This is a genomic window from Streptomyces sp. BK79 (assembly GCF_044142145.1).
Taxonomy (GTDB): Bacteria; Actinomycetota; Actinomycetes; order Streptomycetales; family Streptomycetaceae; genus Streptomyces.
The window spans coordinates 1-115,343 of record NZ_JBHVOC010000010.1 but is presented as its reverse complement, the minus strand read 5'-3'; the positions used below and the strand labels follow the sequence as shown (position 1 = coordinate 115,343).

The window sequence follows — 115,343 nt, the reverse complement described above, 5'->3', positions numbered from 1 at the left end:
GCCCCCGGCCCGGCCCGCGGGGCGTCCGGGACTTTGCCGTCTCTTTACAACCCGCCCCGCCCCCGCTTCGTCTCTCCGTCCGATCCACGCCCCGCGCGATCCCGCGCGCCGATCGAACGAGAGAGAGCGTGTCCATGCGCCGCACCGTCCTCAGTGCCGTGGCCCTGGCGTGCACCGCCGTACTGGCGGGCACCGCCCCCGCCTTCGCCGACGATCCCACGCCGGCCCCCTCCGTCCCCGCCACGAGCACCCCGGGCCCCGGCACGGGGCCGACCGAGCCGGCCGGGCCGACCGAGGCGCCCTCGCCCTCCGTCAGCCTCCCGCCTCAGGAGGCCGGGCCGTCCGAGGCCCCGGCCCCGGGGTCGGCCGACGGCCAGGTCTCCGCCGTGCCCGAGGGCGCGCCCGACACCGGGGCCGTGACGCCGGAGCCCTCCGGGACCGGCGCGGGAACCGTCGGCGCGGGCGCCGGCGCGGTGCTCGTCGCGGGCGGCGCGGTCCTCCACGCCGTACGCCGTCGGCGGGCGGCGACCGGGGCGTGACCCGGCACTCCGGGCGCGCCGTCGCCGTATCCGCGCTGGCCGCGCTCCTCGTGGGCTGCGGCGCCCAGGAGGGCGGCCGGGGGAGCCACGGGGACGCGCCCGCCCGTACCGCGGCCACCGCACCGCCCCCGCACGCGTCCGCGCGGCCGGTACGCCCGCTGGAGCGGTCGGTGCCGGTCCAACTGCGCATCCCGGCGATCGGCGTCGACACCCCGGTGATCCGGCTGGGCCTCGCGGCGGACGGCACGGTGGAGGTCCCGCCGGTCACGGACGACGACCGCGCGGGGTGGTACCGGCACTCACCGACGCCGGGGCAGACCGGCCCGTCGGTCCTCCTCGGCCACGTCACCGTCGGCACCCGCGGAGACGGGGTCTTCCGCCACCTGGGCCGGCTGCGCCGCGGGGACCGGATCGAGGCGCGCCTGGAGAACGGCGCGACGGCGGAGTTCGCGGTCACCGGCGTACGGACGGTGGCGAAGGCGGACTTCCCGGCCGACGACGTCTACGGGGACGTGGCGGGGCCCGAGTTGAGGCTCATCACCTGCGGCGGTCCGCGGGTCGGCGAGGAGTACCGGGACAACGTGATCGTCTTCGCCGGGCTGAGCGCGACCGCCGACGCGACCGCCCACGGGGCCGCCGACACGGCCACGAGGGCGCGTTGAAGCGGTCCCGTGACAGGGCGGCCTCCGAGCTGTTCGCCGCCCTGTACCCGCGCCTGGCCGGCTGGTGCCGCCGGCTGGTCGACGACGACGAGACGGCCCACGAGATCGCCTCGGAGGCGTTCACCCGGCTCTGGGCCCGCTGGACGGCCGTGGAGGAACCCCGCGGCTTCCTCTACGTCACCGCCGCCAACCTCGTCCGCGACCACTGGCGCAAGCTGGAGCGCGAACGCCGGGCGGTGCGCAGGGTCACCGCGGAGGCCGCCGTACGCCCGCACCCGGAGCAGGCCGACCCCTCGGTACGGCTGCTCGTACAGTCGCTCCCGGAGCGGCTGCGGGTGCCGATCCTCCTCCACTACTACGCCGACATGCCGATCCGGGAGGTGGCCGTGCTCACCGGGCGCAAGGAAGGGACCGTCAAGGCCGACCTCCACGCGGCCCGCGAACTGCTCCGCGTCCACCTGAGGAGGAGCCTTGACCACACGCGTTGAGGGCGGCCAGGACGGCCGGGACGATCCGTGGTCCGAGCCGCGAGCCGACGACCCGCTGCTGGTCGTCCTGCGCCCGGGCGCCGACTACCTGGGCCCGCCGCCGGGCCGCTACGAGGCGATCCGCCGGGCGGCGTCCCGCCGGCGCCTGCTCCGGGCCGCCGCCGGTGTCGGCGCGACCGCTGCCGCCGCCGTCCTGATCGCGCTGCCGCTGCACGGGACGGCACCCGCGCCGCCGACCCGCCCGACGACGCCACTGGCCCCGGCTCCGGCGCCCACTCCGGCCTCGTCCACGCCCCCGGCCCCGCCGAGCCCGTCCCCACCGCCCCACGCCCCCTCCCGGGCCCCCACCGCCGAGGCGTCCCCGTCCCCCGCACCGTCGGAGCACCCGAGCGACTCCCCCACCACGGCGGCGCCCTGACACGGCGAAGGGCGGGTACGGCACCCGAAGTGCCGTACCCGCCCTTGCTGTTGCTGCTGCTCTGCTCTCGCCTCAGACGTCCTGCGGCGTCGTTCCGCCCAGCAGCGCCGACGCGTTCTCGACCGGCGAGACGGAGGGCGCCGGGGCGGGCTCGGCCCCGGGGGCGGCGTGGCAGGTGAAGCCGAGGCGGGTCATGGCGCGGGTGACCTCGCCGCTGGAGAAGTCGCGGCGGTCCTGCCGGGTGACGACCTCGCCCACCTGCTTGACCGGGTAGCGGCGGCGGCCGATGGTCACGGACTCACCCGTGATGGCCTCGGGCGTGACGCCCTTCATCGAGTCCAGCACCCCGCCCTTGGTGAGGTCGAACGGGAACCGGGCGATGACACAGCGCATGATGCCTCCACAAGGGGGAGTTGGGGCGGGGGGAGTTGCGGTTCGCGGGGATCCGGGCCGCCGAGTCGCCGACGGCCGGGAGTCTAGGCCGCCGAGCCACCGGCGGACTGGCGCCGCGGCCTGCGGCGGGCGGCTTCACCGGCGGGACGGCCCTGGGTGGCGCGCCCCTGGCCGGTACGGCCCTGCGGCGTCGAGCCCTGAGCCGTGCCCTGGCCGGTGCGGCCCTGCGCGCCACGGCCGCGGCGACCGCGGGAGGCGGAACCCCCGCCGGACGCGGACCGGCGGGGCCGCTCCACGACGGGTGCGGTGATGACGACCGGGACCCCGGACGGGGCCTGCGCGCCGGTGATGCGGGTGAGTTCGGCCTCGCCCGAGCGGACCGGGGTGACCAGCGGGGTGATGCCGGCGGTGGCCATCAGCCGGGTCATGTCGCGGCGCTGGTCCGGCGTGACCAGCGTGACGACGCTGCCGGACTCACCGGCACGGGCCGTACGGCCGCCCCGGTGCAGGTAGTCCTTGTGGTCGCTGGGCGGGTCGACGTTGACGACCAGGTCGAGGTTGTCGACGTGGATGCCGCGGGCCGCGACGTTGGTCGCCACCAGCGCCGTCACGTGCCCGTCCTTGAACTGGGCGAGCGTCCGGGTGCGCTGCGGCTGGGACTTGCCGCCGTGCAGGCCCGCGGCGCGCACACCGCTCTTCAGCAGCTGCTTCACCAGCCGGTCCACCCGGTGCTTGGTGTCCAGGAACATGATCACCCGGCCGTCGCGGGCGGCGATCTCGACGGTCGCGCGCTGCTTGTCCTCGTCGTGGACGTGCAGCACGTGGTGCTCCATCGTCGTGACGGCGCCGGCCGACGGGTCGACGGAGTGGACCACCGGGTCGGTCAGGTAGCGGCGGACCAGCCGGTCGACGTTGCGGTCCAGGGTGGCCGAGAACAGCATCCGCTGACCGTCGGGACGCACCTGGTCGAGCAGGGCGGTGACCTGCGGCATGAAGCCCATGTCGGTCATCTGGTCGGCCTCGTCGAGGACGGTGATGGCGACGTCGTCCAGGCGGCAGTCGCCCCGGTCGATGAGGTCCTTGAGCCGTCCGGGCGTCGCGACGACGACCTCCGCGCCGGAGCGCAGCGCGCCGGCCTGGCGGCCGATCGACATGCCGCCGACCACGGTGGCCGTCCGCAGGCCCACGGCGCGGGCGTACGGGGTGAGGGCGTCGGTGACCTGCTGGGCCAGTTCCCGGGTGGGGACGAGGACGAGGGCGAGCGGCTGCCGGGGCTCGGCGCGCCGGCCCGCCGTACGGGCCAGCAGGGCCAGGCCGAAGGCGAGGGTCTTGCCCGAGCCGGTGCGGCCGCGGCCGAGCACGTCGCGGCCCGCCAGGGAGTTCGGCAGGGTCGCCGCCTGGATCGGGAAGGGCATGGTCACGCCCTCGGCGCCGAGGGCGGCCAGCAGACGCGGCGGCATGTCGAGGTCGGCGAACGACTCGACGGCCGGCAGCGCCGGGGTGACCGTCTTCGGCAGGGCGAACTCGCCCTGCGGGGCGGCCGGGCGACGCCCGGAGGTCTGGGAGCGGCGGGGGCCGCCACCGCCGGAGCGACGACGGTCGTTCGTGCGTACGCGGTTCATGGGGAACCTTCCTTGATACGGCACGTATCAAGGGAGTCCCGCAGCGAGAGAGCGGCGCAGGGAATCGCAAGAACGAGCCGGCCCCGGTCGATTCCGGCGCGGTGCGCCGAGTGGACCGGGAGAATCGATGAAATCGGGGAGAGCGGGGAAATCGAATGCGCGGGGCGGATCACGGAGCCCCGCGGGGCGCGCTGCGCCCGGAAACGCGGCGAGCTGGGGCCCGCACCCCTAGGTGCGGGCCCCAGCTGCGAAGAATGCGTGAGCGTCAGGCGGGAACGATGTTCTCGGCCGTCGGGCCCTTCTGGCCCTGCGCGATGTCGAACGTCACCTTCTGACCCTCGAGCAGCTCGCGGAAGCCCTGGGCGTTGATGTTCGAGTAGTGGGCGAAGACGTCGGGGCCGCCGCCGTCCTGCTCGATGAAGCCGAAGCCCTTTTCCGCGTTGAACCACTTCACGGTGCCGGAAGCCATAGTTTTCTCCTTCGGTACGGTGCTCGGAGTTCACCCTGTGCGAACCCCGGTCGCCGTGATGATCACCCCGTCAGGAAAAAACCTTCAGGCAACCACAACTGCAACTTCCAACGACACTAGCACGCCGTGATCGACCCGGTGCCGGGCAATAATGCTGCCCGAGTGGCCCACCGCCGGCCCTCCGCGGAATATTCCCCGGACGCCCGTCGATTTCTTGTCCGGCGGCATCAGATTTTGGCCCTTGGGGACCGCAGCCCCGTGCCACTCTCCAGTGGAATCTCTCACGCCTCCTCCGTCCTGACCTCCCGTGATGCCGACGCGGACCGCCGCCGGAACCGTCAGGCGGCTCAAAAGCGGCATAAGTGTCGATAGGCGCTCAAGGTGACAAAGGACACGTCGGCCGTGCGGGTGTGGAAACCGGGGGCCGAGGCGGGGTGGGGAGGGGAACGGTTCGGTGCGCGGCCGCGTCGTCCCCTTCCGGGGCACGGCGGCCGTGTCCGGGGAGGGGCACGCATGCGCGCGGGCGGGTTCGCCGAGTGGACACGGCGGTTCGAGGAGGAACGGGAGCGCGTACGGGAGCAGGGCGACCCGGACTGGGGGCGGGGTGCGACGCTGCCCGCGGCGGTGTGGGCGGGCGTCCAGCGCTTCCAGGTCGGCGAGGACGGCGACGGCGCGAACCTCGTGGGCAAGGCCGACCGGGCCGGCGACCCCGACTACGCGCGGGCCGTACGCCTCTTCGTCGCCGAGGAGCAGAACCACGCCCGGCTCCTGGCCCGGCTGCTGGAGGCGGGCGGCATGCCGACGCTGAGCGGCCACTGGAGCGACACCGTCTTCGTACGGCTGCGGCGGCTGACGGGCCTGCGGCTGGAACTGCTGGTGCTGATGATCGCGGAGGTCGTGGCCCTGCGGTACTACCGGGTGCTGCGCGACGGCACCGACGACGCGCTCACCACGGAGGTGGCGGGACGCATCCTGGCCGACGAGCGGCGCCACGTCCCCTTCCACTGCGAGCGCCTGCGCGACTCCCTCGCCGAACTGCCCCGCGTCGCCCGCCGCCCCGTGATGGCCGCCTGGCGGCTCCTCCTCCTCGCGGCCGCCCTCGTCGTCGCCGCCGACCACGGCGCGGCCCTGCGCCGGCTCGGTACCGGCCGCCGCCGCTTCGTGGCCGGCGTCATGGCCTCGTCCGCCGAGGTGGTGGACGCGGTGCTGGCACCCCGCCCGGACGCCGGGTCCGGCGTGCGGTGAGCGGCGCCCCGGGCATGGTCAGTTTTCGAGAAGCGCCGGCCGGCCGGCCGCCCGTACGGTCGGGACATGAACGCCATCGACTCCGTCACCCTGGAGGTGGCCGACCCCCAGGCCGCCGCCCGCTTCTACTCCGACGCCTTCCGGCTGGACCCGGCGCGGGTGCGCGTACGCGCCGGTGAGGCCCCGACGACCGGCTTCCGCGGCTTCACCCTCTCCCTCGTGGTGTCCCAGCCCGGCAACGTCGACGCGCTCGTCACCGCCGCCCTCGACGCCGGTGCCACCTCCCTCAAGCCCGCCGCGAAGTCGCTGTGGGGCTACGGCGGCGTCGTCCAGGCCCCGGACGGCACGATCTGGCAGATCGCGACGTCGGCGAAGAAGGACACCGGCCCGGTGACCCGGGACGTCGACGAGATCGTCCTCCTCCTCGGCGTCGAGGACGTGCGGGCCAGCAAGCGTTTCTACGTCGAGCACGGCCTCACCGTGGCCAAGAGCTTCGGCGGCAAGTACGTCGAGTTCGCCACCGGGCCGGACACCGTCAAGCTCTCCCTGTACAAGCGGCGGGGCCTCGCCAAGGTCGCGGGCGTGCCCGCCGAGGGCACCGGGTCCCACCGGATCGCACTGTGCGGCGCGGACCGTCCGTTCAGCGACCCGGACGGCTTCGTCTGGGAGAGCACCGCCCCCTCGGCGGTCACCGGCTGACCCCCCTGGCCACGTCCGGCCGGGACACCCCGCGGGGGGGGGGGGGGGGGGGGGGGGGGCGCGCGGGGGGGGGGGGGGGGGGGGGGGGGGGGGGGGGGGGGGGGGGGGGGGGGGGGGGGGGGGGGGGGGGGGGGGGGGGGGGGGGGGGGGGCCGGGCCCGGGGGGTGTCCGTCCTCGGAACGGCGCGGAATCGGTCGGCCACAGAAGTGGGTGGCGTTGACGCGCCAACCGCTGCGGGCGGACACCCCCCGACCCGTCCCCTTCCCGCCGTACGCGGCTTTCCGCCCGCTCCCCCCTCCCTAGCTGCGGGCCGCCTCCCGCCTAGCTGCGGGCAGTCGTGCCGCTGGGGCGGCACGGGTGGGCGCAGCGGCACCCCGTAGCGCCGGGCCGCGACACCCACCCCCGGCCCACACCCACGCCGGGTGACCTGGGAGGGGCCGTCACCGGACCCGCGTCACTCCGCCCCCTCCTCGGCAGAGGTCGGCGGCGGAGGAGCCGTCGGGCGCAGTTTCAGCCAGGCCAGGAAGAAGAGCCCGAGGAGCAGCATCCCCAGCCCGGTCCACAGGTTGATGTTCACCCCCTCCGCCTTGTCGATGTCGGCGTCGGACGCCACGAAGCCCGCGATCGTCACGATGACGCCGTAGACCACGAACAGTCCGCCGATGATCCGCCGGATGTCGAACAGCCGCGCGGCGGTGACGGACTTGGTCTCCAGCTCGGAGACCTCGTCCTGGACGTTCTTCTCGGAGTAGGAATCGGACATGCTCTCTCAATCCTCCCGCGATCAGAACGAGAACGGGATGTAGCAGGCGGCGGCCAGCACGACCGCGCCCCAGCCCAGCAGCGCCGGCTTGCGGTACCACGCGTCGTCGCCCTCGGCGGGCGCCTCGGACATGCCGGGGGAGGTGGTGCCGTAGACCAGGCCCTGGAGCTCGGCGGCGGGCTTGGGCGCGGTGAACAGGGACACGGCGACCATGACGACCGCGCCGGCGACGAAGCCCGCGATGGCGGAGACGAAGTTGGCGCCCTGGTCGGAGGGGATGTCGATGATGCCCTGCTTGTAGATGACGAAGTAGTTCACCATCGCGGCCGTGGTGCCCGCGATCAGGCCCCAGAAGCCGGACTTCATGGACGCCCGCTTCCAGAACATGCCGATGATGAAGACCACGAACATCGGCACGTTGAAGAAGGAGAAGAGCGTCTGGAGGTAGCTCATGATGTTGGAGAAGGACGAGGCCAGGAACGCCGTGCCGATGGAGGCGAGGACGCCGATCACGGTGATCAGGCGGCCGAAGCGCACGTAGTAGTCGTCCTCGCGGTCCTTTACGACGTACTTCGCCCAGATGTCGGTGGTGAAGACCGTGTTGAAGGAGGAGACGTTCGCCGCCATGCCGGCCATGAAGGCCGCCAGCAGGCCGGTCACCGCGATGCCCAGGACGCCGTTGGGGAGCAGTTGCTGCATCAGGTACGGGATGGCGTCGTTGTACTGGAGGTCCGAGCCGGGGGTGCCGATCTTCGGGACCAGGACGGCGGCGACCAGACCCGGGATCATCACGACGAAGACGATGAAGATCTTCGGGAAGGCGGCGATGAGGGGGGTGCGCTGGGCCGCCGAGAGGTTCTTCGCGGACAGGGCGCGCTGCACCTCGGCGAAGTTCGTCGTCCAGTAGCCGAAGGACAGGACGAAGCCCAGGCCGAGGACGATGGTCAGCCAGTTGGCGCCCAGGGGGTTGTCGCTGCCGATGCCCGTGCCGCCCCACGAGGTCATGAAGTCGGCGCCGCGGGTCTGGGTGAGGGAGTCGGACAGGCCGTCCCAGCCGCCGACCTTCTTCAGGCCCAGGACCGTGATCGGGATGAGGCCGGCCAGGATCACGAAGAACTGGAGGACCTCGTTGTAGATCGCCGAGGAGAGGCCGCCGAGGGTGATGTAGGCGAGGACGAAGAAGCCCGCGACCACGATGGCCACCCACTGGGGCCAGCCCAGGAGGGCCTCGACGACGATCGCGAGGGCGTAGAGGTTCACGCCGGCGATCAGGATGGCCGCGACCGCGAACAGGATCGAACTCAGCAGGTGCGACGCCTTGTCGAAGCGCAGGAGGAGGAACTCCGGCACCGAGCGGACCTTGGAGCCGTAGTAGAACGGCATCATCACCAGGCCAAGGAAGACCATCGCCGGGATGGCGCCGATCCAGTACCAGTGGGTCGTGTAGACGCCGTACTGGGCGCTGTTGGCGGCCATGCCGAGGATCTCGGTGGCGCCCAGGTTGGCCGCGACGAAGGCCAGGCCGGTGACCCAGGCGGGCAGTGAGCGGCCGGACAGGAAGAAGTCCAGGCTGGTCTTGACGGAGCGGCGGGCGGCGAAGCCGATGCCGAGCACGACGACGAAGTAGATCCCGAGGATCGAGTAGTCGAGCCAGTTGGTGGGGAGTCGGAGCTCCGCGGCTAGATATGTGGGGGAATGCATACGAACTCGCTTCGTTGCGCGAACTGATCCGTGCGGAACCTACGCCTCCGCGTTCAGTAATTGAACACTTCGGGTGGTGTTCTTTGTTTGATTGTGATGAGCGGGCGTGGGTGGTGGGTTGTGATGTGTTATGTTTGATTGTGTTGGGTGACTTGGTGGGTGTAGAGGAGTGCGGCAGTGAAGAAGACCTCGACCCGGCTGGCCGACGGTCGCGAGCTCGTCTACTACGACCTGCGTGACGACGCCGTGCGCGACGCCGTGGACCGGCGTCCGCTGGAGCGGACCGTCACCACGTCCGAGGTCCGCCGCGACCCGCTGCTCGGCGACTCGGTCGCCGTCGCCTCCCACCGCCAGGGCCGCACCTACCACCCGCCGGCCGACGAGTGCCCCCTGTGCCCCTCGCAGGGCGAGCGGCTGAGCGAGATCCCGGACTCGTCGTACGACGTGGTGGTCTTCGAGAACCGCTTCCCCTCGCTGGCCGGCGACTCCGGCCGCTGCGAGGTCGTCTGCTTCACCTCCGACCACGACGCCTCCTTCGCCGCCCTGAGCGAGGAGCAGGCCCGGCTCGTCCTCGACGCCTGGACGGACCGCACCGCGGAGCTGTCGCATCTGTCCTCCGTCGACCAGGTGTTCTGCTTCGAGAACCGGGGCGCCGAGATCGGCGTGACGCTCGGTCACCCGCACGGGCAGATCTACGCCTACCCCTTCACCACCCCCCGCACCGCCCTGATGCTGCGCCAGGTGGCGGCCCACAAGGAGGCGACGGGCGGGGAGAACCTCTTCGACGCCGTCCTGGCGGAGGAACTGGCGGGCGAGCGGGTCGTCCTGGAGGGTGAACACTGGGCGGCCTTCGTGCCGTACGCCGCGCACTGGCCGTACGAGGTGCACCTGTACCCCAAGCGCCGCGTGCCCGACCTGCTCGGCCTCGACGAGGCGGCGCGCACAGAGTTTCCCCAGGTCTATCTGGAACTGTTGAGGCGCTTCGACCGGATCTTCGGGGAGGGTGAGCCCCCGACGCCGTACATCGCGGCCTGGCACCAGGCCCCGTTCGGGCAGCTGGAGGACTTCGAGGGCGTGACGCGGGACGACTTCGCGCTGCACCTGGAGCTTTTCACCATCCGCCGTACGTCCGGCAAGCTGAAGTTCCTCGCGGGCTCCGAGTCCGGCATGAACGTGTTCATCAACGACGTGCCCCCGGAGCGCGCGGCCGAGCGACTGCGAGAGGTAGCGAGTTCATGAGCGGGAAGTACCTGGTGACGGGCGGGGCCGGTTATGTCGGCAGCGTGGTCGCCCAGCATCTGCTGGAGGCCGGCCACGAGGTCGTCGTCCTCGACAACCTGTCGACGGGCTTCCGCGAGGGGGTGCCGGCGGACGCCTCGTTCATCGAGGGGGACATCCGCGACGCCGCCAAGTGGCTGGACGCCTCGTTCGACGCGGTGCTGCACTTCGCCGCGTTCTCGCAGGTCGGCGAGTCGGTCGTGAAGCCCGAGAAGTACTGGGACAACAACGTCGGCGGCACCATGGCCCTGCTGGAGGCCATGCGCACGGCCGGTGTGCGGCGGCTGGTCTTCTCCTCCACGGCCGCCACGTACGGCGAGCCCGAGGACGTCCCGATCGTCGAGTCCGCGCCGACGAGGCCGACCAATCCGTACGGCGCCTCCAAGCTCGCCGTGGACCACATGATCAGCGGTGAGGCGGCGGCCCACGGGCTGGGCGCGGTCTCGCTGCGCTACTTCAACGTCGCGGGCGCGTACGGGGAGTACGGCGAGCGGCACGACCCCGAGTCGCACCTGATCCCGCTGGTCCTCCAGGTCGCGCAGGGGCGGCGCGAGGCCATCTCCGTCTTCGGCGACGACTACCCGACGCCGGACGGCACCTGCGTGCGCGACTACATCCACGTCGCCGACCTGGCCGAGGCCCACCTGCTGGCCGTGGCGGCGGCCGTGCCCGGCGAGCACCTCATCTGCAACCTGGGCAACGGCAGCGGCTTCTCCGTCCGCGAGGTCGTAGAGACCGTCCGCCGGGTGACGGGCCGTCCGATCCCCGAGGTCGTGGCCCCGCGCCGGGGCGGCGACCCCGCGGTGCTGGTGGCGTCGGCGGACACGGCCCGCGAGAAACTGGGCTGGAACCCGTCCCGCGCGGACCTCGCCGGGATCGTGGCGGACGCGTGGGAGTTCGCGCGGCGGCGCGCGGACCAGGACTGACGGAAGGGCGAGGGGTCAGGGCATGGGCGAGGCTGTGGCTGAGGCGGTCGGCGAGCGGTTCCGGGAGCTGTACGGGGCGGAACCCGAGGGGGTGTGGGCGGCACCGGGCCGGGTCAACCTCATCGGCGAGCACACCGACTACAACGACGGCTTCGTCATGCCGTTCGCCCTGCCGCACACCGCGGTCGCGGCCGTGTCGCGCCGGGACGACGGCATCCTGCGCCTCCACTCGGCGGACATCGACGCCGGTGTCGTGGAACTGCGCGTCGCCGACCTGACCCCCGAGTCGGACAAGGACTGGACGGCGTACCCCTCGGGCGTCGTCTGGGCGCTGCGCGAGGCCGGCCACGAGCTGACCGGCGCCGACATCCACCTCGCCTCGACGGTCCCCTCGGGCGCGGGGCTGTCGTCCTCGGCGGCCCTGGAGGTCGTCGTGGCACTGGCGTTGAACGACCTGTACGCCCTCGGCCTGCGCGGCTGGCAGCTGGCCCGCCTGTGCCAGCGCGCCGAGAACGTCTACGTCGGCGCCCCCGTCGGCATCATGGACCAGACCGCGTCGGCCTGCTGCGAGGCGGGCCACGCCCTGTTCCTCGACACCCGCGACCTCTCCCAGCGCCAGATCCCCTTCGACCTCGCCGCCGAGGGCATGCGCCTGCTGGTCGTCGACACGCGGGTCAAGCACTCGCACAGCGAGGGCGAGTACGGCAAGCGGCGCGCGGGCTGCGAGAGGGGCGCCGCGCTGCTGGGCGTGGACGCGCTGCGGGACGTGCCGTACGCGGAACTCGACGCGGCCCTGGAGCGCCTGGCCGACGACGAGGAGGTGCTCCGCCTGGTCCGGCACGTCGTCACGGAGGACGAGCGCGTCGAACGGGTCGTGTCCCTCCTGGAGTCCGGCGACACCCGCGCCATCGGCCCCGTCCTGGTCGAGGGCCACGCCTCCCTGCGCGACGACTTCCGCATCTCCTGCCCGGAACTCGACCTGGTCGTCGACACGGCCCTCGCCTCCGGCGCCCTCGGCGCCCGCATGACCGGCGGCGGCTTCGGCGGCTCGGCCATCGTCCTGGTGGAGGCCTCCGACGTCGACGCCGTCACCAAGGCGGTGGAGGAGGCGTTCGCGACGGCCGGCTTCACGGCCCCGCGGGTGTTCGGGGCGGTACCGGCGGCGGGGGCGCGGCGGCTGGTCTGAGCCGCCTACGCCCAGCGTTTGACCAGCGTGTACTCCGTGACCCCCGGCGGATAGCCGGGGATCACGCACATCACGTCGTAGCCGTGCCGGGTGTAGAAGTCCGGGGCCTGGAAGTCCCAGGTCTCCACGCGGGACGCCGTGCAGCCGCGTTCCTCCCCGGCGGTTCGCTCCGCCTCCGTCAGCAGGGCGGAGCCGAGGCCCCGGCCCCGGTGCCGGGCGTCCACCCACAGGTACGTCACGTGCAGCCAGGTCGCCCAGGTGTGGCCGACCAGGCCGCCCGCCAGCCCGCCGGTCGCGTCCAGGATCCAGACGTGCAGCGGGAATTCGCGTTCGTGAGGGGTTCCGCGCAGCGAGCGCAGGACGGAGGAGGCCGTCGTGTTCGTCTCCCGGAGGCGGGTGCGCAGCAGATCGCGTCGCGCCTTGTCCACTTCTGTCACGAGACGAAACATGCGGCTCACCATAAACGTGCGGGGCTGTCAGTTCTGCAAATAACCTTCCGCTCCCGGCGCCCGCCCGTACTCTGATGAACAGCACCGGTGGGGGCCGGTGCCGTTCAGGGGGCGAGACAGCCGGGTACGGCGCCCGGGGCGGGGACGGCGGTGACGGCACGGCGGCGGCCGTGCGGATGCGGCGACCTGTCCCGGAGTGCCGAGCGCACAGGTGGATACGGGGCTTCGGGCGTCGTACCCGTGCCGGTGTCGTTCTTCCGAGGACGGTCAGACGATGGGTATCCCCTGCTCCTGGCGGAGCTCGGGGGAGGGGGTTTCGTGGTGCGTATCCGGGTCCTGGTCGTCGACGACCATCGCATCTTCGCCGAGTCGCTCGCCGCCGCCCTGGCCGCCGAGCCCGACGTCGACGTCTCCGCGGCGGGCAGCGGCCCCGCCGCACTGCGCTGCCTGGAGCGGGCCGCGTCCGAGGGGCGGCGCTACGACGTGCTGCTCGTCGACGCCGACCTGGGGGGCCACGTGCCCGGCGCCCGGCCGGCCGCGCCCGTGCGGGACGGCGACGAGGACGGGCTGGTGGACGGGATCTCCCTGGTCGCCGGGGTGCGGACGGGGCAGCCGGGGGTACGGATCGTCGTCCTCGCCGAGAAGGACGATCCCCGGCGCGCCGCCCTCGCGCTGGGCGCCGGTGCCTCCGGGTGGGTGGCCAAGGACTGCTCCCTGTCGCGGCTGCTCAGCGTCATCCGGGGGGTCCTGCGCGACGAGACGCACCTGCCGCCCGCCCTGCTCACCGGCGTCCTGCGCGAACTGACCGCCGCCCGCAAGCACCGCACCGAGAGCGAACGGCTGGTGGAGTCGCTGACGCCGCGCGAGCGGGAGGTGCTGCGCTGCATGGTGGCCGGCCTCGGACGCAAGGCCGTCGCCGAGCGGCTGTACCTGTCCCCGCACACGGTGCGCACCCACATGCAGAACGTGCTGGGCAAGCTGGGCGTCCACTCCACCCTCGCCGCCGTGGCACTGGCCAGGCGGGCGGGCGTGGGGCCGGTGGACCTATCCGGGGATGTTGTCGAACGGGGCGGTCAGCTGGCGTAGCAGGCCCGCCAGTTCACCGCGCTGGGCGCGGGACAGCTCGGCCAGGATGGCGCGCTCCTGGTCCAGGAGGCCGGCCAGGGACCGGTCCGCGCGGTCCCGGCCCTCGTCGGTGAGCCGGACCAGCACGCCGCGCCGGTCGCTGGGGTCGGGCAGGCGCTCCACCAGGCCCTTCTTGGCCAGGCGGTCGATGCGGTTGGTCATCGTGCCCGAGGTGACCAGGGTCTGGGTCAGGAGCTGGCCGGGCGAGAGCTGGTACGGGGTGCCCGCGCGGCGCAGGGCCGTCAGGACGTCGAACTCCCACGGCTCCAGTTCGTGCTCGGAGAAGGCCAGGCGGCGTGCGCGGTCCAGGTGCCGGGCGAGCCTGCTGACCCGGCTCAGCACCTCGAGCGGTTCCACGTCGAGGTCCGGGCGCTCCCGGCGCCACGCTGCGACCAGCCGATCGACCTCGTCCTCCATGACGATCAGTGTAGTGGTTGTGTCGACGTGAAGTCTCTTGATGTCGATTGTCTTGACGTCGAGATACCTGCGCGGGACGCTGGGTACCCGCCACGGAACGGTCACCCCTTGGAGGCTCCATGCCCGCCACCGCCCCCACCTGGGACCCCGCCCAGTACCTCCGCCACGCCGGACCCCGCGCCCGCCCCTTCACCGACCTCCTCGCCCGCGTCCCCGGCCTGCCCGGTGACCCGCCCCGCATCGCCGACCTCGGCTGCGGCCCCGGCAACGTCACCCGCCTGCTCGCCGACCGCTGGCCCACCGCGCACATCACCGGCTACGACAACGCGCCCGAGATGCTCGAACGGGCCCGCGAACACGCCGCCACCACGCCCGAGGGCGGCCGCCTCGACTTCGCCCCCGCCGACGCCCGCACCTGGACCCCGGCCGAGCCGCACGACCTCGTCGTCAGCAACGCCACCCTCCAATGGGTCCCCGGCCACGCCGAACGCCTCCCCGACTGGATCGCGGGCCTCGCCCCCGGCGGCGTCCTCGCCTTCCAGGTGCCCGGCAACTTCGACGCCCCCAGCCACCGCCTGATGCGCGAACTCGCCGACTCCCGGCGCTGGCGGCACCGCCTCGCCGGCGTCCTGCGCCACGACGACGCCGTCCTCACCCCCGAGGCCTACCTCGACCGCCTCACCGCCACCGGCTGCACCGCCGACGTGTGGGAGACCACGTACGTCCACCTGCTGCCGGGCGAGGACGCCGTACTGGACTGGGTGACCGGGACGGGGCTGCGGCCCCTGCTCACCGCGCTCGACGGCGACCCCGAGGCCCGCGACGCGTTCGTCGCCGAGTACCGCACCGTGCTGCGCGCCGCCTACCCCGCCGGGCCGCACGGCACCCCGTTCCCCTTCCGCCGCGTCTTCGCCGTCGCCCGGAAGGGATGACGGGCGGAAGGGATGACGGTCGGACGGCGCCCCGGGCGGGCGGCGCCCTCGGCTCAGACGACGCCGGCCGCCTCCAGCGCGTCGATCTCCCCGTCGGACAGACCCAGCTCCCCGAGGACGGCGCGGGTGTGCTCGCCCGGTGCCGGCACCGCCTCCATGCGGGGGTGCCGGCCGGTCGGTCCCGGCGGGGCGAGCGCCGGGACGGGACCGGCCGGCGTCGGCACCTCGTGCCAGCGTCCGCGCGCGGCCAGCTGCGGGTGGTCCCACACCTCGGCGAGCGTGTTCACCCGGGCGTTCGCGACCGGCACCGCGCTGAGCAGGCCGATCGCCTCGGTGCTGGTCAGCTCCGCGAAACGGGCCGCGATCAGGGCGCCCAGCGCCTCCCGGTGCCGGTGGCGGTCCGCGTTGGTGGCGTAGTGCGGATGCTCGGCCAGCTCCGGACGGTCCAGGAAACCCGCGCAGAAACCGCGCCACTCGCGCTCGTTCTGGACCGCCATCATCACGACCTTCCCGTCGCCCGCCGTGAAGGGGCCGTACGGGTGGATCGTCGCGTGCGCGGCACCCGCCCTCGGCGGCGGCTCGGCGCCCTCGAAGGCGTAATAGAGGGGGAAGCCCATCCACTCCACGGTGGCCTCCAGCATCGACACGTCCAGATGCGTGCCCCGCCCCGTCCGCCCGCGCTCCAGCAGCGCGGCGAGGACCGAGCTGTACGCGTACATCCCGGCGGCGATGTCCGACACCGAGATGCCCGCCTTGGCCAGGTCGTCCGGGGTGCCCGTGACGGACAGCAGCCCCGCCTCGGACTGCACCATCAGGTCGTACGCCTTGCGGCCCTCGTAGGGGCCCGGACCGCCGTAGCCGGAGATGTCGCACACGATCAGGCGCGGGTGCCGCTCCAGCAGCTCCCGGGCGCCGAGCCCGGCCCGGGCCGCCGCGCCCGGCGCCAGGTTCTGCAGGAAGACGTCGGCGTCCGCGACCAGCCGGCGCAGCACCTCCATGCCGCGCGGGTCCTTGAAGTCCAGAGTGAGGGACTCCTTGTTGCGGTTGGCCCACACGAAGTGCGAGCTGAGGCCCCGCACGCGCGTGTCGTAGGCGCGCGCGAAGTCCCCCGCGCCCGGGCGCTCCACCTTGATCACCCGGGCGCCGAGATCCGCGAGCTGGCGGCTGGCGTACGGGGCGGCGACCGCCTGCTCGAGCGAGACGACGGTGATTCCGCGAAGCGGCTGCATGTGTTCTGTTCCCCCGTGCGGCGGCCGGCGTCAGCTCTTGCGGTGCCCTATCAGGCGGGGCTTCGGCTCCAGGCCGTCCAGCCCGTGCCAGGCCAGGTTCACCAGGTGAGCCGCCACCTCCGCCTTCTTCGGGCGCCGCACGTCCAGCCACCACTGGCCGGTCAGCGCCACCATGCCGACCAGCGCCTGCGCGTACAGCGGGGCCAGCTTGGGGTCGAAGCCGCGGCTCTTGAACTCGCGGCCCAGGATGTCCTCCACCTGGGTGGCGATGTCCGAGATCAGGGACGCGAAGGAACCCGTGGACGTGGGGATGGGGGAGTCGCGGACCAGGATGCGGAAACCGTCCGTGTACTCCTCGATGTAGTCGAGGAGCGCGAAGGCCGCCTGCTCGCACAGCTCGCGGGGGTGGCCGGCGGTCAGGGAGCTGGTCACCATGTCCAGCAGCCGCCGCATCTCGCGGTCCACCACCACCGCGTACAGCCCTTCCTTGCCGCCGAAGTGCTCGTAGACCACCGGCTTGGACACCCCGGCTCTCGCCGCGATCTCCTCCACCGACGTGCCCTCGAAGCCCTTCGCCGCGAAGAGGGTGCGACCGATCTCCAGCAGCTGCTGGCGGCGCTCGGCACCGGTCATCCGGGTGCGGCGCGCACGCCGCGGCTTGTCATTGCTGGGGGTGCTGGAGTCGGTCGCCACGGCGACCATCATGCCGCCTCGGCGGTTTCCTTCCGGCGCCGGGAGGAACCTTCGTCCGTGTTGCGGCGGGAATCGATACGCGAGCGTGACGGCCACCGCACGTCGTACGCCCACCCGAGCTGCTCGAACCAGCGGATCAGCCGGGCCGAGGAGTCCAGCTGGCCGCGCATCACCCCGTGCCGCGCGGACGTCGGGTCGGCGTGGTGCAGGTTGTGCCAGGACTCACCGCAGGACAGGATCGCCAGCCACCACACGTTGCCCGAACGGTCCCGCGACTTGAACGGGCGCTTGCCGACCGCGTGGCAGATCGAGTTGATCGACCACGTCACGTGGTGCAGCAGGGCCACCCGCACGAGTGAACCCCAGAAGAACCCGGTGAAAGCTCCCCACCACGACATCGTGACCAGCCCCCCGATCAGCGCGGGAAGGGCGAGGGACACCACGGTCCACAGGATGAACTGGCGAGAGATCGCGCGCAGCGCCGGGTCCTTGACCAGGTCCGGGGCGTACTTGTCCTGCGGGGTCTGCTCCTCGTCGAACATCCAGGCGATGTGGGCCCACCACAGTCCCTTGATCAGCGCCGGGACCGACTCGCCGTACTTCCACGGCGAGTGCGGGTCGCCCTCGTCGTCGGAGTACTTGTGGTGCTTGCGGTGGTCGGCCACCCAGCGGACCAGCGGCCCCTCGACCGCCATCGAGCCCGCGATCGCCAGCGCGATCTTCAGCGGCCGCTTGGCCTTGAAGGAACCGTGGGTGAAGTGCCGGTGGAAGCCGATGGTGATGCCGTGGCAGCCGAGGAAGTAGAAGAAGACCAGCAGGCCCAGGTCCAGCCAGCTCACGCCCCACCCCCATGCCAGCGGCACCGCCGCCGCCAGCGCGAGGAACGGAACGGTGATGAACAGCAGCAGGGTGATCTGCTCGATGGACCGCTTCTGCTCACCACCCAGCGTGGCGGAGAGTTCGCCGGTGCCGTCGGGAGTCTTCGGAGCTTCTGGGATCACATCGGAACTCGTGGTCATGCGCGTCCCCTGGGGGGTCGAGGGTCGTGTCCGGTGCCGTGCTCGGAGACCGAGTGCTCGTTCTTACGGTTCCGTAACCTACGGCGACGTAAGTATGGCAGCGCGTCGCTCCGCGGCAAGAGCCCTGAAGACCTGCGCGTCCCGGCCGACACCTATCCTGGAGGTCGGTCGGACAGCGCGGTCCGCTCTGATTACTTCCCGGACGTCCGGCCCGGTAAGCGGCGCCCGCCGCGCGAGACGGCCGTCCGGGTCCCCCTCCCAGACGAGCTTCACCACTGCAAGGAGCCGCACCTGTGAGCAGTGCCGACGACCAGACCACCACGACGACCAGCAGCGAACTGCGCGCCGACATCCGCCGGCTGGGTGATCTCCTCGGGGAGACCCTCGTCCGGCAGGAGGGCCCCGAGCTGCTGGAACTCGTCGAGAAGGTACGCCGACTCACCCGAGAGGACGGCGAGGCCGCCGCCGAGCTGCTGCGCGGCACCGAGCTGGAGACCGCGGCCAAGCTGGTCCGCGCCTTCTCCACGTACTTCCACCTCGCGAACGTCACCGAGCAGGTGCACCGCGGCCGGGAACTGGGCGCCAAGCGCGCCGCCGAGGGCGGACTGCTCGCCCGTACGGCCGACCGCCTCAAGGACGCCGACCCCGAGCACCTGCGCGACACCGTCCGCAACCTCAACGTCCGGCCCGTCTTCACCGCGCACCCCACCGAGGCCGCCCGCCGCTCCGTCCTCAACAAGCTGCGCCGCATCGCCGCCCTCCTCGAGACCCCCGTCAACGAGTCCGACCGGCGCCGCCTCGACACCCGCCTCGCCGAGAACATCGACCTCGTGTGGCAGACCGACGAACTCCGCGTCGTCCGCCCCGAGCCCACCGACGAGGCCCGCAACGCCATCTACTACCTCGACGAACTCCACGCCGGCGCCGTCGGCGACGTCCTGGAGGACCTCACCGCCGAGCTGGAGCGCGCCGGCGTCGAACTGCCCGACGACACCCGCCCGCTCACCTTCGGCACCTGGATCGGCGGCGACCGCGACGGCAACCCCAACGTCACCCCCCAGGTCACCTGGGACGTCCTGATCCTCCAGCACGAACACGGCATCAACGACGCCCTGGAGATGATCGACGAGCTGCGCGGCTTCCTCTCCAACTCCATCCGCTACGCCGGAGCCACCGAGGAACTCCTCGCCTCCCTCCAGGCCGACCTGGAACGCCTGCCGGAGATCAGCCCCCGCTACAAGCGCCTCAACGCCGAGGAGCCCTACCGGCTCAAGGCCACCTGCATCCGGCAGAAGCTGGAGAACACCAAGGAGCGCCTCGCCAAGGGCACCCCCCACGTGGCCGGCCGCGACTACCTCGGCACCGCCCAGCTCCTGGACGACCTGCGGCTCGTCCAGACCTCCCTGCGCGAACACCGCGGCAGCCTCTTCGCCGACGGCCGCCTCGCCCGCACCATCCGCACCCTGGCCGCGTTCGGCCTCCAGCTCGCCACCATGGACGTCCGCGAACACGCCGACGCCCACCACCACGCCCTCGGCCAGCTCTTCGACCGGCTCGGCGAGGAGTCCTGGCGCTACGCCGACATGCCCCGCGAATACCGGGCAAAGCTCCTCGCCAAGGAACTGCGCTCCCGCCGCCCGCTGGCCCCCAGCCCCGCCCCCGTGGACGCGGCCGGCGAGAAGACCCTCGGCGTCTTCCAGACCGTCAAGCGCGCCCTGGAGGTCTTCGGCCCCGAGGTCATCGAGTCCTACATCATCTCCATGTGCCAGGGTGCCGACGACGTCTTCGCCGCCGCCGTCCTCGCCCGCGAAGCCGGCCTCATCGACCTGCACGCCGGCTGGGCCAAGATCGGCATCGTGCCGCTCCTGGAGACCACCGACGAGCTGAAGGCCGCCGACACGATCCTGGAGGACCTGCTCGCCGACCCCTCCTACCGGCGCCTGGTCGCCCTGCGCGGCGACGTCCAGGAGGTCATGCTCGGCTACTCCGACTCCTCCAAGTTCGGCGGCATCACCACCAGCCAGTGGGAGATCCACCGCGCCCAGCGCCGCCTGCGCGACGTCGCCCACCGCTACGGCGTACGCCTGCGCCTCTTCCACGGCCGCGGCGGCACCGTCGGCCGCGGCGGCGGCCCCACCCACGACGCGATCCTCGCCCAGCCCTGGGGCACCCTGGAAGGCGAGATCAAGGTCACCGAGCAGGGCGAGGTCATCTCCGACAAGTACCTCATCCCGTCCCTGGCCCGGGAGAACCTCGAACTGACCGTCGCGGCCACCCTCCAGGCCTCCGCGCTGCACACCGCGCCCCGCCAGTCCGACGAGGCCCTCGCCCGCTGGGACGCCGCCATGGACGTCGTCTCCGACGCCGCCCACACGGCCTACCGCAAGCTGGTCGAGGACCCCGACCTGCCCACGTACTTCCTGGCCTCCACGCCCGTCGACCAGCTCGCCGACCTGCACCTGGGCTCGCGGCCCTCCCGCCGCCCCGGCTCGGGCGTCTCCCTCGACGGACTGCGCGCCATCCCGTGGGTGTTCGGCTGGACCCAGTCGAGGCAGATCGTCCCCGGCTGGTATGGCGTCGGCTCCGGCCTCAAGGCGCTGCGCGAGGCCGGGCTGGACACCGTCCTCGACGAGATGCACCAGCAGTGGCACTTCTTCCGCAACTTCATCTCCAACGTCGAGATGACCCTCGCCAAGACCGACCTGCGCATCGCCCAGCACTACGTCGACACCCTCGTCCCGGACGAGCTGAAGCACGTCTTCGACGCCATCAAGGCCGAACACGAGCTGACCGTCGCCGAGGTCCTGCGCGTCACCGGCGAGAGCGAACTCCTGGACGCCGACCCCGTCCTCAAGCAGACCTTCGCCATCCGCGACGCCTACCTCGACCCCATCTCCTACCTCCAGGTCGCCCTCCTCGGCCGCCAGCGCGAAGCCGCCGCCGCGGGCGAGGAAGCCGACCCGCTGCTCGCCCGGGCCCTGCTGCTCACGGTCAACGGCGTCGCCGCGGGCCTGCGCAACACCGGCTGACGGACTCAGCCTGCGGGCATGCGTGCCGCCTGGGGCGGCACGGGTGGGCGCAGGCGGCACCCCGCAAGCGCCGGGCAGCGCGACCCACCCCCGCGCCCGCACCGACGCCGCGCACCCACCACACACGACGGTGCCCCCGCGCTCAAACCCAGAGCACGGGGGCACCGTCACGTCGTCGTACGCACAGGCCTCACACCACGAGGAACGCCCCCGTCAGCAGAGCCACCCCAGAACCCGCCATCACCCACGCCACCCGAGTCCGCCGCAGCCCACCGGCCACCACCACCGACGCCAGCAACAACGCCCCACCCAACGGCACCCACGCATACAGCACCCCGGCAGGACCGGACCGCACCGCGTCGTCGCTGCCGGGCTTCATCACTACGGAGTACGTCCGCCCCTCGGCCATCGCGACCGAGTCCTCCAGGACCACCCGCCCCCGCGCCTGCGACCCCGCGGACACCGGCGCGTACGGCCCGCTGCACGTGCCCCCGCCGCACCGCGTCACCTCGACCGTGCCCTGCTCACGCCCCTTGGTCAGCAGCACGTGCTGCGCCGTACCCCAGGACGCCCAGACACCGGCGATCAGGATCAGCGCCGTGACCGTGCCCATCGCCGCGAGCCGGCCGAACCACAGCACGGCACGGGAGGCCTGACGGGGACGGGCAGTGGCGGCAGCTGAGGCAGGCATGGCCGGGATCATTGGCCATACGTGTACGCTCAGTCAACCGTAGTGGAGGACGAGTCGACCTAAGCCCGGAAACATCGCCCATGAACTGCGGGCGGTCGAGATGATGCGTGCCCGCCTTGTCAGTCAGCGAGGCGTGAGGGTCAGTAGCTTCGCGATCCACTCGTCGAAGTGGGGACAGGCGGCTCGCAGAGCGGCTAGACCCAGGTCCATCACCGCCAGGGGGCCGTCCTGTGTTTTCACATACCGCGGGTACAGCTTGAGGATCCGCTTGGAGGGAGCGGTCTCGAGCCCGTCGTTCACATTCTCAGGTCCCCCGGCTTGATCGGCCTGCCGCTTGAGCTCATGGGCCAGGGCCGGGTCGTCAGCCCAGTCCCCGAGCTGCTCCGCGGCAGCGAAGACCCAGCTCTCCGTCTCGTGCAGGACGACATGAGGAAGAAAGCGGGGATGGCCCATGCGTTCCGCGAGGCGCCGCTCGACATGTGCCACCTTCTCCACGGCCGAGCCGGATGGCCGGTCCGACATCCCCGGGCTGTCCTGAGGGAGGCCGTAGTAATCGAGAAGTGTGGTGACCGCAGCCCAGTGGGTGGAGGCCAACAACTTGTGCAGGTCCTTCTCGATTTTCGCCCACTTGCTGACCCCGCCCTTGCCCGCGGGACCACCCGCCGGCATCCGGGTCACCAGGATGGTCGGCACCAGGCAGATGCCGTACTCCGACAGCTCAGGTGCGAGGAAGTCGTTGACCATGTTCTCCTCGGTCTGTCCCTCGCACAGCACCCCCACCATGATCATTCCGAGCGGCCCCGCAACGGCAGCTCCGGCGAGGGCCTGCCGCCCAGCACGTTCTTCTCCCACAGCTCCCCGAGGGAGTAGTCCTCCAGCCACCCTTGGAGCTCTTCGGAAGCCGGGCGTCTCAGTTCCGTCGCTCCTTCCTCGCGTTCCACCACCACGATGTCGTCGAGCGAGAACTGGTTCAGAAGCGTCACGGACTGCGTGGCGATCACGATCTGGCTGCGTACGGCGGCTGACCGGAGCATGTCCGACAGTTGGACGATCGCGTACGGGTGCAGCCCGAGTTCCGGCTCGTCGAGCGTGAAGAGGGCCGGCGGATCGGGCTGGAGGAGTAGAACGCACAGGCAGATGTACCGCAAGGTGCCGTCCGAGAGAGCTTCCGCGGGAAACACCGCGTCGACGCCTTCCTGCATCCAGCGCAGACGGATCCTCCCGCCCGGCTCCTCGTTCAGCAGGAAGTCCCGGAAGAACGGCGCCACTGATTTGATGGCCCGCACGATGCGCCGGTAGGACTTCGGTTCGCCCTCGCGCAGCCGCAACAGGAACGCCGCGAGGTTCGCCGCATCGGGCCGCAGCGCTTCGTTGTCCGCCGCATACCCGAACTGTTTGACCGGCGCCTCACGGCTGGTGTCCTGGAAGTGGAAGACCCGGCAGCCGGCGAGGATGTTCCGCACCGGACGGGCCAGACGAGAGAGCTGCTCCTCCTCCTTCTGCCGCAGCAGCGATTCACGGTGTCCGCGGCCGAAACTCTCCTCCATCGGGAGACCGGGCCCTGGCTCGTGGAAGTGCCCTTTCTCCTCGGCGAAGACGAAGCTGTCATTAGCCGCGGGAACGAGATACGCCTCGTAGCGGTACGGGGGAGCGCCGACCTTGAGCCGAATGCCCTTCTCTGTGCCGCGCCCTGCGAACTGAAGGGCTTGGGCACCACCATGGATGCCCACCTGGAGCGCCAGGTCACCGTCCGCCATCCACCCCAGCAGCTCGAGCGCGCCGACGACGTTGCTCTTGCCCGCCCCGTTGGCACCCACCAGGACGGTCACACCATCACCCAGCTCCAGCGTGCTGGATCGAATGGAGGTGTACCCCTCGACGGTCACCTCTGAGAGCTTGTACGACGGCATGGCCCAACCCTAGGTCAGGGCTTCGGGCAGTGGGTGAGCAGAGCACCAACAGATCATCTGTTGTGATCGCTTGTCCACAGGGTGCCGGTGCACGGTGCAGGTCCGCCGGACCTGGTCGATAAGCTGGACTACCTGCTGTGATCCGGCCACCGGCAGGAAACGGGCGAGACACGGACGAGATACGGAAAGGGGCGTCGCGATCATGCGAGACGGCAGGTGGACCACTGTCACCGAGTCGCAGTTCCAGCACGAGCGCAACGGACTGCTGTATCTCAAGGAGCGGCTCCCGGACAACGAGCCCTACCGTGCCTGGTCGAACTTCACCTTCACCGCGCACAGTGGCCATGTACGCGAGGTCGACCTGCTGGTCGCCGCCCCGGCCGGTCTCTTCCTGGTCGAGTTGAAAAACTGGCAGGGAACGGTCAGCTCCTCGGGAGCGAGCTGGGTGCAGACGCTCTCCGACGACCGTACCCGCATTCACCGCAACCCCCGCCACCTCGCCAACCAGAAGGCGAAGGAACTCAAGGGCCTGCTCAGGGACGCCCTGCAGAAGACCGATCCCCGGCGTCATGTCCCGTACATCCAGGAACTGATCTTCTTCACTGATCCAGGACTGCGCATCCGCCTCGCGCCGAACGACCTGGCGGGCGTCTTCGGCAAGGCCGGCCACAGCGGGCTGGACGACGTCCTCGCCGAGCTCCAGCGCCCCGCTCGCGACATCAAGTCCGGCATCGACCGCCAGTTCTCCCGAGGGCTCGGCAAGCTCCTGGCCGAGGTGGGCATCGGCCGTTCCGACGCCGAGTTCCACGTCGGCACCTACCGACTGGACCGCACCCCCTTCGACACCGGACCGAACTGGGCCGACTACCTCGGCCGCCACGACTCCCTGAGCAAGACCCGCCGTGTGCGCATCTACCTGCGCGAACGAGGAGCCGACCGGCAGGCCCGCGAGTCCATCAGCCACACCGCCGAGCGCGAGGCACGCGCACTGGAGGGCCTCAGGCACCCGGGCCTGGTCGCCCTGGAGAACTTCGACGAGAACGGCCACAGCGCCGGCCCCGCCCTCCTCTACGCCTACCACCCGCGCACGCTCCGCCTGGACGACTACCTCCTCCAGTACGGCGCGAAGCTCGACGCCCAGGCACGGGCCGCCCTCCTGCGCCGCCTGGCCGAAACGGTCCACTACGCGCACCGGCACCTCCTCTTCCACCGCGCCCTGCATGCCCGGGCCGTCCACGTCCTGCCCGGCCCGCGCACCGGGACCGGCAGCGAGGAGGACCGCTGGCTCAACCCGGTCGTCCAGATCGCCGAATGGCAGACGGCGGTCCGCCACCCCCGCCCCCAGGGCGCCCCGGCAGGTTCCGGCGGAACGCTGAGCGGCGGCCACGAGATAATCCCGTCGAACAACCTCGCCGCGTACGTCTCCGAGGCTGCCGACCCCTACCTCGCCCCCGAGGTCACCGCGAAGTCTCCGGACCCCACCGCCCTCGACGTCTTCGGGCTGGGCGTGCTCGGCTACCTGATCTTCACCGGGAGGCCGCCCGCGAGCAGCCAGGCCGAATTGGGCGCCAAACTTGAACAGGGCCGCGGTCTCGTCCCCTCCGCCGTGGCCGACGGCCTGACCAAGGACGTCGACCAGATCGTCCAGGACGCCACGGCCTTCGACCCGTACGCCCGCATCCGCACCGCCGCGGAATTCCTCGAGTGGCTCGACGTCGTCGAACAGGGGCTCAAGCCCAAGAAGCCCGGGACGCAGTCGGCCCTCGAAGCACATGTCGAAGAGGGCGACCCGCTGGAGGCAGCCCCGGACGACGTCATCGGTGGCCGCTTCCGCATCAGGCGGAGCCTGGGCCAGGGCTCCACCTCCCGCGCTCTGCTCGCCGAGGACCTCGAACGCGACAACGCACCCGTCGTCCTCAAGATCGCCCGCAAGGACAAGTACGCCGAGGCACTGCGCCGCGAGGCCGACGTCCTGTCCCGACTGCGCAACGACTCCAAGGTCATCCACCCGGCCCTGCCCGAGCCGATCCGTATCGGCCCGCGCACCGTCCTCGTACTCGACCACGCCGGCGACCGCACCGTCGCCCGCCAGCTGCGCGAGCGTGGCCCGCTTCTCACCGATCAGCTGGAGACCTACTCCACCTACCTCTTCGCGGCCGTCGACTTCCTCGACGGCGAAGGTGTGTGGCACCGCGACCTCAAGCCCGACAACATCGCCATCCGGGTACGCCCCAACGGCACCCGGCAGCTGGTCCTCTTCGACTTCTCCCTCGCCGGCCTCGACGTGGACACCGTCCGGGCCGGCACCGAGGGCTATCTCGACCCATTCATCGAGAACATCACCCGGGGCCGCTACGACGCCCACGCCGAGTGGTACGCCCTGGCCGTCACCCTCCACGAGATGGCCTCCGGAGAGCTGCCCCAGTGGGGCGACGGCTCCGTCCTTGCACGCCAGACCGATCCCAAGAAGTGGCCCCACCCCAAGATCGCCTCCGAGGCCTTCGACTCGGCCCTCCGCGACGGCCTCACCGAGTTCTTCGCACGTGCCCTGCACCGCGACCACCGCAAGCGGTTCCCCGACCTGAAGGAGATGCAGCGCGCCTGGCAGCGCGTCTTCGCCCTCGCCGACCTGCCCGTCCAGGGCCGTACCAGCGGCCACCCCGAGGACCCCGCCCCGTCGGCCGGCGCGCTGCCCGTCGGTGAGCTCCCGCCCCTGGACCCCGCGGCGGACGAGGACGCCCGGGAGGACGCCGCGGCCAAGGCCGGCCGAGACACCGCACTCCTCGTGGCGGGCCTGTCCCTCAGAGCGGTCTCCTTCCTCAACGGCCTGGACGTCCACACCGTCGGTGACCTCCTCGACTACTCGACCCGCAGGCTCGTCAACCGCCCCGGCCTCGGCGCCCGGACCCGCGACGAGATCAACCGCCGCATCAAGCAGTGGCGCCTCGCCCTCGACATCCGCCAGCCCTCCCCGCTCTCCCCGGCCGAGCGCGGCGACTCCGCGGAGGAGATCGCCGAGGCCCGCTCGGAGCAGCGCGAGGAGGGCAGCGACCTGCCCCTGCGCCGCATCTCCCTTGATGCCCTGGTCACCCTCCTGGTGCCCAAGCCGGCCCCCCGGGGACGCAACGCCACCGAGGTCGAGGCGGTGCGACTGCTGCTGCGACTCCCCAGCGAAGAGGGGAACCTGCCCGACGAGCTGCCCAGCTGGCCCCTGAACAAGTCCGTCGCTCCGCTGACCAGCGACCAGGTCACCGAGGGCCGCATCGCCCAGATCGTCGGCGCTCAGCGCAAACGCTGGGGCCGGGACCCGGCGCTCGTCGCCCTGCGAGACGAGCTCCTCGACATACTGGCCACCATGGGCCGGGTCGCCTCTGCGACCGAGCTTGCCGAAGCCTTGATCGGCCGTCGCGGCACCTCCCAGGCCGACCCCAGGGTGCGGCGCGCCCTCGGCATGGCCGCCGTACGGGCCGCGTGCGAGGTCGACTGGGGGATGACCCCACGCCGCCTGCGCAGCCGCCGCCACGGCGAGACCGGCGACAACCGGCTGCTGCTGGCCCTGGAGGTCGACGAGGACAAGGACGCCCCGGACACCCCCTCGGCCCCCGCCCTCCTCAACTACGCCGACCGGCTCGGCAAGGCGGCTGACGCCCTGGCCGCACGCGACACCCTCGCCGGCCCCGGCACCGTGCTGGAACAGATCGTCGCCGCGGACACCGCGTTCCGGGCCCGCTGGCCCGAGGCCCAGATCACCATGGACGAGGCCCGCATGGTCACCCTGGCGGCCGCGGCCTCCCAGGACGCGGCCGCCAACGCCCGGCTGGAGATCTACGCCCGTTCCCTGGAGCCCGTACGAGCCCTCCGTCTCGCCCAGGCCGGCCTGCTGCTGCCACTGGCAGGCAAGTCGGACGACGAGCAGGACGGGCTGACAGTCGAGCAGATCCGCGACCGGGTCCACGCCCGCTTCCCCGACCTGTCCAGCCTCCCGGACGACCGGGTCCTGCTCGGCCGCCTGCTGCGGCAGGCCGGTTTCGAGCTGGAGTGGCGTACGAGCCGGAAGCGTCCTCGCGGCTGGTTCGTACCGAAGCGGGAGTCCGCCGGCGGCGACGTCACCTCGGTCGTCACACAGCGCCGTCCCAGCCGGATCACCCGCACCGACCACTGGACGGCGCGCGATCCGGAGCAGCGTGCCCGCCTGAAGGCCAGGGCCCAGCTGCAGGAGTCCGGCGGCCGTCCCGGCTTCCGGCTCCTCACGGTCCGCTTCGACGACCAGCGCCTCGCCCTGCGGACCCTCACCGAGCAGGGACGCGAGTGGCGCGCCGAACCCGTCGACGTCAGCGCCCTCTTCCTGGCGTCCCTGCGGCGCCTGGTAGAGGCCCGACCCCGGCCCACCTGGGAGACCATCCTGGAGGCGGACAACGCGGAACCGGGATCGCGGGACGCGCTGAAGTTCGGCGAGTACACGGCCGCCGCGTGGCGCGACGTGGAGAAGGACATCCTGGCTGTCCTGGAGGCCCCGGCGGACTCCGGCACCGGCTCCGACACGGCGGCGGGGGAGGGCGACGCAGTCGTCGGCCGCCGCCCGGTGCTCCTGCACGACGCCTCGGTCATGGCCCGCTACGGAGGCATGGGCGTCCTCCAGCGGCTCGCCGACCTGGCCCGCCGGGGCGGTCCGGACGGGCGCGGCCTCTGGCTGCTCAGCCCGCTCACGGACCAGACGGCAGGACCCCGGCTGGACGCCGTGACCGTGCCGATCGAGGACCGCGAGGAGTGGATCAGCCTCAACCATGCCTGGGTGGTCAACGACCCGGGGGAGGAGCAGGCGGCGTAACGCCTGCTCCCGTTTTCCTTGCCGGGCTCGGCTCGGCTCAGATCCGCCCCGCCGGGTCCGGCGGAAGGGCCCGGCTCCGGGCGTTCACGGCGGCCACGGAGGCGCGCAACCGCTCGGTGGAGGAAGCGGCGCGGACGTGCGCCGGGTCCGCGTCCCACTCTCGGCCCCCGCCGACCGGCCGCAACTGGAGATAGGGGCCGACCTGGTCCATCACGACCCCGGTCCGGTTCGTGCGCTCGTCGACGACGACTGTTCCGGCGGTGGGCGGTCCCGGAGACGGAGTGCATGGTGGCGGTGCGGTCACCTGCCACGGCCGCTGTTGGTGCTCGGGCGGGCGGCTGATTCACGTACGTCGGCCACGTCGGTGAGTACGGCGGTCAGCCGATGAGCCGTGGACAGGTTCACCCGCCCCAGCTCCAGGAGCGGACGGTGGACAGTGGTCGTCGTGCAGGACGCCAGGTCCGGCCCGAGGGACGGCAGGGTGATGCCGTGCCGTGCGAGCGCGGCGCTGAGCTCGTCGGATGCGGCGAGCGCGGAGGCGAGGGGGTTGTCGGGGAAGGGATAGACGAACGGGGCGGCCGGGAGGGCGTGTTCGGTTCGGGGGCAGGTGAGGTGATTGTCGCTGTTCATGCTCACAGCGTGCCTGCGTGAAGCTACGCTCAGTAGAGTTCGCGTGCCAGCAACGGAGTTGCGGGCAGCATGCGGCACTTGGCCCCGCGGAATCGGCGGGTGCGCACATGGACACCGCAAGGGGGCACAGCCGATGGCCGGCCGACAGAACCGCAACCAGGACCTGGACCCGTTCACCTCACCGAGGACCTTCTTCGGCAGCGAACTCCGCCGGGCCCGCGAGGCCGCCGGCCTCTCCCAGGACCAGCTCGGCGAGCGGGTCTTCTGCTCCGGCACGTACATCGGCCAGTTCGAGTCGGCGACGAGGCGACCACAGCCGGACCTGTCCAAGCTCCTCGACGACGTCCTCGACACGGGCGAGCACTTCCAGCGCCTGTGCGAACTGGCCCGTAAGTCCAAGCACGCCGACTACTTCGCGGACGCGGCGGAGCTGGAGACCCGCGCCAAGACGATCAGCGAGTACGCGCCGATGCTGGTGCCGGGGTTGTTGCAGACGGAGGCGTATGCGCGGGCGCTGAGCAGTGCCGCGCAACGTTTTGAGTCCCGTGAGGTGGTAGAGGCACTGGTGCAGGCCCGGCTGGAGCGGCAAGCGATCCTTGCCGACTCAACAGCTCCACTGCTGTGGATCGTTCTGCACGAGGCCGTACTTCGTGTGAGGGTCGGTGGTGCCCAGGCCATGGCCGAGCAGCTGATGCACCTGGTAGAGATGGTTGGCACCAACCGTAGGGTGCTGATCCAAGTGCTGCCCTTTGACGCTGGCGCAGACGCCTTCCTCAACGGCACAACGATCCACATGACCTTCACTGACGCACCGGCCGTGACGTACGTGGAGAGCGCGTATACAGGTCAACTCATTGAGGAACCAGCGGTGGTTGCCCAGTATCAGAGGGCCTACGATCTAGCGAGGGCTGCTTCGCTGTCGCCGGAAGCGTCCCTCTCCCTGATCGAGTCGGCGGCGAAGGACTTCGCGACTCAATGACATCCACGTCTGATCTACACGCAGTAACTTGGCGCAAGTCGTCCTACAGCAACGGCGACGGCGGCGCATGCGTCGAGGTGGCTACCGGCTGCCTGGGCACAGTGCCAATCCGCGACAGCAAGATCGCGGCAGGCCCTGTCCTTGTCGTTTCCAACGATGGGTGGTCGGCCTTCCTGGACGCCATCAAGGATGAGCCCGACACCTTGTCTTGATCCCGCACTCATCACGCTTCGTACGAGCCCTGTCACTCAGCTGAGAGACAGGGCTTCGTCGTGGTGAAATGGATGCTTGTGCGCCCTACGGCGCCTTCCGTGACCAAACACCTCAACTGTTGGTGGGCCCAGTGATTGACAGTGCGCGTCTGCTCAAGGATCTGCAGAAGCAGGTGGCCGAGGCTGAGAAGGACCTTCACTCCCAACTCGAGGCGCTTCCCGAGATTGAGCAACGGCTCCTCACGGAGCATGACAAGGCCTTCAGGGCCCGCAGAACCTCGGTTGCGTCCTCTCAGTGGATTAGCGAGCGCGTGACGCAGGCAGCGGTTGCGTGGGCTCTAGGTACGGTATTCGTCCGCTTTTGCGAGGACAATCACCTTCTACTGGATCCGTTCCTGGCAGGTCCGACTCTCGACCGTCAGACACACGCTCAGGAGTTGCACAGTCAATTCATGGCGCTCGACCCCTCCCGTACCCATCGAGACTGGCTTTTGTCGGCGTTTGATGAAATTGGCTCGTCACCCGCCGGTCAAATGCTCTTTGATGAAAATCACAACCCGCTTTACCAAATCCCACTCTCCAACGAAGGCGCTAAGAAGCTCATCGATTTTTGGCGTCTCCATGAGGAGGCTACCGATGTGGGGACTCAAATTGTGCACCAATTCGCCGATCCTGATTGGGGCACCCGATTCCTCGGTGATCTCTATCAAGATCTTTCCCAGGAGGCGAAGGACAAGTATGCACTCCTCCAGACGCCCGAGTTCGTAGAAGAGTTCATTCTGCAGCGTACGCTCGGTAAAGCGATTAAGCAAGTGGGGTATGACGAGGTTAAGATGATCGATCCAACTTGCGGATCTGGTCACTTCGTTCTAGGGGCATTCCATCTGATCCTCGCGGAGTGGGAAAGTGAGGCGCCCAGCGATGACGTTCATTTGCGTGTAGCGGGAGCGCTTAATGCGGTACATGGCGTTGACATTAATCCGTTCGCTGTGGCGATTACTCGCTTCCGCTTGCTCATTGCGGCGCTCAAGGCTGCAGAGATCTCGAGCCTGCGCGAATCAAATAGCTATGATTGGCCACTGCATATCGCGACAGGAGACGCCCTTCTCAAGACGGAACAGGGTAACCTTTTCCAACCAGATGGCGCTCTTAATGTAGACGGAGATCAAGAGTTTTGGTTCGACACAGAGGATCTGGCCGAGCACCTTGATATCCTCAAGCCGGGACGCTATCACGCGGTAGTCGGTAACCCGCCGTATATTGCCGTAAAAGACTCAAACCTTAGAGACACCTATCGTCGCCTGTACCGAAATGTCTGCCACGGCAAGTATGTTTTGTCCGTCCCGTTCATGCAACGGTTCTTCGAACTGGCGATCCGTGACGAGGAAGGGAATGTTGAGTCTGGCTACGTAGGGCAGATCACGTCCAACTCTTTTATGAAACGTGAGTTCGGCGAGAAAATGGTACAGGGATACCTTAAGAGCTCTGTGGACCTGATTGAGGTGATCGACTCTTCTGGTGCGTACATTCCTGGCCATGGAACTCCAACGGTGATCATCGTCGGAAGGAACCGGCCAGCCTCTCTTGGCGCCAGGACTGTACGGACTGTCCGTGGTGTGCAAGGAGAGCCTGAGCCCCCAAGGGACCCAAAGTTCGGTCGCGTGTGGAGAGATATTGTAGAAAGGATTGATGCTCCCGGAAAAAGTGCAGGTGCGTGGGTATCCGCCGATAGCCTTGATCGTGGCGACTACTTTGGAAAGCATCCGTGGATTCTTGCCGACGGTGGCGTGGAAACACTTCAGGAAATCAACAAAAAATCAGTAGGTGAACTCAAAAAGCATGCCAATGCGGTAGTTGGCATTGCTGCAGTCACGGGTGAAGATGACCTTTACCTGCTGCCACGTAATGGCGCTTCGAGGCGACTGGGCGTGCAGCAAACGAGTCCGCTTATCACTGGTGAATCTGTTCGCGATCACCTAGCATTGCCAGAATTTGATGCGATCTGGACTTACGGACAGAACTTTAAAGTTGTCCCACTGTCCGACTTGGGTGCAGCTGCTCGAATTTTGCAGGCAGGGAGAAGTGTAATCCGACGCAGGAAACGCTTCGGCAAGCTTATGGTCGATCGTGGTTTTTCCTGGTATGAGTGGCAGGAGGTGTATGTAGGAAAGCTCAGGTCCTCGTTGACAGTCACCTTCGCTGAAGTGGCTACTCATAACCACTTTGCGCTCGATCGAGGCGATAAAATCTTCAATCGAACATCACCTGTTATTAAGCTTCCCGAGAAGGCTACCGAAGATGATTATCTCAAGCTTCTGGGTGTACTAAACTCGTCTATGGCCTGCTTCTGGTTGAAGCAGATGTGCCACAGCAAGGGGAGTACGGTAGATGTAAAAGGTGCCAGGCAGTCGAGAATTCCGTTTGATGATTTCTATCAATTTAACGGGACTAATGTCCAGGAATTCCCGCTTCCCGCCGTGTATCCCCTTGCTCGTGCAATCGAGCTGGACGCCCTCGCCCAGCAACTCGCTGCCGTAACCCCTGCCACCGTAGCCGCTGACCCGGAGGATGCGCCGACGTCCGAAAAGCTGGCGCAGGCTAAGTCGGAGTGGCACCGCATCCGCGCCCGGATGATCGCCGTCCAGGAGGAGCTGGACTGGGAGGTCTACGGCATTTACGGGCTGCATGACGACCTCACGGCACCGGAAGATTCACTGCCTGCTGACGGCCTTGTTCTCGGGCAACGTGCTTTCGAAATCGGCCTTGGCCAGCGCGTAAAGGATCAGGGTGTCAAGACGGAATGGTTCCGGCGTCACAACTCCACGATGATCAGCGAGGTTCCGGCCGGCTGGCCCGAGGCGTATAAGCAGACCGTCCGTCGTCGACTCGAAGCCATAAAGAACTCCTCCGTGATTGGGCTCATCGAGCGTCCCGAATACAAGCGGCGCTGGCTCACCGACGGGTGGGATCCCCAGCAGCAGGCGGCTCTCAAGGAGTGGCTGCTCGCGCGCATGGAGCGCCGGGAACTCTGGTTCGAGACAGACCACGACGGGACGGAGCGCCCCTGCACCCGTTCCCTCCCCGAGCTGGTCGACGACCTTACTCGTGACCACGACTTCGTAGCGGTTGCGGAGCTCTACGCGCCCGGAGAGGAGCTGTCCGTGGTTGTTCCCAAACTGGTTGAAGACCAGCACGTGCCGTTCCTGGCTGCCCTGCGCTATACGGAGGCGGCCCACAAGAAGAAGCGCGAGGTCTGGGAGCAGGTCTGGCAGCGTCAGCGGGAGGAAGACGCGGCCACCGCTGACAGGGATTACCTGAAGGCGTTGGAGATTCGGAAGGGCACCCCTGTTCCGCCGAAGTACACGACCGCCGATTTCCGCAAGCCCTCCTACGCCACCCAGCGTGGCGGCCTCGACGTCCCCAAGGAGCGGTTCATCTCATACAGCCGCACCCTCAACCCGGCGATCGAGGTCCTGGGCTGGGGAGGCTGGGATCACCTGGAGCAGGCCGCGGCCCTCACCGAGACCATCGAGGCCCGTACGACCTCCGGAAACTGGGAGCGGGAGGACTTCATCCCCTACCTCGCCGGTCTGCTGGAGCTGCTGCCGTGGCTGAAGCAGTGGCACCCCGAGGACGCCGGCATGTTCGAGGAGGCGCTGCTGGACTGGCAGCGGGAGGAGGAGTTCGCGGTCACTGACGAGGAGCTGCGCGCCTGGCGTCCCGCCCGCAAGGCGGCGAAGAAGGCCACGGCCAAGCCAGCCGGCGGGAAGAGCCGGAAGGCGAAGGACGACGAGACCCCCGCCGCCCCGGCGGAGTCCGGGGACCGACAGGAGTAGTCGTCACCCTTCGCAGGGCACCCTTGCGAAGGGCCCCGCCGCACCCGCCATCGCGCCCGTGCCCCGCTGACCCGCGCAAACCCGGCAGTTCCGTGCTCCCCGCACGTTACGCTGAGGTATTCGGGTGACGTGGGCCGTCCGGGTCAGGCGGTCGGGCGTGCCGTGCGCGGGTCGTACGGCGGGCGAGGCGCCGGTCCGGTGACCGGCGCGTGCGGCACCCGGAGACAGGGGCGGACGGCCCGGCGAGCGGCGGCTGCCGTGGGGCCGGACCGGGCGGCCGAGCGGGCCACAAACGGGACACACGAGGAGTACGCGATGGCACACCCCACCCAGCCACTGCTGCGTGAGGTCATCGACATCCCCACCGTCAGTCACGAGAGTTTCGTGCTGAAGCTCACCGAGGCGCTGGGCAGCGACGAGGAGCTTTCGAAGGCGCTGGACGCCTACGTCCTCACCGACAACCTCGTCGAGCGGTTCGGGGACGCCCTGTCCCTCATCGAGGCGGCGCTGACCAGTGGCAGTTCCAAGGCCGCCTACCTCCACGGCTCCTTCGGTTCCGGCAAGTCGCACTTCATGGCGGTGCTGGCCGCGCTGCTGGGCATCCAGGAGCGGGCGTCGCTCAGGATGCGCGGTCACGAGAGCTTCGCTGGGGCCATGCGCGAGCACCCCTGGTTGCACCACACGAAGTTTCTGCTGCTGCCCTTCCACATGCTCGACGGCAAGTCCCTCGAACAGAAGGTGCTCGGCGGCTACGTGGAGCACATCCGTCGCCTGCACGACGACGCGCCGATCCCGCAGGTCTACCGCACGGACGCGCTGTTCGAGAACATCCGCAGCCACCGGGAGCAGATGGGCGACAAGGCGTTCATCGACGGGCTGCCGGGCGGGGACGCCGAGGACAAATGGGGTGACTCGGTCTTCTGGACCACCGAGAAGCTGGACACCGCACTCGCCGCCGAGCAGACGGACGAGGACACCCTCAACGAGGTCGACCCGCAGTGGCACCGTGAGCCCGTCACCCCCGGCGGGCTGCGCGCCAAGCTGGTCTCCGACGCGCTCACCACCTGGTTCAAGGGGCTCTTCCAGGACGCCGCCGAGGACCGGCAGGCGTACGTGTCCCTCGACCGGGGCCTCGGCATCATCGCCGCGCACGCGAAGTCCCTCGGGTACGACGCGCTAGTCCTCTTCCTCGACGAGCTGATCCTGTGGCTGGCCAACCGCATCCGGGACGAGAAGTTCGTCTCCGAGCAGGCCGCCAAGATCACCAACTTCGTGGAGGGCAGCGACGCCCGCCGGGCCATCCCGGTGGTCTCCTTCATCGCCCGCCAGCGCGACCTGCGGGAGCTGGTCGGTGACGAGGCCGTGCTCGGCTCGGCCGAGGTGTCCATCCAGGACACCCTCTCCCTGGCCGACGACCGGTTCCGTACGATCCCGCTGCCCGACAGCGACCTGCCGGCGATCGCGCACGCCCGGCTGTTGGAGCCCCGCAAGGACGTGCCCGACGCGAAGGCCCGCATCGACCAGGCCTTCACCAACATCAAGCGCGTCAAGCCCGACGTGTGGGACGCGCTGCTGGGCGACAGCAAGGACATCACGACCGCGGACGAGGACGCCTTCCGCCGGGCCTTCCCGTTCTCGCCGGCCTTCATGGACACGTTGGTGCGGGTCGCCGAGGCGCTGTCCCGCTCCCGTACCGGCCTGAAGCTCATGGGTCAGATGCTGTACGACCAGCGCGACACCCTCCGCCTGGGCCAGCTCGTGCCCCTCGGTGACCTGTACGAGGTGCTGTACCGGGGCGGCAGCGACCCCTTCACCCAGACACTGCGGGAGCAGTTCCGGTCCGCGCAGGAGCTGTACAAGAACAAGCTCCAGCCCTACCTTCTCGGCCGGTACGAGCTCACGCACGACGACACCGAGGCGTACCGTCGCGATCCGGACGGGCTCGACCCCGCCGTACGCGCCCGGGTGGAGTCGTTCATCGTCGACAACCGGCTCATCGGCACGCTGCTGCTGTCCGCCCTCGTGCCGTCCGTGCCCGCCTTCCAGAACCTGACCGTCAAGCGGCTCACCGCCCTCAACCACGGCATCGTCACCTCCCGGGTGCGTGGCTTCGAGGCCAAGGAGGTCGCGAAGAAGGCCAAGGAATGGGCCGACGAGTTCGGTGAGATCAAGTACACCGAAGGGCCCGACGCCGGGATCTCGCTGGAGCTCGTCGGGGTCGACTACGAGTCGATCATCACCCGCGCCCAGACCAACAACAACCCGTCCAACCGCCGCGGCCTCCTCAAGCGCATGCTGTGGGAGGAGCTGGGGGTGACCGAGGGCCAGCTCGACGACCAGCTCAACCTGTCGTGGCGGGGCTCCCGGCGGTCCGCCGAGGTCCTCTTCGGGAACCTCGCCGACGCCAACACCCTGGACGACGAGAAGGTCAAGCCGCGCCAGCCGGGCAACTGGCGGCTCATCGTCGACATGCCCTTCGACGATGTATACGGAGAGGCCGAGGACCGCGACCGCATCATGCGGCTCAAGAACCTCCCCGACCACGACGAGATCCGCACCATCGGCTGGATCCCCGCGCACTTCACGCACGCCATGTACACGAAGTTCCAGCGGCTGGTCATCATCGACTACGTCCTCAACGGACAGCGCTTCGAGTCCTACGCCGGTCACCTCAGCCCCAACGACCGGGAACGCGCCAAGGACGCCCTGCGCAACCAGCACCGCCGCCTGTCCAGCACCGTACGGACCGCCCTCAAGCAGGCCTACGGCCTTCTGCCGAAGGACCCTGCGGTCGTCGGCGGCTACGACGAGCACATCCTGCCCGTCCCCGACATGCAGGGGATCGTGCTGGAGTACAACCAGTCGCTGTACGACGCGGCGCGGCGCATCATCTCCGGCGCCCTCGCCCACCAGTACCCGGCCCACCCCGACTTCGACCCGCAGAACGAGCAGCTGTCGGTGCGGACGGCCGACGTCAAGACCGTCTTCGGGTACCTGCGCGCTGCCTCCGACGAAGGCACCGACGTCGTCGAGATCCGTCCGAAGGACCGCCCGCTGATGGCCCGCATCGCCGGTCAGAAGGGCCTGAAGCTGGGCACCATGTTCGAGGCCCGCTTCCAGCTCGGCCGGCACTGGGAGGAGCACTTCGGGCAGAAGGCCGGCACCACCTACGACGACAAGGACATCCCCGTCCACGTCCTCCTCGGCTGGATCGACGAGCCCCTGCCGTACGGCCTCGACCCGGTCCTCGCCAACCTGGTGCTGTGCGCCTACGCCGAGCGCACCGACCGGGTGTGGACCTACCACAACGGTCCCGCCGCGGTCGCCGACCCCACCGCCCTCAAGACCGTCTACAGCCTGCGGGCGCAGGAACGCCCCACCGAGGAGGCGTGGAACGAGGCCATCGAGCGCGCGGCACGGATATTCGGCGAAGCCCCGCTGTCGCCGATGCGCCGGGCCCGCATCATCACCGAGTTCAGCGACCGGATCAGGGCACGGGCCGCGCAGCTGCGCACCGCCGCGAGGAAGCTCGTCGACGAGCTGGAGCAGCACGCCGACTACCTCGGTCTGGACACCGAGAACGACGAGGGCCGCCTCGGCACCGCACGCCGCGCAGCCGTCCTCGTGGACGACCTGGCCGACGCCGACCGGCACGACCCGCTCGCCATCGTCAACCTGCTCGCCGGTGCCGACACCGGTGACCGGGCCGGCCAGGAGCGGATCGGGACGTCCCTGTCCAGCGCGCCCGCCGTCATCGGAGCGCTGACGGGCGTGCCCTGGTCCAGCGTCTACGACATGGCCCGCGACGTGCGCGAACCGTACGCCACCGAGGCCCGCGTCGTCCTCGACTCCCTGCACGGCACGGCACGGGCGGACGAGAACACCGCCGTCCTCGGCACCGCGCTGGAGAAGGCGACCAGGGAACTCACCGCGATCCTGCGCCGCGCCAACGCCGCACAGACGCCGCCGCCCGCGCCCCCCACCAGCCCGCAGCCCGGCCCCGCGCCGGTTCCCGCGCCCGCCCGCTTCCCCCTGCCCAGCAACGGTGCTTCGGGCCGGAACGGCAACGGCACGTCCGTCGCCGTACCGGAGCAGTCGCACGGACAGTACGAGACGGAGGCCGCCGACGCCATCGACCGGCTGCGCGCGGAGCTTGCCGAAGTGACCGAGGCCCACCCGCACGTCCGCGTCCAGGTCACATGGCAGGTGATCGACCAGCCGTGAGCACGAACAGCACCACCGCTCCGCCGCCCGGACACGGCACCGGGCAGTCCCGTCCCAGGCCTGCCCACCCTGCCGCGATCGTCCAGGTACTGGAAGCCCGTTCCTTCACCGAGGGCGAGCCCCGCATTGTCCTCATCCGTGCGGAGCCGCACTGGAACGGGCCCCGTCGGCTGCCGCTCGGCGGCGGCCGGAGCGCGCACATCACCACCGCTGTCTCACCGCTCGCCGTGCTGGACACACTCGTCGCATGGGACCGGACCGACCCCGGTGAACGGGACGTGCTCGCTGTCCTCACCGACGTGGAGGACGCCGACCTCGGCCCCGGCCTGCTCGCCCGCGTCTACCGCAACCGCGTCTACCCCATAGAGCCCTGGGCCGTCGTCCGCCGCCTCTTCGGCGCCGTCGACCTCGACCCCCGCCTGACCGCGGAGGGCTGGGCGGCCGAAGCCCTCATCGACGCGGCGGGCCAGGAGAGCTGGCCCAAGACCCCCGGCACGGTCCTCTCCCGCGACACCGCCCTGTCCCGGCTCGCCGCCGGGCGGCTGTCCACCACCGCCCACCGCCTCGACCCCGACCGGCTCGACCTGCACGCCCTGATGGCCTGGTCCCTCGCTCCCGGCGCGGTCGAACGCGTCGCCTCGCTGCGCGACCAGGAACGGCGCGGACTCGCGGCCTGGCTCGCCGACCCCGACCGGGTGGGCCTTCGGTCCCACCAGGCGCTCACCGCCCTGTTCGCGTTGTTCGAGGCGGGTAATGGGGCGGACGCGGTGCCCATGGGCCTGGTGTGCGCTGCCCTGTGGGGCGGAAAAGCACCCATGGGAGTAGACCGTGCCCGTGGCCGCGCGGAGCTGAAGTTCGGTGGCCGACGGCTCGACGACGACACCTTCGCCGCCTTCGGCGCCGAGACCGAGGACTACGTCCGGGTCCTGCTGACCGCCCGCTCCGCGCACGTGTCCGAGGACGAGCCGATGCTGCCGGGACCCGACCCTCGCGCCCTCATGGCCCGAGCCGACGTCCTCATCCGCGACATGGGGGCAGAGGACGCCGCCGCCGCCAGCGACCTGCTCGAAACCGGACTACAGGCACGCTACGGAGCCGTCGCCCGCACACTGACCGCCTGTGTTCCCACCGACCCGGGTAAATCCCCGGCCGAGCGGCGCGTCCGAGACCTGACACACGCCGTCGAACGGCTGTCCCGGCATGAGCTATCCCGGCTCGCGAGCCACCGTACGACGATGACCCGGATCCGTATGGCGCAGCGGCTCGTGCACTGGCTCGCCCAGCCCCCGGCCACCAAATTCACCACCGTGGCCGAGGCGGTGCAACAGCACATCGCCACCTACGGATGGGTTGACCTCGCCCACGGCTGGATCACCGACGGCGACCACGCACACCCGGAACTGCCCGGCGCGCTCGCCACACTGAGCACCGCAGTACGGGCCCGGCGGCACGCTCTCGACGAGGCGTTCGCCACCTGCCTCACCGAGGAGACCCGCAGCGGCGCCGCACCCCGCGACGCCCTCGTCGTCGAGGACTTCGCCCGCCGCGTCCTGGCACCGATCGTCAAACCCAGCCGCACGTCGAGCGCCGGAAGCCCGCCGCTCCTCCTCGTCGTACTCGACGGAGCGAGCGCCGCCGTGGCAGCGGCCCTCGCCGAGCAACTGCGCACACGCTCCTGGGCCGAATACGACCCCGTGGCCGACACTGCGGGAGACCGTCAGCGGCGCGGCATGCTCGCCGCGCTGCCCACGATCACCCGGGCCTCCCGCGGCTCGCTCTTCGCCGGCGAGCTCACCGAGATCGACCAGCAGGAGGAACGCAGGCGTTTTGCGGCACACCGCTTCTGGGGCGGAGCAAAGGTTCAGCTCTTCCACAAGGCCGACCTGCGGGGAGACGCGGGACACGCCCTCGGCGGCGAACTCGCGGAGGCACTCGCCGACCCCGACACCCACGTCGCCGTCGTCGTCAACACAGTCGACGACCGCCTCGGCGAGGACCGGGCCATGTCTCACTGGCAGCTGAACGAACTCCTCGGAATGGAACACCTGCTGACCCAAGCCCGCACCACCGGCCGTGCGCTGGTCATCACCGCCGACCACGGACACGTCCTCGACCACGGCACCGACAAGGAGAACGTCCCCGACGCGCTCTCCGCACGACACCGCAGAGGCACCACACCGGCCGCCCGAGGCGAGACCGTCCTCACCGGACGGCGTGTCGTCGCCGAAGGACAGCGCATCACCGCCCTGTGGGACACCGGGCTGCGCTACGGAAACCGGCAGGCCGGATACCACGGCGGCGTCGCCCTCGCCGAAGCTGCCATCCCCGTGCTGGCCTTTGTCCCCCACGGCGCACCCGTACCCAAGGGCTGGCGGGAGCTCGGCCCCCAGCGGCCCTTCTGGTGGTCCCTGAAAGAGGACACCGTTCCCGGCGTACCCGTCCCGTCCGCACAGACACCGGCCATCACACCGCCGACCAGGCGTACGCCCTCGGCCGCCGATCTGCGGAAGAGGGCGGAAGAGCAGCAGGCCGCCGAGCACGAGACCGGCCAGGGAGTGCTGATGTCCTTCGAGGACATCAGCACAGTCGAGCCGACCGGGACGGCCGCGCCTCCTCCCCAGCCTGCCCTCGCCCCCGCCTCGGCCGCCGAACAGCTCATCGAGGGGCTGCGCGCATCCGACATCATGAGCGCGCAGCTCGGCTCACTGCCACGCCCGGAGGAATTCGACACCGTCGCAAAGGCCGTCCGGGCACTCGTCGACGCCCACGGGATCCTGCCGGTCACCGCGGTCGCGGAACAGGCCGGGAAACGCGCCACGCGCGCCGCGGGCTTCGCCGCCACACTGCAACGCGTACTCAACTACGACCAGGCTGAGATCCTCACCCTCACCGACAACGGACGCTCCCTCCGGCTCGACGTACCGTTGCTGCGACGGCAGTTCCGCATCGGTACGACAGGCGGAGCACGGACGTGACAGCCCAGGGCATCAGCCCCGAACGTCGCATTCGACTGATCGACGCACTGCGCCGGGGCGCCGTACCCGAGACCGGACTCGGGGTCCTCGCGGTCGGCCTCGGCCGGTTCGAGGCCGCCGTCGACGCGGAACTCGACGCGGTCGCCACCGGATCGGCCGTCTTCAAAGCCGTACGGGGCGAATACGGTTCGGGCAAGACCTTCTTCACTCGCTGGCTCGCCGAACGTGCCAAGCAGCGCAACTTCGCCGTCGCCGAGGTACAGGTCTCCGAGAACGAGACCCCCCTGCACAAACTGGAAACGGTCTACCGGCGACTCACCGAGCGCCTCGCCACCAGCACCTTCCCACCCAGCGCATTCCGGCCGGTCGTCGACGCCTGGTTCTACGCCCTGGAGGAGGACGCACTCGCCGCCGGTGCCACCGACGACGAACTGCCGGAGGCCGTGGACGGCCTCCTCACCGCACGCCTCGCCGAGGTCTCCCGCGTCGCACCGGCGTTCGCCACCGCCCTGCGGGGTTACCGGCGAGCCCAGGACGCGGGAGACGACGCCACCGCCGAATCGGTCCTCGCCTGGCTCGGCGGGCAGCCCCACGTCGCCGCAGCGGCCCGCCGAAGCGCAGGCGTCCGCGGTGACCTGGACCACTTCGGAGCGCTCGGCTTCCTTCAGGGCCTGCTGACCGTCCTCAAGGACTCCGGCCACCCCGGGCTGCTTCTCGTCCTCGACGAGGTGGAAACACTGCAGCGAGTCCGCTCGGACGCCCGGGACAAGGCGCTCAACGCACTGCGCCAGCTCATCGACGAGGTGCACTCCGGGCGGTTCCCCGGCCTCTACCTCCTCATCACCGGCACACCCGCCTTCTTCGAAGGACCGCAGGGCGCCCAGCGGCTGGCACCGCTCGCCCAGCGCCTGGCCACCGACTTCACCACCGACGCCCGCTTCGACAACCCGCGCGCCGTGCAGCTCAGGCTCCCCGGCTTCACCGTGGAATCCCTGACCGAACTCGGCGGCAGGGTCCGGGACCTCCATGCCTCGGGGACCGAAGGGAAAGCCGCCGAACGGGTACGGAGTGTCGTCGACGACTCCTACCTGACCGACCTCGCGCGCGCCTTGGCAGGGAGCCTCGGTGGCAGAGTCGGCATCGCACCGAGGCTCTTCCTCAAGAAGCTCGTGGGTGACGTACTCGACCGTGTGGAGCAGTTCGAGGACTTCGATCCGCGCAAGCACTACGCGCTCACAGTCACGGAATTCGAGCTGACCGGCACCGAGAGGAACGCCGCGGCAGGCTCGGCCGACGACATCGAACTCCCTCTGTGAGGCGCCCGTGAACTCCGGCGACACCCCGGACGCGGTCGATCGGCTCCACCCCATCGTCCTGCACCACATCGCCAACACCCTCGGCTGGCCAGATCTGCGCCCTCTCCAGAAGGCCGCCGTCCATCCGCTCATGGACGGCACGGACGCGCTGCTCCTCGCACCCACCGCCGGCGGCAAGACCGAAGCCGCAGCATTCCCGCTGCTGTCGAAGATGGCCGAGGCACGGTGGACAGGAACATCGATCCTCTATGTGTGCCCGCTCAAGGCACTGCTCAACAACCTCCTGCCGCGCCTGGAGAGCTACACCGCGTGGCTCGGACGCTCCGCGGCACTCTGGCACGGCGACGTCCCACAGTCCCGGCGCAAACGCATTCTGTGGGAGCGGCCCGACATCCTGCTGACCACGCCGGAATCGCTGGAAGCAATGCTGGTCAGCGCGAACGTTGATCACCGAGCCTTCTTCTCGGGGTTGCGAGCGGTCGTCGTGGACGAGGTCCACGCCTTCGCAGGCGACGACCGTGGCTGGCACCTCCTTGCCGTGCTGGAGCGACTGGAACGGATCGCCGACCGCCCGGTGCAGCGGGTCGGCCTCTCCGCGACCGTGGGCAATCCTCCGCAGCTCCTGGCCTGGCTGCAGGGCTCCGGTGCCGGGAAGCGCTCCTCACAGGTGGTCGACGTCGGCAGCCCCGCACCGACGGCCGGCCTCCCGCCGTCCGGAGACATCCAGCTCGACTACGTGGGCTCCCTGGAGAACGCCGCCACCGTCATCGCCTCACTCCACCGGGGAGAGAAGCGCCTGGTCTTCTGCGAGACCCGGCGGCACGTCGAGAAGCTCGGCGAGTGCCTGCGCGCCAAGGGTGTGACCACGTTCCTATCGCATGCCTCCCTCGCCGTCGACGAGCGCCGACGCGCCGAGGAAGCGTTCAGTGAGGCGCGCGACTGCGTCATCGTCTCCACCAGCACTCTCGAACTCGGCATCGACGTAGGTGACCTCGACCGCGTCGTTCAGATCGACGCACCGCCCACCGTAGCGTCCTTCCTCCAGCGCCTGGGCCGAACCGGCAGGCGGCCGGGATCCACCCGCAACTGCCTCTTCCTCACCCTCGACGAGGACGGCCTGCTCGCCGCCGCGGCCCTGCTCCTGCAGTGGTCACGGGGCTGGGTCGAACCAGTGGTGGCCCCACCCGAGCCCCGGCACATCGCCGCCCAGCAGGTACTCGCCCTCTGCCTGCAGGAGAACACCGTCGGAGAACACCTCTGGCAGGAATGGTGGGGCGGGCTGGGGCCCTTCGGACCCCCGGCCGAACCGATCGTGAAACACCTGATCGACGAGGGATACCTCGAACGTGACGGAGGCATGCTGTTGATCGGTCCCGAAGCGGAGCAGCGCTTCGGCTACCGCCACTTCATGGAGCTGACGGCGGTGTTCACGGCCGCGCCGGAGTTCACTGTGCTCTTCGGCCGCAAGGAGATCGGGTCGACCGACCCCGCTCTGCTGACCGAGAAAGTAGCTGGCCCACGACGCCTCCTGCTGGCGGGGCGCAGCTGGCAGGTTACCTACATCGACTGGTCCAGGCGCCGATGCTTCGTCGAACCCGTGGAGAGCGGCGGCAAGGCACGGTGGGCCGGAGCGGGCTTCGCCCGGGGAGCTTCGTACGAACTCACACGCGGCGTACGCGAAGTCCTGCTCGGTACCGATCCACCCGTGACGCTGACACGGCGCGCCCACGACGCCCTGGCCGCCGCCCGCGAGAACGCCGTCGAACGCGTGCACCCGGGCGGAACCGTCGTCGTCCGTGGCGGTCGCGACACCGGCGTCCGCTGGTGGACCTGGGCCGGGCAGAGGGCGAACGCCACACTGGCGGCCACCCTCAGCGAGATCGCCGACCCCCTTCAGTACCCCACGGACGCCTGCATCCGCCTTCGGGAGGACCTGACAGCTACCGAATGGCAGCAGGCCAGGGCCCGGGCGGAAGAGCAGCTCAGCCTGCCTTCCGTGGACCCGCGGGCATTGCGGGGACTGAAGTTCAGTGCCGCCCTGCCGGAACGCCTCGCCACGGCCACGCTGGCCACTCGTCTGGCGGATCCGGACAGGGCTGTATCGGTCCTCAAGGAGCCCGCCCGGCTCTCGGCTCCGCGCCTCTGAACGATGGGCCCGCAGGGCGCGGAGAGTCTCAGGAGTTGTACGTGCTCTGCGCCCGCTCCAGACCCTCGATCACCAGGGCCTCGACCGCGTCCGCCGCCCGGTCCACGAAGTAGTCCAGCTCCTTGCGCTCCGCCGACGAGAAATCCTTCAGCACGAAGTCCGCCACCGGCATCCGCCCCGGCGGCCGGCCGATCCCGAACCGCACCCGGTGGTAGTCCGCACCCAGCGACCTCGTGATCGACTTCAACCCGTTGTGCCCGTTGTCCCCGCCACCCAGCTTCAGCCGCAGGACCCCGTAGTCGATGTCCAGCTCGTCGTGCACCGCCACCACGTTGCCGACCGGCACCTTGTAGAAGTCCCGCAGCACCGTCACCGGCCCGCCCGACACGTTCATGTACGACATCGGCTTCGCCAGGATCACCCGCCGGCCGGCCGGCCCGGGCGGACCGACCCGCCCCTCCACCACCTGCGCCTGCGCCTTGCCGTGCCGCTTGAACCGCGCCCCGATCCGCTCCGCCAGCAGATCCACCACCATGAAACCGACGTTGTGCCGGTTCGCGGCGTACTCGGGGCCCGGATTACCCAGACCGGCCACCAGCCAGGGCGCACCCGCGTCCGTCGTCACGTCCATGTCTCCTCACACCACCCGGATCCGTCCACACATACGCGTCGGCCGCCGCCCCGCGCGGGAGCGGCGGCCGACCACACCGTAAGGGGAGGATCAGGCCTCGGCGGCCTCGTCGCCCTCGCCCTCACCCTCCGCCGCGGGCTCCTCGGCCTGCGCGGCCAGCACCTGGAGGACGACCGTGTCGCCATCGACGGCCAGCTTCGTGCCGGACGGGAGCGGGATGTCCTTCGCCAGGATGGAGGCACCGGCCTCCAGGCCCTCGACGGAGACGGTGACCGACTCGGGGATGTGCGTGGCCTCGGCCTCGACCGGCAGCGCGTTCAGCACGTGCTCCAGCAGGTTGCCGCCCGGCGCCAGCTCGCCCTCGGTCTGCACGAAGATCTCGACGCCGACCGTCTCGCCACGCTGCACCAGCTGCAGGTCGACGTGCTCCAGGAAGCCCTTGATCGGGTCACGCTGGACCGACTTCGGGATCGCCAGCTCGTTGGACTTGCCGTCGATGTCCAGCGCGATGAGCACGTTCGGCGTACGCAGCGCCAGCAGCAGCTCGTGGCCCGGCAGCGTCAGGTGGATCGGGTCGGAACCGTGGCCGTACAGCACACCGGGAACCTTGTTGTCACGACGGATACGACGGGCGGCACCCTTGCCGAACTCGCTGCGCGTCGCCGCGGCGATCTTCACCTCGGACATGATCACTCCTCGTAGAGGTAGAAACGGACGTGGTCACCCGGCCACGAACGGCCTGCTACGAAGAGCGCGTCGATAACGGACCGCCACACCCGCGAAACGGGTACGGCCTCCCTCGCCGAGCAACTTTCGCAGTCTACTCGGAGAGGGAGGCCGTACCCAAAACGATCAGGGGCCACGCCCTGCGGAACGGTTACCGCACGACGCTCACTGCTCGTCGAACAGGCTCGTCACCGAACCGTCCTCGAACACCTCACGCACCGCACGCGCGATCGTCGGCGCGATCGACAGCACCGTGATCTTGTCCAGCTCCAGCTCGTTCGGCGTCGGCAGCGTGTTCGTGAACACGAACTCGCTCACCTTCGAGTTCTTCAGCCGGTCCGCCGCCGGACCCGACAGCACCCCGTGCGTCGCCGTCACGATGACGTCCTCCGCACCGTGCGCGAACAGCGCGTCCGCCGCCGCGCAGATCGTGCCACCGGTGTCGATCATGTCGTCGACCAGCACACACACCCGGCCCTCGACCTCACCGACCACCTCGTGGACGGTCACCTGGTTCGCCACGTCCTTGTCGCGCCGCTTGTGCACGATCGCCAGCGGCGCACCCAGCCGGTCGCACCAACGGTCCGCCACCCGCACCCGGCCGGCGTCCGGCGACACCACCGTCAGCTTCGAACGGTCCACCTTCGCACCCACGTAGTCCGCCAGCAGCGGCAGCGCGAACAGGTGGTCCACCGGACCGTCGAAGAAGCCCTGGATCTGGTCCGTGTGCAGATCCACGGCCAAAATCCGGTCCGCACCCGCCGTCTTCATCAGGTCCGCGACCAGACGCGCCGAGATCGGTTCACGTCCACGGTGCTTCTTGTCCTGCCGCGCGTAACCGTAGAACGGCACGATGACGGTGATGGAGCGGGCCGACGCGCGCTTCAACGCGTCGATCATGATCAACTGCTCCATGACCCACTTGTTGATCGGGGCCGTGTGGCTCTGGATCAGGAAACAGTCCGCACCTCGCGCCGACTCCTGATACCGCACGTAGATCTCGCCGTTGGCGAAGTCGAAGGCCTTCGTCGGGACGACCCCGACACCCAGCTGCTGGGCGACCTCCTCGGCAAGCTCGGGGTGGGCGCGGCCGGAGAAGAACATCATCTTCTTCTCGCCGGTCGTCTTGATCCCGGTCACAGCACTTTCTCCTCAGAGGTTTCGCAGCTGAGCGACACGGCGCTCTCCCGACTGGCTGCGGGGGCGTCTCAGCTGGTGGGGTGCGGATGTGCACTTATCACGGTACGCCGTGTTCGACGCGCCGGTTTCCGGTCAGCCTTCGCCGCCGGCCTCCCGGGACACCGCCTCGGCCGCCTTCGCCGCCGCGCTCCCCGGACGCTTACGAGCCACCCAACCCTCGATATTCCGCTGCTGGCCACGGGCCACCGCCAGCGAACCGGCCGGCACATCCTTCGTGATCACCGAGCCGGCGGCGGTGTACGCGCCGTCCCCGACCGTGACAGGAGCCACAAACATGTTGTCCGAACCGGTCTTGCAGTGCGAACCCACGGTCGTGTGGTGCTTGCTCTCCCCGTCGTAGTTCACGAACACGCTCGCGGCACCGATGTTGGTGTACTCACCGATCGTCGCGTCACCCACGTAGGAGAGGTGCGGGACCTTCGTCCCCTCGCCGATCGAGGCGTTCTTCGTCTCGACGTACGTACCGATCTTCGACTTCAGACCCAGCCGGGTACCGGGACGCAGATACGCGTACGGACCCACGGTCGCCTCCGGACCGACCTCCGCACCCACGGACACGGTGTTGTCCACGCGCGCGCCCGCACCCACCCGCGTGTCGGTCAGGCGGGAGTTCGGCCCCACCTCCGAACCCTCGGCGAGGTGCGTGGCACCGTGCAGCTGCGTGCCCGGGTGGACGACGACGTCCTGCTCGAACGTCACGGTCACGTCGACCCACGTCGTCGCCGGGTCGACGACCGTGACGCCGCCCAGCATCGCCCGCGTCAGCAACCGGTCGTTGAGGATCCGGCGCGCCTCCGCGAGCTGCACCCGGTTGTTGATCCCCGCGATCTCCCGGTGGTCACCGGCCACGCAGGCGCCCACCCGGTGACCGGCCTCGCGCAGGATGCCCAGCACGTCCGTGAGGTACTCCTCACCCTGGCTGTTGTCCGTCCGCACCTTCCCCAGCGCGTCCGCGAGCAACTGCCCGTCGAACGCGAACACCCCGGAGTTGATCTCACGGATCGCCCGCTGCGAATCCGACGCGTCCTTGTGCTCCACGATCGCGGTCACGGCACCGGAGGCCCCGTCCCGCACGATCCGCCCGTACCCCGTCGCGTCCGGCACCTCGGCCGTCAGCACGGTCACGGCGTTGCCGTCGGTGGTGTGGGTGGCGGCGAGGGACCGAAGCGTCTCGCCGGTCAGCAACGGGGTGTCGCCGCAGACCACGACCACGGTCCCGTCCACGGCACCGCCCAGCGCCTCCAAACCCATCCGGACCGCGTGCCCGGTGCCGTTCTGCTGCTCCTGCACGGCGGTGCGGACGTCGGGGGCGACCTCGGCGAGGTGCGCGGTGACCTTCTCGCGGGCGTGCCCGACGACGGCGACCAGGTTCTCCGGGTCCAGCTCACCGGCGGCGGCGAGCACGTGCCCGACGAGGGAACGGCCGCACAGCTCGTGGAGGACCTTGGGTGTGGCCGACTTCATACGGGTGCCCTCACCCGCTGCGAGTACGACGACGGCTGCCGGGCGAATGGCGCTCACGGGATGCCCTTCGGCTTTGAGGGGGAGGGGGTGGACATCCGCAGGATACCGGGGTGGTTCGTGGGGGACATGAGTGCGGGCCCTGGCGGAGGTACCAGGGCCCGGAAGCGAAGCTCCCCCATCAGGATTTGAACCTGAACTTAAGGGACCAAAACCCTCAGTGCTGCCGGATTACACCATGGGGGATGGAACTCGACTGGAACGGACATACCGTCAGGCCGCCGAGTCGGCACCCAACACTATGCCGTACCAGGTGCCTTCCGTGCGACGGTACAACCCGCCGCCGGTCCGGCCCGTCCCCGGGGCCCCGCGGTGGGCGGTTCGCGGGGTCGAGGGATATCGCGTCGTATCGTTTGTCGAAAGTCACCGGAAATGGGGCGCCCGGCGCCCGTAGGCTGGAGGCATGACCACGACGGGGGAAGACCACGTACCGGCCCGGGGTGGGCCTTGGTGGTGGGACAGGCGGCGCGGTGCGGTGCTCGACGTGAGCCTCGCTGCCGTGTCCGCGTTGGAGTGCGCGGCGGAGGGGGTTCCGTTCGCGCGGGACGCCGGGATCCCGGTGGCGGCGGGGGTCGTCTTCGGGTTGCTGGCCGGTTCGGTGCTGGTGGTGCGCCGGCAGTGGCCGATCGCGGTGGTGCTGGTGGCGATCGCCATCACGCCGGCGCAGATGGGCATGCTGATGGGCATCGTCGGTCTGTACACGCTGGCGGCGTCGGAGCTGCCGCGGCGGATCATCGGCGCGCTGGCCGGGATGTCGCTGGTGGGGACGTTGATCGTGACGTTCGTGAAGCTGGGCCAGGACACCGGGCACAAGGAGTTGCAGCTCGGCGACTGGTTCCTGCCGTTCGCGTCGATCACGATGTCGCTGGGGGCCACCGCGCCGCCGTTGCTGCTGGGTCTGTACGTGGGGCAGCGGCGGCGGTTGATGGAGAGCCTGCGGGAGCGGGCGGACAGTCTGGAGCGGGAGCTTCAGCTGCTGGCCGAGCGCGCGGAGGAGCGTGCCCAGTGGGCGCGCAACGAGGAGCGGACGCGGATCGCGCGGGAGATGCACGACGTCGTCGCGCACCGGGTGAGTCTGATGGTGGTGCACGCGGCCGCGCTGCAGGCGGTGGCCCGGAAGGATCCCGAGAAGGCCGTGAGGAACGCCGCCCTGGTCGGGGACATGGGGCGGCAGGCGCTGACGGAGCTGCGGGAAATGCTCGGGGTGCTGCGCAGCGGCGCGGCCGGGGGGCGTGCCGAGCGGGCGTCGGTGCCGTTGGCGGCGGTCGGGGTGGCCGCGGCGGCGGCGGCCTCGCGGGCGGCGGGCGACGGCGAGGGGCCGGGGGAAGGGCCGTCGTTGTCCGAGTTGGACGAGTTGATCGGGCAGTCGGAGGCGGCCGGGATGGTCGTGGCTCTGTCGGTGGAGGGGCCGCGGCGTTCGTACGCGGCGCAGGTGGAGTCGACGGCGTTCCGGGTGGTGCAGGAGGCGCTGACGAACGTGCACAAGCACGCGGCCGGTGCGAAGACGTACGTGCGGCTGGCGCACCGGGTGTCGGAGATCGCGATGCAGGTGGAGAACGAGCCGCCGCCCCAGGTGTCGTCGGAGGAGTCGGGGGCGCGGTTGCCGTCGGGCGGCAACGGGCTGGTGGGGATGAAGGAGCGGGTGGCCGCTCTGGGGGGCGTGTTCGTGTCGGGGCCGACGGACGCGGGGGGTTTCCGGGTGTCGGCGGTGATTCCGGCGTCGTAGGCGATCGTCCTGTGGCGGTGGTGCGGTCAGCCCGTGGTGAGGCGGGTGGGCTGGGTGCCGGCGACGAGGGTGGCGAGGGCCTGGTCGATGTCGGGGCCGAGGTACCAGTCGCCGGTGTGGTCGAGGGCGTAGACGCGGCCTTCGGCGTCGATGGCGACGAGGGCCTGGCTGTCGGTCTCGGTGCCCAGGGGGCAGGTCCGGGTGTCGAGGGCGCGGCCGAGGTCGCCGAGGGTGCGGGCCATGTGGAGGCCGTGCAGCGGGTCGACGTGGAGGGTGGTGGGGGCGATCTGGCGGCCGGGGCCGGTGGGGGTGATGTGCAGGCCGCCGAACTCGGCCCACGCCTCGACGGCGGCGGGGAAGACGGTGTGGCGGTGTCCGGCGGGCGAGGTGTGCGCGCGCAGGGTGTCGGCCCAGATCTCGGCCTGCTTGATGTCCCAGCGTCCGGGCTGCCAGCCGGCGTCGCGCAGGGCGGCGTCGACGGGGACGGGGAAGCGGGTGGTGGAGGTGCGGTCGGCTTGCATCTGCCCTTGGTTCGGTTCGGTCCGGTTCGGTTCGGTGGCTGAGGCGTTCGGTTCGGTGGTTGCGGCTGCGGTTGCGGCTGCGGCTGTGGCTGCGGTGGCTCGGGGGTCAGCCGTCGTGGGTGGTGGGGTCGACGACGCGGACGCCGAAGTGGGCGCTCAGGGCGGCGCAGGCGCGGCAGGGCGGGGCGAAGCTGCCGTGCAGCGGATCGCCGTCCTCGCGGATGCGGCGGGTGGTGAGTTTGGCGTGCTTGAGCGCCTTGCGGGCTTCGCCGTTGGTCATGGGTCTGCGTGACGCGCGTTTGCTGCGGGCGGCGTCGGCGGTGGCGAGGTGGCGTGAGATGAGGATGGTCTCGGCGCAGCGCCCGGTGTAACGGTCGCGTTGACCGCTGGTGAGGGTGTCGAGGAAGTCCTGCACGAGGTGGTGCAGGGCGGGCGGTGTGTCGGCGCGGGTCGCGGTGCCGGTGAGGGTGGTGCCGCGTACGGAGAGGGCGGCGGCGACGGTGGGGAGGATGCCGTCGCGGCGGTGCCGGAGGGTGGGGGCGTGGTGGGCGTCGGCGCTGCTCCAGCCGATGCGCGGGTCGCCGCCGCGGGGGTCGTCGGACCTCCCGGTGTGGGGTCCCGTCTGTGTCGCACTCATGATCGTCTTCCCCTCCTGAGCATCCCCCCGAAGGTCACAGAGTGCCAAATCGCGTGGCTGCTGCGGAAGCTGGGGCGTGGCGACACGCCCGGGCATGGGCGTTGCGTCACGGGAGGGTGACGGCTGGTCACGGAAGCGGAGGGGTGGGTGTCGGGTGCGGCGTCCGGCGCCGGTGACCGGTCTCGTCGTACCGCATAGGCTGTCGGCACCGCGATCGCGCGCGGTGAAACGGACAGCGCCACACATCAGACAGACGCAGATCAGACAGACGCCGCAGGGGGCAACCGCCATGACGACAGGTCGGCTCGGGCTGGGGGCACCTCCCGGCCGCCAGGCCCAGGGACACGCCGCGCCGCCGAACGCGGCCTATGCCGGGCAGGTCGTGCATTTTCCGGATCCGGTGCGGGCGGCCCGTCACCCGAGAGGGGTACGGGTGGACGAGGGTGGTTACCCCGTCTTCTCGCCGTACGCCCGTGCGGTGGCGGAGATCGCGGATCCGCCGGAGGGCTTCGGTGTCGACGAGCTGCGGCTGACGGACTACGTGTCGGCGAACGCGGCGCTGTCGGCGTCGGGGCACGAGCTGTGGGACACGGTGCCGGCGGTGGCGACGCCGCACGGCTGGACGTGGCACCACGTGGCCGGTTCGCGGCGGATGGAGCTGGTGCCGGTCGAGGTGAAGGCGCTGCTGCGCCACCACGGCGGGATCGCGACGGCGGCGGTGGACCAGGGCAAGCGCGGGACGCGGCCGTTGCAGGAGACGCGTCCGGCGCACTTCGGTCTGCCGAAGTCGGGTGTGGCCGTGTCGGAGCAGCAGGTGCAGGGGGTCGAGGAGGATCTCGGGTACCGGCTGCCGGGTGCGTACCGGTCGTTCCTGAAGGCGGCGGGCGGTTGCGCGCCGGTCGGTACGGCGCTGGACGCGGAGCTGGGGCTGCTGGTCGACCAGCCGTTCTTCACGGTGCGTGAGGAGGCGGCGGTCAACGACCTCGTCTATGTCAACAAGTGTCTGCGGGACCACCTGACCAAGGACTACCTGGGCGTCGCGTTCGTCCAGGGCGGTCTGCTCGCGGTGAAGGTGAAGGGTGAGCGGATCGGTTCGGTGTGGTTCTGCGCGTACGACGACGTACGGGACGCGGATCCGTCGGTGCCGCCCGCCGAGCGGGTGGAGCGGCTGCTGCTGCCGTGCGGTGAGGACTTCGACGTGTTCCTGTCGCGGCTGGCGGGGTCTCCGCCGGAGCTGGAGACCGTGGCGAACCTGATGGTGGACGGCGGGTTCGCGCGTGCGGTGCCCGTGGCGTCGGCGTCGGTAGGGGAGTGAGCTGGCGATGGTGACGTTCGCGCAGGCGCAGGAGCGCGCGGAGGAGTGGGTCAACGGCGAGCTGCCGGCGTACCAGCACCGTGAGGTGCGGGTGCGGGAGTTCGACCTCGGGTTCGTGGTGTGGGCCGAGGACCGTGCGGACGGGCCGCGTTCGGGCGGGGGCGCGCAGCGGCTGGTGATCGCGCGGGACAGCGGTGAGGCCACGCTGTGGCCCGCGCTGCCGGTGGGCGAGGTGATCCGCCGGTACGAGGAGGAGTACGGCCGTCCCGGTGAGGCCGAGGAGCCGGCGCCGGCGCCCGCGGCGCGGGTGGACTTGAACCAGACGTCGTTCCTGCTGACGCCGCCGGAGTGGTTGCAGGAGGCGGCGGACAAGCTGGGGATCCCGGACCGGCGTCGTGGGGATCACGACGATGGTGGGGACACTGCTGGTGCTGGTGCTGGTGCTGGTGCCGGTTCCGGTGCTGGTGGGTTGCCCGAGACGCAGGCCGGGGTGCCGTCGGCTCCCGCCGCTTCGGCGAACGCGCCGGGCAGCGGCGCGGCGTGGCCGGCCGCCGGGTCGGGCGACACCGGGGGCGTCGAGGGTGCCGGGGGTGCCGGTGGTGCCGGTGGTGCTTCCGGGACCGGCGTGGGTGGGTCCGGTGCGCCGGGTGCGCCTGCCGGGGCGACCCCCTGGGCGGGGACGGACACCAACGCGGACGCCGGTGAGGACCGTTCCGTACCGCTGCCCGAGACCGTGTTCGCGCCGCCGCTGAGTGGTACGGGTGACGACGACACGCCGCCGCCCACGGTGACGCCGGACGCCAAGACGGCGCTGATGTCGGGCGGCAGCGGGCTTCCGCCGACGGCACTCGCGCCGGCGATCGACGATCCGGGCGCGGCGGCTCCGTCCGCGGGGCCGGGCACGCCGCCGCCCGCCGGGCCGGGGGCGTCGGCCACGCCGGCCCGGCCGCTCCCGCCGAACGCCGGGGACATCGCCGACGCCGCGACCAGCAAGGCGACGCCTCCGCCGCGTCGAAGCCCCGGCGCGCCGACGCCTCCGCCGCCGGGTGCTCCGGGTGTGCCGGGCGGGCGGCCGGGAAGCACGCCTCCACCGTCGGCGCCGGGTGGGCCGGCGGGGGGTTACGTGCCGACGCAGTTGGTGTCGTCGCTGGGTCCCGAGGGTCCGGGTGCGCCGGGCGGTTCGGGTGGTCCCGGTGGTCCGGGTGGTTCGGGTGGTCCCGGCGGCCCGGGTGGTCCGGGTACGCCGCCTCCGCCCGCCTCCGCCCCGGGGACGCCGCCGCCCCCGCCGAGCGCTCCCGGTGGGACGCCTCCCGGTGGAACGCCTCCCGGCGGGATGCATCACGCGGCCACGATGCTGGCCGACCCGGGCCGTACGGGTGGCGGAGCCCCTCAGCCGCCGGGTCCGCCGGGTCCGCCCACGCCTCCCGGCACTCCGGGCTTCCCGGGTGCGCAGGGTGGTCCGGGCGGTCCGGGTACGCCGCCGCCCCCTCCTGTTCCGGGTGCGCCCGGTACGCCGCCGCCCCCCTCCGCGCCCGGGGTGCCGGGTGCGCCCGGTCCGCAGGGTTCGTCCGGGGGCGCGGGCGGTGCCGTGCACCACGCGCAGACCGTGCTGGCCGCGCCTCCGGTGAGTGGCCCGGGCGCGCCTCCGCCGCCGCCGGGAGCGCCGGGTGTGCCCGGTTTCCCCGGTGCCCCGGGTGTCCCCGGCGCCGCGCAGCCCATGCCGCCCGGCGCCATGCCGCCGCCCGGTGCGGTGCCGCCTGGCGCGATGCCGCCCGGTGCCATGCCGCCGCCCGGCGGCCCCGTGCCGCCCGGCGCGCCGTCGGCGTACGGCTATCCGCAGCAGCCGCCCGCCGGTCTGCCGACCGTCGGCCCGGGTTACCAGGCCGTGCTGCGCTACCGCGCCCACGACGGTTCCGAGCAGCAGCTGATCCGGCGTTCGGCGCCGGGTACGCCGCACCCGGAGTGGCAGATCTTCCACGAGCTGCGCTCCATGAACGTGCCGCCGGACCAGGTCCTGGAGCTGCACACGGAGCTGGAGTCCTGCGAGCTGCCGGGCGCGTACTGCGCGCGGATGATCCGGGAGCAGTGGCCGCAGGCGCGGATCACCTCCATCGCGCCGTACGGCACGGACCACGCGAGCCGGCAGCAGGGCATGCAGCAGTTGCTGGAGCACCAGGGCGAGCTGCACCAGGTGGCCGACGGGCCGGCCCGTCCGGCGCCGGTGCGTGCTCCGCTGCCGCAGGTGCAGCCGGCGCCGCCGGTTCCGCCGGAGGTGATCGGGCAGGAGCTGGGCGGTGCGTTCGGGCCGGGTGTCTTCCGGTTCGAGCAGGCCGCGGTGTCCCGGCAGGGAGTGCCGCCGGTGGTGGCGCACACGCTGGTGGCGGCGGGGCTGCCGATGGACATGGGCCCGTTCTTCTGGGCGCAGGCCCAGCCGGGCCGTCCGGTGCCGACGCTGGCGGAGCTGGCGGCCGAGCGGGGCGTGCAGCCGGCCCCGGACGCGGGCTCGTACCTCGTCGTGGGCAGTGACTTCGGCCGGGCGATCTGCGTGCAGTACGGCACGGCGGCGATCGTGGCGGTGCCGGTGGAGGCGGGGCCGGGCGGTGCGCCGGTGCCGCCGCAGTTCGTGAACACGGGGCTGCCCGAGTTCGCGCGCTGCCTGGCGCTGCTGGGCCGGATGTGGCGGCTCAGGTTCGGTCTGAACCAGGAGCAGGCGGGGCGCTGGACGGTGGACTTCCAGGCGCAGCTGGCCGCGTTGGACCCGGCGGCGCTGGGGTCGCCGGAGAGCTGGTGGTCGGTGCTGCTGGAGCAGATGTGGGACGGGCTGCTGTGAGGCGTCCGCGCCGCTGACGTAACCCGGCGGGCGGGGCCCGGTCGATCCGAGAGGCGACCGGGCCCCGCCCGTTTGTGTGCGGTGTGTCGGATTATGCGGCTTTACGTCTGATCCATAAAGTCGGGTAAGTCCATGTGATGCGGCAGTTCCCCACAGGGGTGATGAGCATGAGCAGCGCACCGGCGTCTCCTCACGGCTTCGTGACCGTACGCGGACGCGAGCGCGGATACCGTCCGGAACAGGTGGAGGCGTGCGTAGCGGCCCTGTTCGAGGAGCGGGACGGCGCCTGGGAGCGGGCCGCCCGGCTCACCGTGCTCGCCCGGGAGATGGACGAGGACCTGGCGGAGCTGCGGGAGAGGGTGGCGCGGCTGGCCGCCCAGGACTACGAGGCGCTGGGGGAGCGCGCGCGGCGCCTCTTCCAGCTCGGCCAGGAGGAGGCGGCGGCCGTACGGGAGCGGGCGCGCGATGTGGCCCAGGCGCTGCTGGAGGACGCGCGGGCGCACGCGGCCGGGGTGCGTGAGGCGGCGCGGGCGCACGCCGACGCCGTACGCGCCGAGGCGGACGAACGGGCCCGCCAGCGGCTGCTCGCCGCGCGCGCGGAGGCCGACGAGGCGCGGATCGGGGCGCGGCGCGCGGTGCGGGCCGGGCGCGGCGAGGCACTCTCCGCGCTGCGTGAGATGCGGAAGCGGACCGCCGGGATGCTCGCCGAGCAGCGCGCGGAGCACGCCGAACGGTGGGCCGCGCAGGAGCGGGCCGAGGACGAGCGGGCGCGGGCCCTGGACGCGCACCACGCGGAGCTGACGGCGCGCGCCGAGCGGGAGCTGGAGCAGGCGAGGCGGGACCTGGCCGATGCCGAGGAGGCGGCCGGCCGGCGGCAGGAGGAGGCCCGGGCCCGGGCGGCCGAGGTGGTCGCCGAGGCCCGGGCGCGCCAGGAGCGCATCGCCCGTGAGACGGAGCGGGTGCTGTACGAGCACGGGGAGCGGTGGGACGAACTCCAGGCACAGATGGCCTCCGTGCGCAGCAACATCAGCTCGCTCACGGGCCGGGCGGTGGAGTGAGGCGGTGGACCTGCCGTCCCGCGCCCGTCACTCGCCCCGCCGGCGGACCGCCCCCGCCAGGATCCAGCCCTCCACCGCCTCGTACTGGCGGCGTTGCTCCTGGGCCTGGCGCCGGCCGGAGAGCATGGTGCCCAGCCAGCCGAAGGCGAAGCCCAGGGGGATGGTGACCAGGCCCGTCGTGGTGAACGGGAACCAGTTGAAGTCGGCGTCGGGGAAGGCGGAGACGGGCGAGCCGGAGACCAGGTTGGTGCCCGGCATCAGCAGCAGCACGGCCAGCGAGCCGCCGATGAGGGTGCTGAGCAGTCCGGCGCGGGTGTAGCGGCGCCAGAAGAGGCCGTAGACCAGGGCGGGGGCGATGGCCGAGGCGCCCAGGCAGAAGGACAGCGTCACCAGGGGCTGGAGGCTGCGGTGCTGGACGAGGGTGGCGAGGACGATCGCGGGGATGCCCACGGCCAGGGCCGAGACGCGGGCGAGGGTCATCTCGCGGCGTGGTGACAGTTCCCGCACGCGGGTGGCGAACACGTCGTGGGCGAGGGAGTTGGCGCAGGCGAGGATCATCCCGCCGACGGAGGCCAGCAGGGTGAGGAAGACGGCCGTGGTGACCGTCGTGAACAGGAACGTCTCCGCCGTGGACACCTGTGCGCCGAACGCCGCCTGGGAGCCCAGCAGATAGGCCGTGTTGCCCTGCGGGTCGATCGCGGCGATGGCCTCCCGCCCCACCAGGGCCGTCGCGCCGACGCCGACGACCGTGATGACCAGCACGAACAGTGCCACGGCGGACACCGCCCAGGACATGGAGCGGCGGACCTGGCGTGCGGAGGACGCGGTGTACATGCGCATGGTGACGTGCGGGAGGCAGGCGCCGCCGAGGACGACGGTGAGCTGCGAGGTGATCATGTCCACCTCGGAGTGGGGTCCGCCCGCGAACTGCAGGCCCGAGTTCAGGAACGCCGGTCCCACGCCGCTGCGGTCGGCGGCCGTGTCGAACAGCGCGCCCGGGTCCCAGTCGAAGCGGTGCAGGATCAGTACGGCGACCACGGCGCCCGACCCGAGCAGCATCACGATCTTGAGGATCTGGATGAGGGCGGTGCCCTTCATCCCGCCGATCGCGGCGTAGCCGATCATCAGCACGCCCAGGCCGATGATGCAGCCGGTCTCCAGCGACTCGCCGGAGAAGCCGAGGACGAACGCGAGCAGCTGGCCGGTGCCCGCGAGCTGCACCAGCATCAGCGGCAGCAGCGCCGCGATGGTCACCGCGCAGGCGACGACGCGCACGCTCCGTCCGGGCATCCGGCGGGCGAGCGCGTCGCCCATGGTGAACCGGCCCGCGTTGCGCAGGGGTTCGGCCAGCAGGAACATCAGCAGCATCAGCGACAGGGCGGTGCTGAGGGCCAGCACGACGCCGTCGTGGCCGAAGAGGGCGATGACTCCGCCGGTGCCGAGCACGGTCGCCGCCGAGATGTAGTCGCCGGCGATCGCGAGGCCGTTGCGCATCGGGGACAGGGAGCCGTAGCCGGTGTAGAACTCGTCGAGGTCGTCCCGGTCGGGGCCGGTCATCACGCACAGCAGCAGCGTGACGGTGGCGACGGTGGTGAAGCCGACCAGGGCCATGGTCTGGGCGTTGCCGCTGAACTCCGTCACCGGCGTGCCTCCCGCCGGGCGTCCAGTGCGGCCTCCTCGCGGATGCGGTCCGCGAGCGGGTCGACGTGGCGGCGGGCGGTGTGCTCGTACAGGGCGATCGCCAGCCAGGTGACGGGGAGTTGCAGCAGGGCGAGCAGCAGCCCGGTGGGCAGGCCGCCGGTGGCGGTGCCGGTCATGAAGCCGGGTGCGTACGCGGACAGGATCAGGAACAGGGTGAAGTAGCCGAGCGCGGTGAGGGTGGCGGTGCGGCGCTGCCAGCGGTAGGCGCTGCGCAGGACCCGCAGGTCGCTGTGGTGCCCGAGCGGGTCCCGGCGCGGTGCCCGGCGGGGGGTGGGGGTGGGGGTGGGGTCGTAGGGGGCGTACGGGGCGGACGCGTTGCGGGGTTCGGGCTGGTACGGCGGGGTTCCGTACGTCGATGGCTGGTACTGCGGGGTTCCGTACGTCGGTGGCCGGTACGGCGGGGACGGGTCGTGGGACATCCCGGGGCTCCTTGCGCGGCTCGGGTCCGGTGTGTCGGACCGCAGGGAGGTGGGGGGTGGGGGGCACGCACGCTACTCGCCGGTCATGTGGAGCGCTGCGTTTTCGGCGAACTGATCGGTCGGTACGCGCTTACTGCGTCGATCCCGGGGTGTTACCCGCGTTAACCAGGGGCTTTGGCGAGCGCGGCGGCCCGTGGGTTCAGTCCTGGAGGACCGGGAACCGGCGCGGCGCCACCGTCAGCAGCACCAGGAACGCCAGCGCCGCCGCTCCCGCGGCGCCCAGGTAGACCGCGTGCACGGCCTCGGCGATCGCCCGCCGCACCGGCTCACCCCCGGGGCCCGGGTCCAGCGCCCGGGTGACGGAGTCGAGGTCCGTGCCGCCGGCGCCGCCGCTCGCGCCGAGCCGTGCGGCGAGCACCCCGTTGGCGAGCGCGCCGAAGGCCGCCGCGCCGAGCGTCTGCCCGGTCTGCCGGCAGAAGAGGACGGACGCGGTCGCGGTGCCCCGCTCCGCCCAGCCGACCGTGGACTGGACACCGACGATGAGCGGGAGCTGGAACAGGCCGAGCGCGGCGCCGAGCAGCAGCATCACCAGCGTCGGCTGCCAGGCCGCGCCGGGGTAGGGCAGGAAGGGGAAGGCGAACAGCAGCAGGGACGCGGTGCCGATCCCGAGCAGGGCGGTGTTCCGGAAGCCGATCCTGCGGTACACGTGCTGGCTCAGGGCGGCCGACACCGGCCAGCTCAGCGTCCACACGGACAGGACGAAACCGGCGGCCACCGGGGCCAGGCCCAGCACCGACTGGGCGTAGGTGGGCAGGAACACGGTCGGCGCGATCATGAGGACGCCCAGCGCGCCGAGCGCCAGGTTCACCGCGGCGATCGTACGGCGGCGCCACACCCAGCCCGGGATGATGGGCTCCGCCGCCCGGCGCTCGATGACCACCACGGCCGCCAGGAGCGCCAGGCCCGTCCCGCCCAGGGCGAGCGAGGGCGCCGACAGCCACGGCCAGGCCACTCCGCCCTGCACCAGCGCGGTCAGCAGCACGCCGCCGCAGGCGAACACGGCCAGCGCGCCCGCCCAGTCGACCCGCGCGCGCGGGCCGCCGCTCCCGCGCGGGGGCTCGTGCAGGTGACGGACGATCAGCCACAGGGCGAGGGCGCCGACCGGCAGGTTGATGAGGAAGATCCAGCGCCAGTCGGCGTAGGCGGTCAGCACCCCGCCGATGGCGGGGCCCGCGACCGCGGAGAGTGCCCACACCGTGGACAGCCGGGCCTGTATCTTCGGGCGGTCCTTCAGCGGGTACAGGTCGGCGGCGAGCGTCTGCACCGTGCCCTGGAGGGCGCCGCCGCCCAGCCCCTGCAGGACGCGGAAGGCGATCAGGGCGCCCATGTTCCAGGCGAGCGCGCACAGCAGGGACCCGAGGAGGAACAGCGCCGCCCCCGCCACCAGGACCGGCTTGCGGCCGAAGGTGTCGGAGAGCTTGCCGTAGACGGGGAGCGTGACCGTGACGGCCAGCAGGTAGCCGGAGAAGAGCCAGGAGAAGAGGGAGAAGCCGCCGAGGTCGCCGACGATCTGCGGGACGGCGGTGGAGACGATGGTGGCGTCCAGGGCCGACAGCGCCATCGCGAGCATCAGCGCGGCGACGACGGCACCGCGCCGGTCCGGGACCGTGGCGGGTGCGGCCTCGCGCGTCGCGGGCCCGGTGCCGCCCACGCCTTCCGCGCCGTCCAAGCCTTCCGCGCCGCCCACGCCTTCCGCGCCTCCCACGCCGTCCACCCGGACGTCCCCCTTTACGTTCCCTGTGCATCCATCCGCCGGGGTCAGCTTGCCACTTGACCCTGACACCGCGGGAGGGCGGAGGCCGGGTGCGTCCGAGGGGGGAGGTGAACCCTGGGTTCCCTCCACCGAAGGGCGGACTGCCCCTAGGGGTACCTCCGTACTACGGGTCGGGGAGGGTTCGTACCGGCGGAGGACGAGACGGGCCGACGGCGTCCTTAATCTGGCTTTACGCCGCTGGGGGGCGGCGGACCGGACCCCGGGGGGTGGGGTTTTCCCCCGCACAAGAGTGCGCTGTACCTCAGCGCGCCCGGCCCCTGGTTCCGGCCAGACTCTTCGACGTGACGCCGGCACCGGTTCCCCGACGTGACAGCGACACGAGCAGCGGTACCGCTCAGCGTTCACCGCCGACACCGGCGGCTCAAGTGATGACCGACATAGGAGACTTGACATGACATCGGCCGTAAGTATTCCCGCGTACGGGAGCACTGGAGGGCGTACGGCCGTTGCCGCGCGGGCGCGGCAGGTCGTGAAGGCGTACGGATCGGGGGAGACGCGGGTGGTCGCCCTCGACCACGTGGACGTCGACATCGCACGTGGCCAGTTCACCGCGATCATGGGACCGTCGGGCTCCGGCAAGTCCACGCTGATGCACTGCCTGGCCGGCCTGGACACCGTCACCAGCGGTCAGATCCATCTCGACGAGACCGAGATCACCGGCCTGAAGGACAAGAAGCTCACGCAGCTGCGCCGGGACCGGATCGGCTTCATCTTCCAGGCGTTCAACCTGCTCCCGACGCTGAACGCGATCGAGAACATCACGCTGCCCATGGACATCGCCGGACGCAAGTACGACCGCGCGTGGCTGGACCGGGTCGTGGAGACCGTGGGGCTCGCCGGGCGGCTCAAGCACCGGCCGACCCAGCTCTCCGGCGGTCAGCAGCAGCGCGTCGCGGTGGCCCGGGCGCTGGCCGCGCGGCCCGAGATCATCTTCGGTGACGAGCCGACCGGGAACCTCGACTCGCGCGCCGGCGCCGAGGTCCTCGGCTTCCTGCGCCGGTCGGTCACCGAGCTGGGCCAGACCATCGTCATGGTCACCCACGACCCGGTCGCCGCCAGCTACGCGGACCGCGTGCTGTACCTCGCCGACGGCCGGATCGTGGACGAGATGCTCAAGCCGACCGCCGAGGCCGTCCTCGACCGCATGAAGGACTTCGACGCCCGGGGGCGTACGTCATGACCGTCGTCAAGACCTCGATGCGCAACTTCTTCGCGCACAAGGGCCGCATGGCGCTCTCGGCGGTGGCGGTGCTGCTGTCGGTGGCGTTCGTGTGCGGCACCCTGGTGTTCACGGACACGATGAACACCACCTTCGACAAGCTCTTCGCGGTCACCTCCTCGGACGTCACGGTCATGCCGAAGGACTCCAAGAGCGAGGACACCCCGCAGAACGGTGTGCCCGAGGCCCTGCCCGCGTCCGCGCTGGAGCAGGTCCGCGGGGTCGAGGGCGTCAAGTCCGCCGAGGGCGCGGTCTCCTCGATGAACGTGACCGTCGTCGACGGCGACAACGACAACGTGGGCGCCACCAGCGGCGCACCGACCATCGCCGGCAACTGGACGAAGAACGACCTGCGGTCGATGGAGATCACCTCCGGGCACGCCCCGCGCGGCCCGACCGAGGCGATGGTCGACGCCGACACCGCCGACAAGCACGGCCTGAAGCTCGGGGACGAACTGCGCACCATCGCGCAGACCGGCGACTTCAAGGCGAGGATCGTCGGCATCGCCTCCTTCACGGTGACCAACCCCGGTGCCGCCGTCGTCTACTTCGACACCGCCACCGCCCAGCGCGAACTGCTCGGCGCGACGGGCCGGTTCACCCAGTTCAACGTCACCGCCGCGTCCGGCGTCTCCGACGCGCGGCTCAAGCAGAACGTCTCCCAGGCCCTGGACGGCACCTTCAAGGTCCAGACGGCCAAGGAGAACGCCGACGAGAACCGCAAGGACGTCGGCGAGTTCATGAACGTCATCAAGTACGCCATGCTCGGCTTCGCCGGCATCGCGTTCCTGGTCGGCATCTTCCTGATCATCAACACCTTCTCCATGCTGGTCGCCCAGCGCACCCGCGAGATCGGCCTGATGCGGGCCATCGGCTCCTCCCGCCGGCAGGTCAACCGCTCGGTGCTCGTCGAGGCCCTCCTCCTCGGCGTCGTCGGCTCGGTCCTGGGCGTCGCGGCCGGTGTCGGCATCGCCGTCGGCCTGATGGAGCTGATGTCGGCGGCGGGCATGAACCTGTCCACCGACGACCTGACCGTCAAGACCGCGACCCCCGTGGTCGGCCTGGTCCTCGGCATCGTGGTCACCGTCCTGGCCGCCTACCTCCCCGCCCGCCGGGCCGGCAAGATCTCCCCGATGGCCGCCCTGCGCGACGCCGGTACGCCGGCCGACGGCAAGGCCGGCTGGATACGCGGCCTGATCGGCCTGCTGCTCACCGGCGCCGGCGCCGCCGCCCTGCTCACGGCCGCCGCCGCGGACAAGGCGAGCGAGGGCTCGCTGATGCTCGGCGCGGGCATCGTGCTGTCCCTCATCGGCTTCGTCGTCATCGGCCCGCTGCTGGCCGGCTTCGTGGTGCGGGTGATCAGCGCGGTGCTGCTGCGGGCCTTCGGCCCGGTGGGCCGGCTCGCCGAGCGCAACGCCCTGCGCAACCCGCGCCGCACCGGCGCCACGGGCGCCGCCCTCATGATCGGCCTCGCGCTGGTCGCCTGCCTCTCGGTGGTCGGCTCCTCCATGGTCGCCTCGGCCACCGGCGAGCTGGACAAGACCGTCGGCGCGGACTTCATCGTCCAGGGCAACCAGCGGATCGTGCCGCAGGCCGAGAAGGCCATGCAGGACACGCCCGGCCTGGAGCACGTCACCCGGTACAAGATGCTCGACGCCACGCTGACCTCGCCCGACGGCAGGACCGACGACGACGGCGTCACGGCCGCCGACCCGACCTACGCCGAGGACGTGCGCCGCGCGACGACCGAGGGCGAGCTGTCCGCCGCCTACGGCACCGACGCCATGTCGGTCGGCACGGACTACGCGAAGAAGCACGGCGTGCACGTCGGCGACACGATCTCCGTCGCCTTCAAGGGCGGTGAGACCGCGAAGCTGAAGGTCGCCGCGATCACGGACGACGACGTGGCCATCGACCAGGGCGCCCGGTACATCAGCATCGAGACGATGCGGAAGTACCTGCCGGCCGAGAGCGTCCCGCCGAACGAGATCATGTTCGCCAAGGCCGAGGACGGCCGGGCCGACCAGGCGTACGCGGCGCTGAAGAAGTCCCTGGACGCCTACCCGCAGTACAAGGTGGCCGACCAGACCGACTACAAGCAGGAGCTGAAGGACCAGATTGGCCAGCTGCTGAACATGGTCTACGGCCTGCTCGCCCTGGCGATCATCGTCGCGGTCCTCGGTGTGGTGAACACGCTGGCCCTGTCGGTGGTCGAGCGGACCCGCGAGATCGGTCTGATGCGGGCGATCGGCCTCTCCCGGCGCCAGCTGCGCCGCATGATCCGCCTGGAGTCCGTCGTCATCGCCCTCTTCGGTGCCCTGCTGGGTCTCGGGCTGGGCATGGGCTGGGGCGCCACGGCACAGAGGCTCCTCGCCCTGGAGGGCCTGAACGTCCTCGACATCCCCTGGCCGACGATCATCGGCGTCTTCATCGGTTCGGCCTTCGTCGGCCTGTTCGCCGCGCTGGTCCCCGCCTTCCGCGCGGGCCGCATGAACGTCCTGAACGCCATCGCGACGGAGTAGCCACCGCCTACGGGGGTTGCGGGGGAAAGACCCGGCGCCGGATGCCTCACCGCATCCGGCGCCGGGCTTTGCGCGTCGTCGGGGGTCGGAGGGCCAGGGTGCTGCCGCATCCTGTCCGCCGAGTCGTCCGGTACCCCTGGCGTGCACCTTCCAGCCGACCGAGTCGGGTGGTGGGTGGGCATAGGCCCGGGGGTCCAGGGGGCGGAGCCCCCTGGTACGGCCACCGCGGCGAGGGCCACCACACACCCGGCGTCGTCCACAGCCCCCCGCGCGGGCGAGCGCGGCGTCGTACGCTGGACACCCCCGGCCCTCACACCGCCGGGTTACTCGTGTTGTCCACCCCAGCACTCGCACCCAGGACGGAAGCGCCCCCTCCATGAGCCTGCACGGTCTGCTCGACGCCGTCGTCAAGGACACCGCCCTCGCGGAAGCGATCTCCGCGGCCGCAGACGGCAACCGCATGCACGTCGACCTGGTCGGCCCGCCCGCTGCCCGCGCCTTCTCGGTCGCCGCGCTGGCCCGCGAGACCGGCCGCCCCGTGCTGGCCGTGACCGCGACGGGACGCGAGGCGGAGGACCTCGCCGCGGCCCTGCGCTCTCTGCTGCCCCCCGAGGGCGTGGTCGAGTACCCCTCCTGGGAGACGCTCCCGCACGAGCGGCTCAGCCCCCGCAGCGACACCGTCGGCCGCCGCCTGGCCGTGCTGCGCCGCCTGGCCCACCCCCGCCCCGACGACCCCGAGACCGGCCCGGTCTCCGTCGTCGTCGCGCCCGTGCGCTCCGTGCTCCAGCCGCAGGTCAAGGGACTCGGCGACCTGGAGCCGGTCGCCCTGCGCTCCGGGCAGAGCGCCGACCTGAACGAGATCGTCGAGGCCCTCGCGGCCGCCGCGTACGCGCGCGTGGAGCTGGTCGAGAAGCGCGGCGAGTTCGCCGTGCGCGGCGGCATCCTGGACGTCTTCCCGCCGACGGAGGAGCATCCCCTCCGCGTCGAGTTCTGGGGCGACGACGTCGAGGAGATCCGCTACTTCAAGGTCGCCGACCAGCGTTCCCTGGAGGTCGCCGAGCACGGCCTGTGGGCCCCGCCCTGCCGCGAGCTGCTGCTCACCGACGACGTACGCGAGCGCGCCCGGGTCCTCGCCGAGGACCACCCCGAGCTGGGCGAACTGCTCGGCAAGATCGCCGAGGGCATCGCGGTGGAGGGCATGGAGTCCCTGGCGCCCGTCCTCGTCGACGACATGGAACTGCTCCTCGACGTGCTCCCCAAGGGCGCGATGGCCCTGGTCTGCGACCCGGAGCGGGTGCGCACGCGCGCCGCCGACCTGGTCGCCACGTCGCAGGAGTTCCTCCAGGCGTCCTGGGCGGCCACCGCGGGCGGGGGCGAGGCGCCCATCGACGTCGACGCGGCCTCCCTGTGGTCCATCGCCGACGTCCGGGAACGGGCCCGCGAGCTGGACATGATGTGGTGGTCGGTGTCGCCGTTCGCCGCCGACGACGCGCTGGACGACGCCGACACCGTCAAGCTCGGCATGCACGCCCCGGAGACCTACCGCGGCGACACCGCCAAGGCGCTGGCCGACACCAAGGGCTGGCTCGCCGACGGCTGGCGCGCGGTCTACCTCACCGAGGGCCACGGCCCGGCCGCCCGCACCGTAGAGGTCCTCGGCGGCGAGGGCATCGCCGCCCGCCTCGACAACGACCTGGACACCCTCAGCCCCTCCGTCGTGCACGTGTCCTGCGGCTCGATCGACCACGGCTTCGTCGACCCGGCGCTGAGGCTCGCCGTGCTCACCGAGACCGACCTGACCGGGCAGAAGGCCGCCGGCCGCGAGGGCGCCCGGATGCCCGCCCGGCGCCGCAAGACCATCGACCCGCTCACCCTGGAGGCGGGCGACTACATCGTCCACGAGCAGCACGGCGTGGGCCGCTACATCGAGATGGTCCAGCGCACCGTGCAGGGCGCCACCCGCGAGTACCTGGTCGTCGAGTACGCCCCCGCCAAGCGCGGCCAGCCCGGCGACCGGCTCTACATCCCCACCGACCAGCTGGAGCAGATCACCAAGTACGTCGGCGGCGAGGCCCCCACCCTGCACCGCCTCGGCGGCGCGGACTGGACCAAGACCAAGGCCCGCGCGAAGAAGGCGGTCAAGGAGATCGCCGCCGACCTGATCAAGCTCTACAGCGCGCGGATGGCGGCGCCCGGTCACGCGTTCGGCGCGGACACCCCCTGGCAGCGCGAGCTGGAGGACGCCTTCCCCTACGCGGAGACCCCGGACCAGCTCACCACCATCGCCGAGGTCAAGGAGGACATGGAGAAGACGGTCCCCATGGACCGCCTGATCTGCGGTGACGTCGGCTACGGCAAGACGGAGATCGCGGTCCGCGCCGCCTTCAAGGCCGTCCAGGACGGCAAGCAGGTCGCCGTCCTCGTCCCCACCACGCTCCTGGTGCAGCAGCACTTCGGGACGTTCAGCGAGCGCTACGCCCAGTTCCCGGTGAGCGTGAAGGCGCTCTCCCGCTTCCAGAGCGACACCGAGTCCAAGGCCACCCTGGAGGGTCTGCGCGAGGGCTCGGTGGACATCGTCATCGGCACCCACCGCCTGTTCTCCTCCGAGACCAAGTTCAAGGACCTGGGCCTGGTCATCGTCGACGAGGAGCAGCGCTTCGGCGTCGAGCACAAGGAGCAGCTGAAGAAGCTCCGCGCCAACGTCGACGTCCTGACCATGTCCGCCACCCCCATCCCGCGCACCCTGGAGATGGCGGTCACCGGCATCCGCGAGATGTCCACGATCACCACCCCGCCGGAGGAGCGCCACCCGGTGCTGACCTTCGTCGGCCCGTACGAGCAGAAGCAGATCGGCGCCGCGATCCGCCGCGAGCTGCTGCGCGAGGGCCAGGTCTTCTACATCCACAACCGCGTCGAGTCCATCGACCGCGCCGCGGCCAAGCTCCGCGAGATCGTCCCCGAGGCGCGCATCGCCACCGCCCACGGCCAGATGTCCGAGCAGGCGCTGGAGCAGGTCGTCGTCGACTTCTGGGAGAAGAAGTTCGACGTGCTGGTCTCCACGACCATCGTCGAGTCCGGCATCGACATCTCCAACGCCAACACCCTCATCGTCGAGCGCGGCGACAACTTCGGCCTCAGCCAGCTCCACCAGCTGCGCGGCCGGGTCGGCCGGGGCCGGGACCGCGGTTACGCGTACTTCCTCTACCCGCCGGAGAAGCCGCTCACCGAGACCGCCCACGAGCGCCTCGCCACCATCGCCCAGCACACCGAGATGGGCGCGGGCATGTACGTGGCGATGAAGGACCTGGAGATCCGCGGCGCCGGCAACCTGCTGGGCGGCGAGCAGTCCGGCCACATCGCGGGCGTCGGCTTCGACCTGTACGTGCGGATGGTCGGCGAGGCGGTCGCCGACTACCGGGCCTCGCTGGAGGGCGGCGTGGAGGAGGAGCCGCCGCTCGAGGTCAAGATCGAGCTGCCCGTCGACGCGCACGTCCCGCACGACTACGCCCCCGGCGAGCGGCTGCGCCTCCAGGCGTACCGGTCCATCGCCTCCGCCAACAGCGAGGAGGACATCAAGGCCGTACGCGAGGAACTCGTCGACCGCTACGGCAAGCTGCCCGAGCCGGTGGAGAACCTGCTGCTGGTGGCGGGCCTGCGGATGCTCGCGCGGGCGTGCGCCGTCGGCGACATCGTGCTCCAGGGCAACAACATCCGCTTCGCGCCGGTGGAGTTGCGCGAGTCCCAGGAGCTGCGGCTCAAGCGGCTCTACCCCGGCAGCGTCATCAAGGCGGGCGCCCACCAGATCCTCGTACCGCGCCCGAAGACCGCGAAGGTCGGCGGCAAGCCGCTGGTCGGGCGGGAACTGCTCGGCTGGGTCGGGGAGTTCCTGACGTCGATCCTGGGGTCGTAGCGCGGTCGGGCCGTCATCGGGTGGCCCCCCGGGAGCCCACGGGGAAGCCGTCCACGGGACCTGCCCGTGGACGGCTTCGTCCGTCCGAGAAACGGAAGCGAGCTACTGCCGGCCCGGCTGGTCGCCGCCCCGCTCGCGCCCGAAGCCGAGCTTGCCCTCGGCCTGCTGCTGGGCGGAATCGACCTGCTTCTCGTACTTGCCGCCGGTCCTCTGGTTGACCTGGCGTTCGGCGGCGTCGGACATCTTCCGTGACCTGTCCTTGTCCTTGCCCGCCATGCTCTTCATCTTGTCGAGGAAGCCCATGCAGAACTCCTTCCGAGACGTGACTCACCCTCGACGGTACGGCAGATATGTCCCGCATGCCCACTAAAGCCCTATATGGTCTGGACCTCTCCGTCGCTACGGTGATACCGGCGCACGGCAAGGGGAGGGGCACGCATGACGCGGCACAGCAGGATCCGTACCGGACGGGGGATCCGTACCGGACGGGGGATCCGTACCGGACGTACCGGGCGGGCGGCCGCGGGCGCGGCCCTCGCTCTCGCACTGGTCACCGGATGCGAGGGCCTGGACGGCGGCGGGGCCTCCTCGGCCTCCTCCCCGGGCGGCGGCGCCGAGGCACCGGCGGCGGGCAAGGCGGTCAGCCCGCTGAGCAACCCGGACGGGACCCGGCCCGGCCTCGCCCCGGTCACGGGCGACACCCCCGAGGCGACGGCCCGCGACCTCATCGGCGGCCTCACGACCAAGGGGCGCGGCCCCAGGACCGGGTACGACCGCGACGAGTTCGGCTACGCCTGGATGGACTCGGCCGACGGCGTGCCGCTCGCCCGCAACGGCTGCGACACGCGGAACGACCTGCTGAAACGCGACGGGCAGGGCCTGCGCTTCCGCTCCGGCTCGGACTGCGTGGTCATCGCGATGACGCTGGACGACCCGTACACCGGCACCACCATCGAGTGGCGCAAGCAGGATGCGAGCGAGGTCCAGATCGACCACGTCGTGCCGCTCTCGTACAGCTGGCAGATGGGCTCCTCGCGCTGGCCGGAGAGCAAGCGCCGGCAACTGGCCAACGACCCGCTGAACCTGATCCCCGTCCAGGGCCGCGCCAACTCCGCCAAGCGCGACTCCGGACCTGCCTCCTGGCTGCCGCCGCGGAAGTCGGTCCGCTGCGCGTACGCCGTCCGCTTCGCCCAGGTCGCCGTCAAGTACGACCTGTCGGTGACCGGCCCGGACCGGCAGGCGATGCTGCGGCAGTGCGACGGCTGACGCCGAGGTGCGCGACGGCTGAAGCGGAGTCTCGGGCGGCGGCTGTAGCCGGGTCGCGCGACGGCTGAAGCGGAGGCGGGTGGCCACCGGTGCGGACGGCCCCGGGGGAGCGCCCGCGGAAATCCGCTTCCCGGCCGTCGGCCCGCCTGCCTACGGTGATCCCATGGAACTGAAGGTGGCGAGCCTCGCCGAGCGCCCGGAGATGCTGGACCGGGTCCGCGGCATGGCCGACAGCTGGCCCGCGTTCGCCGTCGAGGACCTCTCGGGCAACGCCCACTACCCGCGCATCGCCGTCGAGCTGCCCGAGTACGTGCAGTTCGCCGAGGACGAGTACGGCGAGGTCGTCGCCCACGGCCACAGCGTGCCGTTCGCCCTGCACACCGAGGAACGCGGCACCCTGCCCGCGCGCGGCTGGAGCGAGGTGCTCGTCTGGGCCTTCGGCGACCTGCGCCGCGGCGTCGAACCCGACACCGTGAGCGCCGTCTCCGTCACCGTCGCCCCGCACGCCCAGGGGCGCGGACTGTCCGGCCGCATGCTCGCCGCCATGCGCGACAACGCCCGCGCCCGCGGCTTCCGCGAGGTCGTCGCCCCCGTCCGCCCCAACGCCAAGCACCTCGAACCGCACGCCCCCATCGAGGAGTACGCCCGCCGGCTGCGCCCCGACGGTCTGCCCCACGACCCGTGGCTGCGCGTCCACGCCCGGGCCGGCGCCACCCTCGACTCCGTGGCCCCGGCCTCCATGACCGTCTCCGGCTCGCTGGACGAGTGGCGGCGCTGGACGGGTCTGCCCTTCGACACCGCCGGGGACGTCGAGGTCCCCGGGGCGCTGGTGCCGGTGCGCTGTGAACCGGAGCGCGGGTACGCGGTGTACGTCGAACCCAACGTGTGGATGCGGCACGCCCTGTGACCCACGGTTCGGGCGCGGGGCGTCGGCGTCGGCGCCCGCCGCGTCAGAACTCGCCGTTGCCGAGCAGCTCGCCCTCGGCGTCGTAGACGGTGACGAGGCCGTTCTCGCTCTGCTTCCAGTCGGCGAACGCGGAGGCGATGAGGTTGGCGGGGCCCGTGCCCTCGCCCATGATGCCGCCGGTGAAGTCGGTGTAGACGTCGGCCGCGTCGAGGATGTCGTTCTGCTCCTCGGCGCCCTGCACCTTGGTGACGTGGGAGACCGCGTCCTGCTCGGCCGCCGTGCCGTTCTTCTTCACGAACGCCTTGAACTGGTCGGCCTGGGAGGCCTTCTCCACGGCCTTGTCCTCGGCGGGCTTCGCGTCGCCCTTGCCGTCCGTGCCGCCCTTGCCGTCCGCCTTCGCGCCGCCGGCCTGCTCGCCCGAGCCGACGGAGGTCCGGCTGTCGCTCTTGCCGTCGCCGCTTCCGTCCCCGGAGTTCGCCGACACCGCGCCGATGACGACGAGTCCGACGACGGCGCCCAGCGCGACCTTGGTCTTCATACCCATGGTGGTGTCCCCTCCCCATGCGGCAACCGCCGCCTTCCGGTGGTTGCTCGTTCGCGAGGTCAATAAGACCAGAGCTTGTGAACCGAGTCAACCATGTTCACGGTTTGGTACGTGTACACGCTCGTGAATCGAGGTGAGCATGCCTGCGTCGGTATGCTCGGCTCACGGAAACGACAAGGGGGCCGCCGGTGCAGGACAACGCGACAGAAGTGACCGCCGCCGGGATCGCGCGGCTCGCCGGTGTCGGCCGGGCGGCCGTGAGCAACTGGCGCCGCCGCCACGCCGACTTCCCCAAGCCGGTCGGCGGCACCGAGACCAGCCCCTCCTTCGCCCTCACCGAGATCGAGGGCTGGCTGCGCGAGCGCGGCAAACTCGCCGAGGTCCCCCTGCGGGAGCGGGTCTGGCAGCAGCTCGTCGGCCACCCCGAGGGACCGGTCACCGCGCTCACGCACGCCGGCTGCGTCCTCCTGCTGATCCACGACCGCCCCACCCTCTGGCTGGAGGCGAGCGCCGGATCCGACGAGCGGCTCGCCGCGATGCTCCCCGAGGCGCTGGAGCAGGTGTTGACGCCGCGGTTCGGGACGGCGCCCGGAAGGCGCCGCGGTCGCGGGGGGAGCGGCGAAGGGCCCGTTCACACGGACCGGCCTGTGAAGCCGCCAACGGATGTGAACGCCTCACAGACCGTTCACACCCCACCCCTCCCCACGCGGGCCCTCCCCGCCCCCACCGGGCCCGCCCTGCTCCCCTCCACCCCCCTCCTGCGCGGCACCGCCGAACTCGCCGCCCAACTCGGCGCCCGGCAGACCTTCGAGTTCCTCCTCGGCCGGCACCTCGACGCCAACCCCCGCCAGTACACGCTCACCCCCGCGGACCTCGCCGCCCTCATGGCGGACCTCGCCGGCCCCGCCCGCACCGTCCTCGACCCCGCCTGCGGCACCGGCGCCCTCCTGCGCGCCGCCGCCCCGGACGGCCCCGCCCCCCGCCCCGGACAGGACGGCCAGCGCCTCCACGCCCAGGACGGCGCCCCCGACCTCGCCGCGCTCGCCGGACTCCGCCTCGCCCTGCACACCCGGGCCGGCGTCCGCGCCGCCGCCGGCGACACCCTGCGCGCCGACGCCTTCCCCGAGCTGCGCGCGGACGCCGTCCTGTGCCACCCGCCGTTCAACGAACGCAACTGGGGGCACGACGAACTCGCCTACGACGCCCGCTGGGAGTACGGCTTCCCCGCCCGCACCGAGTCCGAGCTGGCCTGGGTGCAGCACGCCCTCGCCCGCCTGCGCGACGGCGGCACCGCCGTCCTCCTCATGCCGCCCGCCGCCGCCTCCCGCCGCTCCGGCCGCCGCATCCGTGCCGACCTGCTGCGCCGGGGCGCGCTGCGGGCCGTGGTCGCCCTGCCGGTCGGCGCGGCACCGCCGTACAACATCCCGCTCCACCTGTGGGTGCTGCGCCGGCCCGAGCGGGCGCCCGCGCAGCCCGAGGTGCTCCTCGCCGACGTGGGGCGGTTCGCCGGGGAGGGGCGCGGCGGGCCGGACTGGCGGGCCGTGCGGGAGGCCGTACTCGACGCCTGGCGGGACTTCGACCGGGCCGGCCGCCTCGACGACCGGCCGGGCCTGGCCCGTTCCCTGCCCGTCATCGAACTCCTCGACGACGACGTCGACCTCGCCCCCGCCCGCCACCTGCCGCCCCCCGCGGCCACCGACGGCGCCGGACGGCTCACGGACGTGCGCGAGCGCCTCGCCGCCACCCTCCGGCTGACCGCCGACCTCACCCCCGCGGCCGCCGACGCCGCGCGGCCGGCGCCCCGCTGGCCGCTCACCACCGTCGGCGAACTCGCCCGCGGCGGCGCCCTGATGCTGCGCACCGGCACCAACGGCGGCCACGCGCGCGTGCCCGTGCTCACCGACCACGACGTCCTCACCGGCACCGCCCCCTCCGGCACCCTCCCGGAGAGCGACGAGGATCCCGTCCTGACCGAAACCGGCGACGTCGTCGTCCCGGTCCTCGGCGGCGGCTCCGTCGCGCGCGTCATCGACGACGCCTCCGCCGGCGCCGCCCTGGGGCGCAACCTCGTGCTGCTGCGCCCCGAACCCGCCGCGCTCGACCCCTGGTTCCTCGCCGGGTTCCTGCGCGGCACCGCCAACAACCGCCAGGCCAGCAGCTACGCGTCCACCGCCACCCGCCTCGACGTCCGCCGACTCCAGCTCCCCCGGCTGCCGCTCGACGCCCAGCACCGCTACGGAGCCCGCTTCCGCGCCCTCGACGAGTTCGAGCGTGCCCTCAGGCTCGCCGGCCGCCTCGGCGAACAGCTCGTACGCGGCATGTACGACGGACTCACGGACGGCTCGGTGGACCCCGACTGACGGTTCGACCGACGGTTCGACCGACGGCCCGGAGGGAGGTCCGGAGGGCGGGCCGGACACGGGAGGCGACCGGCACGACAACGGTTCGGTACAACCCGGGGCCGCTTGTCCGTGTCGGCCTATACGCTCGACCCCACACTGGTCCGTCCGGTGTACATCCGTCTGATCAGGTTGCCGGGAGAAGTCATGCAGGGCCTGGGCCATGTGCCGCCACCGCCGCCGCGCCGCCCCAGGACCGCGGTGCTGGTCCTGCTGCGCGTGTTCTTCGTGGCCCTGCCCCTGCTGAGCCTTGGCTTCCTCGCCTGGATCTCCACCCTGTACGCGGCCATCGTGACCCGCAGGCCGCGCGACTGGTGGGCCTTCGCCGTGTCGGCCGCCGTCCTCGTGATCAGCTTCAGCCTCCTCCTCACCGACCACACCGACGACTTCAGCACCCCCAACGGCACCGCGGGCATGATCATCCTGCTGCTCAACGCGTGCGCCTGCGCCGGGTACTTCCTGTACGCGGACATCCGGCACCACCAGCCCCCGCGCCACGCCGGCCACCCGCTGCCCGGAGCCCCAGCCCCCGGCTACGGACACCCGCACCCCGCCTACCCCTACGCCCCGGTGCCTCCGCAGACCCCGGCACCGCCGTACCAGGTCACGCTCCCGCAGACCCCGGCCGCACCGCCCGCGCATCCGCAGGCCCCCGCCACCCCGCCCCCGTACGCGCAGACCCCGCACCCGCAGACCCCGCACCCGCAGACCCCGCACCCCGCCCGCATCGACCAGGTCCGCGCCGAACTCGACGAGCTGAGCGACTACCTCCGCAAGCACGACGGCGGCGGCAGCGGCGGCGGCAACGGCACCGGCACCCACCAGGACGGGCGGTGACCGTGGCGGCGGGACGCGTCGTCGCCGGGCGGTACGAGCTGTCCACCCTCATCGGGCAGGGCGGCATGGGCCAGGTCTGGACGGCCTACGACCGGCGGCTCGACCGGCGCGTGGCGGTGAAGCTGCTGCGCCCCGACAAGGTGGCCGGCCAGGAGGCCGACGAACTGCGCCGCCGCTTCGTGCGCGAGTGCCGGGTGACCGCCCAGGTCGACCACCCCGGCCTCGTCACGGTGCACGACGCGGGCAGCGAGGGCGAGGAGCTGTTCCTCGTCATGCAGTACGTCGACGGCGCCGACCTCTCCGACCACCTCGCCGAGCACGACCCGTACCCGTGGCAGTGGGCGGTCGCCGTGGCCGCCCAGCTGTGCGCCGTACTGAGCGCCGTGCACGCCGTGCCGATCGTCCACCGCGACCTCAAGCCGCGCAACGTGATGGTGCGGCAGGACGGCACCGTCACCGTCCTCGACCTCGGTGTCGCCTCCGTCATGGACGCCGACACCACCCGCCTCACCCACACCGGCACCCCCATCGGCTCACCCGCCTACATGGCCCCCGAGCAGGCCATGGGCGGCGCCGTCGGCCCCTACACCGACCTGTACGCCCTCGGCGTCCTCCTGCACGAACTGCTCAGCGGAGACGTCCCCTTCGCGGGCTCGACCGCGCTCGGCGTCCTCCACCGGCACCTGTACGAGCCGCCGCTGCCCGTGCGCCGGCTGCGCCCCGAGGTCCCCGAAGCCCTCGAAGCCCTCGTCCTGCGCCTGCTCGCCAAGGACCCCCAGCACCGCCCCGCCTCCGCCCAGGAGGTCTACGAGCACCTGGCGCTGCTGCTGCCCGCGCGCGGCATGCCCACCGGTGGCCCCCTCGACCCCACCCGCCCCTTCGTGCGCCCGCACGCCCCCTGGCCCGACCGCGCCCGCACCCCGGCGCCCCAGCCCGCCCCCGTCCCGCCCGTCGCCGAGGCCGAGAAACCGGACGTCGCCCGCGCCGTCGACGACGTCAAGCGCCTCCTCGGCGAGGGCCGCATCACCCAGGCCGTCGACATCCTCGGCGCGATCCTGCCCGCCGCCGCCGAACAGCACGGCGAACGCTCCCCGGTCGTACGCACCCTGCGCAAGCAGTACGCGGCCACCCTCATGGACGACGGCCAGTACCGGCGCGCCCTGCCCGAGCTGCGCCGCCTCGCCGACGAGCGCGCCGCCGAGGCCGGCCAGGCCGACCCGCAGTCCCTGCGCCACCGCTACGACGCCGCCCAGTGCCTGGAACAGCTCGGCGAGCCGGCCGCCGCCCTCGCCGAGTACCGCGCGCTGCTGCCGTACTACGAGAACCAGTACGTCGCCGGCGACCCCGATCTCGCCCACGACGTCCGCCGCCGCATCGGCCACCTGCTGCTCGCCCTCGGCGACCGCGCCGCCGCCCACGAGACGCTGGCCCGGCTGCTGCACGACGTGGAGCGCCTGCACGGCCCCGGCCACCCCCTCGCCGCCGAGATCCGCCGCACCCTCCAGTGGCTCGGCCAGGTGCGCGGCTGACGACCACCACCCCGGCCGGGGCGCGGCGGTGCCCGAAGTCCCGGTGAATCGTTGGTCGAATGGGTTGGCCAGAGCCGGGCCACTGCCTACCATCGATCATCGCAAGACTTTGTGCACCGTCGCACAATCTCCTCGGGAGGTTTCCTTGCACCGCCGCCGTCGCACCGCGCTCCTGTTCACCACGGCGCTCGCCGCCGCGGCGCCCCTGCTCACCGCCTGCGGCAACGACGCGCATCCGGGCGCGGCGGCCGTCGTCGGCGACCAGCGGATCACCGTCGCCCAGCTGGAGACCCGCGTCGACGAGGTGCGCGAGGCACAGCGGGCCGCCGTCCCCGACGACGCCCAGTACGAGCAGGTCGTCGCCCGCACCGGCACCCTCACCCGCGACACCCTGCACGGCATGGTCCTCGACCGGGTCCTGCACCGCGCCGCCCAGGACGCGGACGTGACCGTCACCCGCAGGGAGGTGCAGGAGATGCGCGGCGGCCTGGAGGAGCAGGCCGGCGGCGCCGAGGAGCTGGAGACCGTCTGGCTGCAGCAGTACGGCGTCCCGCCCGAGCGCCTCGACGACAACCTCCGTGTCCAGCTGGAGGCCCAGAAGCTCGCCGAGAGCCTCGGCACCGACACCGGCCGGCCCGAGTTCTGGCAGGCCCTGTCCAAGGCATCCGAGAAGCTCGACGTCGACCTGAACCCGCGCTACGGCGCCTGGGACGTCCAGAAGAGCAGCCGCGTCGACACCAAGGTGCCGTGGCTGCGGGAGATCACGGCCGCGCGGACGCAGCAGACGGCGTAACGGTCCTGCGGGGGCGCTCCGCCGCCCCCTGTGGACAACTCACGGGGCCGTCCGCCGGGTGCGTTACGTTCTGATCGTGAACGCAACCACCGCCGACACCGCCCCCGACCCCGGCCGCGTCGTCCTGCTCACCACCAGCCACCGCGTCGCGCCCGGCCTGCTGTCCTGGCCCGCCTGGCAGGCCCTGCGCACCGCCGACCGGGTGCTGTGCGCCGACGGCGCGCACCCGCAGTTGCCGTACCTGCGCGAGGCGGGCATACGGGTCGACGAGACGGCCCCGACCGCGGAGGAACTGGTCGCCGTCTGCGCCGGCGGGCACACGGTGGTGGTCGTGGCGACCGGTGAGGGCGAACCCGCCCTCACCGACGGACTGGCCCGCCTCGCCGGGTCGGGCCGGGTCCCCATGCCGGACCTGGAACTGCTCCCCGCCTCCTACGACCTCCCCGGCGCCCGTCTGCTCGACCTCGTCCAGGTCATGGACCGCATCCGCGCCGAATGCCCGTGGTCCTCGCAGCGCACCCACGAGGGCCTGGCCAAGTACGCCATCGAGGAGGCGTACGAACTCGTCGAGGCGATCGAGGACGGCGACCGCGACGAACTGCGCGAGGAGCTGGGCGACGTACTCCTCCAGGTCGTCTTCCACGCCCGGATCGCCGAGGAGGACCCCGAGGCGCCGTTCTCGGTCGACGACGTGGCCGGCACCATCGTCGACAAGCTGATCCACCGCCACCCGCACGTCTTCGGCGAGGAGACGGCGACCACCCCCGAAGAGGTCCGCGAGCACTGGCTGCGTACCAAGGCCGTCGAGAAGCAGCGCACCTCGGTCACCGAGGGCGTCCCCCTCGGCCAGCCCGGCCTCGCCCTCGCCGCCAAGCTCGCCTCCCGGGTCCGCACCGCCGGCCTCCCGGTCCCGCTGCCCGCCGGCGAGGGCGTCGGCTACGAACTCCTCGCCCTCGCCGTACGCGCCGAGTCCGAGGGCACGGACCCGGAGGCGGCCCTGAGAGCGGCGGCCCGGACGTACCGGGACGCGATCAGGGAGGTCGAGGGGTGAGCGAGCACCCGTCCGGCTCCGGTGGCCGCTCCGGCCAGGGCACCGCACCCGAGCTGTTCACCTGGGAGTTCGCGAGCGACCCCTACCCCGCCTACGCCTGGCTGCGCGAGCACGCGCCCGTGCACCGCACGCGGCTGCCCAGCGGAGTCGAGGCCTGGCTGGTCACCCGGTACGCGGACGCCCGGCAGGCCCTCGCCGAGCCGGGGCTGTCCAAGAACCCGGCGCACCACGACGAGCCCGCGCACGCCAAGGGCAAGACCGGCATTCCGGGGGAGCGGAAGGCCGAGCTGATGACCCACCTGCTGAACATCGACCCGCCGGACCACACCCGGCTGCGGCGGCTGGTCAGCAAGGCGTTCACGCCCCGCCGGGTCGCCGAGTTCGCCCCCCGGGTGCAGGAGCTGGCCGACGACCTCATCGACCGGTTCGCGGGCGCCGGCTCCGCCGACCTGATCCACGAGTTCGCCTTCCCGCTGCCCATCTACGCCATCTGCGACCTGCTCGGCGTCCCCCGGGAGGACCAGGACGACTTCCGGGACTGGGCGGGCATGATGATCCGGCACGGCGGCGGACCGCGGGGCGGGGTCGCGCGGTCGGTGAAGAAGATGCGGGGCTACCTCGCCGACCTCATCCACCGCAAGCGGGCCGCGCTGCCGCCGGAGCCCGGCCCGGGCGAGGACCTCCTGTCGGGCCTGATCCGCGCCTCGGACCACGGTGAGCACCTCACCGAGAACGAGGCCGCGGCCATGGCCTTCATCCTGCTCTTCGCCGGTTTCGAGACCACGGTCAACCTCATCGGCAACGGCACGTACGCCCTGCTCACCCACCCCGAGCAGCGGGCCGGCCTGGAGACGTCCCTCGCCGCGGGCGAGCGCGCCCTGCTGGAGACGGGCGTCGAGGAACTGCTGCGCTACGACGGCCCGGTGGAGATGGCCACCTGGCGCTTCGCGACCCGCCCGCTGACCATCGGCGGGCAGGAGATCGCGGCCGGCGACCCCGTCCTCGTCGTCCTCGCGGCCGCCGACCGCGACCCGGAGCGGTTCACGGACCCCGACACCCTGGACCTCGCCCGCCGGGACAGCCAGCACCTCGGGTACGGCCACGGCATCCACTACTGCCTCGGCGCCCCGCTCGCCCGGCTGGAGGGGCAGACCGCGCTCGCCACGCTCCTGACCCGCCTCCCGGACCTGCGCCTCGCCGCGGACCCGGCCGAACTGCGCTGGCGCGGCGGACTCATCATGCGCGGTCTGCGCACCCTGCCCGTGTCGTTCACCCCCGCCCCGTCCCCGGCGGACAGCGGCGCGCCGCCGACGCAAAAGTGACACGCGCTCAACTCTGTGATCTTCACGTGATCTGCGCGGCATGAACTTGTGACAAGCGATCATCTGCCTATACGTTCACGGATCATCGGCGTGGCCTGAGTTTCGGCGCCACCCGATCCCCGTCGTCTCGTGAAAGGTCGTCGCATGCTCTCCGGGAACGGTCGTCACCGCCGCCCCCGCCAGGCACCCGCCCTGGTCGTCGCCGCCGGAGTGACCGGCTCCGCCATCGCGATCCCCCTCCTCGGCGCCACCGGCGCCCACGCGGCCGACGGGGCGAACTGGGACCGGGTCGCCGAGTGCGAGACCGGCGGTGCCTGGAGCCAGAACAGCGGCAACGGGTACTACGGCGGGCTGCAGCTGACGCAGGAGGTCTGGGAGCGGTACGGCGGCCTCCAGTACGCGTCGAGCGCCGACCAGGCCAGTCGCTCCCAGCAGATAAGAATCGCCGAGAAGCTGCACGCCGACCAGGGCATCGCCGCCTGGCCGACCTGCGGTCTGCTCGCGGGGCTGGGCAACGACGCGTCGGTCGTGGGCGGCGGTACGGGTTCGACGGGTGACGGTGCGTCGGAGGAGGCGGACGACGCCTCCGCGACCCCGGCCCCGACGGCGTCCGGGTCGGCCGGCTCGGGCGGCTCCGCCGACTCGGGTGAGCCGGACCGGTCGGGCCGGTCGTCCGGGGCGGCGGAGCCGACCGCCGGGGCGTCGTCCTCCCCCTCGTCCTCCGCCTCCTCGTCGGCCGGTCAGAACGAAGGGGCCACGTCCGACACGCCCGATACATCCGACACGTCCGACCCCGCGGCCGGCGCCGGCCGCGAGGAGTCCGCCGGTTCGTCCGCGCCCGTCACCAAGGGCGATGAATCGGACAAGGCGGGGCAGAGTGACGGTTCTTCGTCCCTCACCGGCACCGGCGAGTCCGGCGCGGGCAAGCATCGCGGCGGCAGCGCCGACGAGGGCCCGGTGGACGGCCGTACGGCGGAGTCGTCGGGGCGGCACGCCTCGCGTGACGAGGGCGGGGCGCGGGAGGCCGTCGACGGCGCCTACACCGTCCGCTCCGGCGACAGCCTGTGGGGCATCGCCGACTCCCTTGAGGTCGACGGCGGGTGGCGGTCGCTGTACGCGGGCAACAAGGACGTCGTCGGTGTCGACCCCGACCACATCCTGCCCGGTCAGACGCTCACGGTCACGGGCGAATCGGGCGAAAAGTAGGGGGAGTTCACGTCACGGTTCGAGACTGTATGTCCGTTTTGGATCACGTGAGATATAGGTCTCAGAAGCCGTGATCGTCTTTGAAAATCCGCGGCGCGCGTGTCTACGGTCGTGACCGCTCGCCATCGCGGGCCCCGGCTGCCGCAACGCCGAATCCTGCCAGCGGCCGTCCGGGAACAGTCGTCGCGTCAAGCGCCGAAGGCAGGAGCGGGGGACCCAAGGTAAGTGCCGCACCGGGCAGTTGAGCCGGAGCGGCTAGGGGTGGAGCCGAGTTCCGCGAGGAACCCGGCCGGGCAACTCAACCGGCCCGAACCCGACAGCTCACCTCGCAGGCGTCGGTGAGGGGATCAACCATGCTGTTTTCCGGCAAGGGCAAGCACCGCCGCCCGTCCAAGGCCACCCGTGTCATCGCCGTCGCCGGCGTCACCGGTGCCGCCGTCGCCGCCCCGCTGATGGCGGCCGGCAACGCCTCCGCCGCCACCGCCTCCGAGTGGGACGCCGTCGCCCAGTGCGAGTCCGGCGGCAACTGGTCCATCAACACCGGCAACGGCTACTACGGCGGTCTGCAGTTCTCCGCCTCCACCTGGGCCGGCTACGGCGGCACGCAGTACGCCGCGACCGCCGACCAGGCCAGCAAGGCGCAGCAGATCGAGATCGCCGAGAAGGTGCTCGCGGGCCAGGGCAAGGGTGCCTGGCCGGTCTGCGGCACCGGCCTGTCGAACGCCGCGTACACCGGCGGTGGCTCCACCGAGAGCCAGGACAGCGGTTCCTCGCAGAGCTCCGACAGCTCCGGCTCCGACAGCTCCTCCGGCTCGCAGAGCCAGAGCAGCGGCTCCACCGCCGACCGCTCCGCCGAGCAGAAGGCCTCCCGCTCCGACGAGCGCCCGGCCGCCAAGAAGGAGACCGTCACCACCCCGACCGGCCAGAAGGTCGAGAAGGGCGACGGCGAGTACAAGGTCGTCAAGGGCGACACCCTCAGCTCGATCGCCGAGGAGCACGACGTCAAGGGCGGCTGGGCCAAGCTGTTCGACCTGAACGACGACATCGTCGACGAGGCCGACCTGATCTTCCCGGGCCAGCAGCTGCACCTCAAGTAAGCGGCGGCCTCGCGACTCCCGCCCCGGTGCGTGTTCCCCCGTACGCACCGGGGCGGGTTTTTCGTGCCCTCGCCCGGCGCCCGACCGCGCACTTGATCGCGTACGGGTTTCCACGGGTTTCCGGGAACGTCTTTGTTTCGTTCGGAAACAATTTACTCTCGGTTCTGTCCATCGGGTGGGCGATCGGCTGGCCGATCGCCCGGAGCCGGTTAGGCTCGGTCCCGCAGAGCCGCCGCGGTCCAGCGGACCCGCGCGTCACACCGAAGCGTCACATTGAAGAAGGAGATGCTCGTGCCGTCCATCGACGTCGTCGTAGCCCGGGAAATCCTGGACTCCCGAGGCAACCCCACGGTCGAGGTCGAGGTCGGCCTCGACGACGGCAGCACGGGTCGTGCCGCCGTTCCGTCCGGTGCCTCCACCGGTGCCTTCGAGGCCATCGAACTCCGTGACGGCGACACCAACCGCTACCTCGGCAAGGGCGTCGAGAAGGCCGTCCTCGCCGTCATCGAGCAGATCGGCCCCGAGCTGGTCGGCTACGACGCCACCGAGCAGCGCCTGATCGACCAGGCCATGTTCGACCTGGACGCCACCGACAACAAGGGCTCGCTCGGCGCCAACGCCATCCTCGGCGTCTCGCTCGCCGTCGCCCACGCCGCCTCCGAGGCCAGCGACCTGCCGCTCTTCCGCTACCTGGGCGGCCCCAACGCGCACCTGCTGCCGGTGCCGATGATGAACATCCTGAACGGCGGCTCGCACGCCGACTCCAACGTGGACATCCAGGAGTTCATGATCGCCCCGATCGGCGCGGAGTCCTTCTCCGAGGCCCTGCGCTGGGGCGCCGAGGTCTACCACACGCTGAAGAAGGTCCTGAAGAACAAGGGCCTGGCCACCGGCCTCGGCGACGAGGGCGGCTTCGCCCCGAACCTCGGCTCCAACCGCGAGGCCCTCGACCTCATCCTCGAGGCGATCAAGGAAGCCGGCTACACCCCCGGCGAGCAGATCGCCCTCGCGCTCGACGTCGCCGCGTCCGAGTTCTACAAGGACGGCTCCTACACCTTCGAGGGCAAGGAGCGCACGGCCGCCGAGATGACCGAGTACTACGCCGAGCTGGTCGAGGCGTACCCGCTGGTCTCCATCGAGGACCCGCTGTTCGAGGACGACTGGGAGGGCTGGAAGGTCCTCACCGGCAAGCTCGGCGACAAGGTCCAGATCGTCGGCGACGACCTGTTCGTCACCAACCCGGAGCGCCTGGCCCGCGGCATCGAGGAGGGCGCCGCCAACGCCCTGCTGGTCAAGGTCAACCAGATCGGCTCGCTCACCGAGACCCTGGACGCCGTCGAGCTGGCCCAGCGCAACGGCTTCAAGTGCATGATGTCCCACCGCTCCGGCGAGACCGAGGACGTCACCATCGCCGACCTGGCCGTCGCCACCAACTGCGGCCAGATCAAGACCGGCGCCCCGGCCCGCTCCGAGCGCGTCGCCAAGTACAACCAGCTGCTGCGCATCGAGGAGATCCTCGACGACGCCGCGGTGTACGCCGGCCGCAGCGCGTTCCCGCGCTTCAAGGGCTGAGCCCGAAGCCGTAGGCAGCGTCGTACGTACGTCCCCGTACCCGGTCCCGTACCGTGTGCGGGGACGTACGCGTGTGCACGGGAGGCGGAGACCAGATGGCCGTGAAGGACCGGGACCGTTTCTCCACCGCGACCAGGATCCGGATCATCGGCGAGCAGACCGCGGCCCGGGTCTACCGCTCGCAGACCAAGCGCCAGGCCCGCCGCTCCCGGCTGACCGGCCGGGCCGCGCTGCTCGCGATGGTGCTCTGCTCCCTCGTGGTGGCGCTCGCCTACCCGATACGGCAGTACGTCGCCCAGCGCGCCGAGATCGCCGATCTCCAGCGGGAGCAGCGCGAGACCCGGGAGCGGGTCGAGGTCCTGCGCGACTTCAAGGCACGCTGGCAGGACGACGCCTACGCCGAGCAGCAGATCCGGCGGCGGCTGCACTACGTGATGCCGGGGGAGACCGGGTTCGTGGTCGTCGACCCGGGCGCGGCCGAGCAGGCCCGCGCCGAGGCCGGCGGCGCCGACCGCCCCTGGTACCGGAACGTCTGGGACGGCGTCGACAAGGCCGACGCCGCCGCCCGCCGGCCGTGAACCGACCGCCCCGGCAGTGACTCAACAGGAAGACCAGCAGAAGACAGTCATGCAGACTCCCCCGCCGACCACCCCGCGCACCGAGCCCACCGACGCGGACGTGGCGGCCTTCAAGCAGCAGCTCGGCCGGCCTCCGCGCGGCCTGCGCGCCATCGCGCACCGCTGCCCCTGCGGGCAGCCGGACGTCGTGGAGACGGCACCGCGGCTGCCCGACGGCACGCCCTTCCCCACGCTGTACTACCTGACGTGCCCCAAGGCGGCCTCCGCCATCGGCACGCTGGAGGCGAACGGCGTGATGAAGGAGATGACCGAGCGCCTGGCCGCCGACCCGGAGCTGGCCGCCGCCTACCGCGGCGCGCACGAGGACTACGTCCGGCGCCGCGACGAGATCGAGGAGCTGACCGGCTTCCCGAGCGCGGGCGGCATGCCGGACCGGGTGAAGTGCCTGCACGTGCTGGTCGCCCACTCGCTGGCGGCCGGCCCCGGCGTCAACCCGCTGGGCGACGAGGCGATCGCGATGCTGCCCGAGTGGTGGCGCAAGGGGCCGTGCGTGACGCCCGGCGAGATCTGCGGGGAGGACGCCCAGTGACCCGGGTCGCCGCCGTCGACTGCGGTACGAACTCCATCCGGCTGCTCGTCGCCGACGTGGACCCGGCCACCGGTGAGCCGGCCGAACTCGACCGGCGCATGACCATCGTGCGCCTCGGCCAGGGCGTCGACCGCACCGGGCGGCTGGCGCCCGAGGCGCTGGAGCGGACCTTCGCCGCCTGCCGCGAGTACGCCGAGGTGATCAGGGAACACGGCGCCGAGCGGCTGCGCTTCGTGGCGACCTCCGCCTCCCGGGACGCGGAGAACCGGGACGACTTCGTGCGCGGGGTGCGGGACATCCTCGGAGTGGAGCCGGAGGTGATCTCGGGCGACCAGGAGGCGGAGTTCTCCTTCACCGGCGCCACCAAGGAACTGGCCGGCCGCGACCACCTCGAGCGGCCCTACCTGGTCGTCGACATCGGCGGCGGCTCGACGGAGTTCGTCGTCGGCGACGACCACGTGCGGGCCGCCCGCTCCGTGGACGTGGGCTGCGTGCGGATGACCGAGCGGCACCTGGTGCGCGACGGCGTGGTGAGCGACCCGCCCGGCCGGGCGCAGGTCGCGGCGATGCGGGCCGACATCGAGGCCGCCCTGGACCTCGCCGAGGAGACGGTGCCGCTGCGCGAGGCGCGCACGCTGGTGGGCCTGGCCGGTTCCGTGACGACGGTGTCCGCGATCGCGCAGGAGCTGCCCGCGTACGACTCGGCCGCCATCCACCACTCCCGGGTGTCCCGCGAGCGGGTCCGGGAGATCAGCGACTGGCTGCTCGGCTCCACCCACGCCGAGCGCGCGGCCGTCCCCTCCATGCACCCGGGCCGCGTCGACGTGATCGGCGCGGGGGCGCTCGTCCTGCTCGCGATCATGGAGCGGACGGGCGCGGCGGAGGTCGTGGTCAGCGAGCACGACATCCTCGACGGGATCGCCATCCACACGGCGACCGAGGCGCGGTAGAGGGCCTCGGCCGCCGTATGGCCGCCTTATGGCCGGCGGCGCGCTCGCGCGGCACCGGCAGGGGACGGGTGACTCACCGGCCCCCGTCGCCCTCGTCCCCGGTCGTGGTGCCGGGCGGCGGGGGCGGGCCCGTCGGGGACACGGTGACGGCGATCAGCGCCAGGTCGTCGGCGAGGACGCCGCCGGCGTGCCGGTGCACCAGCTCGGCGAGGGTCTCCACCACGGTCGGCGGACCCTGCCGCCAGCACGCCCGCAGCCCCTCCTCCGGGGAGAAGAAGGCGCCGTCGGCGTCGCGGGCCTCCAGCAGCCCGTCCGTGCACATCAGCAGCAGGTCACCGGGGACGAAGGGGCGTGCCTCGTACTCCCAGGGCCCGGGATCCAGGTCGCCGAGGCCGAGCGGCAGCCCCGGGTCGGCCGGCTCCCACGGGCGTACGCCCTCCCCGGTGGCCAGGAACGCGGGGCAGTGGCCCCGGCTCACCAGGCGCACCTCACCGGCGCCCGGCGGCAGCTCGGCGACGGCCGCGGTGATGAACTGCTCGCCCGAGGAGTCGCCCCCGGCGCCCCCGCCGCCCTCGCCGCTCCCGGCGCGCACGGCGGCCAGGTCGGCGATGTGCCGGGTGACCGCCTCGTCGAGGTGCCGGGCGAGCAGCGGCAGGGTCTCGGTGTGGTGCGCCGCCTCGCGGAAGCTGCCGACCAGCGCCGCCACGGCCGGGATCGCGTCGGGACCCTTGCCGCGGACGTCGCCGATGAGCAGGCGCACCCCGTACGCGGTCGGCTCGGCGGCGTAGAGGTCGCCGCCCACGGCCGCCGCGTGCGAGGCGGCCTCGTAGCGCACCGCGATCCAGGTGCGGCCCAGCCAGGCCCGCACCGGCGGCAGCACGGCGCGCTGCGCGTACTCCGCGGCCCGCCGGGCACCCTGCAGCCGCCGGTACAGGGACAGGCGCAGCAGGCACAGCGGTACGGAGGCCCACGCCAGGACGAGCAGGGCGAAGAAGTCGACCACCGCGTGTCCGCCGTCGGACTCCAGGTGCGAGGCCAGCAGGAGCAGCAGGCCGGCGGCGCTGTTCAGGACCGCCATCACCACCACCAGGGGCAGCGCGTAGAGGCAGGCGGCCGTCATGGCGCTGAGGGCCAGCAGCACGTCACCGCTCAGCGCGCCCGGGGTGGGCAGGTCGACGGCGAGGGCCAGTCCCGTGAGCGCCGGCGGCGTCCAGCGCGCCCAGTGCGTCAGCGGGAGGCCGGCCTCGGGTTCCGGAACGTGGGACTGCAGCCCCGTCGTACGGCGGTGCGGGCTCATGCCACCTCTCTCCGAGCGCAGCCAGTGCGGCCCGACCAACGTAATGAGCGGGGCGGGCGGGAACGCGGTGACGGCTCCGTGCCGACGGCGGGAAGGTGGTCGCCGGGGGTGTCGGGTGAGCGGGCCGGGAAGCGGATGAGCGGCCCACGGGGAGCGGTAAAACGCCTGGCGGGGCCCTGTCGCGAGAAAGTTCGTGAAGTTCTTCACAAGGAATTGGGCCGTGATGGGCGACGAACGGTTGCCCGTTGACCCTTTTGAGGGCTCAACTGCCGTTTGAACACGTTCAGGAGGGCGGTGGAAGAAGGGCCGGGACGGACCCGCCGGGATGCCGGCCGAGGGGGTGCGCGGGCCCGGACGAGCAGCTCAAGCGGCATTGACAACGTGGCGTGTCCCGCCCCGGTTCCGCGTGTCGGCCATGATCTCGGTCACGTGGGCGGAGGAGTGTAACACGACCCCTGTGGAAGCTTGTGAAGGGGCGCACGAACCACCCCCCTGGGGCGGGTGGATACTCGATGGCATGAGCACCACGGAGCGTCCCAGGATCCTCGTAGTAGGCGGTGGGTACGTAGGCCTGTACGCAGCTCGACGCATCCAGAAGAAGATGCGTTACGGCGAGGCGACCGTCACCGTCGTCGACCCGCGGTCGTACATGACCTACCAGCCCTTCCTCCCCGAAGCCGCCGCCGGCAACATCTCCCCGCGGCACGTCGTCGTCCCCCTGCGACGCGTGCTTCCCAAGGCGGAGGTCCTCACCGGCCGGGTCACCACCATCGACCAGGAGCGCAAGGTCGCCACGATCTCCCCCCTGGTGGGCGAGGCGTACGAGCTGCCCTTCGACTACCTCGTCATCGCCATGGGCGCGGTCTCCCGCACCTTCCCGATCCCCGGCCTCGCCGAGCAGGGCATCGGCATGAAGGGCATCGAGGAGTCCATCGGCCTGCGCAACCACGTGCTGGAGCAGCTCGACAAGGCCGACTCCACCACCGACGAGGAGATCCGCCGCAAGGCGCTCACCTTCGTCTTCATCGGCGGCGGTTTCGCCGGCGCGGAGACCATCGGTGAGGTCGAGGACATGGCCCGGGACGCGGCCAAGTACTACAAGAACGTCTCCCGCGAGGACATGCGCTTCATCCTCGTGGACGCCGCCGACAAGATCCTCCCCGAGGTCGGCCCCAAGCTCGGCCAGTACGGCAAGGAGCACCTCGAGGGTCGCGGCGTCGAGGTCTACCTGTCCACCTCCATGGACTCCTGCGTCGACGGCCACGTGGTGCTGAAGAACGGCCTGGAGGTCGACTCCCACACCATCGTGTGGACGGCCGGCGTCAAGCCGAACCCGGCGCTGTCCCGCTTCGGCCTCCCGCTGGGCCCGCGCGGCCACGTCGACTGCCAGCCGACCCTCCAGGTCACCGGCACCGACTACATCTGGGCCGCGGGCGACAACGCCCAGGTGCCGGACCTCGTCGGCCGCAAGGCGGGCAACGAGAACGCCTGGTGCCCGCCGAACGCCCAGCACGCGCTGCGCCAGGCCAAGGTCCTCGGCGACAACGTGGTCTCCGGCATGCGGGGCTTCCCGCAGAAGGAGTACAGCCACGCCAACAAGGGCGCGGTGGCGGGTCTCGGCCTGCACAAGGGCGTCGCGATGATCGTCATGGGCAAGATGAAGATCAAGCTCAAGGGACGTCTCGCCTGGTACATGCACCGCGGCTACCACGGTCTCGCGATGCCGACCTGGAACCGCAAGATCCGGGTCTTCGCGGACTGGACGCTCGGCATGTTCCTCAAGCGCGAGGTCGTCTCCCTCGGCGCGATGGAGACCCCGCGCGAGGAGTTCTACGAGGCCGCCAAGCCGGCGCCGGCCGCCGTGCCGAAGGCCGCCCCCGTGAGCGACGCCCCGAAGTCGGAGAAGACCGAGCAGAAGGCCAAGGCCTCCTGACCTCCGGTCGCCTCCCGCAGTAGCAGCTCCCCGAAGGGGCCGTCCGCCATCCGTGGTGCGGGCGGCCCCTTCGCGTCGCCCGGGTCCGGCACCGGCGGGCGACGAACCCCGTGGTGCGTACAGGCATTTTGCCCAGTCGTAACGCGCGCCGGGGACTGTACGGCGGGCTCCCGGGTGTTTACGTGGTATCGGACATTCCGGGATCGCTCGTCACGGAGGTACGCCATGGCTGATGCCGCGCTGCGGCTGCAGAACCTCTTCGAACAGTTGCTGGGAAACCCCCTCCCGGTGTGCATCCGCGCCTGGGACGGTTCGCAGGCGGGTCCGCCGGGCGCCCCCACCCTCGTCGTCCGCAACCGCAGGGCCCTGCGCCGCCTGCTCTTCAAGCCCGGCGAACTGGGCCTGGCCCGCGCGTGGGTGGCCGGCGACCTCGACGTCGACGGGGACCTCTACATCGCCCTCGGCCTGGTGGCGGGCCTGGTCTGGGAGCGCGGCGAGGATGCCCGGGGCCTGGCCGAGGCGCTGCGCGACCCCGAGGTCCGGGCCGCCGTACGGGGGCTGGTGAGGCTCGCCGGTCCGCCGCTGCCGCCCGCCCCGCCGCCGGAGGAGGTCCGCCGCACCCGCGGCCACCTGCACACCAAGCGCACCGACCGACGCGCCATCAGCCACCACTACGACGTCGGCAACGACTTCTACGAACTCGTCCTCGGCCCCTCCATGGTGTACTCCTGCGCCTACTGGCAGGCCCCCGAGGCCGAGGGCGGCACGCTGGAGGACGCCCAGCGCGACAAGCTCGAACTCGTCAGCCGCAAGCTCGCCCTGACCCCCGGACAGCGCCTCCTCGACATCGGCTGCGGCTGGGGCTCGATGGCCGTCCACGCGGCCCGCGAGCACGGCGTGAGCGTCGTCGGCGTCACCCTCTCCCAGGAGCAGGCCGCCTACGCCCGCAAGCGCGTCGCCGACGAAGGGCTGACGGACAAGGTGGAGATCCGGGTGCAGGACTACCGGGACGTCGCCGACGGGCCGTACGACGCGATCTCCTCCATCGGCATGGCCGAGCACGTCGGCGCCGAACGCTACCTGGCGTACGCCGGTGACCTCTTCCGGCTCCTCAAGCCCGGCGGACGGCTGCTGAACCACCAGATCGCCCGCCGCCCCCGGCGCGACGAGTCCGCCTACAGCGTGGACGAGTTCATCGACGCCTACGTCTTCCCCGACGGTGAGCTGGCCCCGCTCGGCACCACCGTCGCCCAGCTGGAGCGCGCCGGGTTCGAGGTGCGCGACGTGGAGTCGATCCGCGAGCACTACGCGCTCACCCTGCGCCGCTGGGTCGCCAACCTGGAGTCCGGCTGGGACGCGGCCACCCGGCTCGCCGGCCCCGGCCGCGCCCGCGTCTGGCTGCTGTACATGGCCGCCTCCGCGCTCTCCTTCGAACGCAACCGCATCGGCGTCAACCAGGTCCTGGCGGTGAAGACCCCGGAGTCCGGCGACTCCGGGCTGCCGCTGCGCACCCGCACCTGGAACTGAGCGCCGGGCCGAGCGCCCGCGCACGAGAGGGCCCCGCTCCCACCCGGGAACGGGGCCCTCTCGGCCGTACCGGCTACTCCGCCTTGATGGCCTGGAGCATGTTCAGGCGTGCCGCCCGACGGGCCGGCCACAGCGCGGCCAGGACGCCCACCACGGCCGCCAGCAGCAGGAAGACACCCATCCGGAACCAGGGCAGGACCAGCTCGTACGTCGGCATCGTCGTGCCCATCAGTTCACCGGCCGCCCAGCCGAAGAACACCCCGAGCCCGATGCCGAGCACGCCGCCGAACAGGGAGATCACCAGGGACTCCAGGCGGACCATCCGCTTGATGCCCTTGCGGTCCAGGCCGATGGCCCGCAGCATGCCGATCTCCTGGGAGCGCTCGAAGACCGACATGGCCAGGGTGTTGATGACCCCGAGGACCGCCACGATCACCGCCATGGCCAGCAGGCCGTAGAGCATGTTCAGCATCAGCGTGAACATCTTGGCCAGCTCGTTGGAGATGTCCTGCTTGTCCTGGATCTTGATCGCCGGGTTGGTGCCGAGCGCCTCGGTCAGCCGGTCCTTCGCGGCCGACGAGGCCCCGTCGGACATCTTCACCATCACCTGCATGTCGACCGGGTCCGACTGGTGCGGGGAGACGGTGGGCAGGTCGACCATGATGCCGCGGATCATGTCGTTGCCCTCGTAGACACCGGCGACCGTCAGCTTCTGCTTCTCGCCGTCCTCGTAGGCGGCGGTGAAGGCGGAGCCCGCCTTCCAGCCGTGGTCCTTCGCGGTGTCGCTGTCCACGACGACGTTCGTGCCGCCGACCTCGAAGGCGCCCTGCTCGACCTTCAGGTCGGTCAGCCGGCCGATCGCGGAGCCGGTGACGCCGGTGAGGTACTCGGTCCGCCCGTCGACGCGGGACTCCGCGTTGCGCAGCGGGCTCAGGGAGGTGACACCGTCGGTCCCGCCCAGCTTCTCGGCGACGTCCGGGGAGAGGGGGTTGCCGTTGGCCATGGAGACCACGTAGTCGGCCTCGATCGCCGCCGACGCCATCTTGTCGATGGACTTCTGCAGGCTGCCCGCCATCACCGTCATGCCGGTGATCAGGGTCAGGCCGATCATCAGCGCCGAGGCGGTGGCGGCGGTGCGGCGCGGGTTGCGCACCGAGTTCTGCCGGGCCAGCTTGCCCGCGACGCCGAAGACGCGCAGCACCGGTGCCGCGGCGGCGATCAGCGGGCGGGAGAGCAGCGGCGTCAGGATGAACACGCCGATGATCAGCAGCACCGCGCCCAGGCCCATCGGGGCCTGCCCGTCCGAGCCGCTCATCGTCGTCGCCGCGAGGACGACCGCCACGCCGGCGGCCGAGAACAGCGCGCCCAGCGTGTTGCGCAGGACCAGCGACTTCGCGGTGGCCGTGGCGTGCACGCTGCTCATCGCCGCGACCGGCGGGATCTTCGCCGCCCGGCGGCCCGGCAGCCAGGCGGCCAGCATGGTGACCAGGACGCCGACCGCGAGGGCCGCGACGATCGTGCCGGGCGAGACCACCAGTGGCCCGTCGGGCACGACCGCGCCCATCGTGCCCATCAGGGCGCGCAGCCCGGCCCCGATGCCGATGCCCGCGAGCAGACCGGTGACCGCGGCGACGACGCCCACCACGAACGCCTCGATCAGCACCGACCGCGTGACCTGTCGGCGGGAGGCGCCGACCGCCCGCATGAGGGCCAGCTCCTTGGTGCGCTGGGCGACCAGCATCGTGAAGGTGTTGGCGATGATGAACGTGCCGACGAACAGCGCGATGCCGGCGAAGACCAGCAGCCCCTGCTTCATGCCGCTCATCGACGAGGCGATCGCCTCCGCCTGGTCGGCGGCCAGCTTCTCGCCCGTGGTGGTCTCGACCAGCCCCTTCGGCAGCGCCCGGTCCAGCTGCGCCTTCAGCGCCGCCTGGGTGACACCGGCCTTCGCGGTGACGTCGATCTCGTCGTACGTGCCCGCCTTGCCGAACACCTTCTGCGCGGTCGCCGTGTCGAACAGGGTGAGGCTGCCGCCGGCCGCGACGCCGCCGTCGTCGGTGGTGAAGACGCCGACGACCTTCGGGGTGAGGACCGGGCCGTCCACGGACATCCGAACGGTGTCCCCGACGCCATAGCCGGTGCGCTCGGCGGTCCTGGAGTCGATGAGGATCTCGCCCTCGCCCTTCGGGGCGCGCCCGTCGGTCAGCGGGTAGCGGGGGTCCTGCTCGCCCCAGTAGTTGCCGCCCCGCGTGCTCCAGCCGTCGCCGATGAGGCCGCCGTCCTTGTCGGCTACGGCGGTGAAACCGGAGACCACGCCGACGGCCCTGGCGGCGCCGGGCACCTTCGCGCTGTCGTCGAGGAGGGCCTCGGTCAGCTCGGGGGCCTCGCCGACCCGGTCGCCCTCCGCCTCCCGGTACTCGGTGGTCACGGCCACGTCGACCTGGTCGAAGCCCTTGGCGGAGCTGTTCTGCTGGGCGTCGGAGATGGTGTTGGTGAAGACCAGGGTGCCCGACACGAACGCCACGCCGAGCATCACGGCGAGCACGGTCATCAACAGCCTGGCCTTGTGCGCGAGAACGTTGCGCAAGGCGGTACGGAACATGGGTCTTCTCTGTCCAGACGTACGGGGGAGGGGCGGGCGGGACGTCGGGGGGACGTCAGCTGGTGCGGCCCTTGGCGTCGAAGCGCTTCATGCGGTCCAGCACCGAGTCGGCCGTCGGCCCGTACATCTCGTCGACGACGCGGCCGTCCGCGAGGAAGACCACCCGGTCCGCGTAGGCCGCGGCCACCGGGTCGTGGGTCACCATCACGACCGTCTGGCCCAGCTCGCGCACCGAGTTGCGCAGGAAGCCCAGCACCTCGGCGCCCGAGCGGGAGTCGAGGTTCCCGGTCGGCTCGTCACCGAAGATGATCTCGGGGCGGGAGGCCAGCGCCCGGGCCACGGCCACGCGCTGCTGCTGGCCGCCGGAGAGCTGGGAGGGCCGGTGGCCGAGCCGGTCGGCGAGGCCCACCATCCGGATCACGGAGTCCAGCCACTGCTTGTCCGGCCTGCGGCCCGCGATGTCCATCGGGAGGGTGATGTTCTCCAGCGCGGTCAGCGTCGGCAGCAGGTTGAACGCCTGGAAGATGAAGCCGATCTTGTCCCGGCGCAGTTTGGTCAGCTGCTTGTCCTTGAGGGAGCCCAGTTCCGTGTCGCCGATGCGCACGGAGCCGGACGAGAAGGTGTCCAGTCCGGCGACGCAGTGCATCAGCGTGGACTTGCCGGAGCCGGAGGGGCCCATGATCGCGGTGAACTCGGCCTGCCGGAAGTCGACGGAGACCTGGTCCAGGGCGACCACCCGGGTCTCGCCCTGGCCGTAGATCTTGGAAAGCTCCGTGGCACGCGCGGCCACGAGGGTGGACCGGTCGGCGATGGGGGCGGTGGTCACGGGAGGGCTCCTGTCGGTACGGCGGATGCTCGGGGACGTGTTCCATCCTTCCGGCCGCCGGACGCCGTGTAGTCAGCCGCTGTTCCGGTTCCGGGGGGAGACTTCGGTCGGACCGCGGGCGCCGGTGTCATACCTGGGGATGACGGGCGACCCTGACGGAGCCGGGTGCGGAACCGGGTGCGGAGCCCGGCGCGCGGACCCGGCGCGAGAACGGGGCGGGCACCCTTGTCGGGACGGTGAAATTCCGTCATTCCGCATACGTGGCCGACTCTCGCACGCGAGGGTGTTGGCAGGTGTGGGCGGCCTGCCCCGGGAGCTGATGCTCCCTCAGGCGCCAATAAAATAAGACAAGATCGGTCCGCCCGCCCGCTGTTCGGGGGTCGCGTCCCGATAGGCTCGGGGCACTCGACGCGGAGCCCATGGCCTGCCCGGATGGTGGAATGCAGACACGGCGAGCTTAAACCTCGCTGCCCCTTCGCGGGCGTGCCGGTTCAAGTCCGGCTCCGGGCACTTCCGCCGTCTTCGGCCCTCCGTACCGGCTTCCCGGCCGGGTGAGCGGAGTGCGCCCGTGTGAGCGCCCCGCGCGTGAGGGGAATCACCGGTCGGCGTAGCGTGTTGTCCGGCAGGTGCGGGGAAAGATCCTCCCCAAGCAGTAGGGTCATTCCTTTGCCGTTCCATTACTCTTGAGCCAAGGCTGCGTCGTGTGGCCATGGAGGAGTGAAATGAGGAGCAGAAACCCGGTCTTCTCGCGACGGGGGTTCAGCCGCGACAACGGCTACGCGGGCTTCAACGCCGCGCCGCAGGCCGGGGGCCCCGCTGTCGCCACGCAGGGCAACCCGTACGCACAGCCCGCGGGCAACCCGTACGCCCAGCCCGAGGCCAACCCGTACGCGCAGAACCCGTACGCCCAGCAGGACCTGCAGCACGGCGCGCCGCCCCAGGCGCCGGCCACCACCGGCCGGATGACGATGGACGACGTCGTCATCCGCACGGCGAGCACGCTCGGTGTTCTGGTCGTCACGGCCGCGCTCGCGTGGGCGCTGCTGCCGGTGGACGACGCCAACATCGGCCGTTCCTACGGCATCGGTATCGGTGCCGCGCTGATCGGCATGGTCCTGGCGCTCGTCCAGTCCTTCAAGCGCAAGGCCTCGCCCGCGCTGATCCTGACGTACGCGGCGTTCGAGGGTGTCTTCCTCGGTGTCGTCTCCAGCGTCGTCGACAACCGCATCGCGGACGGCGCGGCCATGCAGGCCGTGATCGGCACGATGGCGGTCTTCGCCGGTGTGCTGATCGCGTACAAGGCGGGCTGGATCCGCGTCAACCGCCGCTTCTACGGCTTCGTGATGGCGGCCGCGCTCGGCTTCGTCTTCCTGATGATGGTGAACCTGCTGTTCGCCGTCTTCGGCGGCGGTGACGGCCTCGGCTTCCGCAGCGGCGCCCTCGGTGTGGTCTTCGGCATCGTCGGCATCATCCTCGGTGCCTGCTTCCTGGCCATGGACTTCAAGCAGGTCGAGGACGGCCTGGCGTACGGCGCCCCGCGCGAGGAGGCCTGGTTCGCCGCCTTCGGCCTCACGCTGACGCTGGTGTGGCTGTACCTGGAGTTCCTGCGGCTGATCGCGATTCTGAACAGCAACGACTAGCGGCGAGCGGTACGACGCGGCGCACGCGCCGACGACGTGTGAAGGGCCCCGGGCTTCCCGCCCGGGGCCCTTCGTCGTCGTGGCGGCCGCGCCCGCCTAACCCAGCTTGCGCGCGGCCCGCCTCAGGTCGTACTCGTGGACGATCGCCTTCGCGTGGCCGTACGCGAGGTCGTGCTCGTGGCGGAGCCAGCTGACCTTTTCCTCGAAGCGGAAGAGGGACGGGCCGTCCTCGACGGTGCGCAGCCAGTCGGAGATCTCACGACCGGTGCAGTGCGGGATGCGGGCGAGCATGTTGCGATGGGTCTCCTCGGAGAAGACATGGGACATCGGCGCCTCCGGGCGAAAGGGGATGTAAGCCGGTCCTTCAGGTCACCGTGCCTGAGCGTTCGCCCGTTGGCAACAGTCCCGGCGGGGCGCGTACGCTCGCGCCGTGGTGGATACGACGCCTTTGACCCGTGCCGTGGACGACTTCGCCGACCGCCTGCGGGCCGCCCCGCAGAGCAGGCTGCAACGCGGGGCCGCCGCCGAGGCGCTGGAGCTGGCCAGGGAGCTGGCCCGGCGGGCCCAGCTGGCGGAGGAGCCGGGGACGGAGCCGAGACAGATGCCGGACGCGGGGATGTTCGCCGCCGCCGACCAGATCGCCGTCGCCGCGCACGACCTGGCCCTCGTGCTGACCGACGAGGACCAGGTGGAGGAGGCGGTGGGCCTGGTGGAGGAGGCCCGCAAGCGGGCCGGGGTCTGACCGCGCGAGGGGGCCGGCGGCCTGACCGCGCGAGGGGGCCGGGGTCCGGCTAGAGGGACGCGATGACGCGGTCCGCCAGGATGTAGACGTTCTCCTCGCCGCAGGCGAAGGTCAGCGTGTAGGCGCCGGAGATCCCCGAGCCGCCGAGGAGGTACGGCGTCTTGCCCGCGCCCAGCGCGGCGGCCAGGCGCTCCGCGGTCTCGCGGTGGCCCGGGGTCATGCACAGGGTGGTGCCGTCGGCGAAGACGTACACGTCGAGCGTGCCCAGCGGGCCCGGCCGGACGTCCGCGAGCGCGATGCTCGACTCGGCCAGTTCCTCGAGGGTGGCGACGGTGCGCTCGTGGTCGCCCACGGCCGGCGACGGGTTCGGCACGAAGTCCGGGTGCGAGGGGTGCCGGCGGCGGGCTGCGGCCAGTTCGGCGGACTCCCGGGGGCCCGCGTCCTTCGCCGCCGGGTCGTCGATGTCCGCACCCGGCTCGACCACGGGCTCCAGGCCCACGAAATCGGCCTGGCGGGGCAGGAACAGCTCGCTGTCGGACAGGCCGAGCAGCAGCGGTGCGTCCGAGGCGTCCCGGGAGTCCTGGGCGGCCCAGAAGGCCCGCGCCTCGGCGAGCTCACGCTCGCGCTCCTCGGCGAGCGCCTCCGCGACGGCGGCGCGTATCTCCTCGGCGTCGGCGGTGGTCCGGGCGGCGGGCACCCGGCCACGCGTGGCGGCGGCGCGGCTCTCGGCCAGCTCCGCGCGCAGGGCCGTCACCTGCCGGCGCAGCACCAGAACGCTGCGCAGGACGGCGACACCCACGGCGCCGGTGGCGGCCGTGGTGAGCAGCAGGGCGATGGGCATGGCGCTCACTGACGTACTCCCGGTTCAAAGTCGACCCCCGACTTCCTACCTCAGCTTGAACGGAGGACTAATCGTCTGTCAGTGCGTAACGTCACGAAACGGACAGGACTTTGGGCCTGGAAGGTGGGGGTGTGGCTGGTCTGACCTGCGTAAATCGGGGGGCCGGGAGAGGTAGGTCACATCCTGGGGGAGATTGGATCACAAAACGGCCCAGAACCCTGGGGTGAGCGGGGTTCCGGGCCGTCTCGTCACGCTGGGTCCGGCGGGCGCTACTGACAGTTTGTCAGCGGCTCTCCGGCGACGCCCCGGCCGTTTCGGGCGCGTCGGCGCGAGCGGGTCAGCTCAGGCGCTCGATGACCATGGCCATGCCCTGGCCGCCGCCGACGCACATGGTCTCCAGGCCGAACTGCTTGTCGTGCCACTGCAGGGAGTTGATCAGCGTGCCGGTGATGCGGGCGCCGGTCATGCCGAAGGGGTGGCCGACGGCGATGGCGCCGCCGTTGACGTTCAGCTTCTCCAGCGGGATGCCGAGGTCGCGGTAGGAGGGGATGACCTGCGCGGCGAACGCCTCGTTGATCTCGACCAGGTCGATGTCGTCGATGGTCAGCCCGGCGCGGGACAGCGCCTGCTTGCTCGCCTCGACCGGGCCGAGGCCCATGATCTCGGGGGAGAGGCCGGAGACGCCGGTGGAGACGATGCGGGCGAGCGGGGTCAGGCCCAGCTCGCGGGCCTTGGTGTCGCTCATGATCACGAGGGCGGCGGCGCCGTCGTTGAGCGGGCAGCAGTTGCCGGCGGTGACCAGGCCGTCGGGGCGGAAGACGGGCTTGAGGCCCTGGACGCCCTCCAGGGTGACGCCGGCGCGCGGGCCGTCGTCCTTCGAGACGACCGTGCCGTCGGGCAGCGTGACCGGGGTGATCTCGCGCTCCCAGAAGCCGTTCTTGATGGCCTCCTCGGCGAGGTTCTGCGAGCGGACGCCGAACTCGTCCATGTCCTGCCGCGTGACGCCCTTCCAGCGGGCCAGGTTCTCGGCGGTCTGGCCCATCGCGATGTACGGGTCGGGGACGAGGCCGTCCTCGCGCGGGTCGTGCCAGGTGGTGCCCTCCTGCTGGGCGACGGCCGCGGTACGGGCCTCGGCCTCGGCGAACAGGGGGTTGCGCGTGTCCGGCAGGCTGTCGGAGTTGCCCTTGGCGAACCGGGAGACCATCTCGACACCGGCCGAGATGAAGACGTCGCCCTCGCCGGCCTTGATGGCGTGCAGGGCCATGCGGCTGGTCTGGAGGGACGAGGAGCAGTACCGGGTGACGGTGCAGCCGGGCAGGTGGTCCATGCCCATCTCGACGGCGACGATCCGGCCGAGGTTGTTGCCCTGCTCGCCGCCGGGCAGGCCGCAGCCGAGCATCAGGTCGTCGATGTCCCGCGGGTCCAGCTCGGGGACCTTGGCGAGGGCCGCCTGGATGATCGTGGCGGCCAGGTCGTCGGGGCGCAGGTCCTTCAGGGAGCCCTTGAAGGCGCGGCCGATGGGGGAGCGGGTGGCTGAGACGATCACGGCTTCGGGCATCACGGCTCCAGTGGCGTCGCGGGGATGAGGCGGCTGGTTGGGAAGTTACCCGGACGTATGGCCCGGGTCACGGGTGCGGCGGTGTGACATGGACCGCAACTTTCTAAGCGCTTGCTTTTGCCTCTGGCGGTTGAGCGGTCACCTTGGCTCCGGTGGCTGGGCTGCCGCCTGCCTCCCGCGCTTCAGGGGCCGCGCCCCACGTGCCTGGGCGGGGCCCCGACCCCCGAGGGCACCGCACCCGTTTCGGCCCGGGCGGTCTCGGGGTCACACGCCGGACGGGCTGGTGGGTTCGGTTTCCGCCACCCTGCGCCGGCGTCGCCGCTTCAGCAGCGCCCACGGGCCCCGCGGCCCGCTCGGCATCGCGGCCGCGACCTCCGTGCCGGCCTCCGACGCCGCCTGAGCCGCCGCACGCGCCACCGGCAGGAAGCCTTCGCGGCGCAGCGCGTCCGGGCGCTCCTCCTCGGCCGGCCACAGGCCGAGCGCGGCGCACACCGAGGGCAGGACCGCCATCGCAGCCGTGGCGTAGCCCTCGGCGGACGGATGGTAGTGGTCGGGGCCGAACAGCTCGCGCGGGTTCTCCGCGAACTCCGGACCCAGCAAGTCGCCCAGCGACACCGTGCGCCCGCCCTGCTCCACGACGCCGATGGTCTGGGCCGCCGCCAGCTGCCGCGAGGCCCGCCGGGCCAGCCAGCGCAGCGGCTGCCGCACCCGTTCGATCGAGCCCAGGTCCGGGCAGGTGCCGACCACCACCTCCGCGCCCGCCGTGCGCAGCCGCCGCACCGCGCCGGACAGGTGCCGCACCGACTGGGTCGGGGGCATCCGGTGGGTGACGTCGTTCGCCCCGATCATGATCACGCAGATGTCGGGGAGCCGGTCCGGATCCGCGAGGACCAGCGCCACCTGCCGGTCCAGGTCGTCCGAACAGGCCCCCGGCGACGCCACCGAACCCAGCTCCACCGGCCGCTCCGCCACCGCCGACAGCCCGGACGCCAGCAGCGCGCCGGGGGTCTGCCCGGCCCGGCGCACACCCTGCCCGGCGGCCGTGGAGTCGCCCAGCATCATCAGCCGCAGGGGCGGCTCACCGGCCGTCGGCAGGGTGTCGCCGTACAGTCCCCGCGCGTTCGGCACCCGGTCGGGGCCGCCGATGCCCACCCGGCGCCTGGCCAACTGCACCTCCGCCAGCAGCAGACCGACCGCGGCCGCACCGGCCAGCCCGATGCCGCCGCCGCCGTACGCCGCGCCGGCCGCGATCCTCTTGGCCACCCGCGCCCTCGACATGCTTGTCATGCGTCGCCGCCACCTCCTCCAACCCGTACACCCACTGCTTGCCCCGTACCGACGGTCGCCCAATCTCAACGGGGAGTGAACGACCGTCACGGGGCATCACCGGGGCGGCAGGCCATAGGCTGGCGGGACCGATAACGACCACATCCTTTGCGGCATCCGGAGACCACGGTGCATTTCCACGACTCGATGATCAGCCTCGTCGGCAACACCCCGCTGGTGCGGCTCAACAGCGTGACCAAGGGCATCAGGGCCACCGTCCTGGCCAAGGTGGAGTACTTCAACCCGGGCGGCTCGGTGAAGGACCGCATCGCCCTGCGCATGATCGAGGCCGCGGAGAAGAGCGGTGAGCTGCGGCCCGGCGGCACGATCGTGGAGCCGACCAGCGGGAACACGGGCGTGGGTCTGGCGATCGTGGCCCAGCAGAAGGGCTACAAGTGCATCTTCGTCTGCCCTGACAAGGTGTCCACCGACAAGATCAACGTGCTGCGCGCGTACGGCGCCGAGGTGGTCGTCTGCCCGACGGCGGTCGACCCCGAGCACCCGGACTCCTACTACAACGTCTCCGACCGCCTGGTCCGCGAGACGCCGGGCGCCTGGAAGCCGGACCAGTACTCCAACCCGCACAACCCGCTCTCCCACTACCACTCCACCGGCCCCGAGCTGTGGGAGCAGACGGAGGGGAAGATCACCCACTTCGTCACCGGCGTCGGCACCGGCGGCACCATCTCCGGCACCGGGCGCTACCTCAAGGAGGCCAGCGACGGCGCGGTCAAGGTGATCGGCGCCGACCCCGAGGGCTCGGTGTACTCGGGCGGCTCCGGGCGCCCCTACCTCGTCGAGGGTGTCGGCGAGGACTTCTGGCCGACGGCGTACGACCGTGAGGTCGCGGACGAGATCGTCGCCGTCTCCGACAAGGACTCCTTCCAGATGACCCGCCGCCTCGCCAAGGAGGAGGGCCTGCTGGTGGGCGGCTCCTGCGGCATGGCGGTCGTCGCGGCGCTGAGGGTCGCCGAGCGCCTCGGCGAGGACGACGTGGTCGTGGTCCTGCTGCCGGACAGCGGGCGCGGGTACCTCAGCAAGATCTTCAACGACGAGTGGATGGCCGACTACGGCTTCCTGGAGGACGCCGGCCCCAGCGCCCGCGTCGCCGACGTCCTGAACCACAAGGAGGGCGGCCACATCCCCTCCCTCGTCCACATGCACCCGGACGAGACCGTCGGCCAGGCCATCGAGGTGCTGCGCGAGTACGGCGTCTCGCAGATGCCGATCGTGAAGCCGGGCGCCGGCCACCCGGACGTGATGGCCGCCGAGGTCGTCGGTTCGGTCGTGGAGCGCGAACTGCTGGACGCCCTGTTCACCAAGCGGGCCTCGCTGGACGACCCGCTGGAGAAGCACGTGTCCTCCCCGCTGCCCCAGGTGGGCTCCGGCGAGCCCGTCGCCGACCTGATGTCGGTGCTCGGCGCGGCCGACGCGGCGATCGTCCTCGTCGAGGGCAAGCCGACCGGTGTGGTGAGCCGCCAGGACCTGCTGTCCTTCCTCGCCAAGTGACCCGCGGGTCCGCCGGCCGGGCGCGACGTCCACGATGATCACCGGGGACTTCGCGGAAGCGGTACTCGCGCGACACGTTCGCGCAGCACACGCTTAACACGCGACCGGCACAGTGGTGGTTGTCGGCAGGGCGGGAGCGGCTCCCCGCCCCGGCCGGCACCGAACGGCGTCAAGGACCTTCCGGAGCGGCTCCCGGACCTCCATGGACGCCACGGACGCGCCGCCCGGCCGTGAGGCCCGGCTCGCGCGTCCCCCGCGGGGACCGCCGTCGTCCCGCCCCCCAGCGATGGGGGTGCGGCGGTCCCCGCGCAGTCTTCTCCCCCGGCCCCGCGCGGTCTTCCTCCGGGCCGGGCCCCGCTCAGTCCTCCCAGGCGTCGGACTTCCCGGCGCGGTGGCGGCGTCCGAAGAGGCCCGGGGTGGTCCGGGCGGCCTGGACGACGTTGACGCCGACGATGCCGGCCCAGGCGACCAGCAGTCCGGCGAGGTCGGCGACACCGCCGCCGATCGCGGACAGCGGGACCGCCAGCACCAGCGAGACGATGCCGAAGCCGAAGCGCTCGCCGAAGGAGTCCGTGGACCTCGGCGACCGGCTGTCCCGCGCCGCCGTCATCTGCTGCTCGGCGAGGTGCCGGCGCACCCGGCGCTCGACCGCTCCGTCGATGCGCTGGTCGACCTTCTCCAGGAACGAGTCGACCAGCGCGGACTCGTACTCCTCGCCCAGCTCCCTGCGGGTCTGCAGGGTGGCGTCGAGTTCCTTCTTCAGGTCGGTGTCCCGCCCGTCCATTCCCGTCATGGCTCCCACGGTAGGAAACCGGGGCGGCGACGGCACTGGGGTTAGCCCCCGTTTCCGTCGGGGGGCGGCCGGGAGGAGGGGGCGCTCGGCGTCGTACGGGCCGCCGCCTCGCTGTATAACGGTATGCAGAAAGCGGGGCAGGTGAATAGGCCGAGGGGGAGCACGTCATGAGCGGGACCACCGGGACGACCGGGACCGGCGCGACCGACAGCCCGGCCGCGCGGCTGCAGGCGCTCTTCGAGGGGCACCGCCTGACGCCGACCCAGCGGCGCATCGCGCACAGCATGGTGCGGCGCGCCGCCGACGTGCCGTTCCTCTCCAGTGTCGAGCTGGCCGAGCTGGCCGGGGTCAGCCAGCCGTCCGTGACCCGGTTCGCCGTCGCCCTCGGCTTCGACGGCTACCCGGCGCTGCGCCGTCACCTGCGTGAGGTCGCCCCCGCGGAGCCGGTGCCGGACGCCGGCGCCCGCAACGAGTACCAGCAGGCCGTGGCGGCCGAGATCGAGAACCTGCGCCATCTGGCGGAGGCGCTCGCCGACCCCGGGCCGGTACGGGAGGCGGGCGGGGTCCTCGCCGCCAGCCGGCCCCTGCCGGTCCTCGGGCTGCGGGCGGCGGCGGCCCAGGCGCACGGCTTCGCGTACTTCGCCGCCAAGGTCCACCCGGACGTCCGGTTCCTGGGCGAGGGCGGCACCATGCTCCACGACCGCGTCGACGCCGCGGTGCGGGCCGGGGCGACGGCCCTGCTCTGCTTCGCCCTGCCCCGCCATCCGCGTGAGGTCGTGGAGGCCCTCGCCCACGCCAAGGAGGCGGGGCTCACGGTGGTGACCGTCGCCGACTCCGCCTTCGCGCCGGTCGCCAAGGTCTCCGACCTGCTGCTGCCCGCCGCCGTCGGCACCGGCCTGGCCTTCGACACCGCCTGCGCGCCGATGCTGCTGGGCCGGGTGCTGCTGGAGGCCATGTGCGACGACCTGCCCGACGCCCAGGCCCGGCTGGAGGAGTTCGACACGAGGGCGGCGGCGCGAGGCCTGTTCGTGGACTGACGCGGGGTCACTTCGCGGACCGGCGCGGCGGAGGCGAGGTGTCGGCACCGGTGGCCGCGTTCTCAGATTCGTCTCAGCTTCTTCCGTTAACCTGCCTCGCCTCACACCCTTCAGACGCATGGCGGGAAGCCGAACGGGACAGGAGGCCGGACGTGGCGCGCGGAGGACAGGGGCTGGCTCGGGTCGCCGTCGTCGTACGGGCGGGGGCGGCCCCGCTGTGGTGGCTGGGCGTGTTCGCGGCGGGCATCGGGGTGCTGGTACCGGGGGTGACCGGACGCCGGATCGGCGTCCTGGCCGGCGCCGCGCTGTTCGTGGTGGCGGTCGCCGTCGTGGCGACCGTGCGGCGGAGGCGGTACACCGAGCTGGCCCGCTCGGCCGCCCGCGCGAGCAAGCACGACGTGCTCCAGGACCGCGCGGTGACCGTACGCAACTGGCGCCGGGGGCACCGCTGGTGGCTGCTCCTCGCCTTCGCCGCCGCCGTGGGCAGCGCCTTCGCCGTCCCCGCCGCCGCCGGGATGCTGATGGCCGGCTGCGGCGTCGGACTGTGGCTGAAATCCGCGTGGATCGGCCGCCGCGAGCAGGCCGAGGACGCCCTCCTGTGGGTCCGCGTCGACTGGCTCGCCCGCGACGGCGGGCGCCCGGCGGGCAAGGCGGTCAAGGCCTGCCGCAGCACGGGCATCGCGGCGGGGGACGCGGCGCCGGGCGGGGCGCGGCGCAGGAAGGCGGCGCTGGTGTGACGCCGGCCGCGCACCCACGCGGCGCACGGCCGCGCGCGTCACGGTCCCGCACTCCCGAGGGCGTGGCGCCACCCCGGCGCCCTGGCACCCCGGCGCCCTGGCACCCCGGCGCCCTGGCACCCCGGCGTCCCCCGGCGTCACCCCGGCCGCGTCATGACCCGGGCGGGGACGTCAGCGCGTCCGCGTGCGCCCCGCCCGCCTCCGACACGATCTCCGCGACCGTCTGAGCCTCGCGCACGGTCGCGAAGGCGACGCCCCCGGTGCCGTCCGGGCTGAACCCGTACACCCCGGGCCGCGCCAGCGAGTTGTACGCGTAGTGATGCGCGAAGTAGTACGCCCCCGTGTCCAGCGCCGCCGCGTAGTCCCCCTGCTCCAGCAGGGGCATCGCCCGGCCCACGGCCAGCAGGTCCCCCGCGAAGCACGCCGGCCCCGCGACGTCCTGCACCACGTCGGGCCCCTCCTTCGGCAGCCCCTTGCCGTCGTACGCGGCGATCCGCAGCGGCCACGCGCCCGGCGCGTACACCGTCCGCGTCGCGACCTGCACGCCCGCGTGCGTCACCGCGACCGGCCGCCCCCCGGCGCTCTTGGCGTACTCGACGCGCGCCACCACCGTGCCGTGCTTGGCCAGCAGGGACCGCCCGAACTCGGTGACCAGCCCGTACCGCCCGTCGAAGAGGCCCGGAACCGCCTCGCGCAGCACGCGCGCGTAGTCGGCGTACGTCGGTGCCGTCTCCTCCGACGCGAAGTTCACCGGCAGTCCGCCACCGATGTCGAGCGTGTCGACCTGCCGGCGTCCGGCCCGCTCGTTGATCTCCTCGGCGAGCGCGTACGTCGCCGCCACGCCCTCGGCCATCAGCGCCAGCGGGATCCCCTGGGAGCCGGTGTGCGCGTGCAGCCGGGTCAGCCACGGCCGGTCCAGGTACGCCCGCACCACCCACTCGCGCGCCCCCTCGTCGCGCAGCGCCACCCCGAACTTCGAGGTGGCCGTCGCCGTCGACAGCGCCTCGATGGAACCCCCGCCGACCTGGGGATTGACCCGGATGCCGAGCGGGGAGCTACTCCTCCCCTCGGCCATCAGGCCGTCGAGGCGCGCCAGCTCCTGCGGGTTGTCCGCGTTGACCGCGACGCCCAGCGCCAGCGCCTCCCGCAGCTCGCCCGGCGTCTTGGCGGGGGAGTCCAGCACCGTCCGCGCGGACGGCACCCCCGCCGCCCGTGCCAGTGCCAGCTCGCCCGGGCTCGCGACCTCGGCGCCGATGCCCTCCTCGTGCAGCAGCCGCAGCACCGGGACCAGCGGGGTCGCCTTCACCGCGAAGGCGTGCAGCACGGGCGTCCCGGGTGCCGTCACGGCCTCGAACGCCGACCGCAGGGCCGCCGCCGTCTCCCGTATCCCGGCCACGTCCAGCAGCCCGACGATCGGGGTGCCGGGTCCGAGCAGCCCCTGATCCACGGCCGCCCGCACCGCCTCGTCCCGTCGCCCCGCCCGGTCCGTGCCGGTGCCACCGGCGTCCCCGCTCCCGACATTCCCGCTTCCGACGTCCCCGCTCCCGACGCCCCCGCGCCTGATGTCTCCGCTCCCGACCGTGCCGTCGCTCACGCGATCCTCCGTCCCTCGCCGTCCGCCGGTCCATCCGGCCGCCTGCCCGCACATCCAGCCAAACATCCGTGCGCCCCGCGTGCCGGGACACGGCCGTATTGACTAGTTCTATTCATGAAGCGAGTATGTGAATATCCGCAGTAACAAATTTCGCCGGGAGCACGTCACCAGGAGGAACACCATGTCCGGACCCCGCCCTGTCCGCGCGCCACGCGGTACCGAGCCGAGCGCGCTGGGCTGGCAGCAGGAGGCCGCCCTGCGGATGCTGCAGAACAACCTCGACCCCGAGGTCGCCGAGCACCCCGACAAGCTCGTCGTCTACGGCGGTACGGGGAAGGCCGCCCGCGACTGGCGCTCCTTCGACGCGATGGTGCGGACGCTGCGCACCCTCAAGCAGGACGAGACGATGCTCGTCCAGTCCGGCCGCCCCGTCGGCGTCATGCAGACCCACGAGTGGGCCCCGCGCGTCCTCATCGCCAACTCCAACCTCGTCGGCGACTGGGCGAACTGGGAGGAGTTCCGCCGCCTGGAGCAGCTCGGCCTGACCATGTACGGGCAGATGACCGCCGGCTCCTGGATCTACATCGGCACCCAGGGCATCCTCCAGGGCACCTACGAGACCTTCGCCGCCGTCGCCGCGAAGAAGTTCGGCGGCACCCTCGCCGGGACCATCACCCTCACCGCCGGCCTCGGCGGCATGGGCGGCGCCCAGCCGCTGGCCGTGACGATGAACGACGGCGTCGCGATCTGTATCGACGTCGACCCGCGCGCCATCGAGCGCCGCATCGAGCACAAGTACCTGGACGTGAAGGCCGACTCGCTGCAGCACGCCCTGCAGCTCGCCACCGAGGCCCGTGACGCCCGCCGCCCGCTTTCCATCGGCCTGCTCGGCAACGCAGCGGACCTGCTGCCGCAGATGCTCGCCGAGGGCGCGCCCATTGACATCGTCACCGACCAGACCTCCGCCCACGACCCGCTCGCGTACCTGCCGAGCGGTGTCGAGTTCGACGACATGCAGTCGTACGCGACCAAGGACCCGGCCGGTTTCACCACCCGCGCCCGTGAGTCGATGGCCAAGCACGTCGAGGCCATGGTCGGCTTCATGGACGCCGGCGCCGAGGTCTTCGACTACGGCAACTCCATCCGCGGCGAGGCCCAGCTCGCCGGGTACGACCGGGCCTTCGCCTTCCCCGGCTTCGTACCGGCGTACATCCGCCCGCTGTTCTGCGAGGGCAAGGGTCCCTTCCGCTGGGCCGCCCTGTCCGGCGACCCCGCCGACATCGCCAGGACCGACCGGGCGATCCTCGACCTCTTCCCGGAGAACGAGTCGCTGGCCCGCTGGATCAAGATGGCGGGGGAGCGGGTCCACTTCCAGGGCCTGCCCGCCCGTATCTGCTGGCTCGGCTACGGCGAGCGCGACAAGGCCGGCGAGCGGTTCAACGACATGGTCGCGAGCGGTGAGCTGTCCGCGCCGATCGTCATCGGCCGGGACCACCTCGACTGCGGCTCCGTCGCCTCCCCGTACCGGGAGACCGAGGCCATGCTCGACGGTTCCGACGCCATCGCCGACTGGCCCCTGCTCAACGCCATGGTCAACGTGGCCTCCGGCGCCTCCTGGGTCTCCCTGCACCACGGTGGCGGCGTCGGCATGGGGCGCTCGATCCACGCCGGCCAGGTGACGGTCGCCGACGGCACCCCGCTGGCCGGGGAGAAGATCCGCCGGGTGCTCACCAACGACCCCGGCATGGGCGTCATCCGGCACGTGGACGCCGGTTACGACATCGCCGAGTCGGTCGCCGGGGAGCGGGGCGTGCGCGTGCCCATGCGCGAGGGCGCCGAGACCCGCGAGGGTGGCGACGCGTGAGCTTCCACAGCATGTGGGCGGAGCTGCTGCCGGTCGGCCGCAGCTCCGCCTCCGGCGGCTACCGCCGCTACGCCTGGACCGGCGCCGACGCGGACTGCCGGGCCTGGTTCCGCGAGCAGGCCGAGGCGCGCGGGCTGACCTACGAGGTGGACCGCAACGGCAACCAGTGGGCCTGGCTCGGCGACCCCGCCGCCGGAAACGCCGTCGTCACCGGCTCCCACCTCGACTCCGTGCCCGACGGCGGCGCCTTCGACGGTCCCCTCGGGGTCGTCTCCGCCTTCGCCGCCCTGGACGAACTGCGCGGAAGGGGAGCGCGGCTCACCAGGCCGCTCGGCATCGTCAACTTCGGCGACGAGGAGGGCGCCCGCTTCGGCCTCGCCTGCGCCGGCTCCCGGCTCACCGCCGGCGCGCTCACCGTCGAGCAGGCCCACCGCCTGACCGACGGCGACGGCATCACGCTCCCGCGGGCCATGGAAGCCGCCGGGTACGACCCGGACGCCATCGGCCCCGACCCCGAGCGGCTGGCCCGCATCGGCGCCTTCGTGGAACTCCACGTCGAACAGGGCCGCGCCCTCGACCTGTCCGGCGACCGCATCGGCATCGCGTCCGCCATCTGGCCGCACGGACGCTGGCGGTTCGACTTCCGCGGCGAGGCCAACCACGCCGGCACCACCCGCCTCGCCGACCGGCACGACCCCATGCCGCCCTACGCCGAGACCGTCCTCGCCGCCCGTCGCGAGGCCGAACTCGCGGGCGCCGTCGCCACCTTCGGCAAGCTCGCCGTCGAACCCAACGGCGTCAACGCCATCCCCTCCCTGGTGCGCGCGTGGCTCGACTCCCGCGCCGCCGACCAGGAGAGCCTGGACACCGTGGTCGGCGGAGTGGAGAAGGCCGCCCGCGCGTACGCCGCGGCCCACGGCGTCGGCCTCGACGTCGTCCGCGAGTCCTTCACCCCCGTCGTCGAGTTCGACCACACCCTGCGCGACGAACTCGCCCGCATCCTGGGCACGGAGACGGAACTGAAGGTCCCCGTCCTCGGCACCGGTGCCGGACACGACGCCGGAATCCTCTCCGGCAGCGTCCCGACCGCCATGCTGTTCGTGCGCAACCCCACCGGCGTCTCGCACTCCCCGGCCGAGTACGCCGCCGAGGACGACTGCGTGGCCGGGGTGACCGCACTCGCCGACGTACTGGAAGGGCTGGCCTGCACGTGACCACCACCGAGCGCGTGACCACCACCGAGCGGACCCGCACGTACTGGCTGGAGCACGCCTGGCTCGGCACCCACGTCGAGCCGGGCGTCGCCGTCGAGGTGGGCGGGGGCCGCATCACCTCCGTCCGGCAGGCCACCCCCACCCCGCCCCCCGGTGCCGAGATCCTGCGCGGGCTGACCCTCCCCGGCCTCGCCGACGCCCACAGCCACGCCTTCCACCGGGCTCTGCGCGGCACCGTGCAGGTCGGCTCCGGCACCTTCTGGACCTGGCGCGAGGTCATGTACTCGGTCGCCGACCGGCTCACCCCGGACACCTACCGCGACCTCGCCCGCGCGGTGTACGCCGAGATGGCCCTCGCCGGCATCACCACCGTCGGCGAGTTCCACTACGTCCACCACGCCCCCGGCGGCACCCCCTACGCCGACCCCAACGCGATGGGCGAGGCGCTGATCGAGGCCGCCGCCGACGCCGGCATCCGCATCACCCTCCTCGACACCTGCTACCTGTCCGCCGGCTTCGGACAGCCCCCGAACACCCACCAGCGCCGCTTCTCCGACGGGACGGCGGACGCCTGGGCGCAACGCTGTTCAGTTCTCAAGGAACGGGATCACGCACGGATCGGTGCCGCGATCCACTCGGTACGGGCCGTGCCCGCCGACCAGTTGGCGACCGTGGCACGCTGGGCCGAGGAGCGGCGGGCCCCGCTCCACGTGCACCTGTCCGAGCAGACCGCCGAGAACGACGCCTGCCGCGAAGCCCACGGACGCACCCCCACCCGCCTCCTCGCCGACCACGGCGTGCTCGGGCCGCGCACCACCGGCGTCCACAACACCCACCTCACCGACGAGGACGTCGCCCTGCTCGGCGGCAGCCGCACCGGCACCTGCATGTGCCCGACCACGGAACGGGACCTCGCCGACGGCATCGGCCCCGCCGCCGCCCTCCAGCGGGCGGGCTCCCCGCTCTCCCTCGGCTCCGACAGCCACGCCGTCGTCGACCTGCTGGAAGAGGCGCGCGCGATGGAGCTGAACGAGCGCCTGCGCACCCGCACCCGCGGCCACTGGACCGCCGCCGCCCTGCTGCGCGCGGCCACCGCCGACGGTCACGCGGCCCTCGGCTGGGACGACACCGGCACCATCGAGCCCGGCGCCCGCGCCGACTTCGCGACGATCGCCCTCGACTCGGTCAGGACGGCGGGGCCGCTGCCCAGGCTCGGCGCCGAGACGGCCGTATTCGCGGCGACCGCGGCGGACGTACGGCACACGGTCGTGGGCGGGCGGCACGTCGTGCGCGACGGGGCGCACGCCCTCGTACCGGATGTGCCGCAGGCCCTGGCGCGGGCCGTCGAAGCCCTGCGTGCCTGACGACCAGCCCCCGCCCCGACGAAGACACCAGGGACCCCATGAGCAGCAGCACCGTCATCACCAACATCGCCGCACTCGTCACCAACGACCCCTCCCTCGGTGACAACTCCCCCCTCGGACTGGTCCGGGACGCGGCCGTCGTCATCGACGGCGACCGCGTCGCGTGGACCGGTGAATCAAGCAAAGCACCCGCCACTGACAACCGGGTCGACGCCGGCGGCCGGGCCGTCCTCCCCGGCTTCGTGGACTCCCACTCCCACCTCCTCTTCGCGGGCGACCGCACCGAGGAGTTCAACGCCCGCATGTCCGGGCGCCCCTACAGCGCCGGCGGCATCCGCACCACCGTCGCCGCCACCCGCGCCGCGAGCGACGCGGAACTGGAGGCGGGCCTCACCCGCTACCTCGCGGAGGCCCTGCGCCAGGGCACCACCACCTTCGAGACCAAGTCCGGGTACGGCCTGACCACCGCCGACGAGTCCCGCGCCCTGCGCGTCGCCGCCCGCCACACCGACGAGGTCACCTTCCTCGGCGCCCACATCGTGGCCCCCGAACTGGCCGACGACCCCGCCGCCTACGTCGGCCTCGTCACCGGCGAGATGCTCGACGCCTGCGCCCCGCACGCCCGCTGGATCGACGTCTTCTGCGAGCAGGGCGCCTTCGACGGCGACCAGGCCCGCGCGATCCTCACGGCGGGCAAGGCCAAGGGCCTGCACCCGCGCGTCCACGCCAACCAGCTCTCCTACGGCCCCGGCGTCCAGCTCGCGGTGGAACTCGACGCGGCCAGCGCCGACCACTGCACCCACCTCACCGACGCCGACGTGGACGCCCTCGCCCACAGCCGCACCGTCGCCACCCTGCTCCCCGGCGCCGAGTTCTCCACCCGCGCCCGGTGGCCGGACGCCCGGCGCCTGATCGACGCCGGTGTGACGGTCGCGCTGTCCACCGACTGCAACCCCGGCTCGTCGTTCACGTCCTCCGTGCCCTTCTGCGTCGCGCTCGCCGTACGGGACATGGGCATGACGCCCGACGAGGCGGTCTGGTCGGCCACCGCGGGCGGTGCGGCGGCCCTGCGCCGCGACGACATCGGCCGGCTGACCCCGGGCGCGTACGCCGACCTGACGCTCCTCGACGCCCCCAGCCACGTCCACCTGGCCTACCGGCCCGGAGTACCCCTGGTGAGCGGCGTCTGGCGGCGCGGAGCGCGCGTGGTGTGACGCCCGTCCGCACGGCTCAGGACGCCCCGGCCCGCCACCGCTGGTCCGTCCGCCCCGAGCCCGCCCCGACGAGGACCACCGCGTCACCCCCGCCCGGCGTCACCGCGCGGTCCGGGGCGATCCCGGGGCGGATCACGCCGTGGGCGTCCACCGAGAAGCGGAGGTTCTGGCCGTTGCGCCCGTCGACCGAGTCGCACGCCCAGATGCCGACGCCCCGGTCCACGGAGCCGCGGCTGTCCAGGCAGTAGTCCTCGTCGGCGTACGACTGGACCACCCCGCGCCCCGCGTCGACCCGCCACAGCTGGGTGGGGGACGACGTACAGGGCGCCGTGACGACGTCCGTGCCCTTCTCCAGGCCGCCGTCGATGTCCAGGCACCGGCCCGAGCCCACGTTCACCACCTGGGAGTACGCGGCGCCCGGCGCCCGGTGCGACGGCGTGGTCCGCGTCGGTGACGGCGTCGGCGTCGGCGACGGGTGGACGGTGCGGGTCGGCACGGGACTCGGCGTCGCGGAGGGGGACGCCGACGACGGGGACGGCGAGGGTGTGGGGGAGGCCGGCGTCGCCGGGACGGTCGCGGTCACCGTCACCGGCGGTGGTCCGGCCGGGGGCCGGGAGGACGCGTCGCCCGTCGGCCGGGACGGGGCGTCGTCCGGCGACACCAGCAGGAGGAGCAGCGGGACCAGGGCCACGCCCAGGGCCGCCGAGGCCAGGGCGAAGCGGCGCGACGGCGGCCAGACGCCGGAGATCGCGAGCGGGGCGGCGCCGCCGTCCGGCTCGTCCGCCTGCCGCGCGGCGTACGCGGTGCCCGCCCAGGGCAGCAGCCCCTCGGCCAGCGCGGTGCGCGGGGAGTCCCGCAGGGTGCACAGCTCCTCGTGCGCCGCCGCGCAGTGCGGGCAGTGCGCCATGTGGGCCCGCAGATCGGCGCTGTCCCGGGGGCCGTCGGGCCGTACGGACTCCTCGATGAGGCGCCGGAAGCCAACGCAGCGCGGGTCGTCGGAGGCGGCCAGCCGGGACCGCAGACAGGCCCGCGACAGTGCCTGGAGCGCCGGTGCCGTGCCGTGGGCGACGTCCTGGCGGCCGAGGCCGAGCAGGTCCGCCGTGCGGTCGGCGGACTCGCCGTCCACCACGCCGTACCAGAGCAGCCCCTGGGCGCGGGACGGCAGGGAACGGAAGGCGGCGAGCAGGGGCGGGACCGGGCAGCCGGTGCCCGCCGTGTTGACCACGAGGAGCAGGCCGGCGTCGAGACCGGCGGAGCGTTCGTCGGCCGCCCACCCGGCCGCGATCTCCCCGGTGAGCAGCAGCAGCCGGTGCCGCCACGGGCCGCCGGCGTCGGTGCCGCGCGCCGCCTGGCGGGCCGCCAGCGTGAAGGCCCGGGCGGCCAGCTGCCGCGCCGTGGACTCGCCGGCCGCGCACAGGCGGGCGTAGGCGAGGACCGACGGCTGGTGCCGTGCGCGCAGCTCCTGGAGCGCCGGATAGGCGGTGGGCGTGTCAGCACGCAGCAGCTCGGTCAGCCGCGCGTCGGACGCGCCGGTGTACGCGGCATCCCCGGCCCGGCCGGCGTCCCCGCCGTCCGCCGCCCGGGCGTCCCTGCCGGTGCCCTCGCCCCGAACCATCCGTCCGCCTCCTCGTACCCCGCCGCCCCACGGCTCCGGTGCTGACCTACCGGCCAGTTTGGGGGTGCCATAGTGGTGGAAGGGCGTCCGCGGGGAAAGAGGTGTCCGCGGGTAACAGGCGGCCGTTTCCGGCGCGCGAGGGTTCGGCGCGCGAGGGTCTGGCGCGCGAGGCTTTCGACGCGCGAGGCTTCGGTGCGCACAGCCCGAAGGGGGGCGGCCCGGCGTCGGACCACCCCCCTGGAGGGCAAGCGTCACCCGGTGAGGATCACTCCTCGACCGTGAGCCCCTTGCGCAGTCGTACGAGCGTGCGCGACAGCAGGCGCGAGACGTGCATCTGGGAGATGCCGAGTTCCTCGCCGATCTCCGACTGCGTCATGCCCGCGACGAAGCGGAGCGAGAGGATCTTCCGGTCCCGGGAGGGCAGCTCGGCGATCAGCGGCTTCAGCGACTCGACGTACTCGATGCCCTCGAGTCCGTGGTCCTCGTAACCGATGCGGTCGGCGAGAGCGCCCTCGGCGTCGTCCTCCTCCGGCTGGGCGTCCAGCGAGGAGGCGGTGTAGGCGTTGGACGCCGCCATGCCCTCGACGACCTCGTCCTTGGACAGGCCGAGGTGCTCGGCCAGTTCGCCCACCGTGGGGGCACGGTCGAGGCGCTGGGCCAGCTCGTCACCGGCCTTGGCCAGGTCGAGCCGCAGCTCCTGGAGGCGGCGCGGGACGCGCACGGACCACGAGGTGTCGCGGAAGAAGCGCTTGATCTCGCCGATGATGGTCGGCATCGCGAACGTGGGGAACTCCACACCGCGGGACATCTCGAAGCGGTCGATGGCCTTGATCAGGCCGATGGTGCCGACCTGGACGATGTCCTCCATCGGCTCGCTGCGGGAGCGGAAGCGGGAGGCGGCGAACTTGACCAGGGCGAGGTTGAGCTCGACGAGCGTGTTGCGTACGTACGCGTGCTCGTGGGTGCCTTCCTCGAGCGACTCCAGTCGCACGAAGAGGGTCTTGGACAGGGCCCGGGCGTCCGCCGGAGCGACCTCGTCGTAAGCGGGGATGTCCGGAAGCCCGGCGAGTGCGCCGTCGTGGTCGACGGGCGCGTCGTGCTGCTCGATGGGATCCAGATGTTCCGGAGGGAGTGTCGACGTCGCTTCTTGGGTACGCGATCCGTCGAGCCGGGGTGACATGATGTCCTCCATCGTTCTCGGCATGCGGCTGCCGAAGCCAATTACGTGCACTGTGCGGTGTGCGGCGCCTCCAAAGCCGGCCGTGTCGGTTTACGTGTCCTACTAGCCCTACCGGGTTTACCGAGGCAACCGCAAGTGTGTTCTGTGCGGGTATGTCCGTTTGTGTGTGGTTGCTCGGGTGTCGGAGTGCTGCGGGAAGGCGTAGTGTTCGAGGGCGTCAGCAAGCAGTCACGACCTCGGGAGAGAGAAACGGCATGGACCGCGGGACGGTCGGCAGTGCCCAGTCGGGCCGGCTTCTGGTGGAAGTGCGGGAAGAGGGCCCCAGTGCCGTCGTGACTCCGGCGGGTGAGTTGGATCACCACACCGCCGATCTGTTGCGCGAGCCGCTGGAGGACTGTCTCGCCAAGGGATTCCACCGGCTGGTCGTCGATTGCTCACGTCTGGAGTTCTGCGACTCCACGGGGCTCAACGTTCTGCTCGGTGCCCGGCTGAAGGCGGAGGCGGCGGGGGGCGGAGTGCACCTGGTGGCCATGCAGCCTGTGGTGGCCCGGGTGTTCGAGATCACGGGGGCCGAAGCGGTCTTCACCCTCCACGACACGCTCGAGGCCGCCCTGGCCGACGCGTCCGACTGAGCCGCTCCTTGTCCGGCCGCCGACGGGTCCCGTGCGCTTGCCGGGGCGGGCGTTTCGGCCCCGCCCCGTGTTTCGTGCCGAATACATGGGTGTTCGGACGGTCCCGTCGGGCAGGAGACACCCTGAACCGACTGTGTACGACTTTGAAACGTGAACTGGTGAATCGGTGAGGTGAAGCGCTGATGAGCACCACCCGGCCCTACTCGCCGGGCGACCGCGGTCCGGAGCCCAGCGGCGCTTCCGGGGCGTCCGAGGGGAGCGCGCCCGGGACCGGAGAGTCCGAGGGAGGCGTGCCCGGGGGGCAGGCCGCCGTGATCGGGGGGTCCATGTCGTCGTCTCCTTCTGCGTCCGCGTCCTCCGGGCCGCCCGCGCCCGTGTCCTCGGCCGAGGGCGGCGGAGGGCGGCAGGTCCGCAGGCTGAGTTTCGACGACCAGAGCGGCGTGGTGCCGCTCGCCCGCGACTTCACCCGCCAGGCGCTGTACGCCTGGGGCTGGCTGCCGTCCGCCACCGCGGACCAGCGGGCCGCCGCCGAGGACGTCCTGCTCGTGGTGTCCGAGCTGGTCACCAACGCGTGCCTGCACGCCGAGGGGCCCGAGGAGCTGTGGATCACCTGCGAGAAGAAGGTGATCCGGCTGGAGGTCTCCGACCGGGGTACGGGCCAGCCGGCACCGCGCACCCCGCACCGCGCGGGACGGCCCGGCGGGCACGGCATGTTCATCGTGCAGCGCCTGTGCCTGGACTGGGGCGTGGTGCGCACGCCGGGGGTCGCCGGCAAGCGCGTGTGGGCGGAGCTGGGCGCGCCCGCCTAGGGCCTGTCTGACAATTCCCGCCTGCCTCGCGACGCCATGCACGCTCCCCC

At 71.8% G+C, this 115,343-nt stretch carries 91 protein-coding genes, 1 tRNA gene and 1 riboswitch; of the genes, 55 read left to right on the top strand and 37 right to left on the bottom strand.

The window, feature by feature from the left end; genetic code table 11:
* The first annotated feature begins 134 nt into the window (after positions 1-134).
* Genes ACFIF2_RS14645 through ACFIF2_RS14630 form a run of 4 tightly spaced genes read left to right on the top strand, consistent with a single transcriptional unit; the run spans position 135 to position 2,107 of the window.
* On the top strand, positions 135-539 hold the full coding sequence (locus ACFIF2_RS14645) for a sortase-dependent protein (RefSeq protein WP_395573059.1): 405 nt from the start codon (positions 135-137) through the stop codon (positions 537-539).
* Positions 536-1,201 carry a class F sortase gene (locus tag ACFIF2_RS14640; RefSeq protein ID WP_395573058.1) on the top strand — a complete coding sequence of 222 codons (666 nt, stop codon included), beginning with the start codon at positions 536-538 and terminating at the stop codon, positions 1,199-1,201. Before ACFIF2_RS14645 ends, ACFIF2_RS14640 begins: the two co-directional genes overlap by 4 nt.
* Positions 1,198-1,689 (top strand): RNA polymerase sigma factor, encoded by a 492-nt coding sequence (locus ACFIF2_RS14635; protein WP_395573057.1) that lies wholly within the window; start codon positions 1,198-1,200, stop codon positions 1,687-1,689. The genes ACFIF2_RS14640 and ACFIF2_RS14635 overlap by 4 nt, the downstream gene beginning before the upstream one ends.
* Positions 1,673-2,107 (top strand): hypothetical protein, encoded by a 435-nt coding sequence (locus tag ACFIF2_RS14630; RefSeq protein WP_395573056.1) that lies wholly within the window; start codon positions 1,673-1,675, stop codon positions 2,105-2,107. The genes ACFIF2_RS14635 and ACFIF2_RS14630 overlap by 17 nt, the downstream gene beginning before the upstream one ends.
* A 72-nt stretch (positions 2,108-2,179) precedes the next feature.
* On the opposite strand, the gene ACFIF2_RS14625 is transcribed toward ACFIF2_RS14630, so the two are convergent.
* From ACFIF2_RS14625 to ACFIF2_RS14615, 3 genes are all read right to left on the bottom strand, one after another.
* Positions 2,180-2,500 carry an SCO5918 family protein gene (locus tag ACFIF2_RS14625; RefSeq protein WP_395573055.1) on the bottom strand — a complete coding sequence of 107 codons (321 nt, stop codon included), beginning with the start codon at positions 2,498-2,500 and terminating at the stop codon, positions 2,180-2,182.
* 83 nt (positions 2,501-2,583) lie between these two features.
* Positions 2,584-4,122: a DEAD/DEAH box helicase gene (locus ACFIF2_RS14620; protein WP_395573054.1), complete on the bottom strand. Its 1,539-nt coding sequence runs from the start codon at positions 4,120-4,122 to the stop codon at positions 2,584-2,586.
* A gap of 265 nt (positions 4,123-4,387) precedes the next feature.
* A complete protein-coding gene (locus ACFIF2_RS14615; RefSeq protein WP_055418803.1) occupies positions 4,388-4,591 on the bottom strand; it encodes a cold-shock protein in 204 nt (67 codons plus the stop codon).
* A 513-nt stretch (positions 4,592-5,104) separates the two neighbouring features.
* Here ACFIF2_RS14615 and ACFIF2_RS14610 point away from each other — a divergent pair.
* Positions 5,105-5,836 carry a ferritin-like domain-containing protein gene (locus ACFIF2_RS14610; protein ID WP_395573053.1) on the top strand — a complete coding sequence of 244 codons (732 nt, stop codon included), beginning with the start codon at positions 5,105-5,107 and terminating at the stop codon, positions 5,834-5,836.
* Between the two features lie 66 nt (positions 5,837-5,902).
* The gene (locus tag ACFIF2_RS14605; protein ID WP_395573052.1) at positions 5,903-6,535 is read left to right on the top strand and encodes a glyoxalase; all 633 of its coding nucleotides are present in this window, start codon (positions 5,903-5,905) and stop codon (positions 6,533-6,535) included.
* Positions 6,536-6,989: 454 nt separating this feature from the next.
* Here the strand turns inward: ACFIF2_RS14605 and ACFIF2_RS14600 are convergent, their stop codons facing one another.
* Together ACFIF2_RS14600 and ACFIF2_RS14595 are read right to left on the bottom strand one after the other, a co-directional pair.
* Positions 6,990-7,298 carry a hypothetical protein gene (locus ACFIF2_RS14600; RefSeq protein WP_395573051.1) on the bottom strand — a complete coding sequence of 103 codons (309 nt, stop codon included), beginning with the start codon at positions 7,296-7,298 and terminating at the stop codon, positions 6,990-6,992.
* Positions 7,299-7,319: 21 nt separating this feature from the next.
* Complete coding sequence (locus tag ACFIF2_RS14595; RefSeq protein ID WP_395573050.1) at positions 7,320-8,999, bottom strand: sodium:solute symporter family protein; 1,680 nt, start codon at positions 8,997-8,999, stop codon at positions 7,320-7,322.
* A 177-nt stretch (positions 9,000-9,176) separates the two neighbouring features.
* On the opposite strand from ACFIF2_RS14595, the gene galT reads away from it, so the two are divergent.
* From galT to galK, 3 genes are read left to right on the top strand one after another with little or no spacing between them, the layout of a single operon-like run.
* On the top strand, positions 9,177-10,238 hold the full coding sequence (gene galT, locus ACFIF2_RS14590) for a galactose-1-phosphate uridylyltransferase (RefSeq protein WP_395573049.1): 1,062 nt from the start codon (positions 9,177-9,179) through the stop codon (positions 10,236-10,238).
* Positions 10,235-11,203 (top strand): UDP-glucose 4-epimerase GalE, encoded by a 969-nt coding sequence (galE, locus tag ACFIF2_RS14585; RefSeq protein ID WP_395573048.1) that lies wholly within the window; start codon positions 10,235-10,237, stop codon positions 11,201-11,203. Before galT ends, galE begins: the two co-directional genes overlap by 4 nt.
* 22 nt (positions 11,204-11,225) lie before the next feature.
* A complete protein-coding gene (galK, locus tag ACFIF2_RS14580) occupies positions 11,226-12,389 on the top strand; it encodes a galactokinase (RefSeq protein ID WP_395573047.1) in 1,164 nt (387 codons plus the stop codon).
* Positions 12,390-12,394: 5 nt separating this feature from the next.
* On the opposite strand, the gene ACFIF2_RS14575 is transcribed toward galK, so the two are convergent.
* Positions 12,395-12,850 (bottom strand): GNAT family N-acetyltransferase, encoded by a 456-nt coding sequence (locus ACFIF2_RS14575; RefSeq protein WP_395573046.1) that lies wholly within the window; start codon positions 12,848-12,850, stop codon positions 12,395-12,397.
* A gap of 306 nt (positions 12,851-13,156) precedes the next feature.
* Between ACFIF2_RS14575 and ACFIF2_RS14570 the strand changes: the two genes are divergently transcribed.
* Positions 13,157-13,924, top strand: coding sequence for a LuxR C-terminal-related transcriptional regulator (locus tag ACFIF2_RS14570; RefSeq protein WP_395573045.1), 768 nt, complete (start codon positions 13,157-13,159; stop codon positions 13,922-13,924).
* On the opposite strand, the gene tamR is transcribed toward ACFIF2_RS14570, so the two are convergent.
* Entirely contained in the window at positions 13,883-14,380 is a 498-nt protein-coding gene (gene tamR, locus ACFIF2_RS14565) for a MarR family transcriptional regulator TamR (RefSeq protein WP_395573044.1), read from the bottom strand. The two genes, ACFIF2_RS14570 and tamR, sit on opposite strands and share 42 nt — an antisense overlap.
* Positions 14,381-14,499: 119 nt before the next feature.
* On the opposite strand from tamR, the gene ACFIF2_RS14560 reads away from it, so the two are divergent.
* Positions 14,500-15,312, top strand: coding sequence for a trans-aconitate 2-methyltransferase (locus ACFIF2_RS14560; RefSeq protein WP_395573043.1), 813 nt, complete (start codon positions 14,500-14,502; stop codon positions 15,310-15,312).
* A 53-nt stretch (positions 15,313-15,365) separates the two neighbouring features.
* Here the strand turns inward: ACFIF2_RS14560 and ACFIF2_RS14555 are convergent, their stop codons facing one another.
* Genes ACFIF2_RS14555 through ACFIF2_RS14545 form a run of 3 tightly spaced genes read right to left on the bottom strand, consistent with a single transcriptional unit; the run spans position 15,366 to position 18,253 of the window.
* Positions 15,366-16,541 carry a CaiB/BaiF CoA transferase family protein gene (locus tag ACFIF2_RS14555; RefSeq protein ID WP_395573042.1) on the bottom strand — a complete coding sequence of 392 codons (1,176 nt, stop codon included), beginning with the start codon at positions 16,539-16,541 and terminating at the stop codon, positions 15,366-15,368.
* Between the two features lie 30 nt (positions 16,542-16,571).
* On the bottom strand, positions 16,572-17,246 hold the full coding sequence (locus tag ACFIF2_RS14550) for a TetR family transcriptional regulator (protein WP_395573041.1): 675 nt from the start codon (positions 17,244-17,246) through the stop codon (positions 16,572-16,574).
* Complete coding sequence (locus ACFIF2_RS14545; RefSeq protein WP_395573040.1) at positions 17,243-18,253, bottom strand: acyl-CoA desaturase; 1,011 nt, start codon at positions 18,251-18,253, stop codon at positions 17,243-17,245. Before ACFIF2_RS14545 ends, ACFIF2_RS14550 begins: the two co-directional genes overlap by 4 nt.
* A 293-nt stretch (positions 18,254-18,546) precedes the next feature.
* Here ACFIF2_RS14545 and ppc point away from each other — a divergent pair, with 293 nt between their 5' ends.
* Entirely contained in the window at positions 18,547-21,282 is a 2,736-nt protein-coding gene (gene ppc / locus ACFIF2_RS14540; protein WP_395573039.1) for a phosphoenolpyruvate carboxylase, read from the top strand.
* A gap of 190 nt (positions 21,283-21,472) precedes the next feature.
* Here ppc and ACFIF2_RS14535 read toward each other — a convergent pair whose 3' ends face one another.
* From ACFIF2_RS14535 to ACFIF2_RS14525, 3 genes are all read right to left on the bottom strand, one after another.
* Positions 21,473-21,985 (bottom strand): hypothetical protein, encoded by a 513-nt coding sequence (locus tag ACFIF2_RS14535; protein WP_395573038.1) that lies wholly within the window; start codon positions 21,983-21,985, stop codon positions 21,473-21,475.
* 111 nt (positions 21,986-22,096) lie between these two features.
* Entirely contained in the window at positions 22,097-22,756 is a 660-nt protein-coding gene (locus tag ACFIF2_RS14530; RefSeq protein ID WP_395573037.1) for a DUF4276 family protein, read from the bottom strand.
* Between the two features lie 2 nt (positions 22,757-22,758).
* Positions 22,759-23,883, bottom strand: a complete 1,125-nt coding sequence (locus ACFIF2_RS14525; protein ID WP_395573036.1) for an AAA family ATPase — start codon at positions 23,881-23,883, stop codon at positions 22,759-22,761.
* A 202-nt stretch (positions 23,884-24,085) separates the two neighbouring features.
* On the opposite strand from ACFIF2_RS14525, the gene pglW reads away from it, so the two are divergent.
* Positions 24,086-28,711: a BREX system serine/threonine kinase PglW gene (gene pglW / locus ACFIF2_RS14520; RefSeq protein ID WP_395573035.1), complete on the top strand. Its 4,626-nt coding sequence runs from the start codon at positions 24,086-24,088 to the stop codon at positions 28,709-28,711.
* A 37-nt stretch (positions 28,712-28,748) separates the two neighbouring features.
* Here the strand turns inward: pglW and ACFIF2_RS14515 are convergent, their stop codons facing one another.
* Together ACFIF2_RS14515 and ACFIF2_RS14510 are read right to left on the bottom strand one after the other, a co-directional pair.
* The gene (locus ACFIF2_RS14515) at positions 28,749-28,922 is read right to left on the bottom strand and encodes a hypothetical protein (RefSeq protein ID WP_395573034.1); all 174 of its coding nucleotides are present in this window, start codon (positions 28,920-28,922) and stop codon (positions 28,749-28,751) included.
* Between the two features lie 89 nt (positions 28,923-29,011).
* A complete protein-coding gene (locus ACFIF2_RS14510; protein ID WP_395573033.1) occupies positions 29,012-29,341 on the bottom strand; it encodes a hypothetical protein in 330 nt (109 codons plus the stop codon).
* Between the two features lie 133 nt (positions 29,342-29,474).
* Between ACFIF2_RS14510 and ACFIF2_RS14505 the strand changes: the two genes are divergently transcribed.
* From ACFIF2_RS14505 to ACFIF2_RS14475, 7 genes are all read left to right on the top strand, one after another.
* Positions 29,475-30,320, top strand: coding sequence for a Scr1 family TA system antitoxin-like transcriptional regulator (locus ACFIF2_RS14505; RefSeq protein ID WP_395573032.1), 846 nt, complete (start codon positions 29,475-29,477; stop codon positions 30,318-30,320).
* A complete protein-coding gene (locus ACFIF2_RS14500) occupies positions 30,317-30,532 on the top strand; it encodes a DUF397 domain-containing protein (RefSeq protein WP_395573031.1) in 216 nt (71 codons plus the stop codon). Before ACFIF2_RS14505 ends, ACFIF2_RS14500 begins: the two co-directional genes overlap by 4 nt.
* A gap of 131 nt (positions 30,533-30,663) precedes the next feature.
* Positions 30,664-34,368: a BREX-2 system adenine-specific DNA-methyltransferase PglX gene (gene pglX / locus ACFIF2_RS14495; RefSeq protein WP_395573030.1), complete on the top strand. Its 3,705-nt coding sequence runs from the start codon at positions 30,664-30,666 to the stop codon at positions 34,366-34,368.
* A 315-nt stretch (positions 34,369-34,683) separates the two neighbouring features.
* A complete protein-coding gene (locus ACFIF2_RS14490) occupies positions 34,684-38,592 on the top strand; it encodes a DUF6079 family protein (RefSeq protein WP_395573029.1) in 3,909 nt (1,302 codons plus the stop codon).
* Entirely contained in the window at positions 38,589-41,567 is a 2,979-nt protein-coding gene (gene pglZ / locus ACFIF2_RS14485; RefSeq protein WP_395573028.1) for a BREX-2 system phosphatase PglZ, read from the top strand. The genes ACFIF2_RS14490 and pglZ overlap by 4 nt, the downstream gene beginning before the upstream one ends.
* Positions 41,564-42,883, top strand: coding sequence for a BREX system ATP-binding protein BrxD (gene brxD, locus ACFIF2_RS14480; RefSeq protein WP_395573027.1), 1,320 nt, complete (start codon positions 41,564-41,566; stop codon positions 42,881-42,883). Before pglZ ends, brxD begins: the two co-directional genes overlap by 4 nt.
* 7 nt (positions 42,884-42,890) lie before the next feature.
* Positions 42,891-45,029, top strand: coding sequence for a DEAD/DEAH box helicase (locus ACFIF2_RS14475; RefSeq protein WP_395573026.1), 2,139 nt, complete (start codon positions 42,891-42,893; stop codon positions 45,027-45,029).
* A gap of 28 nt (positions 45,030-45,057) precedes the next feature.
* On the opposite strand, the gene pth is transcribed toward ACFIF2_RS14475, so the two are convergent.
* From pth to glmU, 4 genes are all read right to left on the bottom strand, one after another.
* Positions 45,058-45,660, bottom strand: a complete 603-nt coding sequence (gene pth / locus ACFIF2_RS14470; protein ID WP_395573025.1) for an aminoacyl-tRNA hydrolase — start codon at positions 45,658-45,660, stop codon at positions 45,058-45,060.
* A gap of 90 nt (positions 45,661-45,750) precedes the next feature.
* Positions 45,751-46,347, bottom strand: a complete 597-nt coding sequence (locus ACFIF2_RS14465; RefSeq protein ID WP_395573024.1) for a 50S ribosomal protein L25/general stress protein Ctc — start codon at positions 46,345-46,347, stop codon at positions 45,751-45,753.
* A 204-nt stretch (positions 46,348-46,551) separates the two neighbouring features.
* The gene (locus ACFIF2_RS14460) at positions 46,552-47,526 is read right to left on the bottom strand and encodes a ribose-phosphate diphosphokinase (RefSeq protein WP_395573023.1); all 975 of its coding nucleotides are present in this window, start codon (positions 47,524-47,526) and stop codon (positions 46,552-46,554) included.
* Positions 47,527-47,658: 132 nt separating this feature from the next.
* The gene (gene glmU / locus ACFIF2_RS14455) at positions 47,659-49,107 is read right to left on the bottom strand and encodes a bifunctional UDP-N-acetylglucosamine diphosphorylase/glucosamine-1-phosphate N-acetyltransferase GlmU (protein ID WP_395573022.1); all 1,449 of its coding nucleotides are present in this window, start codon (positions 49,105-49,107) and stop codon (positions 47,659-47,661) included.
* 403 nt (positions 49,108-49,510) lie between these two features.
* Here glmU and ACFIF2_RS14450 point away from each other — a divergent pair, with 403 nt between their 5' ends.
* Positions 49,511-50,833 (top strand): sensor histidine kinase, encoded by a 1,323-nt coding sequence (locus tag ACFIF2_RS14450; protein WP_395573021.1) that lies wholly within the window; start codon positions 49,511-49,513, stop codon positions 50,831-50,833.
* 26 nt (positions 50,834-50,859) lie between these two features.
* Here ACFIF2_RS14450 and ACFIF2_RS14445 read toward each other — a convergent pair whose 3' ends face one another.
* Both ACFIF2_RS14445 and ACFIF2_RS14440 read right to left on the bottom strand, forming a co-directional pair.
* Positions 50,860-51,354 (bottom strand): SUKH-3 domain-containing protein, encoded by a 495-nt coding sequence (locus ACFIF2_RS14445; RefSeq protein WP_395573020.1) that lies wholly within the window; start codon positions 51,352-51,354, stop codon positions 50,860-50,862.
* 106 nt (positions 51,355-51,460) lie between these two features.
* Complete coding sequence (locus ACFIF2_RS14440) at positions 51,461-51,991, bottom strand: YwqJ-related putative deaminase (RefSeq protein WP_395573019.1); 531 nt, start codon at positions 51,989-51,991, stop codon at positions 51,461-51,463.
* Positions 51,992-52,280: 289 nt separating this feature from the next.
* Here ACFIF2_RS14440 and ACFIF2_RS14435 point away from each other — a divergent pair, with 289 nt between their 5' ends.
* The 3 genes from ACFIF2_RS14435 (at position 52,281) to ACFIF2_RS14425 (ending at position 57,194) form a co-directional block, all read left to right on the top strand.
* Complete coding sequence (locus ACFIF2_RS14435) at positions 52,281-53,306, top strand: SMI1/KNR4 family protein (RefSeq protein WP_395573018.1); 1,026 nt, start codon at positions 52,281-52,283, stop codon at positions 53,304-53,306.
* A 7-nt stretch (positions 53,307-53,313) separates the two neighbouring features.
* Complete coding sequence (locus tag ACFIF2_RS14430; RefSeq protein WP_395573017.1) at positions 53,314-56,136, top strand: SUKH-4 family immunity protein; 2,823 nt, start codon at positions 53,314-53,316, stop codon at positions 56,134-56,136.
* A 167-nt stretch (positions 56,137-56,303) separates the two neighbouring features.
* Positions 56,304-57,194, top strand: a complete 891-nt coding sequence (locus ACFIF2_RS14425) for a cellulose-binding protein (protein ID WP_395573016.1) — start codon at positions 56,304-56,306, stop codon at positions 57,192-57,194.
* A 27-nt stretch (positions 57,195-57,221) separates the two neighbouring features.
* Here the strand turns inward: ACFIF2_RS14425 and ACFIF2_RS14420 are convergent, their stop codons facing one another.
* The 3 genes from ACFIF2_RS14420 to ACFIF2_RS14410 form a co-directional block, all read right to left on the bottom strand.
* Positions 57,222-58,805 carry a cation acetate symporter gene (locus ACFIF2_RS14420; protein WP_395573177.1) on the bottom strand — a complete coding sequence of 528 codons (1,584 nt, stop codon included), beginning with the start codon at positions 58,803-58,805 and terminating at the stop codon, positions 57,222-57,224.
* A 26-nt stretch (positions 58,806-58,831) separates the two neighbouring features.
* Positions 58,832-59,314 (bottom strand): DUF485 domain-containing protein, encoded by a 483-nt coding sequence (locus tag ACFIF2_RS14415; RefSeq protein WP_395573015.1) that lies wholly within the window; start codon positions 59,312-59,314, stop codon positions 58,832-58,834.
* A gap of 199 nt (positions 59,315-59,513) precedes the next feature.
* The gene (locus ACFIF2_RS14410) at positions 59,514-61,025 is read right to left on the bottom strand and encodes an MFS transporter (protein ID WP_395573176.1); all 1,512 of its coding nucleotides are present in this window, start codon (positions 61,023-61,025) and stop codon (positions 59,514-59,516) included.
* A 514-nt stretch (positions 61,026-61,539) separates the two neighbouring features.
* Between ACFIF2_RS14410 and ACFIF2_RS14405 the strand changes: the two genes are divergently transcribed.
* From ACFIF2_RS14405 to mfd, 3 genes are all read left to right on the top strand, one after another.
* Positions 61,540-62,328 carry an ABC transporter ATP-binding protein gene (locus ACFIF2_RS14405; protein ID WP_395573014.1) on the top strand — a complete coding sequence of 263 codons (789 nt, stop codon included), beginning with the start codon at positions 61,540-61,542 and terminating at the stop codon, positions 62,326-62,328.
* The gene (locus ACFIF2_RS14400) at positions 62,325-64,889 is read left to right on the top strand and encodes an ABC transporter permease (protein ID WP_395573013.1); all 2,565 of its coding nucleotides are present in this window, start codon (positions 62,325-62,327) and stop codon (positions 64,887-64,889) included. The genes ACFIF2_RS14405 and ACFIF2_RS14400 overlap by 4 nt, the downstream gene beginning before the upstream one ends.
* A 376-nt stretch (positions 64,890-65,265) precedes the next feature.
* A complete protein-coding gene (gene mfd, locus ACFIF2_RS14395) occupies positions 65,266-68,799 on the top strand; it encodes a transcription-repair coupling factor (RefSeq protein WP_395573012.1) in 3,534 nt (1,177 codons plus the stop codon).
* 102 nt (positions 68,800-68,901) lie between these two features.
* Here mfd and ACFIF2_RS14390 read toward each other — a convergent pair whose 3' ends face one another.
* Positions 68,902-69,102: an antitoxin gene (locus tag ACFIF2_RS14390; protein ID WP_395573011.1), complete on the bottom strand. Its 201-nt coding sequence runs from the start codon at positions 69,100-69,102 to the stop codon at positions 68,902-68,904.
* Between the two features lie 135 nt (positions 69,103-69,237).
* Here ACFIF2_RS14390 and ACFIF2_RS14385 point away from each other — a divergent pair, with 135 nt between their 5' ends.
* Together ACFIF2_RS14385 and ACFIF2_RS14380 are read left to right on the top strand one after the other, a co-directional pair.
* Positions 69,238-70,065 carry an HNH endonuclease family protein gene (locus ACFIF2_RS14385; protein WP_395573010.1) on the top strand — a complete coding sequence of 276 codons (828 nt, stop codon included), beginning with the start codon at positions 69,238-69,240 and terminating at the stop codon, positions 70,063-70,065.
* A gap of 163 nt (positions 70,066-70,228) precedes the next feature.
* Entirely contained in the window at positions 70,229-70,972 is a 744-nt protein-coding gene (locus tag ACFIF2_RS14380; protein ID WP_395573009.1) for an N-acetyltransferase, read from the top strand.
* A 43-nt stretch (positions 70,973-71,015) separates the two neighbouring features.
* On the opposite strand, the gene ACFIF2_RS14375 is transcribed toward ACFIF2_RS14380, so the two are convergent.
* On the bottom strand, positions 71,016-71,516 hold the full coding sequence (locus ACFIF2_RS14375) for a hypothetical protein (RefSeq protein WP_395573008.1): 501 nt from the start codon (positions 71,514-71,516) through the stop codon (positions 71,016-71,018).
* A gap of 188 nt (positions 71,517-71,704) precedes the next feature.
* On the opposite strand from ACFIF2_RS14375, the gene ACFIF2_RS14370 reads away from it, so the two are divergent.
* The 12 genes from ACFIF2_RS14370 (at position 71,705) to ACFIF2_RS14315 (ending at position 85,439) form a co-directional block, all read left to right on the top strand.
* The gene (locus ACFIF2_RS14370; RefSeq protein ID WP_395573007.1) at positions 71,705-73,876 is read left to right on the top strand and encodes an N-6 DNA methylase; all 2,172 of its coding nucleotides are present in this window, start codon (positions 71,705-71,707) and stop codon (positions 73,874-73,876) included.
* 186 nt (positions 73,877-74,062) lie between these two features.
* A complete protein-coding gene (locus tag ACFIF2_RS14365) occupies positions 74,063-74,752 on the top strand; it encodes a hypothetical protein (protein WP_395573006.1) in 690 nt (229 codons plus the stop codon).
* A gap of 38 nt (positions 74,753-74,790) precedes the next feature.
* Positions 74,791-76,281, top strand: coding sequence for a serine/threonine protein kinase PkaE (gene pkaE / locus ACFIF2_RS14360; protein ID WP_395573175.1), 1,491 nt, complete (start codon positions 74,791-74,793; stop codon positions 76,279-76,281).
* Between the two features lie 145 nt (positions 76,282-76,426).
* The gene (locus ACFIF2_RS14355) at positions 76,427-77,074 is read left to right on the top strand and encodes a SurA N-terminal domain-containing protein (protein WP_395573005.1); all 648 of its coding nucleotides are present in this window, start codon (positions 76,427-76,429) and stop codon (positions 77,072-77,074) included.
* A gap of 76 nt (positions 77,075-77,150) precedes the next feature.
* The gene (locus ACFIF2_RS14350) at positions 77,151-78,125 is read left to right on the top strand and encodes a nucleoside triphosphate pyrophosphohydrolase (protein WP_395573004.1); all 975 of its coding nucleotides are present in this window, start codon (positions 77,151-77,153) and stop codon (positions 78,123-78,125) included.
* Complete coding sequence (locus ACFIF2_RS14345; RefSeq protein ID WP_395573003.1) at positions 78,122-79,447, top strand: cytochrome P450; 1,326 nt, start codon at positions 78,122-78,124, stop codon at positions 79,445-79,447. Before ACFIF2_RS14350 ends, ACFIF2_RS14345 begins: the two co-directional genes overlap by 4 nt.
* 144 nt (positions 79,448-79,591) lie before the next feature.
* Positions 79,592-80,653, top strand: a complete 1,062-nt coding sequence (locus ACFIF2_RS14340) for a transglycosylase family protein (protein WP_395573002.1) — start codon at positions 79,592-79,594, stop codon at positions 80,651-80,653.
* 183 nt (positions 80,654-80,836) lie between these two features.
* A riboswitch (cyclic di-AMP (ydaO/yuaA leader) is annotated at positions 80,837-81,003 on the top strand.
* A gap of 3 nt (positions 81,004-81,006) precedes the next feature.
* Entirely contained in the window at positions 81,007-81,750 is a 744-nt protein-coding gene (locus ACFIF2_RS14335) for a transglycosylase family protein (RefSeq protein WP_395573001.1), read from the top strand.
* 291 nt (positions 81,751-82,041) lie between these two features.
* Positions 82,042-83,322, top strand: coding sequence for a phosphopyruvate hydratase (gene eno, locus ACFIF2_RS14330; protein WP_395573000.1), 1,281 nt, complete (start codon positions 82,042-82,044; stop codon positions 83,320-83,322).
* A 95-nt stretch (positions 83,323-83,417) separates the two neighbouring features.
* On the top strand, positions 83,418-83,900 hold the full coding sequence (locus ACFIF2_RS14325) for a septum formation initiator family protein (protein WP_395572999.1): 483 nt from the start codon (positions 83,418-83,420) through the stop codon (positions 83,898-83,900).
* 49 nt (positions 83,901-83,949) lie between these two features.
* Entirely contained in the window at positions 83,950-84,489 is a 540-nt protein-coding gene (locus ACFIF2_RS14320) for a DUF501 domain-containing protein (protein ID WP_395572998.1), read from the top strand.
* A complete protein-coding gene (locus ACFIF2_RS14315) occupies positions 84,486-85,439 on the top strand; it encodes an exopolyphosphatase (RefSeq protein WP_395572997.1) in 954 nt (317 codons plus the stop codon). The genes ACFIF2_RS14320 and ACFIF2_RS14315 overlap by 4 nt, the downstream gene beginning before the upstream one ends.
* A gap of 73 nt (positions 85,440-85,512) precedes the next feature.
* On the opposite strand, the gene ACFIF2_RS14310 is transcribed toward ACFIF2_RS14315, so the two are convergent.
* Positions 85,513-86,736: a PP2C family protein-serine/threonine phosphatase gene (locus tag ACFIF2_RS14310; protein WP_395572996.1), complete on the bottom strand. Its 1,224-nt coding sequence runs from the start codon at positions 86,734-86,736 to the stop codon at positions 85,513-85,515.
* Between the two features lie 517 nt (positions 86,737-87,253).
* Here ACFIF2_RS14310 and ACFIF2_RS14305 point away from each other — a divergent pair.
* Both ACFIF2_RS14305 and ACFIF2_RS14300 read left to right on the top strand, forming a co-directional pair.
* Positions 87,254-88,669: an NAD(P)/FAD-dependent oxidoreductase gene (locus ACFIF2_RS14305; protein WP_395572995.1), complete on the top strand. Its 1,416-nt coding sequence runs from the start codon at positions 87,254-87,256 to the stop codon at positions 88,667-88,669.
* Positions 88,670-88,894: 225 nt separating this feature from the next.
* The gene (locus ACFIF2_RS14300; RefSeq protein ID WP_395572994.1) at positions 88,895-90,196 is read left to right on the top strand and encodes a class I SAM-dependent methyltransferase; all 1,302 of its coding nucleotides are present in this window, start codon (positions 88,895-88,897) and stop codon (positions 90,194-90,196) included.
* A 73-nt stretch (positions 90,197-90,269) separates the two neighbouring features.
* On the opposite strand, the gene ACFIF2_RS14295 is transcribed toward ACFIF2_RS14300, so the two are convergent.
* Complete coding sequence (locus ACFIF2_RS14295) at positions 90,270-92,798, bottom strand: ABC transporter permease (RefSeq protein ID WP_395572993.1); 2,529 nt, start codon at positions 92,796-92,798, stop codon at positions 90,270-90,272.
* A gap of 55 nt (positions 92,799-92,853) precedes the next feature.
* The gene (locus ACFIF2_RS14290) at positions 92,854-93,624 is read right to left on the bottom strand and encodes an ABC transporter ATP-binding protein (RefSeq protein WP_395572992.1); all 771 of its coding nucleotides are present in this window, start codon (positions 93,622-93,624) and stop codon (positions 92,854-92,856) included.
* 426 nt (positions 93,625-94,050) lie between these two features.
* On the opposite strand from ACFIF2_RS14290, the gene ACFIF2_RS14285 reads away from it, so the two are divergent.
* Both ACFIF2_RS14285 and ACFIF2_RS14280 read left to right on the top strand, forming a co-directional pair.
* Positions 94,051-94,134 (top strand) — tRNA-Leu (locus tag ACFIF2_RS14285).
* A 212-nt stretch (positions 94,135-94,346) separates the two neighbouring features.
* Positions 94,347-95,264, top strand: a complete 918-nt coding sequence (locus tag ACFIF2_RS14280; RefSeq protein ID WP_395572991.1) for a Bax inhibitor-1/YccA family protein — start codon at positions 94,347-94,349, stop codon at positions 95,262-95,264.
* Between the two features lie 96 nt (positions 95,265-95,360).
* Here the strand turns inward: ACFIF2_RS14280 and ACFIF2_RS14275 are convergent, their stop codons facing one another.
* Positions 95,361-95,591 (bottom strand): DUF4287 domain-containing protein, encoded by a 231-nt coding sequence (locus ACFIF2_RS14275; protein WP_395572990.1) that lies wholly within the window; start codon positions 95,589-95,591, stop codon positions 95,361-95,363.
* 133 nt (positions 95,592-95,724) lie between these two features.
* Here ACFIF2_RS14275 and ACFIF2_RS14270 point away from each other — a divergent pair, with 133 nt between their 5' ends.
* Entirely contained in the window at positions 95,725-96,006 is a 282-nt protein-coding gene (locus tag ACFIF2_RS14270; protein ID WP_395573174.1) for a hypothetical protein, read from the top strand.
* 49 nt (positions 96,007-96,055) lie between these two features.
* Here ACFIF2_RS14270 and ACFIF2_RS14265 read toward each other — a convergent pair whose 3' ends face one another.
* From ACFIF2_RS14265 to ACFIF2_RS14255, 3 genes are all read right to left on the bottom strand, one after another.
* Positions 96,056-96,856 carry a hypothetical protein gene (locus ACFIF2_RS14265; RefSeq protein WP_395572989.1) on the bottom strand — a complete coding sequence of 267 codons (801 nt, stop codon included), beginning with the start codon at positions 96,854-96,856 and terminating at the stop codon, positions 96,056-96,058.
* Between the two features lie 328 nt (positions 96,857-97,184).
* Positions 97,185-98,405 (bottom strand): acetyl-CoA C-acetyltransferase, encoded by a 1,221-nt coding sequence (locus ACFIF2_RS14260; protein WP_395572988.1) that lies wholly within the window; start codon positions 98,403-98,405, stop codon positions 97,185-97,187.
* A gap of 264 nt (positions 98,406-98,669) precedes the next feature.
* Positions 98,670-99,692: an SGNH/GDSL hydrolase family protein gene (locus ACFIF2_RS14255; protein ID WP_395572987.1), complete on the bottom strand. Its 1,023-nt coding sequence runs from the start codon at positions 99,690-99,692 to the stop codon at positions 98,670-98,672.
* A gap of 168 nt (positions 99,693-99,860) precedes the next feature.
* Here ACFIF2_RS14255 and ACFIF2_RS14250 point away from each other — a divergent pair, with 168 nt between their 5' ends.
* Entirely contained in the window at positions 99,861-101,240 is a 1,380-nt protein-coding gene (locus tag ACFIF2_RS14250) for a cystathionine beta-synthase (protein ID WP_395572986.1), read from the top strand.
* Between the two features lie 358 nt (positions 101,241-101,598).
* On the opposite strand, the gene ACFIF2_RS14245 is transcribed toward ACFIF2_RS14250, so the two are convergent.
* The gene (locus ACFIF2_RS14245; RefSeq protein ID WP_395573173.1) at positions 101,599-102,024 is read right to left on the bottom strand and encodes a hypothetical protein; all 426 of its coding nucleotides are present in this window, start codon (positions 102,022-102,024) and stop codon (positions 101,599-101,601) included.
* A gap of 176 nt (positions 102,025-102,200) precedes the next feature.
* Between ACFIF2_RS14245 and ACFIF2_RS14240 the strand changes: the two genes are divergently transcribed.
* Positions 102,201-103,070 carry a MurR/RpiR family transcriptional regulator gene (locus ACFIF2_RS14240; RefSeq protein WP_395572985.1) on the top strand — a complete coding sequence of 290 codons (870 nt, stop codon included), beginning with the start codon at positions 102,201-102,203 and terminating at the stop codon, positions 103,068-103,070.
* A 152-nt stretch (positions 103,071-103,222) separates the two neighbouring features.
* Positions 103,223-103,807: a hypothetical protein gene (locus ACFIF2_RS14235; RefSeq protein WP_395572984.1), complete on the top strand. Its 585-nt coding sequence runs from the start codon at positions 103,223-103,225 to the stop codon at positions 103,805-103,807.
* Between the two features lie 151 nt (positions 103,808-103,958).
* Here the strand turns inward: ACFIF2_RS14235 and ACFIF2_RS14230 are convergent, their stop codons facing one another.
* The gene (locus ACFIF2_RS14230) at positions 103,959-105,467 is read right to left on the bottom strand and encodes a diaminopimelate decarboxylase (RefSeq protein ID WP_395572983.1); all 1,509 of its coding nucleotides are present in this window, start codon (positions 105,465-105,467) and stop codon (positions 103,959-103,961) included.
* 115 nt (positions 105,468-105,582) lie between these two features.
* Here ACFIF2_RS14230 and hutU point away from each other — a divergent pair, with 115 nt between their 5' ends.
* Genes hutU through hutI form a run of 4 tightly spaced genes read left to right on the top strand, consistent with a single transcriptional unit; the run spans position 105,583 to position 111,057 of the window.
* Entirely contained in the window at positions 105,583-107,265 is a 1,683-nt protein-coding gene (gene hutU / locus ACFIF2_RS14225) for a urocanate hydratase (protein ID WP_395572982.1), read from the top strand.
* A complete protein-coding gene (locus ACFIF2_RS14220) occupies positions 107,262-108,479 on the top strand; it encodes an allantoate amidohydrolase (RefSeq protein WP_395572981.1) in 1,218 nt (405 codons plus the stop codon). The genes hutU and ACFIF2_RS14220 overlap by 4 nt, the downstream gene beginning before the upstream one ends.
* Positions 108,476-109,843 (top strand): formimidoylglutamate deiminase, encoded by a 1,368-nt coding sequence (locus ACFIF2_RS14215; RefSeq protein ID WP_395572980.1) that lies wholly within the window; start codon positions 108,476-108,478, stop codon positions 109,841-109,843. The genes ACFIF2_RS14220 and ACFIF2_RS14215 overlap by 4 nt, the downstream gene beginning before the upstream one ends.
* Before the next feature lie 38 nt (positions 109,844-109,881).
* Positions 109,882-111,057: an imidazolonepropionase gene (gene hutI / locus ACFIF2_RS14210; protein ID WP_395572979.1), complete on the top strand. Its 1,176-nt coding sequence runs from the start codon at positions 109,882-109,884 to the stop codon at positions 111,055-111,057.
* Positions 111,058-111,073: 16 nt separating this feature from the next.
* Here the strand turns inward: hutI and ACFIF2_RS14205 are convergent, their stop codons facing one another.
* Together ACFIF2_RS14205 and ACFIF2_RS14200 are read right to left on the bottom strand one after the other, a co-directional pair.
* Entirely contained in the window at positions 111,074-112,672 is a 1,599-nt protein-coding gene (locus ACFIF2_RS14205) for an RICIN domain-containing protein (RefSeq protein ID WP_395572978.1), read from the bottom strand.
* A 265-nt stretch (positions 112,673-112,937) separates the two neighbouring features.
* Complete coding sequence (locus tag ACFIF2_RS14200) at positions 112,938-113,864, bottom strand: RNA polymerase sigma factor SigF (protein ID WP_395572977.1); 927 nt, start codon at positions 113,862-113,864, stop codon at positions 112,938-112,940.
* A gap of 242 nt (positions 113,865-114,106) precedes the next feature.
* On the opposite strand from ACFIF2_RS14200, the gene ACFIF2_RS14195 reads away from it, so the two are divergent.
* Together ACFIF2_RS14195 and ACFIF2_RS14190 are read left to right on the top strand one after the other, a co-directional pair.
* Positions 114,107-114,484, top strand: coding sequence for an STAS domain-containing protein (locus ACFIF2_RS14195; protein ID WP_395572976.1), 378 nt, complete (start codon positions 114,107-114,109; stop codon positions 114,482-114,484).
* Between the two features lie 182 nt (positions 114,485-114,666).
* Complete coding sequence (locus tag ACFIF2_RS14190; RefSeq protein ID WP_395572975.1) at positions 114,667-115,293, top strand: ATP-binding protein; 627 nt, start codon at positions 114,667-114,669, stop codon at positions 115,291-115,293.
* Positions 115,294-115,343 lie beyond the last annotated feature (50 nt).

Coding starts and splice junctions, on each gene's coding strand:
- ACFIF2_RS14645 (WP_395573059.1), top strand. CDS start 135: ATGCGCCGCACCGTCCTCAGTGCCGTGGCCCTGGCGTGCACCGCCGTA.
- ACFIF2_RS14625 (WP_395573055.1), bottom strand. CDS start 2,500: ATGCGCTGTGTCATCGCCCGGTTCCCGTTCGACCTCACCAAGGGCGGG.
- ACFIF2_RS14620 (WP_395573054.1), bottom strand. CDS start 4,122: ATGAACCGCGTACGCACGAACGACCGTCGTCGCTCCGGCGGTGGCGGC.
- ACFIF2_RS14615 (WP_055418803.1), bottom strand. CDS start 4,591: ATGGCTTCCGGCACCGTGAAGTGGTTCAACGCGGAAAAGGGCTTCGGC.
- ACFIF2_RS14610 (WP_395573053.1), top strand. CDS start 5,105: ATGCGCGCGGGCGGGTTCGCCGAGTGGACACGGCGGTTCGAGGAGGAA.
- ACFIF2_RS14605 (WP_395573052.1), top strand. CDS start 5,903: ATGAACGCCATCGACTCCGTCACCCTGGAGGTGGCCGACCCCCAGGCC.
- ACFIF2_RS14600 (WP_395573051.1), bottom strand. CDS start 7,298: ATGTCCGATTCCTACTCCGAGAAGAACGTCCAGGACGAGGTCTCCGAG.
- ACFIF2_RS14595 (WP_395573050.1), bottom strand. CDS start 8,999: ATGCATTCCCCCACATATCTAGCCGCGGAGCTCCGACTCCCCACCAAC.
- galE (WP_395573048.1), top strand. CDS start 10,235: ATGAGCGGGAAGTACCTGGTGACGGGCGGGGCCGGTTATGTCGGCAGC.
- galK (WP_395573047.1), top strand. CDS start 11,226: ATGGGCGAGGCTGTGGCTGAGGCGGTCGGCGAGCGGTTCCGGGAGCTG.
- ACFIF2_RS14575 (WP_395573046.1), bottom strand. CDS start 12,850: ATGGTGAGCCGCATGTTTCGTCTCGTGACAGAAGTGGACAAGGCGCGA.
- tamR (WP_395573044.1), bottom strand. CDS start 14,380: ATGGAGGACGAGGTCGATCGGCTGGTCGCAGCGTGGCGCCGGGAGCGC.
- ACFIF2_RS14560 (WP_395573043.1), top strand. CDS start 14,500: ATGCCCGCCACCGCCCCCACCTGGGACCCCGCCCAGTACCTCCGCCAC.
- ACFIF2_RS14555 (WP_395573042.1), bottom strand. CDS start 16,541: ATGCAGCCGCTTCGCGGAATCACCGTCGTCTCGCTCGAGCAGGCGGTC.
- ACFIF2_RS14550 (WP_395573041.1), bottom strand. CDS start 17,246: ATGATGGTCGCCGTGGCGACCGACTCCAGCACCCCCAGCAATGACAAG.
- ACFIF2_RS14545 (WP_395573040.1), bottom strand. CDS start 18,253: ATGACCACGAGTTCCGATGTGATCCCAGAAGCTCCGAAGACTCCCGAC.
- ACFIF2_RS14535 (WP_395573038.1), bottom strand. CDS start 21,985: ATGATCCCGGCCATGCCTGCCTCAGCTGCCGCCACTGCCCGTCCCCGT.
- ACFIF2_RS14530 (WP_395573037.1), bottom strand. CDS start 22,756: ATGGTGGGGGTGCTGTGCGAGGGACAGACCGAGGAGAACATGGTCAAC.
- ACFIF2_RS14525 (WP_395573036.1), bottom strand. CDS start 23,883: ATGCCGTCGTACAAGCTCTCAGAGGTGACCGTCGAGGGGTACACCTCC.
- pglW (WP_395573035.1), top strand. CDS start 24,086: ATGCGAGACGGCAGGTGGACCACTGTCACCGAGTCGCAGTTCCAGCAC.
- ACFIF2_RS14515 (WP_395573034.1), bottom strand. CDS start 28,922: ATGGACCAGGTCGGCCCCTATCTCCAGTTGCGGCCGGTCGGCGGGGGC.
- ACFIF2_RS14510 (WP_395573033.1), bottom strand. CDS start 29,341: ATGAACAGCGACAATCACCTCACCTGCCCCCGAACCGAACACGCCCTC.
- ACFIF2_RS14505 (WP_395573032.1), top strand. CDS start 29,475: ATGGCCGGCCGACAGAACCGCAACCAGGACCTGGACCCGTTCACCTCA.
- ACFIF2_RS14500 (WP_395573031.1), top strand. CDS start 30,317: ATGACATCCACGTCTGATCTACACGCAGTAACTTGGCGCAAGTCGTCC.
- ACFIF2_RS14490 (WP_395573029.1), top strand. CDS start 34,684: ATGGCACACCCCACCCAGCCACTGCTGCGTGAGGTCATCGACATCCCC.
- pth (WP_395573025.1), bottom strand. CDS start 45,660: ATGGACGTGACGACGGACGCGGGTGCGCCCTGGCTGGTGGCCGGTCTG.
- ACFIF2_RS14465 (WP_395573024.1), bottom strand. CDS start 46,347: ATGTCCGAGGTGAAGATCGCCGCGGCGACGCGCAGCGAGTTCGGCAAG.
- ACFIF2_RS14450 (WP_395573021.1), top strand. CDS start 49,511: ATGACCACGACGGGGGAAGACCACGTACCGGCCCGGGGTGGGCCTTGG.
- ACFIF2_RS14445 (WP_395573020.1), bottom strand. CDS start 51,354: ATGCAAGCCGACCGCACCTCCACCACCCGCTTCCCCGTCCCCGTCGAC.
- ACFIF2_RS14440 (WP_395573019.1), bottom strand. CDS start 51,991: ATGAGTGCGACACAGACGGGACCCCACACCGGGAGGTCCGACGACCCC.
- ACFIF2_RS14435 (WP_395573018.1), top strand. CDS start 52,281: ATGACGACAGGTCGGCTCGGGCTGGGGGCACCTCCCGGCCGCCAGGCC.
- ACFIF2_RS14430 (WP_395573017.1), top strand. CDS start 53,314: ATGGTGACGTTCGCGCAGGCGCAGGAGCGCGCGGAGGAGTGGGTCAAC.
- ACFIF2_RS14425 (WP_395573016.1), top strand. CDS start 56,304: ATGAGCAGCGCACCGGCGTCTCCTCACGGCTTCGTGACCGTACGCGGA.
- ACFIF2_RS14420 (WP_395573177.1), bottom strand. CDS start 58,805: ATGGCCCTGGTCGGCTTCACCACCGTCGCCACCGTCACGCTGCTGCTG.
- ACFIF2_RS14415 (WP_395573015.1), bottom strand. CDS start 59,314: ATGTCCCACGACCCGTCCCCGCCGTACCGGCCACCGACGTACGGAACC.
- ACFIF2_RS14405 (WP_395573014.1), top strand. CDS start 61,540: ATGACATCGGCCGTAAGTATTCCCGCGTACGGGAGCACTGGAGGGCGT.
- ACFIF2_RS14400 (WP_395573013.1), top strand. CDS start 62,325: ATGACCGTCGTCAAGACCTCGATGCGCAACTTCTTCGCGCACAAGGGC.
- mfd (WP_395573012.1), top strand. CDS start 65,266: ATGAGCCTGCACGGTCTGCTCGACGCCGTCGTCAAGGACACCGCCCTC.
- ACFIF2_RS14390 (WP_395573011.1), bottom strand. CDS start 69,102: ATGGGCTTCCTCGACAAGATGAAGAGCATGGCGGGCAAGGACAAGGAC.
- ACFIF2_RS14385 (WP_395573010.1), top strand. CDS start 69,238: ATGACGCGGCACAGCAGGATCCGTACCGGACGGGGGATCCGTACCGGA.
- ACFIF2_RS14380 (WP_395573009.1), top strand. CDS start 70,229: ATGGAACTGAAGGTGGCGAGCCTCGCCGAGCGCCCGGAGATGCTGGAC.
- ACFIF2_RS14375 (WP_395573008.1), bottom strand. CDS start 71,516: ATGGGTATGAAGACCAAGGTCGCGCTGGGCGCCGTCGTCGGACTCGTC.
- ACFIF2_RS14365 (WP_395573006.1), top strand. CDS start 74,063: ATGCAGGGCCTGGGCCATGTGCCGCCACCGCCGCCGCGCCGCCCCAGG.
- ACFIF2_RS14340 (WP_395573002.1), top strand. CDS start 79,592: ATGCTCTCCGGGAACGGTCGTCACCGCCGCCCCCGCCAGGCACCCGCC.
- ACFIF2_RS14335 (WP_395573001.1), top strand. CDS start 81,007: ATGCTGTTTTCCGGCAAGGGCAAGCACCGCCGCCCGTCCAAGGCCACC.
- ACFIF2_RS14325 (WP_395572999.1), top strand. CDS start 83,418: ATGGCCGTGAAGGACCGGGACCGTTTCTCCACCGCGACCAGGATCCGG.
- ACFIF2_RS14320 (WP_395572998.1), top strand. CDS start 83,950: ATGCAGACTCCCCCGCCGACCACCCCGCGCACCGAGCCCACCGACGCG.
- ACFIF2_RS14310 (WP_395572996.1), bottom strand. CDS start 86,736: ATGAGCCCGCACCGCCGTACGACGGGGCTGCAGTCCCACGTTCCGGAA.
- ACFIF2_RS14305 (WP_395572995.1), top strand. CDS start 87,254: ATGAGCACCACGGAGCGTCCCAGGATCCTCGTAGTAGGCGGTGGGTAC.
- ACFIF2_RS14300 (WP_395572994.1), top strand. CDS start 88,895: ATGGCTGATGCCGCGCTGCGGCTGCAGAACCTCTTCGAACAGTTGCTG.
- ACFIF2_RS14295 (WP_395572993.1), bottom strand. CDS start 92,798: ATGTTCCGTACCGCCTTGCGCAACGTTCTCGCGCACAAGGCCAGGCTG.
- ACFIF2_RS14280 (WP_395572991.1), top strand. CDS start 94,347: ATGAGGAGCAGAAACCCGGTCTTCTCGCGACGGGGGTTCAGCCGCGAC.
- ACFIF2_RS14275 (WP_395572990.1), bottom strand. CDS start 95,591: ATGTCCCATGTCTTCTCCGAGGAGACCCATCGCAACATGCTCGCCCGC.
- ACFIF2_RS14260 (WP_395572988.1), bottom strand. CDS start 98,405: ATGCCCGAAGCCGTGATCGTCTCAGCCACCCGCTCCCCCATCGGCCGC.
- ACFIF2_RS14255 (WP_395572987.1), bottom strand. CDS start 99,692: ATGACAAGCATGTCGAGGGCGCGGGTGGCCAAGAGGATCGCGGCCGGC.
- ACFIF2_RS14245 (WP_395573173.1), bottom strand. CDS start 102,024: ATGGACGGGCGGGACACCGACCTGAAGAAGGAACTCGACGCCACCCTG.
- ACFIF2_RS14240 (WP_395572985.1), top strand. CDS start 102,201: ATGAGCGGGACCACCGGGACGACCGGGACCGGCGCGACCGACAGCCCG.
- ACFIF2_RS14230 (WP_395572983.1), bottom strand. CDS start 105,467: ATGTTTGGCTGGATGTGCGGGCAGGCGGCCGGATGGACCGGCGGACGG.
- hutU (WP_395572982.1), top strand. CDS start 105,583: ATGTCCGGACCCCGCCCTGTCCGCGCGCCACGCGGTACCGAGCCGAGC.
- hutI (WP_395572979.1), top strand. CDS start 109,882: ATGAGCAGCAGCACCGTCATCACCAACATCGCCGCACTCGTCACCAAC.
- ACFIF2_RS14205 (WP_395572978.1), bottom strand. CDS start 112,672: ATGGTTCGGGGCGAGGGCACCGGCAGGGACGCCCGGGCGGCGGACGGC.
- ACFIF2_RS14200 (WP_395572977.1), bottom strand. CDS start 113,864: ATGGAGGACATCATGTCACCCCGGCTCGACGGATCGCGTACCCAAGAA.
- ACFIF2_RS14195 (WP_395572976.1), top strand. CDS start 114,107: ATGGACCGCGGGACGGTCGGCAGTGCCCAGTCGGGCCGGCTTCTGGTG.
- ACFIF2_RS14190 (WP_395572975.1), top strand. CDS start 114,667: ATGAGCACCACCCGGCCCTACTCGCCGGGCGACCGCGGTCCGGAGCCC.